The sequence below is a fragment of the Lentzea sp. NPDC042327 genome (assembly GCF_040647275.1).
In the GTDB taxonomy this organism is placed as follows: Bacteria; Actinomycetota; Actinomycetes; order Mycobacteriales; family Pseudonocardiaceae; genus Lentzea.
The window spans coordinates 288,358-402,481 of record NZ_JBEZBX010000001.1 but is presented as its reverse complement, the minus strand read 5'-3'; the positions used below and the strand labels follow the sequence as shown (position 1 = coordinate 402,481).

At 72.3% G+C, this 114,124-nt stretch carries 104 protein-coding genes (2 of these 104 running past the window's edge); 51 read left to right on the top strand and 53 right to left on the bottom strand.

The annotated features are described in order from the left end of the window. The 4 genes in view from AB0A63_RS01480 to AB0A63_RS01465 are tightly spaced (at most 55 nt apart) and all read left to right on the top strand, a layout consistent with a single transcriptional unit that may run on beyond the window. Positions 1–629: the 3' portion of a carbohydrate ABC transporter permease gene (locus AB0A63_RS01480; protein WP_360384049.1), read on the top strand. It extends 184 nt beyond the left edge of the window; the window shows 629 of its 813 coding nt (coding positions 185–813); the start codon falls outside the window, past its left edge; the stop codon is at positions 627–629. Between the two features lie 11 nt (positions 630–640). Next, the gene (locus tag AB0A63_RS01475; protein WP_360384045.1) at positions 641–2,212 is read left to right on the top strand and encodes a glucoamylase family protein; all 1,572 of its coding nucleotides are present in this window, start codon (positions 641–643) and stop codon (positions 2,210–2,212) included. A gap of 14 nt (positions 2,213–2,226) precedes the next feature. Beyond that, positions 2,227–4,065 carry a glycoside hydrolase family 3 N-terminal domain-containing protein gene (locus AB0A63_RS01470; RefSeq protein WP_360384043.1) on the top strand — a complete coding sequence of 613 codons (1,839 nt, stop codon included), beginning with the start codon at positions 2,227–2,229 and terminating at the stop codon, positions 4,063–4,065. Positions 4,066–4,120: 55 nt separating this feature from the next. Then, positions 4,121–4,330 (top strand): DUF2795 domain-containing protein, encoded by a 210-nt coding sequence (locus tag AB0A63_RS01465; protein WP_360384040.1) that lies wholly within the window; start codon positions 4,121–4,123, stop codon positions 4,328–4,330. A 76-nt stretch (positions 4,331–4,406) separates the two neighbouring features. On the opposite strand, the gene AB0A63_RS01460 is transcribed toward AB0A63_RS01465, so the two are convergent. Both AB0A63_RS01460 and AB0A63_RS01455 read right to left on the bottom strand, forming a co-directional pair. Next, the gene (locus AB0A63_RS01460; RefSeq protein ID WP_360384038.1) at positions 4,407–4,943 is read right to left on the bottom strand and encodes a GNAT family protein; all 537 of its coding nucleotides are present in this window, start codon (positions 4,941–4,943) and stop codon (positions 4,407–4,409) included. Positions 4,944–5,090: 147 nt separating this feature from the next. Next, positions 5,091–6,068, bottom strand: a complete 978-nt coding sequence (locus tag AB0A63_RS01455) for a YafY family protein (RefSeq protein WP_360384035.1) — start codon at positions 6,066–6,068, stop codon at positions 5,091–5,093. A gap of 92 nt (positions 6,069–6,160) precedes the next feature. Between AB0A63_RS01455 and AB0A63_RS01450 the strand changes: the two genes are divergently transcribed. Genes AB0A63_RS01450 through AB0A63_RS01440 form a run of 3 tightly spaced genes read left to right on the top strand, consistent with a single transcriptional unit; the run spans position 6,161 to position 8,641 of the window. Continuing rightward, positions 6,161–6,559, top strand: coding sequence for a VOC family protein (locus tag AB0A63_RS01450; protein WP_360384032.1), 399 nt, complete (start codon positions 6,161–6,163; stop codon positions 6,557–6,559). Between the two features lie 35 nt (positions 6,560–6,594). After that, positions 6,595–7,068, top strand: coding sequence for a DNA topology modulation protein FlaR (locus AB0A63_RS01445; protein ID WP_360384029.1), 474 nt, complete (start codon positions 6,595–6,597; stop codon positions 7,066–7,068). Continuing rightward, positions 7,061–8,641, top strand: a complete 1,581-nt coding sequence (locus AB0A63_RS01440) for a hypothetical protein (RefSeq protein ID WP_360384026.1) — start codon at positions 7,061–7,063, stop codon at positions 8,639–8,641. The genes AB0A63_RS01445 and AB0A63_RS01440 overlap by 8 nt, the downstream gene beginning before the upstream one ends. A 21-nt stretch (positions 8,642–8,662) precedes the next feature. On the opposite strand, the gene AB0A63_RS01435 is transcribed toward AB0A63_RS01440, so the two are convergent. From AB0A63_RS01435 to AB0A63_RS01400, 8 genes are all read right to left on the bottom strand, one after another. Then, positions 8,663–10,009 (bottom strand): LLM class flavin-dependent oxidoreductase, encoded by a 1,347-nt coding sequence (locus tag AB0A63_RS01435; protein WP_360384023.1) that lies wholly within the window; start codon positions 10,007–10,009, stop codon positions 8,663–8,665. Between the two features lie 2 nt (positions 10,010–10,011). Next, positions 10,012–11,172, bottom strand: a complete 1,161-nt coding sequence (locus tag AB0A63_RS01430; RefSeq protein WP_360384020.1) for an ROK family protein — start codon at positions 11,170–11,172, stop codon at positions 10,012–10,014. Beyond that, positions 11,169–11,522 (bottom strand): ferredoxin family protein, encoded by a 354-nt coding sequence (locus AB0A63_RS01425; protein WP_360384017.1) that lies wholly within the window; start codon positions 11,520–11,522, stop codon positions 11,169–11,171. The genes AB0A63_RS01430 and AB0A63_RS01425 overlap by 4 nt, the downstream gene beginning before the upstream one ends. Continuing rightward, the gene (locus AB0A63_RS01420; RefSeq protein WP_360384014.1) at positions 11,519–13,075 is read right to left on the bottom strand and encodes an FAD-binding protein; all 1,557 of its coding nucleotides are present in this window, start codon (positions 13,073–13,075) and stop codon (positions 11,519–11,521) included. The genes AB0A63_RS01425 and AB0A63_RS01420 overlap by 4 nt, the downstream gene beginning before the upstream one ends. Before the next feature lie 9 nt (positions 13,076–13,084). Next, complete coding sequence (locus AB0A63_RS01415; RefSeq protein ID WP_360384011.1) at positions 13,085–13,936, bottom strand: ABC transporter permease; 852 nt, start codon at positions 13,934–13,936, stop codon at positions 13,085–13,087. Then, complete coding sequence (locus AB0A63_RS01410) at positions 13,933–14,754, bottom strand: ABC transporter ATP-binding protein (protein ID WP_360384008.1); 822 nt, start codon at positions 14,752–14,754, stop codon at positions 13,933–13,935. Before AB0A63_RS01410 ends, AB0A63_RS01415 begins: the two co-directional genes overlap by 4 nt. Beyond that, positions 14,751–15,755 carry an ABC transporter substrate-binding protein gene (locus AB0A63_RS01405; RefSeq protein WP_360384006.1) on the bottom strand — a complete coding sequence of 335 codons (1,005 nt, stop codon included), beginning with the start codon at positions 15,753–15,755 and terminating at the stop codon, positions 14,751–14,753. The genes AB0A63_RS01410 and AB0A63_RS01405 overlap by 4 nt, the downstream gene beginning before the upstream one ends. 77 nt (positions 15,756–15,832) lie before the next feature. Next, positions 15,833–15,916: a putative leader peptide gene (locus AB0A63_RS01400; protein WP_360384958.1), complete on the bottom strand. Its 84-nt coding sequence runs from the start codon at positions 15,914–15,916 to the stop codon at positions 15,833–15,835. Between the two features lie 229 nt (positions 15,917–16,145). Here AB0A63_RS01400 and AB0A63_RS01395 point away from each other — a divergent pair, with 229 nt between their 5' ends. Next, positions 16,146–17,057, top strand: a complete 912-nt coding sequence (locus AB0A63_RS01395; protein ID WP_360384003.1) for a TauD/TfdA family dioxygenase — start codon at positions 16,146–16,148, stop codon at positions 17,055–17,057. A 105-nt stretch (positions 17,058–17,162) separates the two neighbouring features. On the opposite strand, the gene AB0A63_RS01390 is transcribed toward AB0A63_RS01395, so the two are convergent. Then, positions 17,163–18,152: a BtrH N-terminal domain-containing protein gene (locus AB0A63_RS01390; protein WP_360384000.1), complete on the bottom strand. Its 990-nt coding sequence runs from the start codon at positions 18,150–18,152 to the stop codon at positions 17,163–17,165. Positions 18,153–18,361: 209 nt separating this feature from the next. Between AB0A63_RS01390 and AB0A63_RS01385 the strand changes: the two genes are divergently transcribed. Further along, positions 18,362–19,927 carry an ATP-binding protein gene (locus AB0A63_RS01385; protein ID WP_360383998.1) on the top strand — a complete coding sequence of 522 codons (1,566 nt, stop codon included), beginning with the start codon at positions 18,362–18,364 and terminating at the stop codon, positions 19,925–19,927. Between the two features lie 30 nt (positions 19,928–19,957). Here the strand turns inward: AB0A63_RS01385 and AB0A63_RS01380 are convergent, their stop codons facing one another. The 3 genes from AB0A63_RS01380 to AB0A63_RS01370 form a co-directional block, all read right to left on the bottom strand. Next, positions 19,958–21,424, bottom strand: a complete 1,467-nt coding sequence (locus tag AB0A63_RS01380; RefSeq protein ID WP_360383995.1) for a glycoside hydrolase — start codon at positions 21,422–21,424, stop codon at positions 19,958–19,960. A 97-nt stretch (positions 21,425–21,521) separates the two neighbouring features. Beyond that, complete coding sequence (locus AB0A63_RS01375) at positions 21,522–22,670, bottom strand: hypothetical protein (RefSeq protein ID WP_360383991.1); 1,149 nt, start codon at positions 22,668–22,670, stop codon at positions 21,522–21,524. A 64-nt stretch (positions 22,671–22,734) separates the two neighbouring features. Next, complete coding sequence (locus tag AB0A63_RS01370) at positions 22,735–23,571, bottom strand: SGNH/GDSL hydrolase family protein (RefSeq protein WP_360383988.1); 837 nt, start codon at positions 23,569–23,571, stop codon at positions 22,735–22,737. 296 nt (positions 23,572–23,867) lie between these two features. Here AB0A63_RS01370 and AB0A63_RS01365 point away from each other — a divergent pair, with 296 nt between their 5' ends. Genes AB0A63_RS01365 through AB0A63_RS01340 form a run of 6 tightly spaced genes read left to right on the top strand, consistent with a single transcriptional unit; the run spans position 23,868 to position 29,628 of the window. After that, positions 23,868–24,791 (top strand): sugar ABC transporter permease, encoded by a 924-nt coding sequence (locus AB0A63_RS01365; protein ID WP_360383985.1) that lies wholly within the window; start codon positions 23,868–23,870, stop codon positions 24,789–24,791. Then, positions 24,781–25,614: a carbohydrate ABC transporter permease gene (locus tag AB0A63_RS01360; RefSeq protein WP_360383982.1), complete on the top strand. Its 834-nt coding sequence runs from the start codon at positions 24,781–24,783 to the stop codon at positions 25,612–25,614. The genes AB0A63_RS01365 and AB0A63_RS01360 overlap by 11 nt, the downstream gene beginning before the upstream one ends. A gap of 15 nt (positions 25,615–25,629) precedes the next feature. Then, complete coding sequence (locus tag AB0A63_RS01355) at positions 25,630–26,940, top strand: ABC transporter substrate-binding protein (protein WP_360383979.1); 1,311 nt, start codon at positions 25,630–25,632, stop codon at positions 26,938–26,940. Beyond that, positions 26,937–28,022, top strand: a complete 1,086-nt coding sequence (locus AB0A63_RS01350; RefSeq protein ID WP_360383976.1) for a Gfo/Idh/MocA family oxidoreductase — start codon at positions 26,937–26,939, stop codon at positions 28,020–28,022. The genes AB0A63_RS01355 and AB0A63_RS01350 overlap by 4 nt, the downstream gene beginning before the upstream one ends. Then, positions 28,004–28,897, top strand: a complete 894-nt coding sequence (locus tag AB0A63_RS01345; RefSeq protein WP_360383973.1) for a PmoA family protein — start codon at positions 28,004–28,006, stop codon at positions 28,895–28,897. The genes AB0A63_RS01350 and AB0A63_RS01345 overlap by 19 nt, the downstream gene beginning before the upstream one ends. Next, entirely contained in the window at positions 28,891–29,628 is a 738-nt protein-coding gene (locus tag AB0A63_RS01340; RefSeq protein WP_360383970.1) for a cupin domain-containing protein, read from the top strand. Before AB0A63_RS01345 ends, AB0A63_RS01340 begins: the two co-directional genes overlap by 7 nt. 21 nt (positions 29,629–29,649) lie before the next feature. On the opposite strand, the gene AB0A63_RS01335 is transcribed toward AB0A63_RS01340, so the two are convergent. The 5 genes from AB0A63_RS01335 to AB0A63_RS01315 are packed head-to-tail and all read right to left on the bottom strand — an operon-like array spanning position 29,650 to position 34,792. Continuing rightward, positions 29,650–30,603 carry an arabinan endo-1,5-alpha-L-arabinosidase gene (locus tag AB0A63_RS01335; protein ID WP_360383968.1) on the bottom strand — a complete coding sequence of 318 codons (954 nt, stop codon included), beginning with the start codon at positions 30,601–30,603 and terminating at the stop codon, positions 29,650–29,652. A gap of 6 nt (positions 30,604–30,609) precedes the next feature. Beyond that, positions 30,610–32,049, bottom strand: a complete 1,440-nt coding sequence (locus AB0A63_RS01330; RefSeq protein WP_360383966.1) for a family 43 glycosylhydrolase — start codon at positions 32,047–32,049, stop codon at positions 30,610–30,612. Between the two features lie 11 nt (positions 32,050–32,060). Then, a complete protein-coding gene (locus AB0A63_RS01325) occupies positions 32,061–33,392 on the bottom strand; it encodes a glycoside hydrolase family 43 protein (RefSeq protein ID WP_360383963.1) in 1,332 nt (443 codons plus the stop codon). A gap of 12 nt (positions 33,393–33,404) precedes the next feature. Next, a complete protein-coding gene (locus tag AB0A63_RS01320) occupies positions 33,405–34,412 on the bottom strand; it encodes a GDSL-type esterase/lipase family protein (protein ID WP_360383961.1) in 1,008 nt (335 codons plus the stop codon). Continuing rightward, positions 34,409–34,792 (bottom strand): hypothetical protein, encoded by a 384-nt coding sequence (locus AB0A63_RS01315; RefSeq protein WP_360383958.1) that lies wholly within the window; start codon positions 34,790–34,792, stop codon positions 34,409–34,411. The genes AB0A63_RS01320 and AB0A63_RS01315 overlap by 4 nt, the downstream gene beginning before the upstream one ends. A 269-nt stretch (positions 34,793–35,061) precedes the next feature. Here AB0A63_RS01315 and AB0A63_RS01310 point away from each other — a divergent pair, with 269 nt between their 5' ends. Next, positions 35,062–37,314 (top strand): cellulase family glycosylhydrolase, encoded by a 2,253-nt coding sequence (locus AB0A63_RS01310; RefSeq protein ID WP_360383956.1) that lies wholly within the window; start codon positions 35,062–35,064, stop codon positions 37,312–37,314. 70 nt (positions 37,315–37,384) lie between these two features. Next, positions 37,385–37,711 (top strand): hypothetical protein, encoded by a 327-nt coding sequence (locus AB0A63_RS01305; protein ID WP_360383954.1) that lies wholly within the window; start codon positions 37,385–37,387, stop codon positions 37,709–37,711. A gap of 90 nt (positions 37,712–37,801) precedes the next feature. Here AB0A63_RS01305 and AB0A63_RS01300 read toward each other — a convergent pair whose 3' ends face one another. Continuing rightward, the gene (locus tag AB0A63_RS01300) at positions 37,802–38,545 is read right to left on the bottom strand and encodes a zf-HC2 domain-containing protein (RefSeq protein ID WP_360383951.1); all 744 of its coding nucleotides are present in this window, start codon (positions 38,543–38,545) and stop codon (positions 37,802–37,804) included. Positions 38,546–38,683: 138 nt separating this feature from the next. Here AB0A63_RS01300 and AB0A63_RS01295 point away from each other — a divergent pair, with 138 nt between their 5' ends. The 4 genes from AB0A63_RS01295 to AB0A63_RS01280 are packed head-to-tail and all read left to right on the top strand — an operon-like array spanning position 38,684 to position 41,489. Further along, the gene (locus AB0A63_RS01295; protein WP_360383948.1) at positions 38,684–39,238 is read left to right on the top strand and encodes a sigma-70 family RNA polymerase sigma factor; all 555 of its coding nucleotides are present in this window, start codon (positions 38,684–38,686) and stop codon (positions 39,236–39,238) included. A 26-nt stretch (positions 39,239–39,264) separates the two neighbouring features. Further along, a complete protein-coding gene (locus AB0A63_RS01290) occupies positions 39,265–39,918 on the top strand; it encodes an ATP-binding cassette domain-containing protein (RefSeq protein WP_360383945.1) in 654 nt (217 codons plus the stop codon). Next, a complete protein-coding gene (locus tag AB0A63_RS01285; RefSeq protein WP_360383943.1) occupies positions 39,915–40,718 on the top strand; it encodes a metal ABC transporter permease in 804 nt (267 codons plus the stop codon). The genes AB0A63_RS01290 and AB0A63_RS01285 overlap by 4 nt, the downstream gene beginning before the upstream one ends. 3 nt (positions 40,719–40,721) lie before the next feature. Then, complete coding sequence (locus tag AB0A63_RS01280) at positions 40,722–41,489, top strand: zinc ABC transporter substrate-binding protein (RefSeq protein WP_360383940.1); 768 nt, start codon at positions 40,722–40,724, stop codon at positions 41,487–41,489. 42 nt (positions 41,490–41,531) lie between these two features. On the opposite strand, the gene AB0A63_RS01275 is transcribed toward AB0A63_RS01280, so the two are convergent. Next, entirely contained in the window at positions 41,532–43,166 is a 1,635-nt protein-coding gene (locus tag AB0A63_RS01275) for a class I adenylate-forming enzyme family protein (protein WP_360383937.1), read from the bottom strand. Beyond that, a complete protein-coding gene (locus AB0A63_RS01270; protein WP_360383934.1) occupies positions 43,163–44,743 on the bottom strand; it encodes a CoA transferase in 1,581 nt (526 codons plus the stop codon). The genes AB0A63_RS01275 and AB0A63_RS01270 overlap by 4 nt, the downstream gene beginning before the upstream one ends. A 55-nt stretch (positions 44,744–44,798) precedes the next feature. Between AB0A63_RS01270 and AB0A63_RS01265 the strand changes: the two genes are divergently transcribed. Next, on the top strand, positions 44,799–45,905 hold the full coding sequence (locus tag AB0A63_RS01265; protein WP_360383932.1) for an acyl-CoA dehydrogenase family protein: 1,107 nt from the start codon (positions 44,799–44,801) through the stop codon (positions 45,903–45,905). On the opposite strand, the gene AB0A63_RS01260 is transcribed toward AB0A63_RS01265, so the two are convergent. The 9 genes from AB0A63_RS01260 to AB0A63_RS01220 all read right to left on the bottom strand — a co-directional run bounded on the left by AB0A63_RS01260 (position 45,874) and on the right by AB0A63_RS01220 (position 56,116). Then, positions 45,874–46,647: a hypothetical protein gene (locus AB0A63_RS01260; protein ID WP_360383929.1), complete on the bottom strand. Its 774-nt coding sequence runs from the start codon at positions 46,645–46,647 to the stop codon at positions 45,874–45,876. The genes AB0A63_RS01265 and AB0A63_RS01260 overlap by 32 nt on opposite strands. Continuing rightward, on the bottom strand, positions 46,644–47,774 hold the full coding sequence (locus AB0A63_RS01255; protein WP_360383926.1) for an MFS transporter: 1,131 nt from the start codon (positions 47,772–47,774) through the stop codon (positions 46,644–46,646). The genes AB0A63_RS01260 and AB0A63_RS01255 overlap by 4 nt, the downstream gene beginning before the upstream one ends. Next, positions 47,771–48,313, bottom strand: coding sequence for a vitamin K epoxide reductase family protein (locus AB0A63_RS01250; protein WP_360383924.1), 543 nt, complete (start codon positions 48,311–48,313; stop codon positions 47,771–47,773). The genes AB0A63_RS01255 and AB0A63_RS01250 overlap by 4 nt, the downstream gene beginning before the upstream one ends. Then, positions 48,310–49,110 carry a thioredoxin domain-containing protein gene (locus AB0A63_RS01245; protein WP_360383921.1) on the bottom strand — a complete coding sequence of 267 codons (801 nt, stop codon included), beginning with the start codon at positions 49,108–49,110 and terminating at the stop codon, positions 48,310–48,312. Before AB0A63_RS01245 ends, AB0A63_RS01250 begins: the two co-directional genes overlap by 4 nt. Further along, a complete protein-coding gene (locus AB0A63_RS01240; RefSeq protein WP_360383919.1) occupies positions 49,107–49,787 on the bottom strand; it encodes a DJ-1/PfpI family protein in 681 nt (226 codons plus the stop codon). The genes AB0A63_RS01245 and AB0A63_RS01240 overlap by 4 nt, the downstream gene beginning before the upstream one ends. A 26-nt stretch (positions 49,788–49,813) precedes the next feature. Beyond that, complete coding sequence (locus AB0A63_RS01235) at positions 49,814–52,135, bottom strand: heavy metal translocating P-type ATPase (protein ID WP_360383916.1); 2,322 nt, start codon at positions 52,133–52,135, stop codon at positions 49,814–49,816. A 6-nt stretch (positions 52,136–52,141) separates the two neighbouring features. Beyond that, entirely contained in the window at positions 52,142–54,034 is a 1,893-nt protein-coding gene (locus AB0A63_RS01230; protein ID WP_360383913.1) for a cytochrome c oxidase assembly protein, read from the bottom strand. Between the two features lie 112 nt (positions 54,035–54,146). Beyond that, positions 54,147–54,758 (bottom strand): TetR/AcrR family transcriptional regulator, encoded by a 612-nt coding sequence (locus tag AB0A63_RS01225; protein ID WP_360383910.1) that lies wholly within the window; start codon positions 54,756–54,758, stop codon positions 54,147–54,149. A gap of 212 nt (positions 54,759–54,970) precedes the next feature. Further along, entirely contained in the window at positions 54,971–56,116 is a 1,146-nt protein-coding gene (locus AB0A63_RS01220) for an amidohydrolase family protein (protein ID WP_360383908.1), read from the bottom strand. A 112-nt stretch (positions 56,117–56,228) separates the two neighbouring features. Between AB0A63_RS01220 and AB0A63_RS01215 the strand changes: the two genes are divergently transcribed. The 6 genes from AB0A63_RS01215 (at position 56,229) to AB0A63_RS01190 (ending at position 60,270) form a co-directional block, all read left to right on the top strand. Then, on the top strand, positions 56,229–56,414 hold the full coding sequence (locus AB0A63_RS01215; RefSeq protein ID WP_360383906.1) for a hypothetical protein: 186 nt from the start codon (positions 56,229–56,231) through the stop codon (positions 56,412–56,414). A 22-nt stretch (positions 56,415–56,436) separates the two neighbouring features. After that, the gene (locus AB0A63_RS01210; protein ID WP_360383903.1) at positions 56,437–57,984 is read left to right on the top strand and encodes a helix-turn-helix domain-containing protein; all 1,548 of its coding nucleotides are present in this window, start codon (positions 56,437–56,439) and stop codon (positions 57,982–57,984) included. Between the two features lie 80 nt (positions 57,985–58,064). Then, the gene (locus tag AB0A63_RS01205; RefSeq protein ID WP_360383900.1) at positions 58,065–59,315 is read left to right on the top strand and encodes an FAD-dependent oxidoreductase; all 1,251 of its coding nucleotides are present in this window, start codon (positions 58,065–58,067) and stop codon (positions 59,313–59,315) included. Between the two features lie 7 nt (positions 59,316–59,322). Further along, complete coding sequence (locus tag AB0A63_RS01200; protein WP_360383897.1) at positions 59,323–59,478, top strand: hypothetical protein; 156 nt, start codon at positions 59,323–59,325, stop codon at positions 59,476–59,478. Positions 59,479–59,558: 80 nt separating this feature from the next. Further along, on the top strand, positions 59,559–60,026 hold the full coding sequence (locus AB0A63_RS01195; RefSeq protein ID WP_360383894.1) for a GreA/GreB family elongation factor: 468 nt from the start codon (positions 59,559–59,561) through the stop codon (positions 60,024–60,026). Further along, complete coding sequence (locus AB0A63_RS01190) at positions 60,016–60,270, top strand: DUF3040 domain-containing protein (protein ID WP_360383892.1); 255 nt, start codon at positions 60,016–60,018, stop codon at positions 60,268–60,270. Before AB0A63_RS01195 ends, AB0A63_RS01190 begins: the two co-directional genes overlap by 11 nt. 179 nt (positions 60,271–60,449) lie before the next feature. Here AB0A63_RS01190 and AB0A63_RS01185 read toward each other — a convergent pair whose 3' ends face one another. Together AB0A63_RS01185 and AB0A63_RS01180 are read right to left on the bottom strand one after the other, a co-directional pair. Then, positions 60,450–62,459 (bottom strand): ATP-dependent Clp protease ATP-binding subunit, encoded by a 2,010-nt coding sequence (locus AB0A63_RS01185; RefSeq protein WP_360383888.1) that lies wholly within the window; start codon positions 62,457–62,459, stop codon positions 60,450–60,452. 195 nt (positions 62,460–62,654) lie between these two features. Further along, positions 62,655–63,053 (bottom strand): ATP-binding protein, encoded by a 399-nt coding sequence (locus tag AB0A63_RS01180; protein ID WP_360383885.1) that lies wholly within the window; start codon positions 63,051–63,053, stop codon positions 62,655–62,657. Between the two features lie 132 nt (positions 63,054–63,185). Between AB0A63_RS01180 and AB0A63_RS01175 the strand changes: the two genes are divergently transcribed. Together AB0A63_RS01175 and AB0A63_RS01170 are read left to right on the top strand one after the other, a co-directional pair. Next, the gene (locus AB0A63_RS01175) at positions 63,186–63,764 is read left to right on the top strand and encodes a biliverdin-producing heme oxygenase (protein ID WP_360383882.1); all 579 of its coding nucleotides are present in this window, start codon (positions 63,186–63,188) and stop codon (positions 63,762–63,764) included. After that, positions 63,761–64,324 (top strand): DUF4082 domain-containing protein, encoded by a 564-nt coding sequence (locus tag AB0A63_RS01170; protein WP_360383879.1) that lies wholly within the window; start codon positions 63,761–63,763, stop codon positions 64,322–64,324. The genes AB0A63_RS01175 and AB0A63_RS01170 overlap by 4 nt, the downstream gene beginning before the upstream one ends. Before the next feature lie 46 nt (positions 64,325–64,370). Here the strand turns inward: AB0A63_RS01170 and AB0A63_RS01165 are convergent, their stop codons facing one another. Then, on the bottom strand, positions 64,371–64,769 hold the full coding sequence (locus AB0A63_RS01165) for a MerR family transcriptional regulator (protein WP_360383876.1): 399 nt from the start codon (positions 64,767–64,769) through the stop codon (positions 64,371–64,373). 137 nt (positions 64,770–64,906) lie between these two features. On the opposite strand from AB0A63_RS01165, the gene AB0A63_RS01160 reads away from it, so the two are divergent. Genes AB0A63_RS01160 through AB0A63_RS01150 form a run of 3 tightly spaced genes read left to right on the top strand, consistent with a single transcriptional unit; the run spans position 64,907 to position 68,343 of the window. Next, the gene (locus tag AB0A63_RS01160) at positions 64,907–66,211 is read left to right on the top strand and encodes a hemolysin family protein (RefSeq protein ID WP_360383873.1); all 1,305 of its coding nucleotides are present in this window, start codon (positions 64,907–64,909) and stop codon (positions 66,209–66,211) included. Next, positions 66,208–67,263 (top strand): hemolysin family protein, encoded by a 1,056-nt coding sequence (locus AB0A63_RS01155; RefSeq protein ID WP_360383871.1) that lies wholly within the window; start codon positions 66,208–66,210, stop codon positions 67,261–67,263. The genes AB0A63_RS01160 and AB0A63_RS01155 overlap by 4 nt, the downstream gene beginning before the upstream one ends. 33 nt (positions 67,264–67,296) lie before the next feature. Beyond that, positions 67,297–68,343, top strand: coding sequence for a sporulation protein (locus tag AB0A63_RS01150; protein WP_360383868.1), 1,047 nt, complete (start codon positions 67,297–67,299; stop codon positions 68,341–68,343). A gap of 57 nt (positions 68,344–68,400) precedes the next feature. On the opposite strand, the gene AB0A63_RS01145 is transcribed toward AB0A63_RS01150, so the two are convergent. Then, positions 68,401–69,186 (bottom strand): ion transporter, encoded by a 786-nt coding sequence (locus AB0A63_RS01145; protein ID WP_360383866.1) that lies wholly within the window; start codon positions 69,184–69,186, stop codon positions 68,401–68,403. Positions 69,187–69,256: 70 nt separating this feature from the next. Next, a complete protein-coding gene (locus tag AB0A63_RS01140; RefSeq protein WP_360383864.1) occupies positions 69,257–69,970 on the bottom strand; it encodes a TetR/AcrR family transcriptional regulator in 714 nt (237 codons plus the stop codon). A gap of 83 nt (positions 69,971–70,053) precedes the next feature. Here AB0A63_RS01140 and AB0A63_RS01135 point away from each other — a divergent pair, with 83 nt between their 5' ends. The 3 genes from AB0A63_RS01135 to AB0A63_RS01125 all read left to right on the top strand — a co-directional run bounded on the left by AB0A63_RS01135 (position 70,054) and on the right by AB0A63_RS01125 (position 73,901). Then, entirely contained in the window at positions 70,054–70,914 is an 861-nt protein-coding gene (locus tag AB0A63_RS01135; RefSeq protein WP_360383862.1) for an NAD(P)H-binding protein, read from the top strand. A 17-nt stretch (positions 70,915–70,931) separates the two neighbouring features. Then, the gene (locus AB0A63_RS01130) at positions 70,932–71,738 is read left to right on the top strand and encodes an endonuclease/exonuclease/phosphatase family protein (RefSeq protein ID WP_360383859.1); all 807 of its coding nucleotides are present in this window, start codon (positions 70,932–70,934) and stop codon (positions 71,736–71,738) included. Positions 71,739–71,855: 117 nt separating this feature from the next. Beyond that, a complete protein-coding gene (locus tag AB0A63_RS01125) occupies positions 71,856–73,901 on the top strand; it encodes a protein kinase (RefSeq protein ID WP_360383856.1) in 2,046 nt (681 codons plus the stop codon). 103 nt (positions 73,902–74,004) lie between these two features. On the opposite strand, the gene AB0A63_RS01120 is transcribed toward AB0A63_RS01125, so the two are convergent. Continuing rightward, entirely contained in the window at positions 74,005–74,568 is a 564-nt protein-coding gene (locus AB0A63_RS01120; RefSeq protein ID WP_360383853.1) for a helix-turn-helix domain-containing protein, read from the bottom strand. A 115-nt stretch (positions 74,569–74,683) separates the two neighbouring features. Between AB0A63_RS01120 and AB0A63_RS01115 the strand changes: the two genes are divergently transcribed. From AB0A63_RS01115 to AB0A63_RS01105, 3 genes are all read left to right on the top strand, one after another. Beyond that, positions 74,684–75,118 (top strand): DUF6069 family protein, encoded by a 435-nt coding sequence (locus AB0A63_RS01115; protein WP_360383850.1) that lies wholly within the window; start codon positions 74,684–74,686, stop codon positions 75,116–75,118. Positions 75,119–75,349: 231 nt separating this feature from the next. Beyond that, a complete protein-coding gene (locus AB0A63_RS01110; protein WP_360383848.1) occupies positions 75,350–77,374 on the top strand; it encodes a glycosyl hydrolase family 65 protein in 2,025 nt (674 codons plus the stop codon). Positions 77,375–77,449: 75 nt separating this feature from the next. Beyond that, a complete protein-coding gene (locus tag AB0A63_RS01105) occupies positions 77,450–77,911 on the top strand; it encodes a nuclear transport factor 2 family protein (RefSeq protein WP_360383845.1) in 462 nt (153 codons plus the stop codon). 97 nt (positions 77,912–78,008) lie between these two features. On the opposite strand, the gene AB0A63_RS01100 is transcribed toward AB0A63_RS01105, so the two are convergent. From AB0A63_RS01100 to AB0A63_RS01090, 3 genes are read right to left on the bottom strand one after another with little or no spacing between them, the layout of a single operon-like run. Beyond that, a complete protein-coding gene (locus AB0A63_RS01100) occupies positions 78,009–78,680 on the bottom strand; it encodes an AIM24 family protein (protein ID WP_360383842.1) in 672 nt (223 codons plus the stop codon). 19 nt (positions 78,681–78,699) lie between these two features. Then, the gene (locus tag AB0A63_RS01095; protein ID WP_360383839.1) at positions 78,700–80,055 is read right to left on the bottom strand and encodes a DUF2867 domain-containing protein; all 1,356 of its coding nucleotides are present in this window, start codon (positions 80,053–80,055) and stop codon (positions 78,700–78,702) included. An 11-nt stretch (positions 80,056–80,066) separates the two neighbouring features. After that, positions 80,067–80,639: a hypothetical protein gene (locus AB0A63_RS01090; protein WP_360383837.1), complete on the bottom strand. Its 573-nt coding sequence runs from the start codon at positions 80,637–80,639 to the stop codon at positions 80,067–80,069. Positions 80,640–80,869: 230 nt separating this feature from the next. Between AB0A63_RS01090 and AB0A63_RS01085 the strand changes: the two genes are divergently transcribed. Together AB0A63_RS01085 and AB0A63_RS01080 are read left to right on the top strand one after the other, a co-directional pair. After that, positions 80,870–83,995 carry a GH92 family glycosyl hydrolase gene (locus tag AB0A63_RS01085; protein WP_360383834.1) on the top strand — a complete coding sequence of 1,042 codons (3,126 nt, stop codon included), beginning with the start codon at positions 80,870–80,872 and terminating at the stop codon, positions 83,993–83,995. Positions 83,996–84,229: 234 nt separating this feature from the next. Next, entirely contained in the window at positions 84,230–86,263 is a 2,034-nt protein-coding gene (locus tag AB0A63_RS01080; protein WP_360383830.1) for a tetratricopeptide repeat protein, read from the top strand. Between the two features lie 100 nt (positions 86,264–86,363). Here the strand turns inward: AB0A63_RS01080 and AB0A63_RS01075 are convergent, their stop codons facing one another. Together AB0A63_RS01075 and AB0A63_RS01070 are read right to left on the bottom strand one after the other, a co-directional pair. After that, the gene (locus AB0A63_RS01075) at positions 86,364–87,458 is read right to left on the bottom strand and encodes a hypothetical protein (protein WP_360383828.1); all 1,095 of its coding nucleotides are present in this window, start codon (positions 87,456–87,458) and stop codon (positions 86,364–86,366) included. Then, positions 87,458–88,690, bottom strand: a complete 1,233-nt coding sequence (locus AB0A63_RS01070) for a nucleotide sugar dehydrogenase (RefSeq protein WP_360383825.1) — start codon at positions 88,688–88,690, stop codon at positions 87,458–87,460. The genes AB0A63_RS01075 and AB0A63_RS01070 overlap by 1 nt, the downstream gene beginning before the upstream one ends. A 258-nt stretch (positions 88,691–88,948) precedes the next feature. Between AB0A63_RS01070 and AB0A63_RS01065 the strand changes: the two genes are divergently transcribed. Then, positions 88,949–91,909: a BTAD domain-containing putative transcriptional regulator gene (locus tag AB0A63_RS01065; protein ID WP_360383822.1), complete on the top strand. Its 2,961-nt coding sequence runs from the start codon at positions 88,949–88,951 to the stop codon at positions 91,907–91,909. Between the two features lie 510 nt (positions 91,910–92,419). Further along, positions 92,420–92,956: a hypothetical protein gene (locus AB0A63_RS01060; RefSeq protein WP_360383820.1), complete on the top strand. Its 537-nt coding sequence runs from the start codon at positions 92,420–92,422 to the stop codon at positions 92,954–92,956. A gap of 21 nt (positions 92,957–92,977) precedes the next feature. Here AB0A63_RS01060 and AB0A63_RS01055 read toward each other — a convergent pair whose 3' ends face one another. Beyond that, positions 92,978–94,492: a hypothetical protein gene (locus AB0A63_RS01055; RefSeq protein WP_360383817.1), complete on the bottom strand. Its 1,515-nt coding sequence runs from the start codon at positions 94,490–94,492 to the stop codon at positions 92,978–92,980. Positions 94,493–94,651: 159 nt separating this feature from the next. Continuing rightward, the gene (locus AB0A63_RS01050; protein WP_360383815.1) at positions 94,652–96,826 is read right to left on the bottom strand and encodes a hypothetical protein; all 2,175 of its coding nucleotides are present in this window, start codon (positions 96,824–96,826) and stop codon (positions 94,652–94,654) included. Positions 96,827–97,047: 221 nt separating this feature from the next. Between AB0A63_RS01050 and AB0A63_RS01045 the strand changes: the two genes are divergently transcribed. Further along, complete coding sequence (locus AB0A63_RS01045; RefSeq protein ID WP_360383813.1) at positions 97,048–97,338, top strand: DUF4342 domain-containing protein; 291 nt, start codon at positions 97,048–97,050, stop codon at positions 97,336–97,338. A gap of 65 nt (positions 97,339–97,403) precedes the next feature. On the opposite strand, the gene AB0A63_RS01040 is transcribed toward AB0A63_RS01045, so the two are convergent. Continuing rightward, positions 97,404–97,934 (bottom strand): GNAT family N-acetyltransferase, encoded by a 531-nt coding sequence (locus AB0A63_RS01040; protein ID WP_360383811.1) that lies wholly within the window; start codon positions 97,932–97,934, stop codon positions 97,404–97,406. A 451-nt stretch (positions 97,935–98,385) separates the two neighbouring features. On the opposite strand from AB0A63_RS01040, the gene AB0A63_RS01035 reads away from it, so the two are divergent. Beyond that, complete coding sequence (locus AB0A63_RS01035) at positions 98,386–99,039, top strand: glycoside hydrolase family 11 protein (protein ID WP_360384956.1); 654 nt, start codon at positions 98,386–98,388, stop codon at positions 99,037–99,039. A gap of 58 nt (positions 99,040–99,097) precedes the next feature. Here the strand turns inward: AB0A63_RS01035 and AB0A63_RS01030 are convergent, their stop codons facing one another. Both AB0A63_RS01030 and AB0A63_RS01025 read right to left on the bottom strand, forming a co-directional pair. Beyond that, entirely contained in the window at positions 99,098–100,279 is a 1,182-nt protein-coding gene (locus AB0A63_RS01030; protein WP_360383809.1) for a hypothetical protein, read from the bottom strand. Positions 100,280–100,449: 170 nt separating this feature from the next. Continuing rightward, complete coding sequence (locus AB0A63_RS01025) at positions 100,450–101,607, bottom strand: mandelate racemase/muconate lactonizing enzyme family protein (protein ID WP_360383806.1); 1,158 nt, start codon at positions 101,605–101,607, stop codon at positions 100,450–100,452. Positions 101,608–101,681: 74 nt separating this feature from the next. Between AB0A63_RS01025 and AB0A63_RS01020 the strand changes: the two genes are divergently transcribed. The 4 genes from AB0A63_RS01020 (at position 101,682) to AB0A63_RS01005 (ending at position 107,389) form a co-directional block, all read left to right on the top strand. Further along, on the top strand, positions 101,682–102,425 hold the full coding sequence (locus AB0A63_RS01020; RefSeq protein WP_360383804.1) for an FCD domain-containing protein: 744 nt from the start codon (positions 101,682–101,684) through the stop codon (positions 102,423–102,425). A gap of 256 nt (positions 102,426–102,681) precedes the next feature. Beyond that, positions 102,682–104,109 (top strand): extracellular solute-binding protein, encoded by a 1,428-nt coding sequence (locus AB0A63_RS01015; RefSeq protein WP_360383801.1) that lies wholly within the window; start codon positions 102,682–102,684, stop codon positions 104,107–104,109. After that, the gene (locus tag AB0A63_RS01010) at positions 104,106–106,115 is read left to right on the top strand and encodes an ABC transporter permease subunit (protein WP_360383799.1); all 2,010 of its coding nucleotides are present in this window, start codon (positions 104,106–104,108) and stop codon (positions 106,113–106,115) included. Before AB0A63_RS01015 ends, AB0A63_RS01010 begins: the two co-directional genes overlap by 4 nt. After that, the gene (locus AB0A63_RS01005; RefSeq protein WP_360383797.1) at positions 106,112–107,389 is read left to right on the top strand and encodes a mandelate racemase/muconate lactonizing enzyme family protein; all 1,278 of its coding nucleotides are present in this window, start codon (positions 106,112–106,114) and stop codon (positions 107,387–107,389) included. The genes AB0A63_RS01010 and AB0A63_RS01005 overlap by 4 nt, the downstream gene beginning before the upstream one ends. Position 107,390: 1 nt before the next feature. Here AB0A63_RS01005 and AB0A63_RS01000 read toward each other — a convergent pair whose 3' ends face one another. Together AB0A63_RS01000 and AB0A63_RS00995 are read right to left on the bottom strand one after the other, a co-directional pair. Next, entirely contained in the window at positions 107,391–108,128 is a 738-nt protein-coding gene (locus tag AB0A63_RS01000) for a ribonuclease activity regulator RraA (RefSeq protein WP_360383794.1), read from the bottom strand. Positions 108,129–108,272: 144 nt separating this feature from the next. Next, positions 108,273–109,454, bottom strand: a complete 1,182-nt coding sequence (locus AB0A63_RS00995; protein WP_360383792.1) for an FAD-dependent oxidoreductase — start codon at positions 109,452–109,454, stop codon at positions 108,273–108,275. Positions 109,455–109,512: 58 nt separating this feature from the next. Between AB0A63_RS00995 and AB0A63_RS00990 the strand changes: the two genes are divergently transcribed. Continuing rightward, positions 109,513–110,013: a MarR family transcriptional regulator gene (locus AB0A63_RS00990; protein WP_360383789.1), complete on the top strand. Its 501-nt coding sequence runs from the start codon at positions 109,513–109,515 to the stop codon at positions 110,011–110,013. 53 nt (positions 110,014–110,066) lie between these two features. On the opposite strand, the gene AB0A63_RS00985 is transcribed toward AB0A63_RS00990, so the two are convergent. The 3 genes from AB0A63_RS00985 to AB0A63_RS00975 all read right to left on the bottom strand — a co-directional run bounded on the left by AB0A63_RS00985 (position 110,067) and on the right by AB0A63_RS00975 (position 111,202). Then, entirely contained in the window at positions 110,067–110,531 is a 465-nt protein-coding gene (locus tag AB0A63_RS00985; RefSeq protein WP_360383787.1) for a hypothetical protein, read from the bottom strand. A gap of 67 nt (positions 110,532–110,598) precedes the next feature. Beyond that, entirely contained in the window at positions 110,599–110,769 is a 171-nt protein-coding gene (locus AB0A63_RS00980) for a hypothetical protein (protein WP_360383784.1), read from the bottom strand. Positions 110,770–110,995: 226 nt separating this feature from the next. Continuing rightward, positions 110,996–111,202 (bottom strand): hypothetical protein, encoded by a 207-nt coding sequence (locus tag AB0A63_RS00975; protein ID WP_360383782.1) that lies wholly within the window; start codon positions 111,200–111,202, stop codon positions 110,996–110,998. A gap of 183 nt (positions 111,203–111,385) precedes the next feature. On the opposite strand from AB0A63_RS00975, the gene AB0A63_RS00970 reads away from it, so the two are divergent. Continuing rightward, positions 111,386–112,978 carry a tryptophan halogenase family protein gene (locus tag AB0A63_RS00970; protein WP_360383779.1) on the top strand — a complete coding sequence of 531 codons (1,593 nt, stop codon included), beginning with the start codon at positions 111,386–111,388 and terminating at the stop codon, positions 112,976–112,978. A gap of 147 nt (positions 112,979–113,125) precedes the next feature. Here AB0A63_RS00970 and AB0A63_RS00965 read toward each other — a convergent pair whose 3' ends face one another. Further along, on the bottom strand, positions 113,126–114,124 hold the 3' portion of the coding sequence (locus AB0A63_RS00965) for a BTAD domain-containing putative transcriptional regulator (RefSeq protein ID WP_360383776.1). It continues 789 nt past the right edge of the window; only the last 999 of its 1,788 coding nucleotides appear in the window; its start codon lies off the right edge, out of view — the gene reads right to left on this strand; it ends in the stop codon at positions 113,126–113,128.

Sequence of the window (114,124 nt, the reverse complement as noted above, 5' to 3'; positions counted from 1 at the left end):
TCGGCACGTACTTCCTCAACTCCACGATCGTCGCGGTGGCCGTGACGGCCGGGAACCTGCTGTTCTGCTCGATGGTCGGCTACGCGCTCGCCAAGCTGGAGTTCCGCGGCAGGCGGACGCTGTTCCTGGTCGTGATGGCGACGCTGATGATCCCGGGCGTGGTCACGTTCGTGCCGCTGTACGTCCTGGTCGTCAACGCCGGGCTGGCGAACTCGTTGCCCGCGTTGATCCTGCCGTTCCTCGTCTCGCCGTTCGGCGTCTTCCTGATGCGCCAGTTCATCGCCGGCCTGCCGAGCGAACTGCTCGACGCCGGCCGGGTCGACGGTGCGGGCGAGCTGCGGATCTTCGCCAGGATCGTGCTGCCGCTGTGCGGGCCCGCGCTCGCCACGCTCGGCATCCTCACGTTCCTGGGCAGCTGGAACAACTTCCTGTGGCCGCTCGTCGTGGCGCAGCAGGAGAGCGAGTACACGCTCCCGGTCGCGCTCGCCCTCTACTCGACCGGCCAGAACTCCATCCAGTACGGCCTGCTGCTGGCCGGGGCCACCATCGTCGTCGTGCCGGTGCTGGCCGTGTTCCTGGTCTTCCAGCGGCGTTTCATCGAAGGCATCGCGACCACCGGCATCAAGTGACGAGGTCTCACATGACTGCAAGGATCACCCGCCGAACCGTCCTGCTGGGAACGACAGCGGCACTCGTGGTGCCCGGGGCCGCGTCCGCCGCCCGCGGGTTCGACCGGGAACGCGTTCGCGGCTGGGCCCGCGACACGTGGCGCAGCCTGGTCGCCATGACCCCGGCGAGCACCGGCCTGCCCGCCGACAACATCCCCGAGTCGCTCGCCCCGGCAGACCGGTCCGGCTACACCTCGCCGACCAACATCGGCGGCTACCTGTGGTCGACCGTCGTGGCCAGGGAACTCGGGTTCATCTCGAAGGACGAGGCGTCCGCCCGGCTGGTCCGCACGCTCACCACCCTGGACCGGATGGAGCACCACGTCCCCAGCGGCATGTACTTCAACTGGTACGACGAGGAGACCGGGGAGGCGTTGCGCGCCTGGCCCGGCACCGGCGCCGTCGTGCACCCGTTCTGCTCCAGCGTCGACAACGGCTGGCTCGGCGCCGCCCTGCTCGTCGTGGCCGGGGCCGACCGCGCGGCGGCGGGCCTCGCGCGCCGGATCTTCGCCCGGATGCGCTGGGACTCCTTCTACAACCCCGGTGACGACCCCGCGCACCCCGCGGTGCGGCCCGGCGGCCTGATCCACGGCGGGTTCTTCCCGTTCGACCACGACCGGCCCGGCGGCGTGTACCAGGGCACGCACATCGGCGGCGACCCCGTGTGGCTGACCACCCACCACTACGACACCACCGTGTCCGAAACGCGGATCACCAGCTACCTCGGCATCATCACCGGCCAGGTGCCGGCGAAGCAGTACTTCGCGATGTGGCGGACGTTCCCGGCGTCGTGCGACTGGTCGTGGCACGAGATGCAGCCGGTGGGGGAGAACCGCACCTACTACGGCATCGAGGTCTTCGAAGGCGCCTACACCTACCGCGGCATGCGGATCGTGCCCGGCTGGGGCGGCTCGATGTTCGAGGAGCTGATGCCGGACGTGTTCGTGCCCGAGGCCAGGTGGGCGCCGCGGTCATGGGGCCGCAACCACCCGCTGCACGTGCGGGCGCAACGCGAACACGGCCTGCTGGAGGCGAAGTACGGCTTCTGGGGCTTCAGCCCGTCGAGCAACCCGGCCGGTGGTTACCGCGAGTACGGCGTGGACGCGCTCGGCATGGGGCCCGGCAACGAACCGGGCAACGGCGCCAACGGCTACTTCTCCGACCAGGAGATGACGAACTACGACGCCGGCTTCGGCACGTGCCGCCCGGCCACCGCGCCCACCCCGTCCTACGGCGACGGCGTGGTCACCCCGCACGCGGCGTTCCTGGCGATGATGCACGAGCGCGACGAGGCGTACGCCAACCTGCTGGGCATCGAACGGGACCTGCGCGCCTACGGCCGCGGCGGTTTCTTCGACGCCGTCGCCGTGCGGTCGGGCACCGTCGCGCGGCGCTACCTGTCCCTGGACCAGGCGATGGTCATGGGTGCCATCGGCAACGTCCTGTGCCGTGACGTGGTCCGCCGCGCGTTCTCGACCCCTGCCGTCGAACGCGCGCTGCGCCCGGTGATCGGTGTCGAGGAGTTCGGCGCGAGCCGAGTGTGATGGAGGTTTCTGACATGCGGCCTGTTCGGCTGACATCCGAGGACGGCGTCGAGTACCGCGACCTCAACGGCAACGGCGTCATGGACCCCTACGAGGACCCGCGCCTGCCCGTGGCCGACCGGGTCGAGGACCTGCTGGCGCGGCTGTCGCTGGAGGAGAAGGCCGGTCTGCTGTTCCACACCGTCATCGAGGCGGGTGAGGACGGCACGGTGAAGGAGGCGCCCGGCGCCATCAGCAAGTCGCCCACCAGCGTCGTGGTCACGCAGAAACACCTGTCGCACTTCAACGTTCACGCGCTGCACGACGCGCGCATGGCCGCGCGCTGGCACAACAACCTCCAGCTGATCGCGGAGAGCACCCCGCACGGCATCCCGGTGACCATCTCCACCGACCCGCGGCACGCGTTCCTGGAGAACGCCGGCGTCTCCTTCACCGCCAAGGCGTTCTCGCAGTGGCCCGAGTCGCTGGGCCTGGCCGCGCTCGGCGACCCGGCGCTCGTGGAGCGGTTCGCGGACATCGCCCGCCAGGAGTACGTCGCGGTGGGCATCCGCTGCGCCCTGCACCCGGCGATCGACCTCGCCACCGAACCACGCTGGGCGCGGCAGGCCGGCACGTTCGGCCAGTCCTCGGCGCTGACCGCCGAGCTGGCGGTGGCGTACGTGCGCGGTTTCCAGGGGCCGTCCCTGGGAGCCGGGTCGGTCGCCTGCACCAGCAAGCACTTCCCCGGTGGCGGCCCGCAGAAGGACGGCGAGGACGCGCACTTCCCGTACGGCCGCGAGCAGGTCTACCCCGGTGGCCGCTTCGCCGACCACCTGGCCCCGTTCCGCGCGGTGGTCGAGGCGGGCACGGCGGCGGTGATGCCCTACTACGGCATGCCGGTGGGCCTGGAGGTCGACGGCGAGCCGATCGAGGCGGTCGGCTTCGGCTACAACCGCCAGGTGGTCACCGGCATGCTGCGCGGCGACCTCGGCTTCGACGGCGTGGTCCTCACCGACTGGGAGCTGGTGATGGACAACCACGTCGGCGACAAGGTCCTCCCGGCCCGCGCCTGGGGCGTCGAGCACCTCGACGCGCACGGCAGGATGGAGCTGATCCTCCACGCGGGCGCCGACCAGTTCGGCGGCGAGGAGTGCGTGGACGTGCTGCTCGACCTCGTGGCCCAGGGCCGTGTGACGCAGGCCCGCATCGACGAGTCCGCCCGCCGCCTGCTCACCGCGAAGTTCCGGCTCGGCCTCTTCGACGACCCGTTCGTGGACGAGGACCGCGCGGCCGAGGTGGTGGGACGGCAGGACTTCCGCGACGAGGGCCACGCCGCGCAGGCCCGGTCGGTCACCGTGTTGCAGAACGGTTCCTCGGCGGCGGCCCTGCCCCTGCGGCCCGGCCTGAAGCTCTACGTGGAGAACGTCTCACCCGAGGCCGCCGCCCGCCTGGGCACCGTCGTCGCCACCCCGCAGGAGGCCGACCTGGCGCTCGTGCGGCTCATGGCGCCGTTCGACCCGCGCTCGGACCTGTTCCTGGAGTCGTGGTTCCACCAGGGTTCGCTGGAGTTCCCACCGGGCCTGCCCGCACGCCTGGCCCGCATCGCCGCCGCGTGCCCGCTGGTCGTGGACGTGACCCTGGACCGCGCCGCGGTGCTCACCCCGCTGCTGCCGATCGCCTCCACCCTGGTCGTCAGCTACGGCTCCACCGATGAGGCCCTGGCCGACGCGCTGACGGGCGCGATCCCGCCGCGGGGACGGCTGCCGTTCGACCTGCCGCGCTCGATGGAGCAGGTCCGGCGGCACCCGGAGGACGTGGCGGGGTACGACGACCCGCTGTTCCCGTTCGGGCACGGCCTCCACCCGGCGGGTTAGTCCCGCGCGGTCACGGGTAGCCGGGGGCCACCACACCCCGATGCGGAGGAGAGCGATGAGCGACACGACCACGGTCGACCGGTTGCGCACGGTGCTGGCGGACGCCACCTACCCGGCCGACAAGGGCCAGCTGGTCGACCACGCCTCGCGCAACAACGCCGACGAGGACACGGTCCACGCGCTGCACGCCGTGCCGGACCAGCTGTACGGGTCGTTCGACGAGGTGCTCGACGCGGTGGCCGTGGACCAGTCCCGGGAGGCCTGACCGCTCCGCCGGGTGCTCGTTCCGCTCGGTCACCGACCGGACGGGCACCCGGCGCCGCCCTGGTGCCTCACCCGCGTCAGGGCGTCGTGCCGGACGGCCGGAAGTCGCGCGCCAGCAGCCCGAACAGCAGGTCGTCCGTCCACTCGCCACCGGTCCAGGTGTGCTCGACGCGGTGGCCCTCCTGCCGGAAACCCAGCCGCAGCAACACCTTCACCGACGGCTCGTTGCGCGCGTCGGTCTCGGCGGACACGCGGTGCAGGCCGCGGTCGGTGAACAGGTGCTCCAGCATCCGGTGCACGGCCTCGGTGGCGTAACCGCGGCCCTGGTGGGCGGGAGCGAGGGTGTAGCCGATCTCGGCCTGCATGAGGTTGTCGTGCGTGTTCACGCCGACGTCGCCGATGACGGTGCCGTCGCGGTCGAGGGCGTACTGGAACCAGCCGGGTGCGGCGGGGTCGGTCATCTCGGCGATCATGCGGGTGGCGGCGTCGAGCGGGAACGGGGCGTCCCAGCCCTGGTAGCGGGCGACGTCCGGGTCTGACCGGTAAGCGGCGAGGGCGGGTGCGTCCTCGGGGCGGAACGGCCGGAGCGCGAGACGGGCGCTGGTGAGGAGCACGCGGACAGAGTAGGCGCTGCGGACGGCTCAGAACGCCCGGTTTCACTGAGCCGGCGCGACCAGCGCTCCGGCTTCCAGCGTGCCGACCGCGTCAGCCGCTGAGTTGGCGCGATCAGCGCTCCGGCTTCCGGCGTGCCGACCGCGCGGCTAATCCTCCGGCCGCCGCCGCGCCGACCGCGCCAGTCGCTCAGCCAACTCCGCGACCAGCCCGCGCAGCTCGTCCGGCCGGTCGACCACGAACGGCAGGTCCAGCGCCGCCAGCACACCGGGCAGCCAGTCGAGCCGTTCCACCCGCAGCCCGACCCGCACCCACTCCCCGCCGTCCGGCTCCGGCTCCACCACCGCCACCCCGGCCGGGAGCCGCGCGCGGACCTCATCCGCGTTGCCCCGCACCCGCAGCGCCACCTCGTACCGGTGCGGTGCCGTGGCGAGTCCCGTCACCACCTGCTCCGCCGCGTCGAGCCCCTCGGGCACGGCGAACGTGCCGGGCAACGTCCGCGCGCCGCCGATGCGGTCCAGCCGGAACGTGCGGTCCTCACCGAGCGCCGGGTCGGCGGCCCGCACGTACCACCGGCCCGCGTGGTTGACCAGCCCGTACGGGTGCAGGGTGCGCTCGCTGCGCCGCCCGTCGGCGCCGGTGTACCGGATCGACACCGGCCGCCGGTGCGCCACCGCGTCCGCGAGGGTCAGCAGCACGGCGCCCTCCGGGACGGCGGCCTCCGCGCCGGGAGCGGTGAACGCGAGGGAGCCGAGCACGGCGTCGAGCCGGCGGCCGAGGTGGTCCGGGAGCACTCGGCGGATCTTCGCGGCCGCCGTCTCACCGGCCGCGCCCGCCGCCGTCGTCAGGCCCGTCCGGCGGCCCGCGACCAGGCCGAGCAGCACGGCCAGGGCCTCGTCGTCGGTCAGCATCAGCGGCGGCATGCGGTAGCCGGGGGCCAGCCGGTAGCCGCCGTAGCGGCCGCGCACCGACTCGACCGGGACGTCCAGATCGAGGAGGTGGTCGACGTAGCGCCGCACCGTGCGCTCGTTGACGCCGAGCCGGTCGGCGAGCTCGGCCACGGTTCGCACGCCGCCGGACTGCAGGAGCTCCAGCAGCGTGAGCACTCGGGCGGTGGGCCGGATCATGGCACAAGTCTCCAGGAAATACCGGGCGGGTTCTGCCCGGTATCCGCTTTAGCGTGCGGGCACAGGTACCGACGAACAAAGGGAGAAAGCTCATGGACCTCGTCTCGATCCGCGTCATCACCGCCGACGTCGCCCGCCTCGCCGGGTTCTACGAACGCGCCACCGGCCTCCGCGCCGACTGGGCGACCGAGGACTTCGCCGAGATCAGGACCGGTCGCGCGACCCTCGCGATCGGCAGCACCCGCACCGTGCCGCTGTTCGCGCCCGGTTCCGCACGGCCCGCCGACAACCGCAGCGTCATCATCGAGTTCCTGGTCGACGACGTGGACGCCGTGCACCGGAACCTGACCGGGGTCGTGGACGAGTTCGTCACCGAGCCCACCACGATGCCCTGGGGCAACCGCGCGCTGCTGTTCCGCGACCCCGACGGCAACCTCGTCAACTTCTTCACCCCGGTGACCCCCGAGGCTGTCGCGAAGTTCGCACGCTGACGGCCCGTCTGTGATCCACTGGCAACATGGCGGCAATGGAACGCGTGGTGCTCCTGGGCCGCGGTGCAGCGGGGAAGTCGACGCTGGCGGTCGCACTGGGCAAGGCCACCGGACTGCCCGTCGTCGAGCTGGACAAGCACTTCTGGGGTCCGAAGCTCGAACCGATGACGCACGACCTGTGGGCGATCGTGCAGGGCGAGCTCGCCGAGGCGGACCGGTGGGTCATGGACGGCGACCTCGGTCCGCACGACGTGCTCGCCGTGCGGCTGCGGCGGGCCGACACGGTGGTGCTGCTCGACTTCCCGTTCTGGCGCTGTGCCTGGCGGGCGTTGCTGCGGTCGCGCGAACGGGCCGACTTCTGGGCGTGGCTGTGGTTCTGGCGGCGCCGCAGCCGGCCGTTGCTGCTGGAGGCGGTCAGCGAGCACGCGCCCGGCGCGACGCTGCACGTGCTGCGCGACCCCCGTGCCACCGCCGCGTTCCTGGCGAGCGCCGGGAGTGCCGGTGGATGAGGACGAGTTCACCGTGCCACGGGTCGTGGCGGACACGCTCGCCGGCTGGGACGAGCTGCGGCGGGACGCCGGGAGGGCCGGTGACGAGCAGTTCCGGCGCTGGTACTTCGACGTCGTGTCGACCCACGGCGATCCGCACACCTTCGCGTTCCTGACGTTCGAGACGGCGGTCGAGCTCTTCGACCGGGGGCGTGCCCCCGACGCGTTCCTGTTGCTGGGCTGGCTGGCGCGGCACGTGGGACGCGTACCCGCTGGTGACACGGCGGTGCGCACGGTCATGGCGCTGACCGACACGTGCGCGGTGCGGGCGGTCGACCGGGAGTCGGCCGCGCTGGCGATCGGGGTGCTGCGCGAGGTCGTGGACGGGGTTCGCGCAGCCGGGGACGTCCAGGTGGAGGACGCGGTGTGCCGGGCGTTGTCCACCCTCGCGCACCTGAGCGGCCGGCACGTCACGTCCGGCCGGGCGGGGGTCGAGGAGGTCGCCGCCCTGTGGCGTGAGCTGGGCACCCGGTGCCGCGGCAGCGCCGACCCCGGCCTGCGCGGGTGGCGGGCGCAGGGGCTGGGCAACGAGGCCCTGCTGCGGCTCCAGCTCGGGGACGAGGAGCCCGCACGCCGGCTGCTCGACCTGATCGCGGCCGAGTTCGCGGCCGACCCGCCGGGTGCGTCGGAGGACGTGGACCTGTGGCGTGTCCGGGCACGGCACGCCGCCGGGGTGCTCGACCGGTTCCACGTGGGCGAGCCCGAGTTCGAGCTGGGCCACCTCGAACGCCAGCGGTACTGGGACCGGCGGCGGCGGTCCACCCCGCGCGGGTTCGCGTCCTGGCTGCGGGCCGGCGCACCGCGCAACCACCTGCGCGAGCTGGTCCGCCAGGCCGGGGCCGTGCACCGCAGGTCCGTCGGCACGGTGCGGAGCTGGTTGTGCACCGGAGAGCCGTTCGTCCTGCTGCTGCGCAACTTCGAGCTCACCGAACGCTCCGGGACCTCGACGCTCCTGGCCGGCCCCGACGACCCGGCGGACCACGTCCAGGTGATCAGCCTCGGCGGCGGCGCCACATCCGCGCTGACCGAGCTGGCCGCCTCCGTGCCGCTCGTCCTCGTGGCCAGCACGACCGCCGGTGAGCTGGAGCTGGACCACCAGGACTGGGGTCAGTTCACCGCGCCGGTCCGGCTCTACCTGCCGCACGAGACGTGGTTCGACACCGTGTCGACGCTGATCACCGTCACCGCCCAGGTGGTCGTGTGGGCGGCGGAGCTCACGCCGGGACTGGCGCGGGAGCTGGAGCTCCTGACCGCCGAGGGGCGCGGCGAGGACACGCTGGTCGTGCTCGACCGGCTCGACGACCCGATGACGCAGGCGTTCCTGCCCAGGACCGGTGGTGAACGGCTGACGAAGGACCACCCCGCGCTCGCCCGGTTCCCCCACGTGGTCGACGCGGCGGAGCTGGGAAGCCGGGACCTGGCCGGGTGCCCACCGCTGATCGCCGTGCTCGAACGCCTCGACGCCGCCCACCGGGTGCCGCTGGACCAACGGCTCGCCGACATCGGCGCCCGGCTGGACGCACGGCGAACGTGACCGCCGCGCGTCCGTCGGCGCTCACCCGACCTCGGCGACGACCTCCGTCCCGGCGGCGTACCGGCTGACCGGCCTGGCCAGCCCGTAGTGCTCGCGCAGCGTCCGGCCGGTGTACTCGGTGCGGAACAGGCCGCGCGCCCGCAGCAGCGGCACGACGTGGTCGACGAACTCCTCCAGCCCCGACGGCAGCAGGGGCGCCATCACGTTGAACCCGTCGGCGGCCCCCGTGGTGAACCACAGCTCGACGTGGTCGGCGATCTGCTCGGGCGTGCCCGCGACGACCTGGTGGCCGCGGCCGCCGCCGAGCCGGCCGAGCAGCTGCCGCAGCGTCAGCCGTTCCCGCTCAGCCAGGTCGCGGACCAGCTCGAACCGGCTCTTGGCCCCGTTGATGCGGCTGACCGGCGGCAACGCGGGCAGCGGCGCGTCGAGCGGGTGGCCGGTGAGGTCGACGCCGATCATGTCGGTCAGCTGCCGCACCGCCCGTTCCGGGATGATCAGCTCGTCGAGCTCCGCGGCCAGGCGCCGCGCCTCTGCCTCGGTGCCGCCGAGCACGGGGACGATGCCGGGCAGCACCTTCACGCCGTCCGCCGGCCGACCGGCCGCGACCACCCGGCGCTTGAGGTCGGCGTAGAACGCGGTGGCGTCCTCGTGCGTCTGCTGGGCCGTGAACACCGCCTCCGCCCAGGCCGCCGCGAACGCCCTGCCGTCCTCGCTGGACCCGGCCTGCACCAGCAGCGGACGCCCCTGCGGGCTGCGCACCGCGTTGAGCGGCCCGCGCACGGAGAAGAACCGGCCGCGGTGGCCGACCTCGTGCACCTTCGCCTCGTCGGCGTAGACGCCGGAACCGGGGTCGGCGACGACCGCGTCGTCCTCCCAGGAGTCCCACAGGGCGGTGGTCACGTCCAGGAACTCCGCTGCGCGCTCGTAGCGTTCGGCGTGCTCGGTGTTGACCTCGCGGTTGAAGTTCTGCGCCGACCGGTCCTGGGCGGTCGTGACGATGTTCCAGCCGGCCCGGCCACCGCTGATGTGGTCGAGCGAGGAGAACAGCCGCGCGAGGTTGTAGGGCTCGCTGAACCCGGTGGACGCGGTGGCGATCAGTCCGATGTGGTCGGTCGCCTGCGCCAGCGCGGTGAGCAGGGTGAGCGGTTCGAAGTGACCGGCGGCGGTGTGCCGGACGTCGCCCCAGATCTGCACGCCGTCGGCGAGGAACACCGAGTCGAACGTGCCGCGCTCGGCGGTGCGCGCGAGGTGCTGGAAGTGCGTGACGTCGCCCAGCGCCCGCGGGTCGGTGCGCGAGTGCCGCCAGGCGGCCTCGTGGTGGCCGACGCCCATCAAGAACGCGTTGAGGTGGAGTTCGCGTGCGGACAACTTCAGACTCCCTGCCAGACTGGGTTTCGGATGTTCAAGGGGTCGGCGTAGAGGGCGTCCAGCTGCACGGCACCCGCCGCGACCGCCAGCACGTCCTCGCCGAAGCTGCTCGCCAGCACCGCGTCTGCGGACGCGCGCGACATGGCCGCGACCTCCTCGCGCAGCGCGGCGGCGCAGTCGGGCAGCCGGTTCGTGCCGATCTCGGTGACGACCAGGACCTCCGGGTCGAGGAAGTCGAACAGCACGGCCGCCGCTCTCCCGACCACGCGGGCCCGCTCGACGAGGTCCGCCCGCGCCGCGGGTGACCCGGCCACGGCGTCGTCGACCAGGTCGAAGATCGACGGCCGCCGCACCACCCCGGCCAGGTGGGCCCGCTCGGCCCAGGCGCGGTCGGACACGGTGGCCTCCAGGCACCCGCGCTTGCCGCACCCGCACCGGACGCCGGGGTCGCCCAGCGCCAGGTGCGCCACGTCCCCTGCGGCCGACCGCGGCCCGCGGTGGGTGGTGCCGGCGGTCACGATCGCCGCGTCGACGACGTTGCCGACGAACAGGTGCAGCAACGACTCGCGGCCGCGCGCGGCACCGAAGAGCTGCTCGGCCCGTGCCAGCGCCCTGGCGTGGCTGTCGACCCGCACCGGCAACCCGGTCCTCGCGGTGAGCAGCGCGGCGACCTCGACGTCGCGCCAGCCCAGCGAGGCGTGCCGGACGACCACACCGCCGGTCGGGTCGACCCAGCCGCCCGCTGCCACGCCGAGACCGATCGGGATGTGGCCGGGGAACCGGTCGGCGTGCAGCCGCAGCAGCTCGTCGGCGGCCGTCGTCAGCACCTCGTGCGGGTCGTCCGCCGCGGTGTGCGGGATCGTCCGCCGCACGAGCACCCGGCCGCGCAGGTCGACCAGCGTGATCGTGCTGAACAGGTGCGCGACGTGGACGCCGGCCACGACGTGCCGGCTCGTGTCGACGTCGACCGGCACGTGCGGCCGTCCGATGCCCCGGTACGGCACGGCCTGCGGCACCTCGGCGAGCAGCCCGAGCTCGGTCAGGGCCGCGCAGGCACGGGTCACCGCGGCCGGGCTCAGACCGGACGTGCGGGCGATGGTGCTGCGGGCGATCGGCCCGCACCGCAGCACCGTGCCGAGCACGACCGACGCGGTGCCGCTCACGAGATCAGCGGCGGGGCGGAGGGGGACAGGGCGGGGCCGACGGCGCGCGCCGCGCCCGGCGTGCGGCCGCGGCCCCACCCGATCTCCCTGCGGTAGCTGCCGAGCAGCCCGGTCCGGCGCAGGTGGTCCTCGTCGTGCGCGGGCGACCCCGGTGGCAGCGGGTGGGTCTGCGGTGCCACGAACAGCGCGTCCGCCGGGCAGTTGGCCTCGCACTGGAAGCACGTCTGGCAGTCGGACTGCCTGCTGACCACCGGCAGCCCGTCCGCACCCCGGTCGAACACGTTGGTGGGGCACACCTCGATGCACTTGTCGCAGGCGATGCACTGCGCCGCCGACACCAGCTCGATCACGCCATCACCTCCTGCGGGCGGGCCCACACCTCGTCCAGGCCGCCGGAGGTGATCCGGTGGCGCTGGGCGGGGTCGAGGCCGGGGCGGTCGAGCCGCCTGGCCATGCCGCGGCTCTCCTCCCGCAGCAGGGCGGAGGTGTACATCCACCGCGCGTGCGCGACCATCGCGGCCGCCTGCCGGGCCCGCACGACCGCGGCACCCTCGGCCCGCAGGCCCGACCGCACCGACCGCCAGGTCTCGTCGAGCTCTCCCAGCGCCGCCCGCAGCACGTCGCCGTGGCGCAGGTAGTTCTTGTCGTAGGGCAGGACCTCGGCCTGCACCGCACGGACCACCTCCTCGACGTCGACCTCCGCGGAGCGGCCGGTCGGGCGCAGGCCCGCGCCACCGGCCGCGGTGACCCGCCGGGTGCCGCGGCCGAGCGCGAGCGCGAACCGGGCGGCGGACCGGCCGGCCCACGAGCCGGACGAGATGGCCCACGCGGCGTTGTGGCTGCCACCGCCGGTGAACCCGCCGCAGATCAGCTCGCGCGTGGCGGCGTCACCGGCGGCGTACAGACCGGGAACGGTGGTGGCGCAGCCGTCGTCGACGATCCGGATGCCACCGGTGCCGCGCACGGTGCCCTCGGCCAGCAGCGTCACGGCGAACGGCTCGGTGAACGGGTCGACGCCCAGCCGGTCGAACGTGAGGAAGAAGTTGGGCTGCGCCAGCCGCATCGCCCTGCGCGCCGCGTCGTCGGCCAGGTCCAGCTTGCAGAACACCTTCTCCGACAACAGGGTCCTCGCGATCACCGAACGCCCGCGCTGGCTGCCCGCGCCCTCCAGCACCTCGCCGTCGGCGCGGTAGAAGGTGGCGTAGTTGTAGAACGCGGTCTTCGTGACGGACGTGTGCTCCGGGGCGATGCCGTAGGCGTTGGAGAACTCCATGCCGGACAGCTCGGCGCCGGCCTCCACCGCGAGCAACGCCCCGTCGCCGGTGTTCACGTCGCACCCGAACGCCTTGCTCAGGAACGCGCACCCGCCCGTGGCGACGACCACCGCGCCCGCGCGCACCTCGAACGGCCGACCGGCCTGCCGCCGGTACCCGGCAGCGCCCGCGACCGCGCCGTCGTCGGCGGTGAGCAGCTCGGTGACCGGGCTGTGGTCCAGGACGACGACCCCGGCGCGTTTGACCCGGATCCGCTGGCGCCGCATGTACTCCGGCCCCTGCAGGCCGTTGCGCAGCGGTGTGCCGTCCGGTCCGGTGGGGAACGGGTAGCGCCCGGCGTCGGCCAGCTCGTTGACCCGCTCGTAGGTCTCGTCGAGCACGCGGGCCATCCACCGGCGGTCGGCGAGGTACCCGCCGAGCGCCTCGCGGCTGGCCATGGCCGCCTCACGGGCCTTCTCCTCCGGCGGCACGTACCAGACACCGGTGCCGACGGACGCGGTCGCGCCGCTCGTCCCGCAGTACCCCTTGTCCGCCAGCACGACCGAGGCACCCTGCTCGGCGGCCTTGAGCGCGGCCCACGTGGCGGCCGGACCGCCACCCACCACCAGCACGTCAGCTGTGAGCGTCATGACCCCTCCTCAGGCCCCGACCGGGACGCGCCACGAGGTGAACCGGCGCTCCAGAGCGACCAGCACCTGGTTGAACAGCACGCCGATGGCGGACAGGGTGATGATCCCGGCGTACATCTGCGGGATCGCGAAGTTGAACTGCGAGGCGTTGATCAGGTACCCGAGACCGGCCTTGGCGCCGACCATCTCCGCGGCCACCAGCACGAGGATCGACAACGCGCCGGCGAGCCGGACGCCGGTGAACACCGTGGGCACCGCCGAGGGCAGGATCACCTTCTGGAACAACCGGAAGCCGCTCAGGTCCATCGACCGCGCGAGCCGCAGCAGCGTCGGGTCCACCGCGCGCACGGCGCTGATCGTGTTGAGCAGGACCGGCCAGGTGCAGGCGTAGCAGACGATCGCGATCTTCGACGTCTCGCCGATGCCCAGCAGCAGCACGAACACCGGCAGCAACGCGAGCGCGGCGGTGTTGCGGAAGACCTCCAGCAGCGGGCTGAGCAGGTTCGCGACCGGCTTGTACCAGCCGATCAGCAGCCCGAGCGGGACCGCGGCCGCGACCGCGAGCCCGAAGCCGGACAGCGACCGCACCAGGCTCGCCTGCGTGTTGTCGAGCAGCTTCCCGCTCACCGCGAGGTCCCACCACGACTCCAGGACCGTCGAGAACGGCGGCAGGAACGTGGAGTCCACCAGGCCGAACCGGGGCGCAATCTCCCAGACGGCCAGCACGACCGCGATGGCCACGACCTTGCCCACGGCGGTCAGCAGCGCGTCGGCCAGCCGGGCCACCGCCCCGCGTGGCCGCGCCGGTGCCGGCGGGGCGTGGTCCTCGGTCCGTGACGGGGTCTCCAGCAGCGCGGTCATGCGCCCACCACCTCCTTCTCCTGTTGCTGGGCACGGGACACCTCGTCGTGCAGGAGGTCCCAGATGCGGTGCCGGCAGCGCGCGAACTCGGGGCTCGAGCGCAGGTCGTCCTGCCGGGTCCGGTCACCGAGGTCGATCGGCACGACCTCCTTCACCCGGCCCGGCCGCGAGGTCAGCACGACCACCCGCTGACCGAGGTGGACCGCCTCGTCGATGGAGTGCGTGATGAACACGACGGTCTTGCCGGTGCGCTGCCAGATCCGCAGCAGCTCGTCCTGCAACGACTCGCGGGTCTGCGCGTCGAGCGCGGCGAACGGCTCGTCCATCAGCAGCACCTGCGGGTCGTAGGCGAGGCTGCGGGCGATGGCGACCCGTTGCCGCATGCCGCCGGACAGCTGGTGCGGGTGCCGGTCCTCGAACCCGGTCAGCCCGACCAGGTCGAGGAACTCGCGGGCCCGCCCTGCGCGCTGCCTGCGCGGCACCCCGGTCGCCTCCAGCCCGAACTCGACGTTGCCCTGAGCGGTGCGCCACGGCAGCAGCGCGTACTGCTGGAAGACGATGCCGCGGTCGAGGCCGGGACCGGTGATCGGGCGGCCGTCGAGCAGGATCTCGCCCTCGCTCGGTTCGGTGAGTCCGCCGAGCAGGTCGAGCAGCGTGGACTTGCCGCACCCGCTGGGGCCGACGAGGACGACGAACTCGCCCCGTTCGACGTCGAGGTCGATCCGGTCGACGGCGGTGAACCCGGTGCGCTGCCGGGAACCGCGGACCTTGACGTCGAACCGCTTGGTGACGCCGCGGAAGGCGATGTGCGCGCTCATCGGGCCAGCTCGTTGAACTCGTTGGTGTACAGGTCGGTGAGCCGCACCTGGTCCCGGGTGATCTCCCCGCGCTCGGCGAGCCAGTCGACCCAGATGGACAGCTCCCGGTCGAGGATCTTGCCGCCCTTCTCGGCGACCCCCGTGGACTTCCAGTACCTGAGCGCCGCAGGGTCCTCGTTGCGCCCGCGCCGGGTGAGGACCTCGACCTTGCGCGCCACCACCTCCTCGCGCGGGGTGGTGCGGCTCCACTCGATCGCCTTCGCGATGCCGCTCGTGAACGTCCGGACCGTGCCGGGGTTGTCGCGCAGGAACTTCTCGGTGAAGACGTACGTGCCGGCGGTGAACGGGCCCAGCAGGTCGAAGTCGGAGAACAGCTTGCGCACACCGCCCTTCTCCAGCGCCTTGTCGCGCAGGATGCCGCCGAGCACACCGACCTCGATCTGCTTCTGCCGCACCGACTGCTCGGTGTTGACCGGGGGCACGACGATCGGCTCGACCTTCTTGACCTCGTCCTGGCTCAGGCCTGCCCGCTTGAGGTAGATGCCGAGCATGGCCTCGTGGTGAGCGCCGAGGGTGTTCATGCCGACCTTCTTGCCGAGCAGGTCGCGGGCCGTGCGGACCGGGCTGTCGTCGAGCACGTAGAAGCCGCTGTAGGCGTTCTCGTCGGCGCCGTAGTAGCCGATCACGGACCGGATCGGCGCTCCGGCGGCCTTGAGCTTGACCACGGCGCCGTTGAACGCGCCGCCGAAGTCGACCTGCCCGGTGGCGGCGGACTGGATGTCCTGCGGGCCGCTGATCGTGTTGCCGACCCACTCGAGCTTCACGTCGCCGAGGTAGCCCAGCTCCGCTGCCAGCTCCGGCAGCGTCACGTCGCCCGCCCAGCCCTGGTAGCGCAGCGTCTTGGTCTCGACGCCGGCACCGGCGGCGGTGGAGCAGCCGACGGTCGCGGCTGTCAGTCCGAGCAGGGAAAGGCCGAGGAAGTTCCGTCGCGTGGTGGTCACGGCAGGTCCTTTGTCGAAGGGAAGTCGGGCACGCTGAAGAACGGGACGAACGGTCCCGGTGGAAATGCGGAGCGGATTCAGCGACCGGCGCGACAGAAGGCGCTGGCGTGCCGTCGGAGGTCGACGTGCCGGCGCGAGGTGAGAGAGGCGGCTTGGCTCACGGAGCGAGCGTCACACCCGGATCGGACGGGGTCAACGGCCGGACCGCACGTCCCACATCATGGAGCCGGGCTGGACGGTCCCGCCTATTTTTCACGCTGGAAGGAACTCGGCCGGTCAATCCCTTCCAGGTGCTGGGAAGACTTATTTTCCGGCCGCGCGATGTTGCGCACGCGGCGCGGACATCAGCACGGTGGTGGGGAAGTTCGCCACCACGAGAGGAAGTCCGCGATGACCGCACAACTTTCCGCCACCGTCGCCAAACTGGGTGCGGGCATCGGCGCACGCGTCGACGGCGTCCGGCTCGGCGGCGACCTCCCGCAGGACGTCGTGGCGGAGATCAGGGCCGCCCTGCTGGCCAACAAGGTCGTGTTCTTCCGCGACCAGCACCACCTCGACGACGCGGAGCAGCTCGCGTTCGCGCGGCTGCTCGGCAGCCCGACCCTCGCGCACCCCACGGTGAAGGGCCAGAACCACACCAACGTGCTGGCGATCGACTCCGACTACGGCAAGGCCAACAGCTGGCACACCGACGTCACGTTCGTCGACCGCGTGCCCGCGATCAGCATCCTGCGCGCCGTCGAGCTGCCGCCGTACGGGGGCAGCACGGTCTGGGCGAACACCGCACGCGCCTACGACGAGCTGCCCGAGGCGTTGAAGGCGCTCGTGGACCGGCTGTGGGCGGTGCACACCAACGTCTACGACTACGCGGGTCACGTCGACTCGACCCGCATCGGCGGCGTCGACGTGAAGGAACGGGCCTACCGCTCGGAGTTCGAGTCGCAGCGCTACGAGACCGAGCACCCGCTGGTCCGAGTGCACCCGGAGACCGGCGAACGAGCGCTGCTGCTCGGGCACTTCGTCAAGCGGATCGTCGGCCTGACGGCCGCGGAGTCCAAGGCGGTCTTCCAGCTGCTGCAGGACCGCGTCACCCGGCTGGAGAACACCGTGCGCTGGCAGTGGGCCGACGGTGACGTGGCGATCTGGGACAACCGGGCCACCCAGCACTACGGCGTCGACGACTACGACAACGCCCGCCGCCGGCTGCACCGCATCACCCTCGCGGGCGACGTGCCGGTCAGCGTCGAGGGCGTGGCGAGCACGACCGTGGTCGGCGACGCGGCCCACTTCTCCGAACTCTGACGCTCGTTCTCCTCGGGCGCGGTGACGTGGCTGCGGCGTCGTGGCCACGTCCCGGCGGTTCGACCGCGCACGCGCTGCTGTCGTGGCCTGGTCGGCACGGCCGGTTCAGCCGGTGTCCACGCGGGCCAGCACCTCCATCGCGGTCCGCTCCCGTTCCGCCAGCTCGCCCAGGACCGCCGCTGCCCGGTCCAGCCGCCCCTGGTCACCCGTCTCCCCGGCCGCGGCGATGTGGTCGGCCACCTCGGTCCACAGCGGCGCGATCGCGGCGTACAGCCCGTGGCCGTGCCGCAGGGTGTCGTCGCCGGTGAGCTCGGCGGCCTCGGCGAGGAAGTCCCGGTACAGCGCGCGGAACAGCGATCCGCCGGTGCCGCCGCGTTCCATCAGCATCGCGGCGAGCGGGAGGTCGCGGGACGGGTCGCCGGCCCGGTCGAACCACCGCGCCACCCGCTTCGCCGCCGTGGTGATGCCGCGGTGCCCGAGGTTGGCGATGGGCGGGGTGAGGAACGCGTGTGCGTTGGCGCGCACCGCTTCCCGGACCGCGCGTCCGAGCTCGGGACGGCCGGTGGGCGCGGTGGCGGTGTAGGAGAGGTTGCGGGCGGTCATCGGTCCGCGTTCGGCACGGGCCTTCGCCAGGCTCGCCAGCGTCGTGGTGACGTTGCCGCCCTGCTGAGCCGTGTCGACGAGGTGGGCGGTGTCGTCGTCGTAGCCGTGGATCGCGACGAAGTGACCTCCGAAGTGGACTTTCGTCGTGAAGTGGTCGAGGTGGAACGAGTCCAGCTGCAGGCCGACCGGGCGGCCCGCGGACAGGTGGGTGACGACGTTCTGCCACGCCTTGCGCGGCGAGGTGGTCTCCTCGGCGCGCAGGTCGAGGCCCAGCCTGGTGGCCGCGGTCCGGGTGAGCGCGAACGGCTTGACGCGTCCGCCGAGGAACGGGAAGTCGAGGCTTTTCGCATCCCAGTAGACGAAGCCCAGGCCTTCGCCGAGGCCGAACAGCAGCGGTTCGGACAGGTCGAGGCCCTCGTGGCGCAGCAGGGCGCCGAGGGTGGTGGTCTCGCAGTGCTGACCGCGGGGGAACGAGACGTCGTCGATGATCATGTGGCTTCCTGGGCTGGTGCGTCGTGCGGGGGTGCGGTCAGTCTCGACCCTCCCACGGTGTGAGGGTCAACGGCGACGAGCGGTTCACCGAGGGCCGTGGTCACGCTCACTCACCCGGCCGTCACGACGGGAACGGCCCCTTCTCTACGATTGCGCGACTCGTCGAGGGGACGAGCGCGGCGCCTCGGCGCCGGTGCCGGGGAGGTGTTGTGCGGACGAGTCCGGACTCCGGGGCGCTGCTCGGCGGCCCGTCGCTGCGGCGGTGGTCGCTGCTGATCTCGGTGGCGCTCGTCGTCGTCCTGCTCGGGGCGACGGTGGCCGTGCTGCTGGCCATCGGCGACCTGTCCAGGGCGCGCTCGCGGTTGCTCGACGTCGTCGGGCCAGCGGTCGTGAGCTCGCAGCAGCTCGGCACCCTCGTGGTGGACCAGGAGAACGGCGTCCGGGGCTACCTGCTGAGCGGCAGCGAGGCGTTCCTCGACCCGTACCGCGACGCGGGGGAACGCCAGGCCGCTGCACGCGCGACCGTCGAGGCGACGAACGACCCGGCCGTGCTGCGGGCGCTGACCGCGCTGGACGGGGCGTTGGCGGACTGGCGTGGTGACTACGCCGACCCCGCGGTCGCCGCGGTGCGGACGGGCGGCGTCGTTCCGGCCGAGGCGCTGGGCAAGCAGCGGTTCGACGCGGTGCGCGCGGCGTTGTCGGCGTTGCAGGACGAGATCGCCGCCCAGCGCGCCGCCGGACGGGCCGCGCTCAACGACGCGTCCACGCGGATGGCGGTGACGTGCATCGTCGCGATGGCCGTGCTGCTGGCCGCCGTGCTCGGGTGTGTGGTGGCGCTGCGGGTGTTCGTCGTGGCGCCGTTGGGCAGGCTGCGCCGGCAGGTCGGGACGGTGGCGGGCGGGTCGTTCGCGCACACCGTGGCCGCGACCGGGCCGACGGAGCTGCGCGAGCTCGGCGTCGACGTCGACACCATGCGCACCCGGATCGTCGCCGAGCTGGAGCAGGCGCGGGAGCGCAACGCCGCGCTCGACGCCGCCACGACCGAGCTGCGCCGCTCCAACGCCGAGCTCGAGCAGTTCGCCTACGTCGCCTCCCACGACCTGCAGGAGCCGCTGCGCAAGGTCGCGAGCTTCTGCCAGCTGCTGGAGAAGCGCTACGGCGACCAGCTCGACGAGCGCGCCACGCAGTACATCGACTTCGCCGTGGACGGCGCGAAGCGCATGCAGCTGCTCATCAACGACCTGCTCGCGTTCAGCCGGGTGGGCCGCATGCGCGACAAGCAGGTGGTGGTCCTGGCCGGTGACCTGGTCGACGAGGCCCGCCGCAACCTCGCGCTGTCGATCGAGTCCTCGGGAGCGCGGATCGACGTGGGACCGCTGCCCGAGGTCAGGGGAGAGGTCCGGCTGCTGGTCGGGGTGTTCCAGAACCTCATCGGCAACGCGCTGAAGTTCCACGGCGACGAGCCGCCGCACGTGCGCATCGCGGCCGAGCCCGGTGAGGACGACACGTGGTGGTTCTCGGTGAGCGACAACGGGATCGGCATCGACGAGCAGTACGCCGAGCGGATCTTCGTGATCTTCCAGCGCCTGCACGCCAAGGACCGCTACCCCGGCACCGGCATCGGGCTCGCGATGTGCCGCAAGATCGTCGAGTTCCACGGCGGCCGCATCTGGCTGGACACGGAGGCCACCGGGGTGAACGCGGGCACGACCGTCCGCTTCACGCTGCCGCGGGTCGGCGCGGACGCCCCGGTGACCGTGTCCGGAACCCCGTGAGGTCGCACGGGAGTCGCTGACCGCTCCGGCTCAGACGGCCACCCCGTCGAGCTGGAAGGTCTGCACCTGGCCCGGTGCGAAGGCGACCCGCAGCAGCTTGCCGTCCAGGCGGACGTCCGTGCGCTGCGCGTAGCGGTCGCTGCCGCTGGTCGTGGACGTGGACCAGCGGGTGAGCTGCCCGGTGGGCAGGGTGGTGAACCGGGTCAGGTCGAACGTGGTCGTCTGCGCCGAGGTGGCCGTGTTGACGCCGACCAGGACCAGCCGGCGCGCCACCGGGTCGTAGGCGGTAGCGGCGTTGCCGGTGGACGCGGAGACGATGCGCATGCCCGGCCGGATGTGCCGGGTGAACTGTGCCAGGACGTGCAGCTTGTTCTGCACGGCACCGGCTTCGAGCGTGACCGGGTCGTAGCTGATCAGCGCCCACGCCGGGGTCGGGTCCATCACCTGCCAGAAGCACCACGCGGTCGGGTGCAGCCAGCGCCAGTCCAGGCACAGGTTGCTCGCCATCGACAGGCCCGTGCCGTCCGCGTCGCCGTATTCGGAGTTCCACAGCACCTTGCCCGCCGAGCGGGCGTCGGAGTGCAGCAGGTCGCGGCGCCCGCCGGAACCCTGGTAGCCGTGGACGTTGAGCTGGTCCACGACGGACCGGGTGGTGGCGTCGAACGCGGCCCACGTGCTGCGCGCCGCGTCGTAGCTGGTCTCGTCGGACGCCGCGATCCGCATGCCGGTGAGACCGCGGGCGTTCATCTCCTGCCGGAGGTGCTGGAGCACGACCCGCTGCGTCGCCGGGTCGAAGTGGCAGCCCTCCTGCCTGCCGGTCGCCGACCAGTAGTCCGACGCCGGCTCGTTGAACGGCGAGATCGTGCGGAAGGTGACGCCCCACCGGTCGCGGAACTGCCTGGCCACCTCGGCGAGGTGGGCGGCGTGGGTGCGCTGGTTCCACGTCTGCAGGTTGTCGCTGTTCGCGTCGGCGGCACCGGAGGGGTTGTGGTTGGCGCACATCCACCACGCGGGCGAGTTGGCGAACAGCTCGGTGACGGCACCCCGTTGCGCCGCCTTCACGACGGCCGCGCGTTGCTTGGCGTCGGCGGCCCACTTCCACGCCGCCGACGCCGGGTCGGTGTTGCGCCAGTCCTGCCAGAAGGTCTCGATCTGCTTGAACCGCGGGATGTTCGGCGAGGTGACCATGGTCTCGTCGTTCACGCTGTTCCAGCTGCACGCGCCGAGGTTGTACCGGGCGATGCTGAGCCCCAGGCCGGGTAAAGGCTGTCCTCTGTAGACGACGGTCTTCGTGGTGAACCACAGGTCCGCCAGGTCGTCGCGGTCGCCGAACACGTTGGCCCACCAGGCGAGCGACGTGCCCCAGCCCTCCCACGTGCCGTGGTCTGGACCGGGGTCGACGGTGATGGTCTGGTCCGCGTGGGCGGAACCCGTGCCCACGGCCGCCGCGGCGACGGTGGCGACCGCACCGGACAGCACCGTCCTGCGCGTGACCATGGCAGCTCCTCGGGGTGGTCCGGTTCGGCGGATGACGAACGTGTTGGTGGTAGTTGGCGGCGGTTTGATCAGGTGTCGGTGGTACTTGCAGATGCCGTCAGGAGCAGACGTTCGACGGGCTGTTGTTCAGGGTGAGGTTGCGGAACGTCGTGTTCGTGCCGCAGGGGCTTTCGCGGACGGCCGAGTTGGTCACCGTCAGGTTCTGGACGGTGATGTCGCGGTTGCCGGGGAACTCCGAGCGCGCGGCCAGCCGGATCTCCCCGCCGCCGGTCACCGTGCCGCTCTGTGCCGCCAGGACCACGTTGGTGCAGTTCTCGATCAGCACCGCGTTGTTGCCGGTGTTCGCCAGGTCGATCCGGTCGATCGTCAGGCCACCGCTCTCCGACACGCAGAACACGCCACGGCCGCCACCGCGGGCGCGGACGGTGCCGACCCGGACGTTCGTGGGGTAGGCGGTGCCGATGCGGCCGTTGCGGTTGGCCGTGCGGAACGCCGCGTACCCGGTGCCCGCGCCCGCGTTCTCCGCGTCCACCGTGCCGACCGTCGCGTTGATCGTGTCGTTGAGCAACAGCCCGGACTCGCCGACGTTGCGCGCCGTCACGGTGCCGACCGTGAGGCCGTCCACCCCGTAGGTCTCGACGGCGTGGCTGCTCGCACCGGACACGAACACGTTGTCGATCCGGATGTTGCGGCTCCGCACGCTCGTGTTGCCGCGGTTGTCGATGCGCACGCCCAGGCCGCCGGACAGGCGCATGTCGAGCTGGCCCAGCACGAGGTTGTCGACGTTGCGCATGAAGATCCCGTACAGCGGACGGCCGGTGAGGCTCAGGTAGCGCACCTCCACGTCACGGGTGCCGCGCGAGTAGATCGGCGCCTGGTCGCCGGAGCCGGTGCCGGTCACGTTGATCGTGCCGCACACGTCGATGCCGGTGTAGCTGGGCAGCGAGATCCGCGAGCCCGCGCTCATCGCACCGCTGCCGCGCACCAGGACCCACTGCTTCGCGGTCCGGCCCGCGGTGAGGCTGTCGACGGCGGCTTGGACGGCGGAGCGCATGTCGGTGCCCGTGTAGACGGTCCGGCCGCCGGTGCGGGAGGTCCAGGTGCTGCCGCTGAGCACGGCCTCGGCGTTGAACGCCCGGTCACCGCAGGCCAGCGCCCGCACCTCGGCGTGGGCCACCGGCACGAGGCCGCCGATCACGACCGCTGCCGCCGCTGCCGCGCTCATCCACGTCCTGGTCGAGGGCATGCGAAGAAGTCCTTTCCACGAGGGGCGGCGGCGGTGTGCGGAAACTACGGGCTCGGCGAACCCGTTACCTCAGGTAGTTCGCCAGCGGGATGCGCTGGTCGCGCAGCGCCTTGGCCACGACACCGGCGATCTGCCTCGCCCCGGCGGCCTCGAAGTGCGTGTGGTCGTTGCAGAAGAACGCGCCGACCGGGCCCCTGGTGTAGTCACCGTCGTTGGGGCAGAGCCGCAGTGAGTTGTAAAGCGCGTAGCTCAACCGGTGCAGGTCGACGACGGTGACGCCGCTCGTCCGTCCCGCGTCGAAGGTCTCGGTCAGGAACCCGCGGGTGGCGACGGCGGTGCTGCCACTGCACCGGATCGCGGAGACCGGGGTGAGGAAGATCGGCGTGGCACCGCGGTCCTTCGCCGCCTTGGCCATCAGCGCGAGGAGCTCCCGGTAGCGGGCGCTGCCCACGTGCCGGGGGCAGTCGGGGCTGCCGTCGTTGATGCCGAACTGGACGACGAGGTAGTCACCCGCCTTCATCCCGGTGGCCGGGTCGAGCATGGCCTGCCAGCGCTGGTGGAAGGTCCGCGGGCTCACCACGCACTCGCCCGCCGCGTCCTTGGCGTTCTGCACGTTCGACTCGTAGAGCCAGGTCTGGACGCTGCGACCGGCCACCGCGCTGTTCACCACGGTCACGTCGGAGGTGAACAGCGCACCGAACTGGCTGCCCCAGCCGACCGGGCAGCTCGCCTTCGGGTCGGCCATCGTCGAGTCACCCGCCAGCCACACCTTCACCGCGGCCGCACCGGCCGGCGCCGTGCTCGCCGGGGAGCAGCCGGGTTCCTCCGCGACGGCCGGCGTGGCCGCCGCGCACAACGGCAGCACGACGAGTGCTGCCAGGGCCAGGAAACGAGTCCTCACAGTGGTCTCCAGACGGGCAGGGGCTGCCTGAGACGGCCGGGCGGGAACGGCGGGTGAACCGAGCGTAGCCCGTGGTCACGCTGCACGGAAAGCGCTTTCCGCGAATCGTCGATTCGACGTCCGGTGGTGGTGCGCCGCAGTCGGTCCACTGTGCACCGCGCCGTCGAACACCGGGTCGAACGCAGGTCGAATCGCTGTTCAACGAAGCTTTCGACGGCGTTCGACGCCGCTGCTTGACGGTCGGGTGACGTCGATGCAAACTCCGGAAAGCGTTTTCCAAACGGATCAGGGGCTCCATGAGTGCTCTCGACGAGTTGCGCCGGCTGCGCCGCGACGGCACGCAGGTGCGCAAGCGCGACAACAGGGCGGCCTTCTGGTTCCTGGCACCCTGGTTCGCCGGACTGCTGTTCATCACGATCGGCCCGGTCCTCGCGTCGTTCGGGCTCGGCTTCACGAAGTACAACCTGATCCAGCCGCCCAGGTTCACCGGGCTGGACAACTTCGCGCGGATCCTCACCGACGAACGGCTGCACAACGCCCTGCGGGTGACGTTCACCTACGTGCTCGTGTCCGTGCCGCTCCAGCTGGCCTGCGCGCTCGCCGTCGCACTGCTGCTGGACCGCGGGCTGCGCGGGCTCGCCCTGTACCGCTCGGCGTTCTACCTGCCCTCGCTGCTGGGCTCCAGCGTGGCGATCGCCGTGCTGTGGACGCAGGTGTTCGGCACCGACGGCCTGGTGAACCGCGTGCTCGGCCTCTTCGGCGTCGAGGGCGGGGGCTGGATCTCCGACCCCGACACCGCCCTGTCGACGCTCATCGTGCTGAACGTGTGGACGTTCGGGTCACCGATGGTCATCTTCCTCGCCGGGCTGCGGCAGATCCCGGCCGTCTACCACGAGGCGGCCGCGATCGACGGTGCCGGCCGCTGGTCGCGGTTCTGGCACATCACGCTGCCGCTGCTGTCGCCGATCCTGTTCTTCAACCTGGTGCTGCAGATCATCCACGCCTTCCAGTCGTTCACGCAGGCGTTCGTCGTCTCCGGCGGCACCGGCGGCCCGTCGGACTCGACGATGTTCTACACGCTCTACCTGTACCAGCAGGGTTTCAGCCGGTTCGACATGGGCTACGCGTCCGCGCTGGCGTGGTTCCTGCTGCTGATCATCGCGGCGTTCACCGCGATCAACTTCTGGGCGGCGAGGTACTGGGTCTTCTATGACGACTAGCCGGTTGTCCTCCCTCGCCAAGCACACCGGCCTGGTACTGGCCGGCTTCGTGATGCTGTACCCGGTGCTGTGGATGGTCGTGAGCTCGCTGCGGCCCGACGACGAGATCTTCCGCAGCCCCGGGCTGGTCCTCGACGGCCTGCGGACGGAGAACTACACCGAGGGGTGGACCGCCCTCACACCGTCGTTCGGGACGTACCTGGTCAACTCGTCGGTCCTGGTGCTGGGCTGCATCCTCGGCAACCTGGTGTCGTGCTCGATGGCGGCCTACGCGTTCGCCCGGCTGCACTTCAGCGGGAAGCGCTGGTGGTTCGGCATCATGCTCGGCACGATCATGCTGCCGATCCACGTCATCATCGTGCCGCAGTACGTGCTGTTCTCGAACATCGGCTGGGTCAACACGTTCCTGCCGCTGATCGTGCCGAAGGTCCTCGCCACCGACGCGTTCTTCGTGTTCCTCATGGTGCAGTTCATCCGCGGCCTGCCGCGCGAGCTGGACGAGGCCGCGCGCATCGACGGCTGCGGCCACCCGCGGATCTTCCTGCGGATCATCCTGCCGCTCATGACGCCCGCGCTCGCGACCACCGCGATCTTCACGTTCATCTGGACCTGGAACGACTTCTTCGGCCAGCTGATCTACCTCACCGACCCGGACATGTACACGGTCCCGGTCGCCCTGCGGTCGTTCGTGGACTCCACGGTCGCGACGTCGTGGGGCGCGCAGTTCGCCATGAGCGTCGTGTCGCTCGTCCCGATCTTCCTCGCCTTCCTCGTCGGCCAGCGGTACCTCGTCAAGGGGATCGCCACGACCGGGGGCAAGTAGCCGAAAGGACAGCTCATGCCAAGAGGTGCTCGCCGCAGGGTCGCGTGGGCCACCCTGCTGTCCCTGACCGCGTCGCTGCTCGTCGCGTGCGGGGCCGGTTCCGACGCCGGTGGCGACCTGACCGCGGAGCCGGTGACGCTGCGCTTCACCTGGTGGGGCGGCGACGACCGGCACAAGAGGACCCAGCGGATCATCGAGCTGTTCCAGGAGCAGCACCGGAACATCACCATCAAGGGCGAGTTCAAGGAGTGGAACGGCTACTGGGACAGCCTCGCCACCACGATGGCGGCCAACGACGCGCCCGACGTCATGCAGATGGACGAGCTGTACATCGCGTCCTATGCCGAGCGCGGCGCGTTGCTCGACCTCACCGAGGCGAAGAAGCACCTCGACACCGCGGACTTCGACCAGAAGGCGCTCGCCACCGGCGCGATCGGCGGCAAGCAGTACGGGCTGCCCGTCGGCCTCGGCATGTACTCGGTCATGGTGAACCTCGACCTGCTCGCGCAGTACGGCATCCCGGTGCCCGACGACACGAAGTGGTCGTGGGACGACCTGAAGCGGATCGGCGAGCAGGTGTCCGAGGCCGGTGGCGGGCAGGTGTTCGGCGTGCAGTCGCCGGGCATCAACGACACCGCCGGGCTGAGCATCCGGGCGCGCCAGCAGGGCAAGGCCATGTTCGACGCCGAGGGCAAGGTCGTGCTGCCGCAGGAGATCGCCCGCGAGTACTGGCAGTACATCGCCGACCTCGCGAAGTCCGGCGTCGCGGCACCGCCGTCGGTGACGATCGAGAAGGCCTCCGCGGGACTCAACCAGTCCGCCACCGCGACCCGCACCGCCGCGTTCGGCCTGTGGTGGAACACCCAGCTGACCGCGCTGACCGCTGCCAGCGGCGCCAGGCTGAAGTTGCTGCGGCTGCCGGGGGAGACGCAGGGCAAGGCACCCGGCGCGTACTACAAGCCGTCGATGTTCTGGTCGGTGTCGTCGCGGTCGAAGCACCCCGCGGAGGCGGCGGCGTTCGTGAGCTTCCTCGCCAACGACGAGGAGGCGGCGAAGATCATGCTGACCGAACGCGGTGTGCCCGCCAACCAGAAGATCCGCGACGTCATCGCCGGCCAGCTGAAGGAGACCGACAAGGCGGCCAAGGAGTACCTGGACACCGTGCCGGTCAGCGACCCGCCCAGGATCACGCCGAACGGCGCCAGCACGGTCGACGCGATCCTCAAGCGGCACACCGAGGACGTGCTGTTCGGCCGGACCACCCCCGATGCGGCGGCCACGTCGTTCATCAGGGAGGTCCAGGCGGAAGTGGACGCGGCCCGGTGAGGCGCGCCGCCATCGTCGGAACGGGTGCAATTGCGGCCGCCCACGCGGAGGCGGTGCGGGCCTGCGGTGACCGGGTCGAGCTCGTCTCGGTCGCCGACGTGGACGCCGGCCGCGCCGCCGCGTTCGCCGAGCGGTGGGGTGTGCCGCGGGTGCACCCCGGGCTCACCGCGCTGCTGGCGGAGGAGGAGCCGGACGTCGTGCACATCTGCACCCCGCCCCGTCACCACGTGCCGCTGGCGCTCGAATGCCTGGCCGCGAACGCGACGGTGCTCGTCGAGAAGCCACCGGCGTTGTCGCTGGCCGAGGTCGACGCGCTCGTCGTCGCCGAGCGGAGCTCGACCGGCCGGGTCGCGACGGTCTTCCAGCACCGGTTCGGCCCGGCGGCGGTGCGGCTGCGGCGCCTGGCCGCCGAGGGGGTGCTGGGCCGGTCGCTGGTCGCGAAGTGCGACACCCTCTGGTACCGCGACGACGCCTACTTCGCCGTGCCGTGGCGCGGTTCGTGGGACAGCGAGGGCGGCGGTCCGACGATGGGGCACGGCATCCACCAGTTCGACCTGCTGCTGTCGGTGCTGGGACCGTGGCGGGAGGTGCGGGCCGTCGCGGCCAGGCAGGCCAGGGACGTGCAGACCGAGGACGTCTCGATGGCGCTGGTGACCTTCGCCGACGGGACGGTCGCCTCAGTGGTGAACTCGCTGCTCTCACCCAGGGAGACCTCACAGCTGCGGTTCGACTTCGAACGCGCCACGGTCGAGGTCGAGCACCTCTACGGCTACAGCGACGCGCACTGGACGGTCACCCCGGCGCCCGGCCACGACGACGTCCTCGCCCGCTGGCAGCAGGAGCAGCGGTCGGACGAGGTCAGCGGTCACCGGGGCCAGCTGGCGGCGGTCCTCGACGCCCTGGACGGCGGCGAACCGCCCCCGGTCACCCTCGCCGACACCAGGGACACCATGGAGTTCATCGCGGCGCTGTACGCCTCGGCGTTCACCGGCGCCGTCGTGCAGGCCGGCCGGATCGGGCCGGGCGACCCGTTCTACACCAGCATGGAAGGGAGCGGTGCCCCGTGGGCGACCAACCGGTGATCACGCGCCAGGACGACGAGGTGCTCGTCGTGTCGGCAGGCGCGGCCGAGCTGTTCCGGTACGTGCACCGGCCGACGACCCCGGCGTTCGAGGGGCCCAAGCCCTACCTGCACCCCGTGCGCACGCTGGCCGGTGACGTCGTGACGGCGTTCCGGCCGCACGACCACCGCTGGCACAAGGGCGTGCAGATGACCGCGACCGACGTGTCCGGGCAGAACTTCTGGGGCGGCGTCACCTACGTGCGCGACGAGGGGTACGTGGTGCTGCCGAACGTGGGCAGCATGCGGCACGAGGAGTTCAGCACCGCCGAGGCCGAGGGCGAGCTGACCATCGGCGAACGGCTCTCCTGGGTCACCGAGGCCGGGCAGCACTGGGTCGACGAGGAACGCCGGCTCACCGTGCGCGACGTCGAGGACGAGGCGTGGACGCTGGAGTTCGCCACCACGCTGACGAACGCGCGCTCGGAGCCGTTGTCGTTCGGCAGCCCGACCACCAACGGCCGCGAGCTCGCGGGCTACACCGGGTTCTTCTGGCGCGGTCCGCGTTCGTTCACCGGCGGCGAGGTCCTCGCGGCCGGCGGCGGCAGCGGGCAGGAGCTGATGGGCGAGAAGGCCGCGTGGCTGGCGTTCGTCGGACAGCACGACGAGGTGGACCGGTCCTCGACACTGCTGTTCATCGACCACCCGGACAACAAGAACACCCACTGGTTCGTGCGCAGCACACCGTTCGCGGCGGTCAACCCGTCGTTCGCCTTCTTCGACACCGTCGAGGTGCCACCTGGTGAGTCGCTGCACCTGCGCCACCGGCTGGTCGTCGCGACCGGCGGCTGGGACCGCGGGCGCCTGGAGTCCTACGTGGAGGAGCACGCGTGGTGACCCCGTTCCCCGGTGGGATCGGCCTGTCCGGTCTGCGGGTGTACGACTGGCCGACCGCGGACGGGGTGTGCGGCGGGTCGCCGCACGTGCACCTCACCTGCGCGGAGTGCTACTACGTGGTCGGCGGGCAGGGCCGGGTGCAGACCCTCACCCGGCGCGGGTTCGCCGAGACCCCGCTGCGCACCGGCACGGTCGCGTGGTTCACGCCCGGCACGGTCCACCGGCTGGTCAACGACGACGACCTGCACATCGTCGTCGTGATGCAGAACAGCGGCCTGCCCGAGGCCGGTGACGCGGTGTTCACGTTCCCGCCCGAGGTGCTGGCGGACCCCGAGCGCTACGCGACCGCCGCGTCCCTCGCGCAACCCGGGCACGCCTACGCCGCCTCCGAGCCCGCCGCCCGCCGGCGCCGCGACCTGGCCGTCGAGGGGTTCCTGGAGCTGCGGGAACGCCTGGAGGCGGGCGACACCGCGGCGATCGAGGCGTTCTACGCGGCCGCGCTCACGTTGAAGCGGGAGTCGCTGGACGACTGGGAACAGCGGTGGCGGGCCGGGGCGCTCGCGGCCACTCAGCTGACCGGCGAGCACCTGGAGCGCCTGCGCGCCGGGGACACCGGGCACCTCGCCGACGCGGACGTCCACGTGGTGCGCGGGGAGGAACCGCAGCGGTTCGGCATGTGCGGCCGCCTCGACGTGCACGACCCGGCAGCGGGCCGGTCGCCGTACCGGTGACCCGCGCTGCGCGGGCACCCCTCACCGCAGGTACGGCCAGCCCGCGGAGTCGAGGGCCAGCAGGTTGACGCCGAGCCGGGACGCGCCGGAGTCGGTGTAGTAGTGGTAGACGAGCAGGTCGCCGTCGACGTCGCTGAGGACGTCCTGGTGGCCGGGCCCGTGCACGCTGCCCTGCCCCGCCAGGACCTCCGTGCCGCCGCCCGAGGTCAGGGCGGTGCCGTTGCGGTCGACGTAGGGACCGGTGACGCTCGTCGATCGGCCGACCATGACGCGGTAGGTGCTCGAAGCGCCCCGGCAGCAGTAGTCGAACGAGACGAACAGGTAGTAGTACGAGTCCCGTTTGACGATGTTCGGCGCCTCGATCGGGCCGCCGTTGCGCCCGGCGAGGGACCGGATCGTGGAGTCGGCCCGCAGGCCCGTGGACGGGTTCAGCGCGACCATCTTGATCCCGGACCAGAACGAGCCGAAGCTCAGCCACCAGCGGCCCTGGTCGTCCACGACGAGGTCGGGGTCGATGGCGTTGAAGTCGTCGGAGGTCCGCGACTCGACGACGAGACCGCGGTGGGTCCAGGTGCCGGCGTTCCCGCTGGGGCTGGTGGCGAGGAAGATCGCCGACCGGTTCGAGCCGAACGTCGAGGCGGAGTAGTACAGCCAGTACTGGCCGTTGCGGAACGACAGGTCCGGTGCCCAGAGGGTGCGGTCGCCGCCGGTGTACGGGGTGGTCCAGGACGCGCCGCTCGGGAACGCCGACCCGGCGGAGCGGAACGCGACCCGGTCGGTGGAGGTCCGGAGCGCGATGTCCCTCCCGGTGTGCGCCACCAGGTAGCTGCCGTCGGCGCGCCGGACCGCGCTCGGGTCGTGCACGCCGGTGTCACCCGTGACGCGGCCCGGCAGGGGATAGGCAGAGGCGGGTGGTGCCGTCCCGACGGCGGTGGCCAGCACCACCGCCGCGACCAGTGCGATCTTCCTCGTCATCGCGGATCACTCCAGCACGAACGTCGCATCGGAACGGCCCTGCGCGTCGGTGACCGCCTGCAGGAAGAGCAGACCGCCGTTGACGCGCACGTAGAGGCCGGGGAAGTTGACCGACTCGAACGACACCGCCGAGCTCGCGGCGAGTCCCGCGCGCTGGGTGAAGCTCGCGTCGTTGCGGAACAGGGTGCTGCCGTCGCTGCGGTCCACCCACAGCTCGTTGTTGCGGTGGCGCAGGTAGTAGCCGGGGAAGTTGGTCGACTCGAGCGACACGGTGCCGGACCCGGTCAGCCCGGTGACGACCCGGAACTGCGAGTCGGCCAGCGGCGACACGTTCGCCTCCAGCCGGGCGCGGTACTCCCAGTGCCGCACGAAGCGGTCGGCGGCGGCGTAGGACCGCAGCCGCACCGGCGTCGGGCCGTCGGGCACCGGAATGCCGAAGTCCGGGGTGCCGTCGGAGCGGTAGTGGACCTTCTGCACGCGGGTGCGGCGGTTCGGGTCGTTGAGCGGGTCGCCGCTGATGTCGCGGTAGTTGCGGTCGTGGTAGACGAGGACGTCGCTGGCACCGTCCTCGGAGACGGTGAACGAGTTGTGGCCGGGACCGTACTGGCCGGTCGCCGCGTTGCTGGTGAACACCGGGTCGGCGCTCTTCGTCCACGACGCCGCGTTGAGCGGGTCGGCCGACGCGGAGGCGGTCAGCAGCCCGAGGCAGTAGTTCGCGTCGGTGGCACTGGCCGAGTAGGTCAGGAAGAGCCGCCCGTTGCGCTGCAGGACCGACGGCCCCTCTGCGACCTTGTACCCGCGGGTCTCCCACGCCAGCGCCGGCACGGTCAGCCGCGTCACCGTCCCGGTGATGGTCCACGGGTTCGCGCCCATGCGGGCCAGGTAGAGGTTCGAGTTGGTGGCGATGCCCGGTTCCTGCTGCGCCCAGGTCAGGTACCGCACGCCGTTGTGCACGAACGTCGAGGCGTCCAGCGAGAAGGTGTCCCACGGCGTGGTGATCCGGCCGCGTTCGGTCCACGGCCCGGTCAGCGGGTTGGCAGCCGAGCTCTCCAGCACGTACATGCGGATGCGCCAGACGTCGTCGGTGCGCCCGGCGGCGAAGTAGACGTACCACCTGCCGTTGATGAAGTGGATCTCCGGTGCCCAGATGTGGGCGCCCATCTCACCGCTGGAGTGCTTGCGCCAGATCACCGTCTCCGCCGCCGTGGCCAGGCCCTGGATCGTCGTCGCGCGGCGCAGGACGATCCGGTCGTACTCCGGGACGGTCGCGGTGAAGTAGTAGAAGCCGTCGGTGTGCTTGAAGACGTGCGGGTCGGCCCGCTTCTCGGCGATCGGGTTGGTGTAGCGCACCGCAGGCGCCGCACCGGCCTGCGGCACCGGCATCCCGGCCACGCAGGTGACGACCGCGAGCACCAGCACCGCCAGGCGGAGGAAGACCGTCCTCATCGGCTGTCCTTTCAGGCCAGTGGGGCAGCGGCGGTGAACGACGCGTCACCGGCGAACGCCGAGTCGGAGGTGCGCCAGTCCACGCGCAGTTCGTAGTTGTAGTGGCGCAGGTAGCGGCCGGGGTGGGAGTAGGACTCCAGTGACGTGCCGGTGCCGGCGAGTCCGGTGCGGGCGCAGAACGTGGCGTCACGGGCGAACGTGGCGTCACCGGTGTTGGTGTCCAGCCGTGCCTTGAAGTCGTGGTGCCGCAGGTAGCGGTCGGGGAAGTTCACCGAGCGCAGCGAGTGGCAGTTCGCGTTGGCCAGGCCCGCCACGACCGTGAACGTCGCGTCCTGACGCGTGGAGAGCGGGCTGGACGAGCTCACCGGGTCCACGTACGCGAGGTTGTCGCGGTGGCGGACGTACCGGTCGGGAAAGTTCACCGAGCGGAACGAGCGGGCGCCTGTGGCGATGGCCGTGCCGTCGCCGGAGTCCTCACGCAGGACCGTGAAGTGCCGTGCGGTACCGGACAGCCCCGCCAGCTCGGTCTTGGCGCCGAACGTCGTGAGGTTGCCGCTGTCGGCGTAGAAGTAGCGCCGCTGGCCGTACTGGTCGAAGTAGATCCGCCAGCGGCCGTCGGGCAGCCGCACCAGAGCGGGTCCCTCCAGCCCGGAGCCCCAGCCCGCCCAGTTCCCGGTGCCGACGAACGTCCACGGCCCGGTCAGCGACGTGGCCGTGGCGTGCTCGACGTACTTGGTCGTCTCGTTCTTGAGGAAGTTGTGGTAGGTGCCGCCGACCTTGACCAGGAAGCTGTCGATGTAGTTGGCCGGGATGCCCAGCGCGACCGGGCTCGTCCACGCCGACAGGTCCGCGTTCGCCGCGGTGATCCGGTACGGGCGGAACTGCCCGGCCGTTCCCGTCGTGGACGCGGAGAAGACGACGTGGACGCTGCCGTCGGAGTCCTTGAACCACTCCGGTGCCCAGGTGCTGCCGGTGGCGCCGTTGAGGCCTACCCGGACGTTGCGCAGGAACGTCCACGTCACGTAGTCGGCACTGCGGGCGAAACCGATCGTGTCACCGGTCCAGTTCGTGGTGTAGACGAGGTAGTAGTAGCCGTCGGTGTGCCGGATGACGCTGGGATCGCGGATCAGGCCCGACGGCGGTGTGTAGGCGTTCGCCCTGACCTGGGTGAAGCCGGTGGCGTTGGCCGAGTCGTAGACGTACATGTTCGACTCGCTGCTGTTGGTGAACGCCGTCATCAGGTAATGCGGCACCGGACCGGCCGCCGAGGCGGCGGGGACGACGGCGGCCGCCGCGACGAGCGCGGTCACGAGCAGGACGAGCCGGAGTGCTGTGCGCGGCATGGACCGGCTCCCTCAGAACTTCGCGGCGACGATCGGCGCCAGGCGGTCGGCGATCTTGCGGTGCCCCTGGTCGTTGGGGTGCACGTTGTCGGTCGTGTCGGTGGCCTCGACGATCCAGCCGGTGGTGTCGACGAACCAGACGCGGCCGTCACCGCCGTTGACGACCTCCTGCACGGCCGCCTGCGTCTCCGGCAGGTACCGCTTGCGGAACGTGCCCAGCGCGAAGACCGCCGCGGTCGGGTACTTCTCCCGCACCCGCCGCAGCAGCGTCACGTAGGAGGCGCGGAACTGCTCTTTGGTGACGCTGTGCCCGACGTCGTTGGTGCCGAGGTTGATCACGACCGCGTCCGCCCGGTAACGGCCGAAGTTCCACGCCGGGGCGTTCAGGGCGAGGCCGGTGCGCAGGAAGCCCTCGCGCATGCTCAGGCACCCGTCCGCCGCCGGGTGCAGGCACGCGCCGCCGACCGCGATCTGCGTGTGGCCGGCCTTCAGCCGCTCGCCGGTCAGCCAGCCGTACGCGGTCAGCGCCTGCTTGGACGACTGCTGGCCGACGGTGATCGAGTCGCCGACGAACTCGATGGTCTTCGCGGGCACGGCGGGCGCGAACGTCCGCGCGCCGGTGTCGATCTCGATGCCCTGGTACACCGCGTCGCCCTTGTAGGAGCCTGCGATCGGGCGGTAGGACACGCGCAGGGTGTGGTTGCCGGTGGCCAGTGGGGCAGGCGTGAGGTCGACCGTCCCGCTTCGGTTCACGTACGACACGTCGGGGCCGCCGTCGATGCTGGCGAAGAAGTCGATCGTGCCGCGCTGCCGGAGCTTCACCGTCCGTCCGGTGAACCCGATGACGACGTGCGCACCCGCCCACTCGGACACGTAGGCGCCGGCCGAGCTCGTGTTCCAGCGGCCGGTGTAGCGGGCGTTCGGATCGGTGGGCGGGCTCGTGACGGCCGCCGTGGCCGCCGGTGCCGCGACGGCGGTGCCCGCGAGCACCGCCACCGCGACGAGCAGGGTCCTGATCATGGTGCGACCTTTCCGCGCGAAGGCAGGGGAACGCGCGACCAGTCCGTGTCCGAGGCCAGGTGGAAGCCCCGGACGAGCTCCTCGCGCCAGACGCCGAGGACGTCGGCCACGAGCGAAGGTGTGCCCTTGTGGACCATGAAGACCTCAAGACCGGGGCGGTTCGGGTCGATGTCGGTGACGTGCAGGGCGTCACCGTGCCCGACCCGGACCGCTGCTCCGGTGACGGCGCTGCCCGGTGGCAGCACGCCGGTCGAGCTGCACGCGAGCGACCCGTCGTCGTCGAGCGTCGCACCGCCGTGGACGACCTCCTGCCGCAGCTCCCGTCCGGCCAGGACGGCGGTGACCACCACCGGGAGCAGCACGCTTCGTCGCGGGTCCACAGCGGTCAGGATGGCCCGGCGTACTGGCGCGCGCAAGGGTGAGAAGTGTTGTGCAGCAACATGGAAAGCGTTTTCCAGACTTGATCGTCGATTCGGGTGCGCCGTTCGACGGAGCAGGTGTCGAACGGGTCGAACGGCCATCGACCGGTGTTGCGCGTCCCGGTGGGGCCAGTCGGCGGTGTGGTCGCTTGATCCGCCGTGGTTACAGTCCCACTCCGGGAGCGCTCCCAGAAGATGTCCTCCCCTGTCGAACACCTCAGGAGGTCGTGGTGGCCCGCAGACTCCTCCGAGCGGTGGTGGCCGTCCTGGTGCTGGCGGCCTGCGCGGTCGTCGCTCCCACGCCCGCCGGCGCCGCCGCACCCGTTCGGATCATGGCCCTCGGCGACTCGATCACCGGCTCACCCGGCTGCTGGCGTGCGCTGCTGTGGAAGCACCTGCAGGACACCGGTCACACGGGCGTCGACTTCGTCGGCTCGCTCCCGGCGCCGGGCTGCGGTTTCCCCTATGACGGCGAGAACGAGGGCCACGGTGGCATCCTCGCCACGAACATCGTGCGGGACAACCAGCTCCCCGGCTGGCTGGCCACCGCACGGCCGGACGTCATGCTGATGCACCTCGGCACGAACGACGTGTGGAACAACATCCCGGCGCAGACCATCCTCAACGCCTACACCACCATGCTCGGCCAGATGCGCGCCGCCAACCCGGCGGTGAAGCTGGTCGTGGCCCAGCTCATCCCGATGAACCCCTCCGGCTGCCCGGCCTGCGGCCAGCGCGTGGCCGACCTCAACGCCGCCATCCCGGCCTGGGCGAGGGCGAACAGCACGACGGCCTCACCGATCACGGTCGTCGACCAGTGGACCGGTTTCAGCACCGCCACCGACACCACCGACGGCGTCCACCCCAACACCACCACCGGCATCCAGAAGATCGAGAGCCGCTGGTACCCGGCCGTGGTGGCCGCTCTCGGGACGCAACCCCCGGCCGCGCCCGGCCTGCACGTCGAGGGCACCCGCGTCGTCGAGGCGAACGGCACCCCGTTCGTGATGCGCGGCGTCAACCACGCCCACGTCTGGTACCCGAACCGGACCAGGGCGTTCGCGGACATGAAGTCCTTCGGCACCAACACCGTCCGCGTCGTGCTCGGCAGCGGCCAGCGGTGGGGCCCGACCCCGGCCGCCGAGGTGTCGTCCGTCATCGCGCTGTGCAAGCAGAACAGGATGATCTGCGTCCTGGAGGTCCACGACACCACCGGCTACGGCGAGCAGAGCGGTGCCGCGAGCCTCGACCAGGCCGCCACCTACTGGCTCGGCGTCGCGGACGCCCTGAAGGGCCAGGAGAACTACGTCGTCATCAACCTGGGCAACGAGCCGTTCGGCAACAACGCCCAGGTCAGCGCCACGTGGGCCACGGCGACGAGCAGCGCGGTCACCCGCCTGCGCGGCGCCGGCCTGCATCACCTGATCATGGCGGACGCCCCGATGTGGGGCCAGGACTGGCAGAACGTCATGCGGGACGGCGCGGCAGCGGTGTTCGCCGCCGACCCGTTGCGCAACACCGTGTTCTCCATCCACATGTACGGCGTCTACGACACCGCGGCCGAGATCAACGCCTACTTCGACGCGTTCCAGACCGCGGGCCTGCCGCTCGTGGTGGGCGAGTTCGGCTTCGACCACAGCGACGGCGACCCCGACGAGGACACCATCATGGCCCAGGCGCAGGCCCGCGGTCTCGGTTACCTCGGCTGGTCGTGGAGCGGCAACGGCAGCGACGTCGCCTACCTGGACATGACCACCTCCTTCGACCCGGCCGCACTGACCCCGTGGGGCGAGCGCTTCCTCAACGGCGCCAACGGAATCCGCCAGACCGCGAAGGAGGCCACGATCTTCGGCGGCGCGGTGGACCCCGTCCCGCCGTCCGCTCCGGGCGCCCCGGTCGCGTCGAACGTGACCTCCACTGGCCTGACGCTGACCTGGCCCGCCTCGACCGACAACGTCGGCGTCACCGGCTACGACGTCTACCGCGCCCTGGGCCCGGCTGCGTTCGCCCTGGTCGGTTCGGTCCCGTCGGCCACCTACACCGACACCGGTCTGACCGCCTCGACCACGTACCGGTACCGCGTGCGCGCCAAGGACACGACCGGCAACGTCTCCGCCGACTCCCCGGTCGTGTCGGTGACGACGGGCGCGGGTTCGGCGAGCTGCAAGGTCGCGTACTCGGGTTACAACTGGGGCGGTGGCAACGGGTTCACGGCGGGTGTGACCATCACCAACACCGGTGCCGCCCCGGTCGACGGCTGGACGCTGGCGTTCAGCTACGCGGACGGGCAGCGGCTGACGCTGCCGGGGTGGGGCGCCACGTTCGCGCAGTCCGGTGCGGCGGTCACGGCGGTGAACCTCGCCTGGAACCGGACGTTGGCGCCCAACGGGTCGGTGAGCATCGGGTTCAACGGGACGTACAGCGGGGTGAACTCGGCGCCGGGGGCGTTCTCGTTGAACGGGAGCACCTGCACGACCGGCTGATGTGCAGCGCGCTGCGGGCCGTCGTGCTACAACGGTGCGACGGTCCCGCACAGCCAGGAAGTGCCATCACATGGAGAACGTCGTCGAGTCCATCGCGACCGAGTTGCTGATCGACGGCCTCACCGACTGGGTGCACGCCGACCTGCCGATCGGCTGGGCGCGCGAGACCGTGGGCGAGGACTTCAAACCGATCGCCGTCGCCGTGGTCGAGTACGTGGTTCTGGGTGGACTGATGGTCGCGGGCGACCTCGGCGGGACCGGTTTCGAGGCGTGGCCGGGAACCCCGGCGGACCACGTGCGCACGGTGGTGGAGAGGTACGAGGCGTACGACTGGAACCCGCAGGGCATGGCCGGCTGGCTCGCCAACACCGAGGCGGGCGACGCGCGGGTGGGTTGACGCGCTGGAGGGCTGACGCGGCAGCGGCTCCTCACGGGACCGGCGCCTGGTCACGCCGACCGGCACCGGTTCACGCCGACCGGCGCCCGGTCACGCCGCCCGGCGCCGGTTCACCGGCCGCAACCGGACCCGCCGCCCAGCCGCGGCCCGCCCAGCCGCAGGCTGCTCAGCCCGCGACACGTCGTCAGCAAGACCTCCGCCGGACTCGCCACCGGAGGAGACCCGCCCACCCGGCCCCCGATCGCGGAAGTGCACCACCGCGAGCAAGGCCAGCCCGATGACCAGCAACGAGTGCGACAGCACCCGGCCGGCGGTCGCCGTTCCGTTGACCAGGTCGCTCGCCGAGTACGGCACCAGCACGGCCACGAAAGCCGCCGTCACCGGGAGCACGCCCGCCGTTGCCGCCGGCCGCAGCGCGGTCCACAGGAGACCGAGGCCCAGGGCCAGGTTCCAGGCCGTGCTCTCGTTGAACAGGTGGCTGCTGTTCACACCGGTGGTGTGCCCGCCGTGCGCCGCGGAGCCCGTGCCCAGCACCTGGGCGAGCCCGAGGGTGAGCTGTGCGACAGCGACCCCGCCGAGCAGGGCCCGCGACAGCCACGCCCGCGGTGCGGGTGGGGTGAGTGCGGGGGTGGCGTCGAGGACGGCCGCGGCGAGGTCCGGCGCCGGTGCGGCTGGGCGGACGCGCAGCGTGCGGGTCAGGGCGGTGGCGGTCTCCTGCCACTGGCGGCAGGGTGCGCAGGAGCCGAGGTGCGCGTCCACCTCCTCGGCGGGCACGCCCTCGTCTTCCCCGTCGAGGCGGGCGGACAGGGCTTCGCGGCAGGTGCTGCAGTCCACATGCACATTGTCGGTCATCCGGCCCAGTTGGTTCCCGGTGATCTGTGAACGGTTCGGCGGACGCGGGTCCGGCACGTGGCCCAGCGGGTCCGAATGGCCGGTGAGGTCACCGGACGGTGGCCGTTACGATGCGGCCTCGTGAACTCCCCCGATGACGAGGTGACCCGCTGGGCGTTGCAGGCACGCGGGGGTGACCGGGTTGCCCTCGAGCGGTTCGTGCGGGCGACGCAGCGGGACGTGTGGCGGTTCGTCGCGCACCTCGCGGACGTCGGCGTCGCGGACGACCTGGCGCAGGAGACGTACCTGCGGGCGTTGCCGAGCCTGCGCAACTTCGAGGCGCGGTCGTCGGCGATGACCTGGCTGTTGTCGATCGCGCGGCGGGTCGTGGTGGACCAGGTGCGGATGGCGCAGTCGCGGCCGCGGGTGTCCGCGGACGTCGACTGGGTTCAGGCCGCGGACCGGGGGCAGGGCACGTCGTCGGGGTTCACGGCGATCGTCGAGCTCAACGTGCTGCTCGACGGGCTCGCGGAGGACCGGCGGGAGGCGCTGGTGCTCACGCAGGTGCTCGGGCTGGGGTACGCCGAGGCCGCGGAGGTCGTCGGCTGCCCGATCGGCACGATCCGGTCGCGGGTGGCGCGGGCGCGGGAGGACCTGGTCAGGGCCGCCGGGCAGGACGCCACCGAAGTCGGCTGACAACTGCCGGGAACTGACCCGGCCGGGTGAACGACCTGTGGCACGTGACCGCGTCGTCCCTGCTGTTCCGAGGTGTGCATTGCCGCTATGGCAGGCACACCGCCGTTCATGCCGTCGACCTCGACGTGCCCGCGGGGCTGCGGGTGGCGTTGATCGGCACCAACGGCTCCGGCAAGTCGACGTTGCTGCGCGCGGTGCTGGGGTTCCAGCCGATCGCGGACGGCGTGGTGGAGGTCGGCGGGGTGCGGGCCGGCAACGCCGCGCAGTGGCGCCGGAGGCGGGCCGAGGTCGCGTGGATCCCGCAGCTGCGGTCGGCGGGGCGGTTCCCGTTGCTGCTGGGCGAGTTGCTCGACAGCAGCGGTCACGGCGAGGCGGCGCGTGCGGCGGCGGAACGGCTCGGGCTCGCCGGGGTGGAGTCCCGCGGCGTGCACACGTTGTCCGGTGGTCAGGCGCAACGGGCGTGGCTCGCGCGGGCGGTCGGGGCCGTGGCCGCAGGAGCGGGCGTGCTGCTGGCCGACGAACCCACCGCGGCGCTCGACTTCGCGGGCCAGGAGGAAGCGGCGGCGGTCATCGCGGCGTTGCCGGTGACGGTGCTGGTGGCGACGCACGACCGGGCCGTGGCCGACGCGTGCGACCGGGTCGTGGAGATGGCCGCCGGGCGGCTGCGGGACGTGGCGTGATCGCGGAGCTGCTCGCGCTGGTCCCGGTGCAGCGCGCGGGTCTCGGCCTGCTGCTGGGCGCCGTCGCGTTGCCGCCGGTCGGGGTGCTGGTCGTCGGCCTCGACATCTACCCGGTGCGGTTCGCGATCATGCACGTGGCGTTGCTCGGCAGCGCGATCGGCCTGCTCACCGGCACCGACCCGCTGCTGTGGGCGCTGGCGCTGTGCGCGCTCGCCGGCGGTGGGCTGGCGCCGTTCGCGACGACGTCGGCGGGGCTGTCCGGTGCGATGGGGTTGCTGATGAGCCTCGCCATCGCCGTGGCGCTGCTGGTGCTGTCGATCTCCGGCGTGAACGCCAACGGCGCGTTCGAGCTGTTGTGGGGCTCGATCCTGTCGACCCGGCCGGTCGACCTGGTGGTGCTCGGGGTGCTGGCGGTGGCCATTCCGGCGCTGTTCTGGTGGCGTCGCGGGGATCTGGCGTTGCTGCTGCACGACAGGGAGCTCGCCGCGTGCTCCGGTGTGCGCACCGGACCGCTGACCGCGGCGCTGCTCGTGGTGATCGCGGTGTCGATCGCCGCGGCGATCAAGCTGACCGGCGCGCTGCTCGTGGACGCGCTGACCCTGCTGCCCGCGCTGGCGGCGCGGCGGATCGGCCGCGGCCTGACCGGCATGGTCGTCGCGTCGGTCGGCATCGGCCTCGTCGTGGCCGTCGGCGGTCTGCTGCTCGCACTCGCACTGGACCAGCCACCCGGTCCGGTGCTCGTCCTGCTGGCGGGCGTGATCGCCCTGCTGGCCCAGTTGTCGCCGATGAGGAGAACCTGACCCGTGAAGACCAAGCTCGTGGTGCTCGGCGCGGTGCTCGCGCTGACCGCCTGCGGCGGCGGAGCCCAGCCCGCGTCCCCGGCCGCCCCGGCGGGCAAGAAGGTCGTCGCCGCCACGGCGTGGGAGGCCGCGCTGGCCAAGGCCGCGGGTGCGACCGACGTGCGGGTCGTGGTGCCGGCGACCGTGGCGCACGCGGCGGACTACGACCCCAAACCGTCCGACCTCGCCGCCGTCGCGGGCGCGGACCTGGTGCTGTACGCGGAGTTCGAGGGGTTCGCGCCCCGGCTGAAGGAGGCCGCGGGCGGGTCGGAGCAGGTGGAGGCGGTGAAGCTGGAGAACGCACCGGAGGTGGTGCGCGCCGAGGTGACGCGGCTGGCCGGCCTGCTCGGCACCACCGCCGCGGCCGAGAAGTGGCTGGCGGAGTTCGACACCACGCTGAAGTCGGTCGAGCAGCAGGTGCGCGGCTCGTTCCCCGGCGGCAAGGCGCCGAAGGTGGTCAGCCAGGCGTTCGTGGCGTACATGGCCGCGGTCACCGGCGCCGAGGTGGTCGGCACGTTCGGCCCGCAGCCGGTCACCCCGGCGCAGCTCGCCGAGCTCGCGGGCAAGCAGCCGGACCTGGTGTTCGACAACGCGCACATGTCGACCGGGACGGTGCTGCCCGGTTCGGCCGCGCGGCAGGTGCGGATCGTGAACTACCCGGGGGAGGACCTCGACCTCCTCGGCGTGTTCACGGCGAACGCCGCGGAGATCTCGAAGGCCCTCAAGGCCTGACGGGGCATGCGCCCGGCGGACGGCCCGTCCGCCGGGCGCGCCTCACGACCGCCGCACGAGGTCCTGCACGGCGCGGCGGTCCACCTTCCCGGCCGCGCCCAGCGGCAGCGCGTCCACCACGACCAGCCGCTCGGGGAACTTCCGCTGCTCCAGCCCCTGCGCCGACAGGTGTGCCGTCAGGTCCTCCAGCACGAGCGCCGGATCGCCCACGACACAGGCGCACAACCGTTCGCCCAGCACGTCGTCCGGCACCGGCACGCACACCACGTCCCGCACCGCCGGGTGCGTGACGAGCAGCGCCTCGACCTCGGCGGGGCTGATGTTCAGGCCACCGCGGATGATCACGTCCTTGCGCCGCCCGACCACGTGCAGGTAGCCCTCGTCGTCGATGCGGCCGAGGTCGCCGGTGCGCACCCAGCCGTCCGGCGTGCGGTAGCGCTCGTTCAGCTCGGGTGCGCCGACGTAGCACAGCGGTGACATCGGGCCGAGCGCGATGATCTCGCCGACCGCGCCGGGCGGCACGTCGTGCAGGGTGTCGTCCACGATGCGCAGGCGTGCGACGAACGGGTTGGGACGGCCCGCGGTGTCGGCGTGGCCGGGCGGGTCGTCCAGGGCGGTGTGGCAGTTGACGCCGTCCGCCGAGCCGTAGACGTTCACGACCGTGCAGCCGAGCCTGTCGCGGACGCGTGCGGCGGTCGTGGCGTCCAGGGCGGCACCGCCGAGTGCGACCACGCGCAGGCTGGACGTGTCGTACCGGTCGAGGTCGGGGGAGTCGGCGATCATCCGCAGCATGGTGGGCACCGCGAGCACGTGCGTGGGGCGGGCGCGTTCGACCATCGCCAGCGCGGCCGTGACGTCGAACTTGGGCAGCAGCACGAGGGTTCCGCCGTGGACGGCGAGCGTGACGGAGGTGCCGTTGCTGCCGTAGGACGACGCCAGCGGCACCAGCACGAGGTTCCGCAGCTCGGGGTCGCCGCCCATCAGCTCGCCGATGAACCGGCCGCGGCCGCCGACGAGGGCGTTGTGCGAGTACAGCACCATCTTCGGCGCTGCCTCCGAGCCGGAGGTGACGAGGATGCGCGCGGGTCCGTCCGGGTCGGGGGACGCCGGGGTGAACCGGGCCGGGTGGGCGGCCAGCAGCGCCGCCACCGGCACGCAGCCCGCCGGCACCACGCCGTCGCCCGCCGCGATCACGGTCCGCAGCTCGGGCAGCTCGCCGGCCAGCGCGCGGGTCCGCTGGGCGCAGGGGTAGTCGCCGTAGCGCGTCGTCGTGACCACCGCGACCGCGCCGGACCGGCTGAGCAGGCTCGCCGCCTCCCGGTCACCGCGCCCGACCGGGTAGGGCAGCGCGACGGCACCCAGCGCGGCCACCGCGAGGTCGAACGCGCACGCCAGCCGGCCGTTGGGCAGCTGGATGCCGACGACGTCACCCGGTTCCACGCCCATGCCCGCGAGGCCCGCCGCCAGGGAGCGGGCCATCAGGTCGAGCTCGGCGTAGGTGACCTCACCCTGCGCGTCGACGACGGCGACGCGGCCGGGACCGGCCAGGACGTGCTCGCGGAACAACGAGTACAGGTCGCGGTCGCGGTACAGACCGGTGGCGGCCCAGCCGCGGCGGAGCTCGTACGGCACGAGGTCCGCCAGGTGCCGCACGGCGGTGGTCGCGGCGAGTGTCACAGGAACCTCCACGGGGAGCCGAGAGCGGGACAGCCGCGGTCGTCGCGGCCCAGTACGGCGGCGAAGCGGGGGTCACCCGGCAGCGCCGCGAGGTCGGTGAGCACGTCCACGCCGCCGACCCGGCCGTCGACGGGAACGCGGAAACCGGGGGAGGGCCGGGACTTCGCGCCGGCGAGCAACGCACCGGCCGCGCCGAGCAGGCTGCTCTCGACGGCGACGCCGCGACCGGTGCGCCGGCGGGTCAGCACCCCGGCGAGCACGGCCTCCGCGCCGATCAGGCCGCCGAGCACGTCCACCAGCGTCATCAGCGACGGCGCGGGCTCCTCGTCGGCTGGGCGCACCAGCTCGGCCAGACCGGTGCGGGCCTGGACCATGAAGTCGGTGCCCAGCGGCGGGTCCACGAGGTCGCCGCCGCCCCAGCCGGACGTGTGGGCGTACACCAGTCCGTCCGGCAGGTCGGCCGCCGTGAGCCGCCACCTCTCGGCGTTGCCCGGCGCCCAGTTGTGCAGGAACACGTCCGCGTCCACCAAGAGGTAGCGCAGCCGTTGACGATCGGCGGGGTCCTTGAGGTCGACCTCGACGGCGTCCTTGCCGCGGTTGAGCGCGAGCCAGCGGGCGGACAGGTCGCGGCACATCGGCGGCATGCCCCGCAACGGGTCACCGCCCGGAGGTTCGACGCGGATCACCTTGGCGCCCAGCAGACCCAGCAGGTGCGCGGCCATCGGTGCCTGGATGCGCCGGCCCGCCTCGTACACCACCAGGTCGTCGCCGGTGCACGTCGCGACGCCGGCCGTGGGGCGGATGCTCCACGGCTGTTCGAGTGGCTGAACAGGACGGTGCACCCGGCAGACGCTGGCCCCGCTCACCATCGCGGCGGTGGCGATCTGCGCGAACGTGACGGCGCGGGTCGCCGCGTGCAGGGCCTCGGGAATCGGCGCAGTCGCTGTGGCATAGCGGAACTGGTACGGCCGCCAGCCCGCGCGGACCGCGGCGGAGTCCGTGCCGAGCGCCGCCCAGAACGCAGCCCACACCTCGGGCACCAGCGCCTCGACCTCGAACCGCACCCCGTCGGCGGTGGTGAACGGCGGTCCACCGGGCCGCAGGTCGACCGCCTCCGCCTCGTCCGCCCCCGCCGCGGCGAGGTACTGGGACACCGTCAGCAACGCCGCCTCGGCCACGCTGGTCCGCACCCGCGGCGCGCCCCGCAGCACCGCCGCGAGCAACCCCGTCACCGCCAGCACCCCGGCCGCCGTGCCGCAGTGGTCGACGCCGAGGCCGCGCGGTGAGCCGGACCGCCTGCCGTGCACGTGCATCACCCCGCACGCGGCCTGGACGGTCGCCTCGTCGCGCAGACCGGGGACGTCCACCGGACCGGCCCAGTCGACGACCACCTCGTGCCGATCACCGCCGTCCAGCACCAGAACTGCCTCGGCGGGTCGTTCCGCGAAGCCGGTGTGCACCTCCGCTCCCAGCGCGCGGAGGTGTGCGCGCAGCACGCGTGCCGCCGCGCTCGTGCCCGAGACCGACGCGGTCGCGCCTTCCAGGGCCAAGGCGTGCAGTGCTGTGGCTTCCGTCATGACCCAGAGGTCGTACGCGCGCCCATTCGGGTTCCCACGGTGGTGTGATGTGCCGGTGACAGGTGACACGCAGTTGCGGCGGTTCGTGGACGAGGTCGTGATCCCCGCCGAACCGGAGCTCGACGCGGGCGGCGGTCTCGCACTGCGCGACCTCGCCAAGCAGGCCGGGTTGTGGGCCCGGCCGCTGCCGGTCGAGCTGGGCGGCGGTGGTCAGCCGCTGGCCGGCTACCTCGCGGAGGCCGAGGACGAGGGGCGCAGCGACCACGGCCCTGACGTCGTGGGCTCGTCGAGCCTGCTGAACGCGCGGATGCTGGCCGCGCACGCACATCCGGAGCTGCGGGACGCCGTGCTGACCGACCTCGTGGCCGGGCGCGCGCACGTCAGCTACGCGATGACCGAGCCGGGGGTCGCGGGCTCCGACCCGTCCGGGCTGCGCACCACCGCCGAGCGCGGCGCGGACGGCTGGTGGACCGTCACCGGCCGCAAGTGGTTCACCAGCGGTGCGGCCCGTGCGGACCTCGTGCTGGTCGTGGCCCGCACCGGCGACGGCTTCTCGGTCGTCGCCGTGCCGGCAGGCGGGTTCCGGGTGGACCGCGAGCTCGACGTCCTCGGTGCGGGCGGGCAGCACGAGATCTCGTTCGACGCGGTCCGCGTGCCACCGACGCACCTCGTCGGTGAGCAGGGGAACGGGATGCGGCTCGCCGGCGAACGGCTCGCGCTCGGGCGGACGTTGCGCGCGCTGCGCTGGGTCGGGCAGGCGCAGCGGTGCCTCGACCTGCTCGCGGACCGTGCGGTGGCGCGGGCGCTCGGCGACGGCGTGCTGGCCGACCGGCAACTGGTGCAGCGCCTGGCGTTCGAGTCCGAGCTGGAGGTGCGCGCGGCCCGGCTGCTGGCCCGCGAGGCGGCCGCGCTGGTCGCCGCCGGTGAGCGTGCGCCGGTCGAGGTGAGCCTCGCGAAGGTCGCCGCCGCACGGGCGCTGAACACCGCGGCCGACGCCGCGGTCCAGGTCCACGGGGCGGAAGGGCTCATGGCCGCAACGGGTCTGCCGCGGCTGCTGCGCGTGGCACGGGCCGCCCGCATCCTCGACGGCGCGGACGAGCTGCACGTCGCGACCACCGGACGGCGGCTGCTCACCAGGCGTCGGGCGGCACCAGACCGGTGAGGAGCGCGGCGCCGAGGAACGTGAAGAAGTCGCCCCACACCACCTGAAGACCGGTCAGGCCGTCGTACTCGGCACCGTCCGGCAACGTGCGCAGCAGTCGTTCGCCCTCCTCGCGCCAACCGGCCTTCAGCAACGCCACGGCGGCGATCGCCACTGCCGAACTGTCCTGTGTGGACACGGTCCAGGCTGGACGCGGGTGGGTGAGCTGCAGCCACGCCTTGCCGCGCGGCCAGTCCGGGTCCAGTGCCAGGTGCGCTTGCTGATGGCAGCGCGCGACGGCGTGGTGGCCGTGGGCGTTCAGCAGCGGAACGAGCCCGGCCGCCCCGTCCGCGCGCACGGGCGGTCCGTCGGGGGCCAGCGCCGTGCCCCACGGAACCGCGCCCAACTCGCGGTCGTAGCACCGCGCGAGCCGGTCCGCGACCAGGGCCGTGCTGGGGCGTGCGGCGATGGTCCCCAGCCGTTCCGCGCCGCTGCCGTACCAGAAGACCATGCCGCGCAGCACCGTGTCCGCGTCCGCCCAGACGTCCAGCCGGTCCCGCACCGCGGCAACGTCACCGGTGCCGGTGACGAGACTCCGCAGCGTCAGCAGCCCCGCCCAGAACCCGCCGGTCCACGACCCGCGGGCCGAGGTCTTCCACCGCCCGTCGTGGCGGTAGAGCGGAAACCGTTCTCCCGCCGCGGCTTCGGCCTCGTCGACCCGGTCGCACAGCCGGCGCACCAGGTCGTGCGCCCAGCCGCTCACACCGCCACCGCGGTGCGCCGGACGACCAGCACGCCCACGGCGGCCGCCAGCCCGAACGCCACGCCGACGACACCCCACAGCCACGGGTAACCGGCCTGCTGCAGCACGAGCCCGCTGACCGGCGGCCCGGCGGCGAACCCGGAGAAGAACCCGGCCGACACCACCGCCGCCGCACGCCCGGCCAGCCCTTGCGGCACCGCCCGCAGCACCGCGACCATCGACACGGCGTTGCCCGCCACCGCGAACACGCCGATCCCCGCCGCACCGAACCACACCAGCCAGTGCACGTGCTCGGCCAGCGCCACCACCGCGACCGAGACGACGGCCCCGAGCGCCAGCAACGGCAGCACGGCGGCAGGGTCACCCGACCGCCCCGCCGCCGCGCTCCAGCACACCCGTCCCGCGATGCCGACCAGCCCCACCACGGCGATCGACCACGCCGCGACGGGTGCCGGCAGCTCCAGCCGGTCCACGCCGTACAGCGGGAAGAAGGTGTTCACCGACGCCAGCCCGAAGCCGAGCGCCAGCGAGAACACCGCCAGCGCGCGCACCCGGCCACCCACCCGCCCGCGCCCGCGCTGAGCCGGGACCGCCGGCACCGCGAGCCGTGTGGCCAGCACCGCGCCCACCAGGCACAGCACCGCGAGCACCCCGACGCCCCAGCGCCAGTCCACCACCGCGGCGGCACCGGCCAGCGGCACGCCCGCGACGAACGCGCCGAGCTGCACCCCGGACTGCTTCCACCCGGTCACCGCCCCGAGCCGCTCCCGTGCCACGGCGGCGACGACCACCTTGTTGGTGGCCGGGTTCGCCAGCGCCTGCGGCACCCCGCCCAGCGCCACCCCGGCCGCGATCCACCACACCGACCCGGCGACCGCCAGCACCGCCAGCGCCACCGCGCTGACCACGAACACCCCGGCCAGCGCGCGCCGCGCCCCGACCCGGTCCACCAGCGCCCCCGCGGGCAGCGACAGCAGCGCCGCCACCGCGAACCCCACCGCGACCAGCGCACCGAGCTGCCACTGCGCCACGCCGAGGTCGGTGACCAGCACCGGCCCCAGCGCGCCCAGCACGAACAGCTGCAGCATCGACACGGCCATCGCGGCCGTCGCCAGGACGGCCGTCACGCCGTCACCCAGTAGTCCCAGAACGCGTGCAGCACCAACGCGACGATGACCGCGTACCAGAGCACGAGCACGGTGCTGTGCAAGCGGCGCAACGGCGCGAGGCGTGGCCAGGTGTCGAGGGTGGTGTACCAGAACAACGGGATCACGACGATCCACACGACGATGCAGTACAGGCACAGCGCGTGGATGTCGTAGAGGCTGACGACGACAAGCCAGTGCACGAACACCACGGCCAGGCCGGTGCCCGCGTTGAGGGCGAGCCGGTAGGAGCGCGGCGGCGCGAACCCGGCCAGCAGTGCGACCCCGGTGGTCACCACGACCGCGAACCCGGCGATGCCGAGCAGCGGGTTGGGGAACCCGAACGCCGCCGCCTGCGGGCTGTCCATCACCGGCCCGCAGGACACCACCGGGTTCAGCGAGCACGTGGGCACGTGCGCCGGGTTCCGCAGCAGCGCCAGCTTCTCCAGGGTGAGCACGGCGGACGCGGCGAACCCGAGTGCGCCGCCGGCCACGTACAGCCACGCCAGCGGGCGGCTCATCCGGCCAGCGCCGCGTCGATCTTCGCGCGCAGCTCGCGGTCGACGTCGGCGAACGACTTGCCCGACGGCTGGAACTGCTCGCCGTTGAGGAACAGCGTCGGCGTGCTCTGCACCCCGAGCTTGCGCGCGTCGGCCACGTCGCGGTCGATCGCGGCCCGCACGTCCGCGGACGCCATGTCGGCGCGGAACCGGTCCAGGTCGAGCCCGGCGGCGGTGGCGAACTGCTCGAACAGGCCGATCGCGCGGTCGCGGTCCGCACTGGTGTTCTGGCCGTCGACCGCCCAGCGGTCGTAGTTGCCGTAGAGCGCGTGGTACATCTCGGCGTACTTGCCCTGCCGGCCCGCCGCCTCGGCCGCCTGCGCCGCGGGCAGCGCCAGCGGGTGCATCTCCAGCGGCAGGTTCCTGGGCACGATGGTGACGCGCCCCCGGTAGTCGTCCTCCAGCTTCCTGGTCACGCCGGAGTAGTAGGCGGAGCAGGCCGGGCACTGGAAGTCGAGGAACTCGACCAGCACCACCCGGTCACCGTCCACTTTGGAGAGCGTGTGCGCACCGGCGGGCACCAGCACGGCGGTCCTGTCCTCGGCGCCATCGCGCTGGAACAGCAGCACACCGCCGAACACGGCGGCAGCGAGCAGCACGACCACGGCGGTCAGCACCACGTTGAGCGACACGCCGCGGCGTGCCGTGACGGGATTCTTCTTCGTGCGGGACATCCTGTTGCGCCTCGGGTTGTTCGGGGACTCCTTGCTCAGGTAGTGGTCGGATCGGAGGCCGAGGAGTTCCCGGTCCACCGTCACTTGCGCCAGACGGTGCCCCTGCGCTCGTACTCCAGCACGGTCTCGACGCGTTGCGCGGTCTGCGCGCCGACGAACCGTTCCACCAGCCAGAGCGCGACGTCCAGGCCGGACGTGATGCCACCGCCGGTGATCAGGTCGCCGTCGTCGACCACGCGCGCGTTCACCACGGTCGCCCCCTGCGCGGCGAGGTCGGCCTTCGCGCCGCTGTGCGTGGTGGCGTTGCGGCCGCGGGTGAGGCCCGCCGCGGAGAGCACCATCGTCCCGGTGCAGATGCCCACCGGCAGCACGTCCGCGCCGGCCAGCCGCCGCAGGAAGCCCTGGTCGCCGATGAGCCGGTGCACACCGGGGCCGGTCCGCGCGGCGTACCCGCCGCCGGGCACCACCAGCACGTCGGCCTCGCCGGGCGACCAGCCGCGCGCGACCTCGACCTTCGTGCCGTACGTGCAGGTGACCGTGCCCGGACGGCCGGACGTGACCTGGGTGGTCACGACGGCACCGCCGGACATCCGACCGGCCAGCCCCAGCACCTCCACCGGTGCCACGAAGTCCTGCTCCTCCACGCCGTCGAACAGCAGCACCTGGACGCGCAGCGGCTGCGCCGCCGACGCGGTGGCGCCCGCCGCGCCCGTGATCCCCAGCGACAGCGCCGATGCGCGCAGGAATGTCCGTCGTTCCACGGTGGCCTCCCAAGTCCGGTGTCGTCCTAGGAGTCGGCCGCGAGGTCGGTCCGGTTCCCGAGCGCGTTGCGCAACCTCAGGCTGTTCGCGACCACCAGCACCGACGACAACGACATGGCCGCACCCGCGATGAGCGGGTTGAGCAGCCCGAAGGCAGCGAGGGGGAGTGCGGCGGCGTTGTAGCCGAACGCCCAGACGAGGTTGCCCCGGATGGTGGCGAGCGTTCGCCCGGCGAGCACGACCGTGTCCGCGACGGCGCCGAGGTCGTCGCGCACGAGCACCACGTCGGCGGCCTGCGCGGCGATGTCACTGCCGTGCGCGACCGCCATGCCCAGGTCGGCGGCGGCAAGTGCGGGCCCGTCGTTGACGCCGTCACCGACCATCGCGACCCGGTGGCCCTGCGCGCGCAACCGTTCCACGACGGCGACCTTGTCCGCGGGCCGCACGTTCGCGACCACCTCGCCGACCCCGACCTCCGCGGCGACGGCCCTGGCCGCGGCGTCGTGGTCGCCGGTCAGCAGCACGGTGCGCAGACCGAGCGAGTGCAGGCGGGCGACCGCACCCCTGGCAGACGGCCGGACCGTGTCGCGCAGGGCGATGCCGCCCACCACCACACCGCCGCGCGCGACCAGCACCCCGGTCGCCGCGCCGAGACCCGCGAGCCACTCGGTCGCCGCCGGCGGGACCGGGAGCCGCAGCCGTGCCATGAGCTCCGCGGAACCGACGACCACGGCGACGCCCTCGACCTCGCCCCGTGCGCCCGCACCGACCAGGGCCTCGAACGCGGTCACCGCGGGTGCGTCCGGGCAGGCGGCGGCGATGGCCACGCCGATGGGGTGCTCGGAGGCGGCTTCCACGGCGGCTGCGGCGCGGAGCACGTGGTGGGTGGGGGTGGGCGGGTGTTGGGAGGCGGCTTCCACAGCCGCAGCCCGGAGCACGTGGTCGGTGAGGGTGGGCGGGTCGTCGTGTACGGCTTCCGGCCCCGGCACTCGTTCGTCCCCGAGCGCCCACGTCTCCACGACCTCCATGCGGCCGGTCGTCACGGTCCCGGTCTTGTCCAGCACGACCGTGTCCACACCGCGGGTCGCCTCCAGTGCCTCCGGCCCCTTCACCAGGACGCCGAGCTGCGCCGCCCTCGCCACGCCGACCATCAGCGCGGTCGGCGTGGCGAGGCCGAGCGCGCAGGGACAGGCGATGATCAGCACCGCGACCGCAGCGGTGAACGCCTCGCGCGGGGAGTGGGCGGTGAGCAGCCACCCGGCCAGCGTCAGCGCGGAGAGCACCAGCACGACGGGCACGAACACCGCGCACACCCGGTCGACCAGGCGTTGCACGGCGGCCTTGCGCTCGGCCGCCCGTTCGGCCAGCGCCCGCATCTGCGCGAGCTGGGTGTGGGCGCCGACCGCCGTCGCCCGCACGACCAGCCGCCCGGCGCTGTTGACCGTGCCGCCGACGACCGGTGCGCCCGGACCCACCTCCACCGGGACGGGCTCGCCGGTCATGGTCGCCGTGTCGACCGCGGAGAACCCCTCGGTCACGACGCCGTCCGCGGGCAGTGCCTCGCCCGGTCGCACCACCACCAGGTCGCCGACCAGCACCTGCGCCGCGGGGACCGTGGTCTCGACGCCGTCGCGCAGCACCCTGGCGTCCTTGGCCGCGATGCCCGCGAGCGCTGTCAGCAGGCCCACCGCGGAGCGCCGCGACCGCAGCTCGAAGTAGCGGCCGGCGAGCAGGAACGTCGTGACACCGGCGGCCACGTCGAGGTAGACGGCGTCCGCGCCCTCCGCCGTCACGCCGAAGCCGAGCCAGTGACCCGGCCCGGACGGCCCGGCCGCGAGCGACCACACCGCCCACCCGAACGAGGCCAGCACGCCCAGCGACACCAGGGTGTCCATGCTCGACGCGCCGTGCCGCAGGTTGCGCAGCGCCGCGCGGTGGAACGGCCAGGCCGAGTACGCGACCACCGGCAGCGCGAGCAGCACGCACACCGCCTCCCAGCCGGGGAAGCGCAGCGCGGGCACCAGCGCGAGGCTGATCGACAGGTTGCCCAGCGGGATGGCGAGCACCGCCGCGACCACCAGCCGGTGCCGCAGCCCGGTGACGACGTCGTCACCCCGTTCCTGCCCGGCCACGGCCGCGTCGTACCCGGCGGCGCGCACGACCTGCACGGCGTCGTCGGTGCGCATCCCCTGAGGCAGGTGGACGATCGCGCGTTCGGTGGCGTAGTTGACGGTGGCGCGCACGCCGTCGACCCGGTTCAGCTTGCGTTCGATCCGGGTGGCGCAGGCGGCGCAGGTCATCCCGGACACCGACAGTTCGACGGCGTTGTCCGCGGTGGTGGTGGTCATGGCGGGTCAGTTCTTCCTTCCGGACAGTTCCGCGAGCATCGCGTTGTAGGCGGCCAAGCGGTCGTCGTGCCCGGTGTCGGTGGCGCGGTCGAACCGCACCGCCTCCCGCCGGTCCGCCACCGCCCACTGCCGCAGCAGTGCGAGCACGACGACGAGCATCGGCACCTCCCCGGTGGCCCACGCGATGCCGCCGCCGAGGCGCTGGTCGGTGAGCAGGTCGGGCAGCCACGTCAGGCCGAGGGTGCGGTAGAAGTGCTCGGCGATCACGGTCTGGTGGTTCATCAGGACCACGCCGAAGAACGCGTGGAACGGCATCACCGAGAACAGCAGCCCGAGCCGGGCCAGGTGCGGCAACGCCCGCGGCGCGCGGTCGACGCCGATGACGAGCCAGAAGAACACGCAGCCGGTGACCAGGAAGTGCAGGTTCATCAGCTGGTGCGCCCAGTGGAAGCGCATCGCGGCACCGAACAGGTCCGAGAAGTACAGGACGTAGAACGACCCGACGAACGCCGTCGCGGCCACCGCGGGGTGCGCGACCAGCCGGGTGGCCCGGCAGTGCAGCAGCGCCGTCACCCACTGCCGCGGCCCGGCCGGCAGCACCCGCAGCGCGAGCGTCACCGGTCCGCCCAGCACGAGCAGCACCGGTGCCAGCATGTTCAGCGACATGTGCGCGACCATGTGGGTGCTGAACATCCCCGCCGCGTACCGGCCGACCCCGGACGACGTCACGACCAGCACCACCGCGCACCCCAGCAGCCACGCGACCGTCCGCCCGGCGGGCCAGGTGTCACCTCGGCGCCGCAGCTTCCGCACCGCTACCGCGTACCCCGCAGCCAGCCCCAGCGCGCCCAGGCCGAACACCAGGTCGAGGCGCCAGCCCAGCACCAGTTCCGCGAGGCTCGGCGGGTCGGGCAGCTCGTAGCCGAGCACGGTCTCCTGCGGCGACGGCCGGTCGGCGAACCACGCGGGCGGCACGAGGTGGGTGAGACCGGTCGAGGCGCCGAGCACGAGTCCCAGCACCACCAGCTCGGTGCCGAGCGGCCGCTGCGGGCCCCAGCGCGCACGCAGCAGCGGCACGGCCACACAAAGGGAAAGCTTGAGCAGCAACAGGACCGCGTACCCGGTGTGGAGCCCGGACGGTCCGATGAGGACCGCCGCGGTCACCGCGCCGCTGAGGACGAGCACGACCACGCAGCCCGTCGTGAGCCGGTGGTAGCGCCGGACGACGACATCGGTCGCAGCGGTGCCCGGCCTGCGCAGGTACGCCCGCAGCGCGACGAGCGAACCGACCCACACGGCGGCGGCCGGGATGTGCCACACCACCGCGTTGGTGGCGACGTCGTGCCACGCACCGTTGGCGACGTGCCCGGCGACGACCGGCGCGAGCACCCCGGCCAGCGCGGGGCCGAGCCACAGCACCGAGGTCGTCCACGTCAGCGTTGCCCGCGCACCGGCCGCGACGACCACGGCGGCGACCGCCGAGACGATCCACGCCTTGGGTTCCTCGGTGGCGGCCACGAGCCCGCCGAGGTGCTCCAGCGCGACCGCGACGGACTGCCCGGACGCGTCGGCGGCGGACAGGACGACGGCAGCTGCGGCCGCACCGGCCCACACGGCCGCAGCCGTTGCGGCGGTGCGCACGGCGGCGAAGGCGTGCGGTGTCAGCCGGGCGCGCTTCGGCGGTGCGGGCACGACGAACGCCCCGAAGACGAGCGCTCCCACCGTGATCGTGGCAGCGGCGTTCGCCGCGGTGCGCACGAGGCCGAACGCCAGCGCCGTGGCCCTGCCGGGATCGCTGTCGCCCAAGGCGGCGTGCACGTCACCCGCCCAGAGCACGACGACCGCGACGCACACCACCGAGCCGACCGACGCGACCGCGACGGCCCTGTCCACCCTCATGCCCAGGCGGTCGGACGAAGCCCTCGCCGAGTTCCCGGCCTCAGTGGATCAGGGGCGCCGGTGTGACGCAGCCGACTGCGCACAGTGGACGGAGCCGGCGGGTCCCCGTCGATCAGTCCCCGGTGCGGGTCACCGCAGCGAGCACGACCTCCTGCGCCGCCCGCACCGTGGCCGCGAACGCGTCCGGGTCCCTGGTGATCCGGTCGATGCCCGCGCGCATCGCCCCCGACAGCAGCTCGACGGTGAGCCGCACGTCCTCGACCGGCCGGAACTCCCCGGCGGCCACGCCAGCCTCGACGATGTTCACCACCTCGGCCACGAGCACGGAGAACGGGTTCTCCGGTCCGTCGGGCAGCTCCGCCACCAGCGGGCTGGAGTTCGGCAGGAACATCAGCCGCAGCGCGTGCTGCGTGGACGCGGCCAGGATCGTCTCGACGACCTCCCGCAGCCGGTCGGCTGCCGGGTCGGACGACCGGGCGGCGATCTCGGCGACCTGCCCGGCGAGCGGCAGGCTCGCCCGGTGCGCGAGGGCCAGCACCAGCGCCCTCTTGTCGCGGGCGTAGTTGTAGAGGGTGTTGCGCGCGAGTCCCGCCCTGGCCGCGATGTGACCCATGTTGATCGAGTCGTAGTCGCGTTCGAGCAGCAGCTGCCGCACCGCCTCGGTGAGGTCGGCCCACACCATCTCGTGGTGCTCTTCGATGGTGGCGGCGCGAATCCGCGGCATCAGGTGCTTCTCCCGGGTCGGTCGGGTCATCCCGCGGCGGGGACGAGCTCCGGTGCGTTCTCCTGGTGGATCGTGGTCAGCTTGACACGGCTCCGCCGTCCGCCGCCGGGCGCGTGGACCGCCGCGGTGCCGCCGTTGACCTCAGCGACGTGTCCGCAGCACCTCGACGTACTGGCCCATCAGTTCGATGGGCTCGGGTGCGGTGGCTCGGGTCAGCCGAGCCTGCGTGTGCGCACGGCAGCCACGGCGCGGGCGACCCGCGCGTCGAACGCGGCCAGCTCCTCGGCCTCGGCGGTGTCCGGGACGAACGGGCGCCGCTCGCACTGCACGCCCGCGCGCCAGACCCGTTCGACCGCGCGGACCGCGGTGATGTCGGTCAGCGGGTCGCCGGACACGAGCACCAGGTCCGCGCGCAGGCCCGGTGCGATCCGGCCGCGGTCGCCGAGCCCGAACACCCGTGCCGGCTCGGCCGTGGCGGCGGCCAGCGCCTCCGCCGGGCTGAGACCGCACCCGACCAGGAGCTCCAGCTCGCGGTGCAGCGCCTGCCCGAACGCGGTGCCGGGGTTCGGCGCGTCGGTCCCCGCCAGCAGGGGGATGCCCGCCTCGGCGAGCCGCCGCACGGTGGCCGCTGCCCGGTTCGCGGAGCGCAGGGCGTTCTCCGCGGTGACGAGGGTGGGGCCGACGGAGATTCCGGCCAGGGCCATGCGGTCGACGAGGGTGTCGTCCAGGTCGTCGGTGGGCACGTGCGCCACGACGTCGGCCCCGGCGGGCACGAGCTGGTCGAGCCCGGCCGCCGAGCTCACGTGCCCGACGACCACCAGGCCGCGGGCGTGCGCGGCGGTGACCAGGGCGGCGATCGTGGCGGAGTCCAGCGCCGGCCAGAGGCCACCGACCCCGGAGATGACCTTCAGGTGGTCCACGCCCTCCGCGACCCGGTCCGCGACGAACCGCTCGGCCTCACCGGGAGCGCTCACCGTCGGGATCGGCGCGTACAGCGGCGACGGGTGCCCGCCGGGTGCGGTGGCCCCGATGCCGGAGGACCGCACGTCGGCCACGTCCGTGCGGGTGGCGGCCTGCTGCCTGGCCGCGGCCACGACGTCGGGCTTGCTGAACATGTCGAGCACGGTCGTGACGCCGTGGTTCAGCGACTGCGCGAGGGCGCCGGGGACGAGGTGCACGTGCGAGTCGATCAGGCCGGGCAGCACGGTCCCGCCCCGCGCGTCGACCACCTCGTCGCCGTCCTGCGCGGCCGAGTCCACCGCGCAGCCGGTGACCCGGCCCTCCGCGAACCGGACGGAGGTCCAGTCCCGCACCGCCCTGCCGTCGAACACCCGCGCGTTCACGATCGTCGTCGCCACACCGTCCACTCCACCCGTTCCGGCGGGCGCGATCAACGACCGACGCGGTCGTGTCCCACCCGTCCGTCCACTGTGGAGCGCCGGCGATCGCCCGGCCGGTAGGCTGCCGGGCATGAGCAGAAAAGTGGTGGTCGGGGTCGGCGTCGTGCTGCTCGTGCTCGGCGGCGTCTGGACCGCGCAGGGCCTCGGCCACCTCAAGGGCAGCTTCATGACCGGGCAGCAGCTCTGGACGACGATCGGCCTGCTGTGCGCCGCCGCCGGCGTGCTGCTGCTCGTGCCCTGGCCGAAGCGGCGGTGACGCCGGGACGGGGAGCACGGCCGTGGTGAGACTGGACCGGCTGGTCAACGTGCTGGGCGGGTACGGGGTGCGGCTGTGCTGCTGCCCGGTGCCGCGGTCGGCGGAGCTGCGCGGCGTGGTGCTGCGCGACGCCGCGGACGAGCGCGCCGAGGTGGGTGACGTGTACCTCGCCGTCGGCGCGGGCTCGGTCGCGGAAGCGGTGCGCGCGGCGGTGGCGGCGCGGGCCGTCGTCGTGCTGCTGCGGGGCGGCGAGGAGCTGCTCGCGGACGTCGTCGCGGTGGGGGAGGCCGAGGGCGTCGCGGTGATGCTGGCGGACCCGGCGCTGTCGTGGAGCCAGCTCGCGGGCGTCGTCTACGGGCTGGTGCTCGAAGGCAGGGAGACCGAGTCCGGACGTGGTCCCACCGACCTGTTCGCGCTGGCCGACAGCCTCGCCGCGGCCACCGGCGGTGCGGTGACCATCGAGGACCAGCTCTCGCGCGTGCTGGCCTACTCGGGACCGCAGCAGGAGGTCGACGCCGCCCGGCTGGAGACGATCATGGGCCGGCAGGTGCCGGCGTGGGTGCGGGAGCTGTTCGAGGCGGCGGGTGTGCGGGCGCACCTGCAGGCGTCCGACGAGCCGTTGTTCGTGGCCGGGGCACCCGGACGCGGGCTGACCGGCCGGATGGTGGCCGCGGTCAGGGTGGGCCGGGAGCTGCTGGGCGCGGTCTGGGTGGCCTGCCCGGCGCCGTTGCGGGGGCCGCAGCGCACGGCGCTGACCGACGGCGCCCGGATCGTGGCGCTGCACCTGCTGCGGCTGCGGGCCAGCGCCGACCTGGAGCGCCAGGTGGAGTCGGAGTGGGTCATCCGGCTGCTGGAGGGCACGGCGGACGCGGCGACGGTGATCAGCCAGCTCGGCCTGCCGCCGGGACCGGCCAGGGTGGTCGCGGTCCGCGCCCACGTCGGCGCCGAGCGGCACGCGGCCGTGCTGCTCGCGTTCGAGCAGGCGACCACCGGCTTCGGCTGGTCGCGGCCGGGGCGCAGCGCGGTGACCGGCAACAGCATCTACACGGTCCTGCCGGGCGAGCGGGTGGCGGCGGCACGGGACTGGCTGGCGGCGCTGCGGTCGGCGCTGCCCGACAACGTCACCCTGGCGGCGGGCATCAGCGCGGTCGCCGGCCCCGCCGACCTGCCCGCTGCCCGGCAGGAGGCGGACGAGTGCCTTGCCCTGCACGAGATGCGCACCGGCGACACGCCCGCCCCCGCCTACGACGAGTCGTGGGACGAGATCCTGCTGCACCGGCTGCGCGCCGCGGCCCGCGTCGGCCGGGCGTCCGCGCGCGGACCGGTGGCCGACCTGCGCAGGCACGACGCCGAGCACGGCACCGAGTACGTCGCGACGCTGCGCGCGTGGCTGGAGGCGCAGGGAGACCTGGCCGCGGCCGGTGACCGGCTCGGCGTGCACGGCAACACCGTCCGCAACCGGCTGCGCAAGATGAGCGAGGTGACGGCCCTCGGCCTGGACGACCCGGCCAAGCGGGTCGCCATGCTCATCGACCTCGCCGCCACGGTGTCGGAAACCTACAACCGCTGAGCCGCGGTTGTAGGAATCGGACAACCGGATCGGCCTGTCCTCACTCCATCCTGGGGGCAAGCGATGACAGGAGGCCCGGGATGGACGGCGTCGAGCGCCTTGACGGCGGTCCGCGCTCAGCGGTGGTGGTCGGTGCGGGGGTCGTGGGGTTGTCCACGGCGTGGTTCCTGCAGGAACGCGGGGTCGAGGTCACGGTCGTCGACCGGACCGGTGTCGCCGCCGGCGCCTCGTGGGGCAACGCGGGGTGGATCGCGCCGGGCCTGGCGATCCCGCTGAACGAACCGGCGGTGCTGCGCTACGGGCTGCGGTCCCTGCTCAACCCGGCCGCGCCGCTGCACATCCCGCTCACCGCCGACCCCGGGCTGTGGTCGTTCCTCACGCGGTTCGCCGCCCACTGCCGCTGGTCGTCGTGGACGCGCGTGGCGAAGGCGAACCTGCCGCTCAACGAGGAGAGCATCGAGGCCTACGACGTGCTCACCGCCAACGGCGTCGCGGTGCCGACCGTCGACGCGCCGTTCACCGCGGCCTTCACCTCGGCCCGGCAGGCGCAGGGTCTGGTGCGCGAGCTGGAACGGCTCGCTGCGGCAGGACAACCGGTCGACCACTCCGTTCTGTCCACATCGGACCTGAGGGAACAGCTCCCGCAGGCCTCGGCCGCCCTCACGGCCGGGGTGCGCATCGACGGGCAGCGGTTCGTCGACCCCGGCGCGTTCGTGCGGGCGCTGGGTCGCGCCGTGGTCGCCCGCGGCGCCACGATCCGGTCCGGCGAGGTGACCGGCGTCCGCCCCGGTGTCTCCGTGCAGACGAGCGACGGCACCGCGATCTCCGCCGACGCGGTGGTACTGGCCACCGGCGCGTGGCTGCCCGCCCTCGCGGCACGGGCCGGTGTCCGCACGCAGGTCCGCGCCGGCCGCGGCTACTCGTTCACCGTCCCCGTGAGCGAACCCGTCCGCGGCCCGATCTACCTGCCGGAGGTGCGCGTGGCCTGCACCCCGTACCGGGACGGCCTGCGGGTCGCGGGCACCATGGAGTTCCGCGACCCGGACGCACCGCTGGACAAGGCGCGCGTGGACGCGATCATCGCCTCCACCCGGCCGCTGCTCGACGGCGTGCGGTGGGAGGACCGCACCGACGTGTGGGTCGGCCCCCGCCCGGTCACCCCGGACGGCCGCGCGGTGATCGGAGCGACCCGCGTCCCCGGCGTGTACGTCGCCGGCGGCCACGGCATGTGGGGCCTGGCGCAGGGACCGGTCACCGGCCGCCTGCTGGCCGAGCAGATCACCACCGGCAAGCAACCCGCCGCGCTGCGCGAGTTCGACCCGCTCCGGTGACCGCCGCATGCACCCCGCCGAACCGCCGCTGACCGACGGCGAACGAGCCGAGCTCGCCTGGCTGCGCAAGGAGAACGACTTCCTCCGCGTGCAGCGCGACATCCTCCTGCGCGTCGCCTCCGACTACGCGCACGACTTCGAGGCCCTGCGCCGCGACCACTGACCACCCTCCTGTCCGTGCGGGTCGTGGGCTGACGAACCCGGCCCACACGGACACCCCCTACTCCTCGCCCTGGAGCAACGATGACGACTCCCCGCGTGTGGCTGACGCCGCAGGCGCACCACCGGCTCCGCAACGAGCTCACGACCCTGCTCGCCCCACCGCGCGCGCAGTCCGACGACGAGACCAGCCCCGTGCCGCAACAGCAGCGGACCGCGCGCATCCGCCAGATCACCGACCTGCTCACCAACGCGATCGTCGGCGAGGACCCGCCCGACGACGGCATCGCGGAACCCGGCATGGTCCTCACCGTCCGGTTCGACGACACCGGCGAGACCGAGACGTTCCTGCTCGGTGCCCGCGGCGCGGAGCACGGCGCGGTCGAGGTCTACTCACCGGACTCACCGCTCGGGGCGGCGGTGAACGGGGCCCGGCAGGGGGAACGGCGCACGTACCGGACGCCCAGCGGAGCCGCGGTGCCGGTGACCCTGCTGAGCGCCGTGCCGTACGGCCAGGCGCACGGCGAGCAGGAGGTGCGCAGTGCTCGATGACCGGGAACGCGCGGCGCTGAGCGAGATCGAGCGCACCCTCGGCGAGCAGGCCCCGGAGCTCGCGGCGAAGCTGGAGGGCGCCACCCGGCCCGCGGCGGACCGCCACCAGGCCCTCGTCATCGCCGTCGTCCTGCTGGGCGGTGCGGCGCTGGTGCTCGGGCACCCGATGGGCATCCTCGTGTTCGCCCTCCTCGCCGGGTGGGCCTGGGCCCGCTCGCAGTACCGGCGCAAGCCCGGGGCGTGACCCCGGATGCGCACGGTGCGTGACCCGGGACGCGCACGGTGCAGCTCGGCTGGAGGCCGTTGTGCACGCGGTGTTCCGGGCGGCGGGGGAGCGCCAGCGTTCGGGCCAGGGGACGGCGGAGCGTGGAGGCGGCGGTCGGGGAGGCGTTGCCGATCGCGGCGCGCGACTGCCCGACCCGGTCACCCCGGCCGGTCGGTGACGGTCAGCTCCAGCCCGCCCTCCCCGGCCGTCACCACGACGTGCTGCCCCTCCCGCAGCTCCCCGGCCAGCAACGCCCGCGACAACCGCCGGTCCAGCTCCCGCCCGATGGTCCGCCGCAACGGCCGCGCGCCGTACTCGGGCACGTACCCGCGGGCCGCGAGCCACTCCACGGCCTGCTCGTCGACCTCCAGCGTGATGTCCTTCTCCCGCAACCGGTCGCGGGTGCGGTCGAGCAGCAGCGCGGTGATCTGCCGCAGCTGGCCGGCGTCGAGGCCGCGGAACAGGATGATCTCGTCGAGGCGGTTGAGGAACTCCGGGCGGAAGTACCGGCGGACGGTGCCCAGCAGCGGGCCGCGCAGGTCCTCGACCGGCACGCCCGACGTGGCCGCGGCGAGCAGCTGGTCGGCGCCGATGTTGCTGGTCATGATGATGACCGTGTTGGCGAAGTTCGCGGTGCGGCCCTGACCGTCGGTCAGGCGGCCCGCGTCGAGCACCTGCAGCAGGGTGTTGAAGACGTCGCCGTGGGCCTTCTCGATCTCGTCGAGCAGCAGCACCGAGTACGGCACGCGACGGACTGCGCCGGTGAGCTGGCCCGCGTCCTCATAGCCGACGTAGCCGGGGGGTGCGCCGATCAGGCGGGTCACGGTGTGCTGCTGGGCGAACTCGCTCATGTCGAAGCGGATCAGCCGGTCCTGCGAGCCGAACAGGGCCTCCGCCAGCGCACGGGCGACCTCGGTCTTGCCCACGCCGGTCGGGCCGAGGAACAGGAACGAGCCGATGGGGCGGTTCGGGTGCTTGAGGCCCGCACGGCCCTGGCGCACGGCGTCGGCCACCGCCTCCACGGCCTCCTCCTGTCCGATGATCCGGCGGTGCAGGTGGTCCTCCAGGTGCAGCAGGCGGTGGCGTTCGGCCTCGGTGAGCTGGGCGACCGGGATGCCGGTGCTGCGGGACACGACCTCGGCGACGTCGTTCGCGCCCACCTCCGGGGCGTCGGCCAGTGCGGCGCGGGCGGCCTCCAGGTCGGCGACGGCTCGGTCGAGCTCGTCGTCGATCGCCAGCGCCTCCTCCGGTGGCGCGGTGGCGCGGTCCCGCTTCAGGCGCCGCACGCGGTGTTCGAGCTGCGCCGGGTCGGCGGGCAGCGGGGACTTCTCGCGCAGCCGCAGCCGTGCGCCCGCGCGGTCCACCAGGTCGACGGCCTTGTCCGGCAGGAACCGGTCGGTGACGTAGCGGGCCGACAGCTCCACCGCGGCCACGACCGCCTCGTCGGTGATCCGCACGCCGTGGTGCAGCTCGTAGCGCGGGCGCAGGCCGCGCAGGATGGCGATCGACTCCTCGACCGACGGTTCGGGCACGAGGATCGGCTGGAACCGGCGTTCCAGCGCCGCGTCCTTCGCGATGTACCGGCGGTAGTCCTCGGCCGTGGTGGCGCCGATGACCTGCAACCGCCCGCTGGTCAGCACCGGTTTCAGCATGGTCGCGGCGTCCATCGGCGCGCCCTCGGCACTGCCGGCGCCGACCACGGTGTGCAGCTCGTCGACGAACAGCACCACCATCCGGTTCGTCGCGGCCACCTCCTCGACGACGCCCTGCAGCCGTTCCTCGAACTCGCCGCGGTACTTCGCCCCGGCGACCATGCCCGCGAGGTCGAGCGAGATCAGCCGCCTGCCCTGCAGCGTGGCCGGCACGTCGCCGCTCGCGATCAGCGCCGCGATGCCCTCGACGACCGCCGTCTTGCCCACGCCCGGATCGCCGATGAGGACGGGGTTGTTCTTGGTGCGCCGCGACAGCACCTCGAGGACCTCCTCGATCACGTCCTCGCGGCCGACCACCGGGTCGAGCAGGCCGTCGCGGGCCGCCGCGGTGAGGTCGCGGCCGAAGTGGTCGGTGCGCCTGGTCGCCGACGGCGGCTGCCCCAGCCCGCCGAACAGCTTGCCCACCAGGTCTTCCAGCGAGTTGGACCCAAACCCGAACAGCCAGTCGTCACCCACTGCTCGCCACCTCCACCCGGTCGAGGGACCTGCACCCGCACATCGTCCCCCTTCTGGAGGGTGGACGTGACGGTCGTTCCGCCACCTGGCGCAGCGCCCGGCCGCAGCTCGCACCCCGGGGACCCGTGCTGAAGTTCCTGCCCGACGGCCACCCCGTCGTCGACCGGCTGCGCGACGTCGCCGCGCGTTGCCCCGTCAGTCGAGGGTGAACTCCGCCCACACGACCTTGCCGCGGCCGGTGGGCTGCTGCCCCCAGTCCGTCGCGAGCGCGTCGACCAGCGTCAGCCCGCGGCCACCCGTCGTGGTGCCCTCACGCGGCCGGGCCGGTGCCGGCTCGCCGTCCTCGACCTCGAACCGCAGCGAACCGGGTCGCAGCAGCAGGGTCAGCGTGCGCGGGGCCGCGCCGTGCCGCAGCGCGTTGGAGACCAGCTCGTCGGCGGCGAGCACCACGTCCTCCGCCTGGTCCGCAGTCAGCCCGGTGAGCTGCTCGCGCACCCAGTCCCTGGCGCGGCGCAGCTCGCTGACGTCGTCCTCGATCGCGAGGGTCCGCCGCGTGCCGGATCTGTCCGGCAGCACGTCTTCCGTCGTGGACACGTCGCCTCCAGTTCGTGGTCGGTGCACAGAGCTGCCATCCGGACGTTCGTCATGGGCTTGGACGCGGTTCGGGTCTTTTGAGGTTCCGTTCCGCCGAGGAGGCCGCCGCACCCCCGAGAATAGGGTGCGCGGGTGGACTTGCTCGCACGATTGCGCACAGAAACCCGCGGTGCGCACCATGCGCTGGAGGACGACCTGGGGTTGTCGGGCCGGCTCACCTCACCGGAGCGCTACGAGGAGGTGCTCGCGGTGTTCCTCGGTTTCCACGAACCGCTGGAGGAGGCGCTGGCCGCCGCCGTCACGGCGCAACGGCTGCCGTGGTCGGTCCTGCCGGGCGCCGGCCTGCTCGCCGCGGACCTGCGCGACTCCGGCTGGAGCCCGGCGCGCATCGCGTCGCTGCCGCGGTCGGCCACGCCGGACGTCGAGTCGCTGCCCGCGCTGGTCGGCTCGCTCTACGTCGTCGAGGGCGCCCGGCTCGGCGGACAGCTGATCACCCGCTGGGTCGCCGGCGCACTCGGCCCGGTGCCGGTGTCGTTCTTCGCGGGTGACGGGGACGCGCGCCGCCGGCTGCGGCGGTTCGGCGAGCTGGCCGGACAGGTCCTGCCGCCGCAGGACGTCCCGGCCGCCTGCGCGGCGGCGAACCGGCACTTCGAGCTGTTCCGCGACTGGGTGGTCGCGTCCGATCACCGTGCTGCGCCGTCCGCGCGGTGACCGCTGCTCTGCTCGCCGCAGCCGGTAGCGGACCCCTGACGCCGACACTGCCGCAGTCCCACCTCTGCACGCCCACGGACAGCGGCCACGACGGGTACCGGTCCGACACGCTGCGGGACTTCCAGGTCCCGGTGGACGGCGGCCAGACCTGGCGCGACGAGTACCGCACCGCCACCGTGCCGCTGGGCGGCGAGACCGGTGTCGAACAGGCGTTCCACACGATCGTCAGCCATGTCGTCACGTCGTGGAACCACGACAAGGCCAGCCGCGTGCGGTTGTGGCGCGGTGACGGCACGCTGCTCGCCGACCAGGCCGTCCCCGGTGCGTACGCCGACGCGTTCGCCACGCCGGTGCCGGTGGTGCCGGGGGTGGAGTACGTCGCCTCGCTCACCTCGCGCCACGGCCTGTACCGCGCGAGCACCGAGACGTTCCCGGCAACGGTCGTGCGCGCGCCGTTCGTGCTGCCCGCGCACGCCGGCGTGTACAGCTACGACGACGGGTTCCCGACCGAGACGTGGCGCGACAGCCACTACTGGGTCGCTCCGGAGCTCCAGGCCTGACCGCCCTGACACGGGACGGCACCGCCGTCCCGTAGCGGGGAACCGCTCACGGCAGTGGCAGGTCCGGCGGCAGCTGCAACGCGATCGTGATCAGGTTGTGCACCCGCGTCGCGATCACCGCGAGCAGGCCCTGCATCTCCGGCGACGCGCTGTCCGCGGCCTCCTGCAGCACCCGCAGGTCGGTGTCGATGCGGTCGAGCAGCAGCGTGACGTCGCCGGTCCGCGCCTGCAGCGCCGTGCCGATCTCCTCCAGGGGCAGGCCGTGCACCTCCAGGCGCTGCACCAGGTGGATGCGGTCGACGTCGGCGGGGGAGTACAGCCGGTAGTTGCCCGCGGTGCGCTGAGCTGGGCTGATGAGACCCAGGGTCGTGTAGTAGTCGACGGTGCGGATGCTCACGCCGGCGCGGGCGGCCAGCTCTCCGATCTTCAACAGGGCCTCGGACACGCACACCTCCTCGTCCCCACAACCGTACAGTGTCACGTGCTACTGTGAAGCATGCCTTCCGAAGCCGATGTAGACGGCTGCAGTACTGCGCCGGGGCGAGCCCGGCGAACCTCTCCCTTCCGTGTCGCGGGTGCGACATGTTGATCTTCTCCGGCCTGCTGGTGATCGTGGCGCTGACCGCCGCCACCGGCTACTTCGTCGCCCAGGAGTTCGCCTACATGGCGGTCGACCGGGGCCGGTTGCAGCAGATGGCCGAGGCGGGCGACAAGGCCGCCGAGCGCGCCTACCGGGTGACCCAGAAGCTGTCGTTCATGTTGTCGGGCGCGCAGTTCGGCATCACGGTGACGGCGCTGCTCGTCGGGTACGTGGCCGAGCCGCTGCTCGGCACCGGTCTGGCGACCGTGCTGGGACTGCCCGAGTCCGTGGGCGTGCCGCTGGCCATGGCCGTGGCGCTGATCTTCGCCACCGCCGTGCAGATGGTGCTCGGCGAGCTGCTGCCGAAGAACCTCGCGATCGCCAAGCCGGAGGCGCTGGCGACGTGGCTGGCCTCGTCCACGCTGGTGTACCTCAAGATCGCCGGTCCGGTGATCCGGTTGTTCGACGCGACGGCGAACAAGCTGCTGCGCTCCCTCGGCATCGAGCCGGTGGAGGAGCTGCCGCAGGGCGCCACGCCCGAGGACCTCAAGCAGATCGTCGGGGACGCGCAGGAGCAGGGCCACCTCGAACCGGAGCTGGCCCGGCTGCTCGACCGCGGTCTCGACTTCCGCGAGCTGGTGGCCGAGCAGGCCATGACGCCGCGCGTGAACGTCCACTCGGTGCAGGCCGACGAGCCCGCCGCCCGCGTGGTCGAGCTGCTCGCCACGGGGCACTCGCGGTTCCCGGTGACCGGCACCGACCTGGACGACCTGCGCGGTGTCGTGGGCCTGGCCGAGGTGCTGACCCTCGCGCCGGAGCAGCGGCCGCACACGCCGATCGGTGACATCGCGTCGCCGGCGCTCGTGGTGCCCACGACGCTGCCGCTGCCCGCGGTCCTGGAACGGCTGCGCACCGAGCGCCGCCAGCTCGCCTGCGTGGTCGACGAGTTCGGCGGGTTCGCCGGCGTCGTCTCGCTGGAGGACCTGGCGGAGGAGCTCGTCGGTGAGATCCACGACGAGGACGACATCGTCGAGGACGCGATCGAACCCCTCGGCGACCGCCGCTGGCAGGTGCCCGGCCGCATGCGGCTGGACGAGGTGGAGGACGCCACCGGCGTGCCGCTGCCCGCGCACGACTCCTACGACACGGTGTCGGGCCTGGTGCTGCACCAGCTCGGCCGCACGGCGGAGGCCGGTGACGAGATCGAGCTCGGCGAGGTGACCCTGCTGGTCGCCGCGGTGGCCCGCAACGTGCCGGACACCGTGGTGCTCACGGCGCGCACCGCACAGCGGGAGGAGGCCCGATGAGCACGACCTGGTCCCTGCTCGTGTCGCTGGTGCTGCTGGCGGCCAACGCGTTCTTCGTCGCCGCCGAGTTCGCGCTCATCGCGGCGAAGCGGCACCGGCTGGAGCAGGAGGCGGAGACCTCCCGCGCCGCACGTGCCGCCGTGGCCGGTGTCCGCGAGCTGTCGCTCATGCTCGCCGGCGCACAGCTCGGCATCACGCTGTGCACGCTCGGCCTGGGTGCGCTGGCCAAGCCCGCGGTGACGGACCTGCTCGACCCGCTGCTGCAGCTGACCGGGATGCCCGACGCCGTGGCGTACGGCATCGCGTTCACGATCAGCCTCGTGCTGGTGGTGTTCCTGCACATGGTCGTCGGCGAGATGGCGCCCAAGTCGTGGGCCATCGCCCACCCGGAGCGGTCGGCGCTGCTGCTGGCCGTGCCGTTCCGCGCGTTCGCCCACTCGGTCCGCTGGGTCCTGAGTGGACTGAACGGCACGACGAACGCCCTGCTGCGCCTGCTGAAGGTGGAACCGCAGGACGAGCTCGCCCAGGCACACCGCCCGGACGACCTGCGGCTGCTGGTGCGCCAGTCCGCCGAGCACGGCCTCATCCCGGAGAACCAGCAGCGGCTGCTCACCCGGATGCTGCAGGTGCAGAAGACGACGCTGCGCGAGGTGATGGTGCCGATCGCGGACGTCTCGACGGTGACCGAGCTGACGTCGGCGCGCGACGTCGAGCGCGCCAGCCTCCGCTGTGGACGGTCGCGCTTCCCGGTGAGGGACGAGCGCGGCGCCTACGTGGGCCTGGTGCACATCCGCGAGGCCATGCGGGCGACCGCCGGTGGGGCCGATCCCGCCGCGCGGGAGCTGATGGGCCCTGTGCTGACGTTGGCGCAGGGGATGCCGGTGGCGGCCGCGGTGACGGCGATGCGCGCCGACCGCGCCCAGCTCGCGCTGGTGGCCGGCGCCGACGAGGCCGTGGTCGGCATCGCCGCACTGGAAGACCTGCTCGAAGAACTGATCGGCGAGTTCGACGACGAGACCGACGCACCGCGCGCAGCGGTGCGTTCGAACTGATCCTCACCTAGTCCCCGCAGGAGGAGACTGTCCATGTTCAAGCGGATGCTGAGCGCCTTCGGTGTCGGTGGCCCGTCCGTCGACACAGTGCTCGACTCGCCGTACGCCACGCCCGGCCAGGTGGTCACGGGCCAGGTGCGCATCCAGGGTGGCAGCGCGGACGCCGAGATCGGCCAGGTCGTGCTGTCGCTGGTCACGCGCGTCGAGGTCGAGCACGGTGACCACGAGTACGCCGGTGTGTCCGAGTTCTTCCGGCTGGTGGTGCAGCAGGGTGTGCGCGTGCCCGCCGGTCAGCCGGTCTCGATCCCGTTCCAGCTGCCGCTGCCGTGGGAGACGCCGATCACCGCGGTCGGCGGTCAGCCGCTGCCGCGCATGACCGTCGGTGTGCGCACCGAGCTCGTCATCGCGGGCGCGCCGGACAAGGGCGACCTCGACCCGGTCCACGTGGGCCCGCTGCCGTCGCAGGACGCGGTGCTGAACGCCTTCGGGCAGCTGGGTTTCTCGTTCCGCAGCGCGGACGTCGAGGCCGGCCGCATCCACGGCGTGCACCAGGAGCTCGGGTTCTACCAGGAGATCGAGTTCTTCCCGCCGGCCCAGTTCGCGGGCCGCATCCAGGAGGTCGAGCTGACCTTCGTCGCTTCCCCGCACGAGCTGTACGTCGTGCTGGAGGCCGACAAGCGCGGCGGCATGTTCTCCTCCGGCGGTGACGCGTTCGGCCACTTCCGGATGTCGCACCAGGAGGCGCAGGTCGCCGACTGGGCGTCGGCGATCAACGGGTGGCTGTCGCAGATCTCCGACCGCGGCCACGGCGGCATGCCGTTCGGCGGCAACCCGGCGTTCGGCGGCCAGCCGGGTTATGGCGGCCAGCCGGGGTACGGCCAGCCGCACCCCGGCCAGTACGGCTACGACCAGCACGGGCACCACGGCCACCACGGCCAGCACGGTCACCGCAGCGGGCCGGGCATGGGCGGCATGATCGCCGCCGGTGCGGCCGGTGTGGTCGGCGGCATGGTGCTGGGCGAGGTCGTCGAGGAGGTCTTCGAGGACGACGGCGGGGACTTCGCGTTCGGCGAGGAGTGACCTGATCGAACGAGACGGCGGGCGGCCCTGCAGGGGGTCGCCCGCCGTTCGTCCGCCTCAGCCCGGCACGCGGTCGCGCATCGCCGCCAGCTCGGCCTGCAGCGACCGCACCTCGTCGAGGATCTGCAGCGTCGCGGCCATCTCCTCGCGGTCGTGCTCCTCGGTCATCTGCGTCTGCATGGCGCTGACCGCCACGGCGATGAACAGGTTGAGCACGGTGAACGTCGTGACCACCAGGTAGCCGACGAAGAAGACCCACGCGAACGGCTTCTCCGCCATGACGGTGCGCGCGACCTCCGACCACGCCTCCCCGGTCATCACCTGGAACAGCGTGAACAGCGAGTCCCCGAGGTCACCGAAGTACTCCGGCGCCACCGCGCTGAACAGCTTCGTGGCGATCACCGCGGACACGTAGAGCACCAGCGCCAGCAACGCGGTGATCGACGCCATCCCCGGCAACGCCGTGAGCAGCGCGGACACCACCCGCCGCATGCTCGGCACCACCGACACCAGCCGCAGCACGCGCAACACCCGCAGCGCCCGCAGCACCGAGAACGTGCCGGTGGCCGGCAGCAGCGTGATGCCGACGACCACCGTGTCGAACCAGTTCCACGGGTCGCGGAAGAACTCCCCGCCGTACGCCGCGAACCGCAGGGAGAGCTCGACCACGAACACCGCCAGCGCCACCCGGTCGACCGCGTGCAGCACGGTGCCGTGGTCGGCCAGGAGCTGGGGCGAGGTCTCCAGACCGAGCGTGACCGCGTTGATCAGGATGACGGCGGTGATCACTCTGGTGAACCACGGCGCGTCGACCAGGACGCGCAAACGGGCACGGGCGGTCAACGGAGGGCTCCTGGTGCGAGAGGTCAACTGGTGATGATCAACCTATCGAGTGACCGGAGCCTGTTGTGGATCAGCGTCTCCGTTGGTCCTGCAGCGCGGTCGTGGTGCGGGACAACCACTCGGTGAGCAACGTGCGCTCCCCGTCGCTGAGCGACGGCAGCTCCGGCAGCGCCGCCTCGAACGCCAGCACGAGCGCCAGCGGATCAGCCGCGGGCGGCGCCGGTGCCGTCGTGAGGACCTGCCCGAGCACCGCCTCCAGCAGCACGTCGGCGAGCTGAGGATCGCGCTGGTCCTCCGGCTTGCCCAGCAGCGCGAGCACGGCCCCGCTGCCCGCGGCGTGGACGAGGTCCACCGCGCGTGCGACGGACACGTTCAGCAGTCCCGCCGCCGCCAGCCGCGTGATCCGGGCCCGCAGCACCTCGGTGCCGCCGGTGGCGGCGGGGGAGCGCCGGCGGCCGGGGCCGGTCAGCAGCAGGAACACGTCGGGGTGGGCGAGGCTGAACGCGAGGTGGGTGCGCCAGGCGGCGCGCAGGTCTTCGACCGGGTCGCCGTCCTCCGCCGCGGCGCTGGCGGACTTCTCGGTGACGTGGTCGGCCATCAGCTGTTCCGCGACCGCCTCCAGCAGGCCGTCCTTGTCGCCGAACAGCCGGAAGATCGTCGGTGCCGGGACGCCTGCCTCCTGGGCGACGGCGCGGGTCGTCACGGCCTTGGCGCCGCCGGTGCGCAGCAGGTGGGCGGCCGCGGTGACGATCTTCACGCGAGCGTCGGCGCCGGTCTCCGTCATGGATCAACGATATCAGCATCGAGCTATCGTCGATCCGAATCAGTGATAGCGTGATTGTGAATCACTGGTTCAGGGAGGCTTTCATGATCATCGTCACCGGGGCGACCGGACGGCTCGGCCGCCAGGTCGTCGAGGAGTTGCTGGAGCGCGTTCCCGCCGGGATCGTCGGCGTGAGCGTGCGCGACCCCGGGAAGGCGGCGGACCTCGCCGCGCGGGGCGTGCGGGTTCGCGCGGGCGACTTCACCGAGCCCGCGTCGCTGGACCGCGCGTTCGAGGGTGCGGACCAGGTGCTGCTCGTCTCGGCCGCGATCCGCGGGCCCCAGGCCGCCCAGGCGAGCCGTGCGGCGGTCGACGCGGCCGTGCGCGCGGGAGCGTCCCGGGTGCTCTACACGAGTCACCAGGCGGCCTCACCGGACTCGTTGTTCGACCCGGGACGGCAGCACGCGGCAGTCGAGGAACACCTGGCGCAGCAGGACGTCCCGCACACGGCGCTGCGGCACGGCTTCTACGTCAGCACGCTGGAGCACTACGTGCCCAACGCGCTGCGGACCGGTGAGCTCCGGCTGCCCGCGGACGGGCCGTTCTCGTGGACGGCGCACGCCGACCTCGCCGAGGCGGACGCCGCCGCGGTGACGAAGCCCGGTCTCTTCGACGGCGCGAGCCCGCCGCTCACCGCACCCGGCCTGCTCGACTTCGCCGACGTGGCAAGGGTTCTGAGCGAGGTCACCGGGCGGACCATCAGGCGGGTCGTCGTCGACGACGAGGAGTGGAAGGCAACTGTGATCGGCCACGGCACGCCGGAAGGACTGGCAGAGTTCACCCTCGGCATGTTCCGCGCGGCGCGGGCCGGCCAGTTCGCGGTCACCCACCCGGCGCTCGAAGAGCTGCTGGGGCGTCCGGCGACCGCGGCGCGCACGGTGGTCGAGGAGATCGCGCGCCGCTGACGACCGGAGGGGAACCGATGGGGGCGAGGGTTTCGGCCGTGCTGGCGGCGCTCGTGGTGGTGCTGGCGACGGCGGTGCCGGGGGTGGCCGCGGAGCGGTTCTGGGCGTTGCAGCTCAACCTGTGCAACAGCGGGGTGGCCGGCTGCTACGCGCAGGGCCGCGCGGTCCCCGAGGCCGCCGACCTCATCCGGCGGGTGCGGCCGAACCTGGTGACGCTCAACGAGATCTGCGCCGGCGACCTCCCGGGCCACCTCGTGGCGGCGATGACGCAGGCGTGGCCGGGCGACGTCGTCTACCAGGTGTTCGCCCCGGCGCTGCGGCGGGACACCGGCACGCCGGTGAAGTGCACCAACGGCCAGGACTACGGCAACGCGGTGCTCGGCCGGGTCGCGGCAGCCGGTCATCAGGGCGTGCGGACGTACACGGGCCGGTACGCGAGCCAGGACGGCGGCAACGAGCAGCGGACCTACGCCTGCGCCTACGCCGTCGGCAACCACCTCGCGTGCACGACCCACCTGTCGGCGAGCAGTGAACCGGTCGCGCTCGCGCAGTGCCGGGCGCTGCTGTTCGACGTGGTCCCGGCCATCCGGTCGGCGGAGGGGCTGAGTGGCCGGACGGTCGTCGGCGGCGACTTCAACCTCGAGCACGACCCGTCCGACCCGGAGAACGCGCAGAACTGCGTTCCGCCCGGCCACGTCCGCAAGGGCGACGGCGACGTGCAGCACGTGGTGTTCTCCGGCGACCACGCGTTCGTCAGCACCGCCAGGTACGGCCTGAGCCACACCGACCACGACGGGTTCCTGGTGCGCCTGACGACACCGTGATCACCCGATCGGCGTCCAGGCCCGCCGGGCGCCGATTAGGCTGCTGCGGTCGGCGGAACCCGCAGCGGTCTGCGCGCGTCGACTCGGACGGACAAGGCGCTCGGGAACACGGGGACGATGACGGAAGAGACGTTCGGGCCGTACCGCATCGAGCAGCTGCTCGGTCGCGGCGGAATGGGCGAGGTGCACCGGGCCTACGACACGGCGCACGACCGGTTCGTCGCGCTCAAGCGCCTGTCGCCCGGCTACCACGACGACCAGGAGTTCCGCGCCCGCTTCCGCCGCGAGGCGCAGATCGTGGCCCGGCTGCGCGAGCCGCACGTCATCCCCATCCACGCCTACGGCGAGATCGACGACCGCCTCTACCTCGACATGCGCCTGGTCGAGGGCGCCGACCTGTCCGACGTCATCGACCAGGGCACCCTCGAACCGGCCCGCGCCGTCCGCATCGTCGAACAGGTCGCGAGCGCCCTCGACGCCGCCCACGCCGACGGCCTCGTGCACCGCGACGTGAAGCCGTCGAACGTCCTCGTGACCTCCGGCGACTTCGTCTACCTGGTGGACTTCGGCATCGCCCGCAGCGCCTCCCCGTCCGTGACGGGCCTGACCGCCTCCGGTTCGGTGGTCGGCACCCTCGACTACATGGCCCCGGAACGCTTCGAGAGCGGCCCGGTCGACGGCCGTGCCGACGTGTACGCCCTGGCCTGCGTCCTGTTCGCGTGCCTGTCCGGCCGCCGCCCGTTCACCGCGGACGGCACCGCCGCCCAGATCTGGGCGCACATGAAGGAGGCCCCGCCCAAGGCCTCGCCGCTGAACCCGGCCGTGCCGCCGGCGCTGGACGAGGTCATCGCGAAGGGCATGGCGAAGGACCCCGCCGAGCGGTACGCGACGGCGGGGGAGCTGGCACAGGCGGCGGCGCGGGCGTTGACGGCTCCGAGGATCGGGGCGCCGGGCGGTCACGGAACGCCTGCGGGCGGGTTCGCCGCAGCTCACGCGCACGGCACGCCGCCTGGTGGGTTGCCCGCCTCGGTCCCAGGTGCGCCCGCCGGTCACGGCACGCCGCCTGGTGGGCTACCCGTTCCGGCTCCAAGCGCGCCCGCCGGGCATGGCACGCCGCCTGGTGGGCTGCCCGCTCCGGCCCCAAGTGCGCCCGTCGGCCACGGCACGCCGCCGGGTGGGTTGCCCGCTCCGGCCCAGGGCACGCCGCCCAGGCCCGCTGGCCACGGCGGTGCGGCCGGTCGCGGCGCGCTGCCCGGCGGTCCGGCGCCGGCTCACCCCACTCCGCCCGGCGCCCTCGCCGCGCACCCGACCCCACCGGCCGGGCAGCCCGCGCCCATGACCCCACCGGCCGGCCAGGCCACTCCCGGCCTCCCCGCCGCTCACCACTGGGCCCAACACCCCGGCCAGCCCCAATTCCCCCGCGCGACCACCCCCGCCGCTCCGCCGTTCCCCTCCACCGGCCCCCAGCCGTTCACCGGCCAGCCGCCCCGCCGCACCTCACCGGCCAAACGGGCTGCGCTCGTCGGCGGCACGCTCGCGGTCGTGGTGGGCATCGTCGCGACGGCGCTGATCATCGCCAACGGGGACCGCACCCTCGGGTCCGGCTCGTCCAGCACCACCCCGACCAGCACCACGACGAGCACGACCACCTCGGCCACGCCGACGACCACCACCACGACCCGGACGCCGCAGGACGACGCCCTGCTGGCCGCGCTGCCCACCGTGTACCGCACGGCGAACTCGTGCGTGCGCAAGGAGCCGGACAGCGGTGCGGTCGCCGCGGTCCGGTGCACCACCGCGAACGCCGCCTACGACGGGCGGCTGGCGCAGCCGGACGAGGCGGAGTTCCGGCTGTTCGCCGATCAGGCCGCGCAGAACGCGTTCTTCATCGGGCTGGTGAACGCGCGGGGCATCCCGCGCATGGACGACCGCGGCGGGTGCCGGCCCAAGTCCGACCCGATCCACTACGCGCTCTACTACCGCTCCACCTCGGGACCGCTGCCCGGTGAGTTCACGACGTGCTTCCTCGCCGAGGGCAAGGCCGAGGTCTGGTGGGTCGACTCGCGCACGCTCACGATCGGCGTGCTGCGCAGGCCGGGCGACATCGACACCCTCGACAAGCTCGACCTGTGGTGGAACACCCAGATCCTGTCCAAGTTCTGAGCAGTTTGCCGGCTGTCGTGCCTTCGACGCCCCAAGTCCCCGCCCCCGGCTCTGCCAGGGCAGCAAGGAGGGGGAGAGGCGGGCAAGACTGCTGGCCAGGTGCCTAGTCGGCCAGGTGACCGCGCAGGAACCGGCGCACGACGGTCTCGGGGTCGGCGGGCGCCTGCGTGGCGCGCTGGTCGATGCGCCGGGCGATGCCGCGCATCATCACCGGGCCGACCAGGGCGAAGAACGTGTGCCGCGGCGGTTCCACGACCAGGGCGCCGCGCCGCTGGTGGTGCAGGACGACCGCGTCGACCTTCTCCAGCAGTGACTCCGGCTCGGCCAGCACGGCCGCGACCTCGGGGCTGAACTTCGCCTCCCGCATCAGGGTCAGCACCACGCCACCGCGCGTCTCGTAGAGGCGCGCGTAGTAGTTGACGATCGTGAGCAGGTCGGCGGCCACGTCGTCGCCCGGCGTGTCGATGTCCAGGGAGAACCCGGCGAAGCTGCTGCGCACGGCCTGGCGCAGCAGGTCCTTCTTGGAGCCGAACCGGCGGAACAGGGTCGCCTCGTTGATCCCGGCGGCGTCGGCGATGGCACGGGTCGTCGCGCGCTCGTAGCCCTGCTCGGCGATCACCGCCAGCACCGCGTCGAACACCGCCGCGTCGGTCACCCGGCCAGCCACTCAGCCCTCCCCGATCGTCCGATAATGCAAGTGGACACTTGCATTATCGGCGCCGGATGGCTACCTTCGTTTGCAAGTGACCGCTTGCAATTCAGCCTACCGAAGGACAGGGCCCATGGCCGACACCAGCCTCCCCGCACGCCCCGCAGGTCTCGCGCCCAGCACCGGTGAGGTCGTCGTCGGCCTCCTCGGCGCCGCGGTCATCTCGACCGTCGTCAACGCGGTGATCGCCCTGGTCGCGGCCAAGTTCATCCCCGAGGGCACCGAGCGGATGGGCCTCGCCCTGAACGAGTACGCGCCCGCCACGGTCATCGGCATCGCGCTCGGCACGCTGGGCTGGTACCTGGTGCGCCGCTTCGCCGGCAACCCGCGGCGCGTGCTGCGCGTGCTCGTCCCGGTCGCCGTCGTGGTCTCGTGGATTCCCGACCTCGGCATCCTCGCCGGGGGCGCGTCCGTGGTGAACTCGCTCGCGCTGATGGCGATGCACCTCGTGGTCGCCGCAGCCACCGTGCCGGTGCTGACCCGCATCCTGCCTCTCGGCGCCCGGTGAGCCGCTGAGGAGCGCGACGGGGACCGCGCCGACGCCGCTGCGGCGCAGGACCCCGGTCGCGTGGTCCCGGGCCGCACCGCCGCCGCGGCCCGGGACCGCACCGCCGTCCAGTCGGCGCAACGCCGTGACAGAAGCGGACAGGATCTTCTCCGGCACGGGCCCGTGAGAGCGTTCCCGTGGTGCACTGCTGATCGGCTCCGGACGGGTCCGGTGCCGAGGGAGGTGCGGCGGATGGGTCCCCGGCGGCGGATCGGACATGTCCTCCTGGCCCTGCTGGTGGTGAGCGGCGCGGTCACGGCCGCCACACCGGCCGCTGCGGTGGTCACGCCGCCGTCACTGCGGTTCGCCAACCCGCACAGCCAGGCGCTGTACGGCAACGCCTACGCGACCGCGCTGGACAACCTGTTGCGCCGCAACACCATCGCCTACGACCCCCGCTACAACAAGAGCGGTCTGCTGGACCCCGGCACCGGCATCGTCCGCGCGGGCGGCGGGTACGAGCAGCCGTGGACGCGCGACGCGTCGATCAACAGCTGGAACGCGACGAGCCTGCTGGACCCGGCCCTCGCGGAGAACACGCTCTGGGCGGTGGTGGACAAGGACTCCACCGGTGCGCTGCGGGTGCAGCAGGACGACCAGCAGTGGGACCAGGTCGTCTGGGTCACCGCCGCGTGGCACCACTACCTCGTCACCGGCGACCGGGAGTTCCTCGCCCACGCCCACCGCACCGCCGCGAACACCCTCGCCATCCGGGAGAACGCGAGCAGCGCCGGCTTCAACCGCACCTACGGGCTGTTCACCGGCGCGTCGTTCTTCAACGACGGCATCGCCGGCTACCCCGCGCCGCCCGCCGACGCGACCGAGTCGGTCAGCACCGGCAGCATGCCGTGGCCGGGCATCGCGAGCGGCATGTACCTGAGCACCAACGAGGTTTACTACGCCGCCTACACCGGTGCCGCGGACATGGCCGACCGGCTGGGGCTGCCGCAGCAGGCCGCCGCGCACCGCGCCAAGGCCGTCGCGCTCAAGGCCGCGATCAACCGGCACTTCTGGAACCCGGCGACCGGCCGGTACGACTACCAGCTGCTCGCCGACGGCACCCGCGGCGCCCACCAGGAGGGCACCGGGCTCGCGTTCGCGATCCTCTTCGGCATCGCGAGCCCGGCGCAGGCGCGGTCGATCGTCGCGAACGCCAGCGGCATGACGTGGGGGATGCCCGACACGTTCCCGCACTGGGACCGCTACTCCGACGCCCAGCCCGGCCGCCACAACGCGATCGTCTGGCCGCTCGTGCAGGGCCTGTGGGCCAAGGCGCTGGCCCGGCAGGGCGACGCGAACCGGTTCGCCGCCGAGACCGCCCGCCTCGCGAAGCTCGCCGTGAACAACAGCGGCTTCTGGGAGGTCTACAACGGCACCACAGGTGTGGTGGACGGCGGCTACCAGCGGCTGGGGGACGCGGTGAAGTTCCACTGGGGCTCCGAACCCGACCAGACGTGGTCAGCCACGGCGTTCCTGGACATGGTCCACACCGGACTGTTCGGCCTCGGGTACACCGACCGGGGGCTCACGTTCGCGCCGAACCTGCCCGCGGGCTGGGGCGACGTGACCCTGCGCGACGTGCGCTACCGCGGCGCCGACCTCACGATCTCCCTGCGCGGCGCGGGTTCCACGATCCGCTCGGTCACGGTCGACGGCCGGCCGTCGCGCGCCGAGGTGCCCGCCACGCTCACGGGTGCGCACACCGTCGAGATCACGCTGACGGGAGCCACCGACGGCGACCGCGACGGTGACGGCGTCACCGACGCACGGGACCGCTGCGCCGACACCGCCGGCACGGTCTCCGGCTGCCCGGCACCCACCCGCCTGGAGGCCGAGGACGCCCACAACACCGGTGGCGTCAAGACGAACGTGAACCACACCGGCTACTCCGGCCGGGCGTTCCTCGACGGGCTGTGGGCCCAGGGCGCCGCGTCGTCGTTCACGTTGCACCGCACGATGGCGGAGCCGGGCTCGGGCGCGCTCACCCTGCGGTACGCGAACGCCCACGGCGACGCCCGCACGATGACGCTGTCGGTCGACGGGCGGGCCGTGCGCCAGGTGAGCTTCCCGAAGGTCTCCGACAGCTGGGACGCCTGGGGCACCGTGACGTTCGACGACGTCCCGCTGACCGGCCGCGACCCGGTGGTCACGCTCTCGTACGGCGCCGGTGACACCGGTGCGATCAACCTCGACTGGCTCGCCTGCCGCGGCGCCTGAGCGGAGGTGACCCACCGGCTGGGTGGGTGTGACGCACCCTGCCGGGCGCGCGTGCGCGGTCCTACCGTCGAGATCATGAACGCTGCACAGGTGATCGCGGACCAGCACGAGCGGTGGGTGTTCGGCTGGGACCGCCGCGAGGGGGACGAGCCCTTCGACTTCCGGCGCGTCTTCGGCGAGCTCTACGACTTCGGCTCATCGGACGTCCGCCTCTACGACGACTTCGACCCCGGGCACCGGGTCGCCACCTCGGCCGCCGGGTACGGCGCGATCTGGGAACCCGCCTTCCGCACCACGACCTCGGCGCACCACGTGATCGACGACGGCCCGCACGTCATCGCCGACGGGAACCTGGCCGCGTCCACGCTGCGGTTCGTGGCGCGGATCGTGACGCACGAGCAGGTCACGCACATCCGCACCACGACCTCGCTGGTCTGGCGCCGGACACCGGACGGGTGGCGGATCGTCCGCGAGCACAACTCGACCGAGGTGCTGGACCCCGTCCAGGACGCCGAGGTGCTGGAACGGCTGGGATGACGGGAGCACCTGGTCCGAAGCGTGTCCTCACCCCGCACATCGCGGTGTCCGTGGCGGCCGGGCGGCTGAGCGGCAAGGCCGCTCAGCCGGGGGCCCGTCACTGCGCGGTCGGCACCGGGTGGCCCTCGGACGCCTGCACGACGACGATGCCCTGACCCGACAGCGCGAGCTGGTAGGCCTCACCCGAGCCGCGGCCGATGACCGCGCCGAGCTTGGCGGTCTTGCGGATCGACGACTGCAGCGAGGTCGACCACAGCACGGCGGACTGCATGTCGACGAACGTCGGCACGTCCACGTTCAGCACGACCGGCGTGCCGTAGGCGGTGACGGCCAGCGCACCGGTGCCGGTGAACGTGGTGTTGAACAGGCCGCCGCTGAGCATCGACGCGCCCTCGGTGCGGTTGATGTCCCACGTCAGCGTGCTGTCGAAGGCGAGGACGTTCTTGCCGTTGACGGTGACGGACTCGTTCTCCAGGTACAGCACGAAGATCTCGTCGGCGTCCTGGGCGAGGAACACGTCCCCGCTGCCCGACACCTTCATCAGCGACATGCCCTCGCCGGTGAACGCCTTCTTGAACAGCTTGCCGAGGCCGCCTGCGCCCTCGTAGGCGAAGTCGACGTCGCCCTGGTAGGCGACCATGGAGCCCTGCTTGGCGAAGAAGTGACCGCCGCTGCCGGTGAGGTCCACCTTCAGCATGCGTTCGTTCTGCAGTTGGAAGCTTCCCGGCTCGACGGACCGTTCCTGGTGGTTGAACAGTGAGCTGCGCATGCGGGAATCATGCAGGTGATCATGGGCGCGTGCACGCCTTTCGGACGATTCCGCGTGCCATTGTGGCGAACACGATGTCGTGCAACGGTTTCTGCGCCACCCAGTACAGCCGGCCGAGCAGCCCGTCGGCGGTGAACGTGATCTTCTGCCGGTAGCGGGTGCGGTCGCCCGCGCGGTCCACGCGCATGTCGAGCAGGGTGTGACCGGGCATCTTCATGTCCGCCCGCAGCACCAGCTGCCGCGCGTCGTCGTCGCGGTGCACGACGGTCCAGAAGTCGACCACGTCACCCTCGCCGACCTCGGGTGCCCGGCCGCGGTACAGGCCGATGCCGCCGAACAGGTGGTCGATCGCGCCCCGGACCGTCCACACGAGGGGGATGGTGTGCCAGCCGTCCTTGCCGCCCAGCGCGTTCACCGTGCGCCACACGTCCTCCGGTGCCGCGTCGGTCAGGACGGTCCGCTCCTCGGTGAACACCTCGCCGCCGGTGCGCTCGTCCACCGGGGTGGTCGCGGCCCGGATGGCGTTGTCCACACTGGTCAGACCGCCGGGCGGTGCGGGCAGCACGTCGGTGACCGGGGGAGAGGTCGCGGTGAGGTCGTGGTCGAGTGAGGCGAACAGCGGTTCCGCGACGGCCGCGGACACCGGTGTCACCAGCCCGGCGACCTGTGCGGCCAGCTTGTGCGACCACAGCGGTGCGGGCAGCGGCAGGCGCACGGGCAGCCGCAGCACCCGCGCGCACCGCTGCACCAGCTCCAGGTAGCTGAGCTGCTCGGGCCCGAGGACGTCGAACACGCCGTCGACCGGTTCCGGCAGGTCAGCGGCGGCCCCGAGGAAGTGCACGACGTCGTGGACCGCGACGGGCCTGCTCGTGTTGTGCATCCACGACGGCACCGGCACCCACGGCGTGAGCCGCGCCGAGGACCGCAGCAGCTCGAAGCTCGCCGAACCGGCCCCGATGACCATGGACGCCTGCATGACGAGCGCGGGCACCGGTCCCGCGGCCACGACGTCACCGACCTCGGCCCGGGACGCGAGGTGCGCGGACAGGCCGGGGGAGTCGGGTCGCGGCCCGCCGACGTAGACGACCTGCCGCACGTCCGCGTCCGCCGCCGCGGTGACGAGCACCGCGGCGGCTTCGCGGTCGACCTCGGCGAAGTCGGGACGGTCCAGCGAGTGCACCAGGAAGTACACGACGTCACAGCCGGTCACGGCCTCCCCGACCACGTGCGGGTGCGTGGCGTCGCCGACGTGCACCAGCACGTTCGTGGGGAACCGGGCCGCCTGCGTGCCGTCGCGGACGAGCACCGCCACGTCGTGGCCGTGCCGCAGCAGCTCCGGCACGAGGCGCGACCCCAGGTGCCCGGTCGCGCCCATGACGAGGCACCTCATCGGATGCCGGTTCTGTTCTGCAACGCCCCGACCTTGATGCCGTACAGGAAGAACACAGCCATGAACACCTCGATCTGCTGCTGCGACGTGAGGCCGTCGAGGTCGACCGCGACCTCCGTCTCCCGCACGTCCGCCGGCTCGGCCAGCCGCCGGTTGAACACCGCGCGCGCCACGTCCTGGCTGCGTTCGTCCACTTCGGCGTGGAACAGCATGCGCAGGTCGCAGTCGGGCGGCAGCGGGTGGCGGACGAGCTCTGCGGGGTAGCGGGCGGTCGTGACCCGCGCCGCCGTGTTGAGCGCGTGGGCGATGAGCTCGGCCCCCTTGCCGAAGTGGTCGACCATCGCGACCAGCTCGTCGAGCGTCGCGACGTCGTCCTCGATGCTGACCGGTGTGGCGATGTCGAGGTCGAGGCGTTCCATGGCCATCGCGACGTTCGCGAGCACCTGCGCGGGGTCGACGACGAACCTGTCGCCGAGGTGGGCGCTCGCCCGGTGGTGGTGCGGATCCAGTAACTCCTGCGCCTCGCGGTCGAGGTGCGCGTGCAGGAGGTCATCGTGGTCGGTCGTCACGCGCAAGACGTGCCCACTTTCGGGTGAGCGCAATCGTCCCTCCACGAAGGAGCGACGGCGCGGTTGGCAGCCGGGACCATCGGGTACCTCCCACCGATGCGGGCCGCTGCTCCCGCAGATCGCCGCATCCCGCTGGCCGTGCCCCATCAACGAGGACGGCCTGTCCCGAACCGGTCAAATCACCGCCGACAACGTTGACAGCCCTCCACGTCTGCGGAACGTTCCGATACATGCGCAGCAGCGGAGTGGTGGGTCTGGCAGCCGCGTTCCTCCTGGTGGTCCCGCTGGCCGCGTCGGCGCAGCCCCAGCCCCCGCCACCGCTGGTCGCCGACCCGACCGCCCACGTCGACCCGTTCATCGGCACCGGGAAGGCCGGCGCCGCCGTCGGCGAGATCAACAACTTCCCCGGCCCGTCCGTGCCGTTCGGCATGGTGCAGTTCTCGCCGGACACCCTCGGCTCGTACGCCGGCTACCAGTACCACAGCGACAAGATCCGGGGGTTCAGCCTCACGCACGCCAGCGCGGGGTGCAGCGTGTTCGGTGACGTGCCGATCCTGCCGGTCACCGGCGCCGTGGGGGAGCAGCCCTGGGACCGGGTGGAGACCTTCCGGCACAGCAGCGAGCAGGCCGAACCCGGCCACTACGCGGTGACGCTGGAGGACTCGCGGGTCCGGGCCGAGCTGACCGCCACCACCCGCACCGCTCTCGCGACATTCACGCTCCCCGCCGACGGGCACGTGCTGGTCAAGGGCGGCGCGAGCCTCTCGGGCAACTCCGCGGCCGACCTCACCGTCGAGAACGACACCACGGTCACCGGTTCGGCCAGCACCGGCGGTTTCTGCGGCAAGGCCAACAGGTACACCGTCTACTACGCCATCACGTTCGACCGGCCGTTCACCGCGAAGGGCACCTGGGACGGCAGCACCGTCACGCCGGACAGCGGCAGCGTCCGGGCGCCGCGGGCCGGTGCCTACCTGAGCTTTCCCGCGGGGCAGGTGAAGGCCAAGGTCGCGCTGTCCTACGTCGACGTCGACGGCGCCAAGCGGAACATGGCGCAGGAGGTGCCCGGCTGGGACGCGGACCGGGTGCGAGCGGACACCAGGGCGCGGTGGCGCACCGAGCTCGGCAAGATCCGCGTCGCGGGCACGAACGCCGACGAGCTGAAGACGTTCTACACCGCGCTGTACCACTCGTTGATGCACCCCAACACGTTAAACGACGTGGACGGGCGCTACACCGGCTTCGACGACCAGGTCCACCCGCTGCCCGCCGGCCGCACCCAGTACGCCAACTTCTCCGACTGGGACACCTACCGCAGCCTCGCGCCGTTGCACGCCATGCTGTGGCCGCGGCAGGCGAGCGACATGGCGCAGTCGCTGGTCAACGACGCGGTGCAGGGCGGCTGGTGGCCGCGCTGGCCGCTCGCCAACGACCACACCGCCCAGATGACCGGCGACAGCTCGGTCCCGCTGATCGCCAACCTGCACGCGTACGGCGCGCGCGACTTCGACCTCGCCACCGCGCTCAAGTACCTGGTCAAGGGCGCGACCAGCGTCGACACCACACCGGGCGGCTACCGGGAACGGCCGGGCATCGACGAGTACGTGCGGCGCGGCTACCTGCCCAACACCGACGTTGCCCGCGGCGACCACGCGCGGGCCGGTGCCTCGATCACCCTGGAGTGGTCGGTCGACGACTTCGCCATCGCCCAGCTCGCGGCTGCCGCCGGTGACCGCGCGACGGCCGCCGAGTTCGCGAGGCGGGGCCAGAACTGGCAGAACCTGTTCAACCCCGCCACCGCGCACGTCCAGCCGCGCGACGGCGCCGGCCGGTTCCCGGACGGTCCCGCGTGGCCCCCGTCGGCAGGCGGCTTCGGCCAGGACGGCTTCGACGAGGGCAACGCGGTGCAGTACACGTGGATGGTGCCGCACAACCCGGCCGGCCTGATCACCGCGATGGGCGGCCGCGACGCCGCGGCGGCCCGCCTGGACGCGTTCACCACCAAGCTCAACGCCGGCCCGTCAGAGCCGTACATGTGGGCGGGCAACGAACCGGCGTTCGGCATCCCGTGGCTCTACAACCACACCGGCCGCCCGTGGCGCACCCAGCAGGTGGTCCGGCAGATCATGACGACGTTGTTCGACGCCACTCCGGACGGCGAGCCCGGCAACGACGACCTCGGCGCCCAGTCCTCCTGGTACGTCTGGGCCGCGCTGGGCCTGTACCCCGCGACACCCGGCACGTCCGACCTGGCCGTGCACAGCCCCCTGTTCCCGCGGATCGTGCTCGACCTGCCCGGCCGCGACCTGACCATCACCGCGCCCAAGGCCTCCGCCACCGCGCCGTACGTGCACGCCCTGCACCTCGACGGCCGCGACCACGAGCGCACCGGCCTGCCGCGCGACCTGCTCCGCACCGGCGGCCGGCTCGACTTCGACCTGGGCACCACCCCGGACCGCGGCTGGGCCACCGGCGCCGACGCGGCCCCACCGTCCTACCGCGACGGTGAGCACGACTTCCTCGCGAGCGCCGACAACCTGGTCACCGTGCACCCCGGCGGCACCGCCGAGCTGACCGTGTCCGCGCGCAGGCTGGCCGGCGACGACCGCACGCTGTCCGTCACCAGCGCACCGCCCGCCGGCATCACCGTCACCGGCCCGCAGCGGTTCCCGCTCGCCGACGGCCAGGTGAAGCTCCAGGTGAGCGCGACCGCACCCGAGGGCTACCACGACGTCCCGCTGACCATCAGGGGTGAGCACCACACCGTGACCACCGCGGTCACCGTGCTCGTCGCCCCCGAAGGCAGCCTGGTCACCCGCTACGGCAACACCGGCGTCTCCGACGATGACGACAGGTCGCAGGCGAACCTGGACGGCGCCGGCAACAGCCACTCCCGCCAGGCCCTCGCCGAGGCAGGCCTGACCGGCGGCACACGCGCCGAGGTCGCCGGCACGACGTTCACCTGGCCCGCCACCCCGCCCGGCCGCCCGGACAACGTCGCCGCCGACGGCCAGACCGTGACCCTGACCGGCGGCCCGACACGGCTGGCGTTCATCGGCGCCGCCACCAACGGCGACCACCGCGGCACGGCCACCGTCACGTTCACCGACGGCACCACGGCACCGGCGGACCTGTCGTTCGGCGACTGGGTCCTGCCCGGCGGCAAGCCCGACACCCCGGTGTTCGGCAACACCGTCGTCACGCACCCCCGCTACCGCAACGTTCCGCGCGGCGGCACCGGACCGGCGTTCGTCTTCGCCACCGCGCCGTTCGCCGCGCCGGAGGGCAAGGTGATCGCGAGCGTGACCATGCCCGTGGACAGGCAGCTCCACGTGTTCGCCATCGGCACGGCGTGACGGCCTCGTAGCGCTGCAACAGGTCCGCGAGCGTCTCGCGCGGTCCCGGCGGCACCGACCGCGACGGGCCCGTGTCGTCGGGCGTTCTCCTCACGGACGTCAGCGGACGCCGCCGGTCCAGGTTACCTCCATCTTGATGATTACTTCAGTGTAGACTGAATTAAAATCACTCCGTGTGATGGCTGATTGACCCGCCTCCACGCCGTAGCGTGAAACGGCGGGGAGGCCGGTCCAGTGCGAAATGTGATGTCGGGCAGCGCGGGTCAGGTGGTGCAGGCGGGGCAGATCGGCGTCGTGCACGTGCACGGCGGACGATCCGCGCCGGTGCCGTTCCAGCTACCGCCGGCACCGCGGTGTTTCGTCAGCCGTGCGCACGAGTTGGCGTCGTTGGACGGGTGGCCGTTGCTGGTCCTCAGCGGTCCCGGCGGTGTCGGGAAGACGTCGCTGGCGCTGCGCTGGCTGCACGACCGGCGAGCCGAGTTCCCGGACGGCCAGCTCTACGTCGACCTGGGCGCGCACGCACCCGAGGGGCCGACCGCTCCCGAGGTGGTGCTGGAGTGGTTCCTGCACGCCCTGGGCGCGGTGGACGTGCCGGAGTCGCTGGCGGCGCGGCAGGCGATGTTCCGGTCGGCCACGGCGGGACGGGTGTTCGCGGTGCTGCTCGACAACGCCGCGTCCGCGGCGCAGGTCCGGCCGCTGCTGCCGGCGGCGGGGACGGTCGTGGTGACCAGCCGGTGGCGGCTGACCCCGCTGGGGCTCGACGGTGCCCGGTTCGTCGAGGTGGAGCCGTTGGGGCTGACGGACTCCGTGCGGCTGCTCGACACGATCATCAAGGACGGCCGGACGGCCGCGGAACCCGATGCGGCGGGGGAGCTGGCCCGGTTGTGCGGCGGGTTGCCGGTGGCGCTGTCCGTGGTGGGTGCGCGGCTGTCGACGCGGCCGCGGCGGTCGCTCGGACGGGAGCTGTGCGAGTTGCGCGACGACGGGTTGCCGGAGCTGGACGAGGCGGCGTCGGTCGGATCGGTGCTCGACCGGTCCTATGTGGACCTCCCGGTCGAGCAGGCGCGGTTGTACCGGTTGTGCGCCTGGTTGCCGGGGCCGTGGTTCGGCGCCGAGGTGGCCGCCGCGATGGTCGGCGAGCGGGTGGGCGACGTCGAGGACGCGCTCGAGGAGCTCGTCGAGAAGAACCTGCTCACCGAGATCGCCGACAACCGGTTCCGCTACCACGACATGCTGCGGACGCACGCGCGGAGCAAGCCCGACGCCGCCCGTGAGCCGGGGTTGAGGCGGGTGCTGGAGTGGTACCTGGCCGCGGCCGTCTCGGCCGACGTCGCGGTGATGCCGGTCCACCAGCGCGTCGGGCCTGCCTACGGCTCGATCGCGGCGATGCCGGGCGGTTCCCTCGACTGGTTCGAACGGGAACGCGTGAACCTCGTGGCGGCACTGCACTGCGCGCACTCGTGTGGCTGGCCGGAGCTGGTCTGGCAGCTGTGCGAACCGATGTGGGCGCTCTTCCTGCACCGCCACTACTACACGGACTGGGTGGAGACCCACCGCCTGGCGATCCCGGCGGCGCGGGAGTGCGGTCAGCCGTTGGCCGCTGCCCGGCTCGGCACCAGGCTCGCGATGGCGTACGTCAACCTGGGCCGGTACGACGAGGCGGTCGCCGAGCTGGACGCGGTGCTGGCGGCCGGGCTGGACGACCCGGTGAGCGAGACGACGGCCCTGTCGATGCTCGGCCGGGTGCACCTCGGCCGGGGTGCGCCGGAGGCGGCGCTGGAGTGCTTCCGCCGGGTGCTCGCCGTGCGCCTCGACCGCGGCCGGGACCGCGGTGCCGGGTTGGCCCGGCGCCGCATCGGTGAGGCGTTGCTGGAGCTCGGCCGGGTGGACGAGGCGGTCGTGGAGCTGGAGCTGGCGGAGGAGCTGCTCGACGACCCCGCCGAGCGGGCGCGGGTGCGGACGTTCCTCGCTCGTGCCTGCGCCGCGGCGGGTCAGGTCGACCGGGCGCGGTCGTTGCTCGACTCGGCGGGCAACGACCTGCGCACGTCACCCTTCCACCGCGCGGACGTGTTCCTGGCGCTGGCCGGGCTCGCGGAGAGCCCGGAGGAGGCGCGGGACCACTACCGCTCCGCGCTGGCGTGCTACGGCGATCCCGCTGATCCCACGGCGGTGCGCATCCGAGCCCTCCTCGACCGGCACGAGCACGAGTCCGCACCCCACGTGGTTCCCGGCCAGGCGGGCGGCGAGGGCCAGCGCGACCCGCACTGACGGCATCGGCGGGCCCACCAGCACGTCGGCGAGGTTCCGCCACCTCGGCCCGGCGCTCAGGTGCACGACGAGCAGCTCGCCGACCCGTGCGACACCGTGCTCAGCCATGGTGCACCGGAACCGGTTCCGCGCGGCAGGCGCGCGCCGGTTCGGTCAGCCCGAGCAGCCGGTACATCGTGCGGCGCAGGATCGCCGCCGCCTCGCCGGGGCGGGAGCTGATCGTGAGCGGCACCCGTCGGGCCTGTTCCAGGACGGGGCGGGTGTGGTCGAGCCGCGGGGCGTGCCGGTCGAGCTGGTCCGCGAAGCTGTCCGGTCGCACCCGCGGGCTGCTCGCGAGGACGACCGGCACCCCGAGGGCCGCGGCGTACTGCGTCACGGAGCCGTGGTCGCCCACGACGGCGTCGCTCGCGACCACGACCGCCCGCCAGCCCTCCTCCGGTGGCACGACGACGAGGCCGGTGCAGTCGGCCAGCCAGGCCCGGACCTGCCAGGCGCCGTGCACCTGCCAGATGTTCGGGTGGAGCACCGCCGCGACCCGGTGTTCGCGCAGCAGCTCCCGGTACAGCCAGGGGCGGCTGCCGAACGTCGACGACGGCGACCACGTCGAGCTCACCGCCACCAGCGTCTCGTCCTCGCCGATGCCCGCCGCCGTGCGGTACTCCGCGCGCAACGGCAGGGAGGCGCGCATCCGGTCGAGGCAGAGGTCTCCCGCCACCACCGCGTGCGGCAGGGCCTCGGGGCAGGCGTCGGCGAGCAACCGGAGCTCGTCGTCGTGGGCCAGCACGATCGCGGCGGGTACCACGCGGCCCGCGCGCGTCAGTGAGGCGCGGTCGAGGCCGTGCCCGTGCAGCCGGCGGGACTTCGCGGCGCTGGCGCCGTGCGGCAGGACGAGGACCGGGCCGTGCACCCGGTCCACGTCCTGGCGGCTGGCGGCGAGCACGAGGTCGAACCGGTGCCACGTCGCCTGTGCCCACGGAACGAGCAGCGCGCCTCGGGCGAGCACGAACTCCTCGGTGCCGGGCGGGGCGCCGGTGGGCACCGTGCACACGACCTGCACGCGGTGGTCGGCCTCCAGCAACGTCAGCACGTCCATCAGCCGGGTGCCCGCCACCACGTGCGGTACGAGGACGAGCACCTGGTGGCAGTCCGGCACGGTCACCCGCCGTGCCGCGCCCTGGCCGAACGGTGCCCACATCACGCGACCTCGACCGGGTCGCCGGAGGAGCAGTCGAAGACGGGGACGTCGGCGCGCCGCACGGGGTCCTTCGCCGCGTGCCTGGTCATGACCAGCACGAGGTCGGCCGGTGCCGTGACGGGCTGGGAGCGCAGCACGGTCCCGTTGTCCAGCACCAGTTCCGGGATGTACGGGTCGTGGTAGGCGACCTCCGCCTCGGCCGCGAGCTCGTTGAGCACGCGCACCGCCGCGGACTGCCGCACGTTGGCGGTGTCGGGCTTGTAGGTCACGCCGGCCACGAGCACCCGGCAGCGCCGCAGGGGTGGCAGGCCGCGGGCCGCGAGCGCTTCCCGCACCCGATGCACGGTGTGGGCGGGCATCGCCTCGTTCACCGCGATGGCCGCGTCGACGACCGGCGAGTGCAGGCCGTACCTGCGGGCGCTGGCCGTGAAGAACCCGGCCGACACGGGCACGCAGTCGCCGCCCGCGCCGGGGCCGGGCCGGTGCCGCAGGAAGCCGTACGGCTTGGTGCCCGCGGCGGCGAGCACCTCGTCGACGTCGACCCGCTGGGCGCGGCACAGCGCGGCCAGCTCGCAGGCGAGCGAGATGTTCACCATCCGGAACGTGTTCTCGAAGACCTTCACGAGCTCGGCGGCGCGCGGGGAGCTGACGGGCACGACGCGGTCCGCGACCCGGCCGACGAACCGGACCGCGAGCTCGGTGCACCGGGGCGTGTGGCCGGCGACGACGCGCGGCACGGTGTCCACCGAGACGTTGCCCGGATCCGTGCGCACCGGCGAGTGGGCGAGGTGGAAGTCGAGGCCGGGGCGCAGCCCGGACATGGCGGCGATGCGCGGCAGCAGCACCTCCTCGACCGTGCCGGGCGCGCACGTGCTCTGGACCAGCACCAGCGCACCCGGCCGCATCGACCGGGCCACGTCGTCGGCGGCCTGGTTCAGCATCGACACGTCGAGCCTGCCGCGGTGGTCGGCGGGAGTCGGCACGCACAGCACGTAGGTCCCCGAGTGCGGGATGCCGTCCGCGCTGTGCCGCAGCCGGAGGCGGCCGCTCGCGAGCGCACCGCCCAGGTCCTGCTCGTCGACCGTGCCGCGCCCGCAGCCCGGTCGCTGTTCGGTGATCTCCCCGATCCGCTCCCGGCTCGCGTCGACCCCGAGCACCGTCATGCCGGCGCGGGCCGCGGCGACCGCGGTGGGGAGCCCGGTGAACCCGAGCCCGATGACGACAACGTCCACAACACACCTCCTGGTCGGAATTTGTGGACACCAAGGTGCGGCACGACTCTGCTCGAATCGCTTTCCGTGTGCGGTGAATGCGCAGAACGCGCAGGTGGGAGCCTGTTGCGGGGATGGTTGGAAGGCGTTTTCCACACGTCGTGGACTCCGCGGGTTTCATTGCGCTTTCCGGCTTCGAACTCACAACGATGCTGGAAAGTGCGGTCGGCAGGCGGCACACTGCTTGACGGGAGATGCGCCTGGCGAGGGGTGGCGCGGGTGGAGATCGCATTCGGGATTCTCGGGCGTACGCGGCTGCGCACAGCCGGCGGGTTGAGCGCGGACTGGGGCAAGCCGAAAGAGCGGGCCGTGCTGGCCGTTCTGTTGTTGCACGCGAACAGGTCGCTGTCCGTGCGCACCATTGCGGAATGGGTGTGGGGTGATGAGCCGCCCGCCAATCCGTACGGCACTTTGCAGACCAACATCACGCGGATTCGGTCCGCTTTGCAGTCGCGTGGTCTGCCGGGGGTCATCTCGAACGAGGAACGCGCCTACCGGCTCGAGGTCGACCGCTCGCTGATCGACTTCTTCGCCTTCGACGAGCTCGTGCGGGAGGCGAAGTCCGCGGCGCACCGGCCGGAGCCGGACCACGAGAGGGCGTGCGCCCTGTCGGAACGAGCGATCGCGTTGCTGGGCGACGAGCCGCTCGCCGACCTTGACAGCGACGTGGCCCGCGACCGGCGCCGGGTGTTCCTGCGCGACCAGTACCTGACGGCCGTCAACGGGCTGCTCTACAGCCTGGGGAAGCTCGGCCGCCACGAGCAGATGTTGTTCCACCTCAACGAGGTCCAGCCGGCGCACGACCTGGACGTGATGCTGGCACGTCATCGGCTGATCGCGTTGTACGGGCTGCGCAAGCGGGTCGAGGCGGTGCGGTACTACCTCGACGTGCGGCGGCGGATCCAGACCGAGATCGGCGACGGTTCCGAGGAGGAGCTGCACCGGTTCCACGAGGAGCTGCGTGTCCGGTACGCGGGACAGCGCGCACCGCTGGCCGAGGGCCCGCGACCGCGGTACCTGCCGCACGACACCGACGCGTTCGTCGGGCAGCAGGAGCTGCTGGCGGAGCTGACCGACCTCGTCGTCCCGCACCCGCAGCCCCGGCTCGTCGCTCTCGACGGGCCGCCGGGCGTGGGCAAGACGACGCTCGCGGTGCACTGGGCGTGGTCGGTGCGGTCCCGGTTCCCCGACGGCTACTGGTTCGCCGCGCTGGACGGCGTGGCGGACGGCCCGCGCGTCGAGGCGGCCCAGGTGGTGAAGGAGCTCCTGGCGGCGTTCGGCATCGCGGCGGACTCGATCCCGTCGCTCGAGGCCCGCACGGCGCGGCTACGCGAGCTCCTCGCGAACCGGCGGATGCTGGTGGTGCTGGACAACGTGGCGGACGCCGAGCACGTCCGGCCGCTGCTGCCCGCCCTGTCGAACTGCCTGGTGCTGATCACCAGCAGAGCGCGGCTGAGCGAGCTGGCGGTGTACTACCGGGCCCGGTGCCTGACCGTGGACCCGTTGGAGCGCAACGACATCATCACCTGGATGGCGAACCGGCTCGGCGACAGGGGACAGGTGGCCCCGGTGGCGAGGCTCGCCGACCTGGCGGCGGGCATGCCGCTCGCGATGCAGCTGATCGGCGAGCAGGTCGCCGCGCAGCCCCGGCGCTCGCTCGACGACTTCGTCCGGCTGCTGGTGCGCGACCGGGCGGTGCTGTCGCTGGGCAACGGCTCGTCCGGCAGCATCCGCGCCGCGTTCCGGCTGTCCTACCGCAGCCTGACCGAGGCGCAGGCGCACCTGTTCCGGTTGCTGGGCCTGCACCCCGTGCGCGAGGTGTCGCTCGACATCGTGGCCGCGCTGGCCGGTGCCGACCGCGAGGACGCGCGTGAGCTGGTCGAAGCCCTGGTGTGGACGAGGCTGGTCGAGGCGAAGGACGACGACCGCTTCGGGTTGCACGACCTGCTGCGCGAGTTCGCGGCGGAACGGGCCGAGCTGGACGAGGAGCCGGAGGAGCGGGCGGCGGCGGTCGGCCGGATGCTGGCCTGGTACACGCGCGCCGTGCACAACGCGGACCGCCGCCTGTTCGGCTTCCGGCGCGAGGTACCGACGTTGCCGATGCCCTCCGGCGTGCGCGAGCGGGACTTCGCCGATGACAACGATGTCGCGCAGTGGTGCCTTCAGGAGGAAGCTGCGCTGGTTGCTGTGATCCAGTCCGTGGCCGACCCGGAACACGCATGGAGGTTGGCCAACGGCGTAGGCGAGCTGTTCTACCGCTACGGGCGCTACGACTCACTTTTGGCGGTGATGAGGGTCGGCGTGGAAGCCGCCCGCGCGTGCGGGGACGACACCGTGCTGATCGACACGCTCCAGAACGCCGGATTCGTCTTCATGCGGGTGCGACGCGACTACGAGTCGGCGGACCGGTACTTCCGCGAGGCGCGGGCGCTCTTCGGCGACCGCGACGACCCCGAGACGCTCGCCGTCCTGCTGCGCAACGAGGCCGAGTGGCTGCGCGGAGCCGAGACCGTGTCGACCGCGATCGCCATGTACCAGCGGGCACTCGCACTCACCGCGCGGGAGGACACCAAGGCCGGCATCCTGCACCGGCTGGGCGAGACCTGCCTGCGCGGCAACCGCTTGGACGAGGCCACGTCCTACCTGTACCAGGCGCTGCACCTGAGGGAACGGCTGGGCGACACGAGCGGCCAGGGCGACAGCCTCCTGGCCCTGGCCCGCCTGGCCTTCGGCCGAGGCCAGCCGCTGGGCGCCCTGGGCCACTGCCACCTGGCCGTCGGGATGTTCCAGCTCGCGCGCAAGCGCGTCGGCGAAGCCTCAGTGCTGACGTTGCTCAGCGCCATCGCCAGGGACAGCGCCGACCTCGCCGGAGCGAGGCACTACGCGTCCCGTGCGCTGGAGCTGTCCCAGGACAGCGACCGCGAGGTCGAAGCGGTCGCGCTCGACCTGCTGGCGCAGATCGACTGGAAGAGCGGCGAGCTCGACTCCGCCGTGCGGCGGTGGCGGCTGGCCGCCGACGCCTTCCACGACCTGGGGGACCGGCGGGCGGACGGCATCGAGGCCCAGCTCCGGGAGGTCGCCGGTTTCACGCAACCACCGGTGCCCCAGACGCGTCTTCAATCCGAGACGCAGGACCGGAACAGCGGTGGAATCGCGCCTAGGCTCACCGGATTGGAATAGCGCGTTCACCTTTGTGGACGTCATTCAGCTCAGCTTTAGACATACAGAACGTAGTTTATTTTCACTCGAAGGTGTCTGCGCGGCGCCGTTGGTTATGCATGACTAGTGGCGTCAGCGTGCCCGTAGATGGAACGGCTGGTTGCTTAGGGTGGGGCGGCGACAGGTGCTCCTTGGTGAGCTGACAAGATCTTGCGCACCAGACACGTCATGGAGAAAGGCCTACGTTGCCCAGCCGTATCAAAATCGTGGGAGTGTTGGCGCTCGTCCTCTTCGGGATCGCCACCGCGCTCGTGAACCCAAGCGAGCCGTCAGTGGCCTACGCGGCTTCTGAAACCACTCTGTCCACGGCATCCATGCAGTTCGGCTAGGTCGCCGACCGACGCGACGACCTGACAAGGCCCTGACTCGGTCCGAGTCAGGGCCTTGTCTTTCGCGCAGCAGCACCACGCGCTTGACCCGCGCACCTGGCCCGCGCCGACACCGAGACCGGGCTTGGGTAGCGTGAGAGCCGTGGTGCAGGTCTTCATCCAGCCCTCGTACGGCACACCCGGAGCGCGCAGGCACTGGGCCGACTCGCTGGAACGCGCGGTCGAGTTCCGCGCGTTCGACCCCGATCCGGCGGACTCGGCGCGGCTGGCGGCCGTGCACCCGAGTGGCCGGGCGCGGTTCTGGGGTGCGACGGCCAAGCACGACCGCAGGATGGACACCGTGACCACCGGTGACGTCGTGCTGCTCACCGGCCGCAAGCACGTGCTGGCCATCGGCGAGGTGGGGCACTCGTTCCGCGACCCGGCGTTCGCGCGCCGGCTGTGGCGGCCCGATCCCTCGAAGTGCTTGTGGAGCAACGTTTACAGCCTCCGACGGTACTGGCCGGTGCTGATGCCCTACGAGGAGATCTGGGCGTTGCCGGGTTTCAGCACCGGCGACAACTTCATGGGGTTGCGCTTCCTCGCGCCCGAGAAGGCCGCCGTCGTGCTGGCGCACACCGCTGCCGACCGGCGCCGCCGGGGCGCGGCGGAGAACGACGTGTGCCCGGCCGGGGTCTGACCGCGTCCACAAACGCTTGTCCTATCGCGACGGAGTCCACTCGGGACGGTTCGGAGCAGCGGAACCGGCCCACCACCCGGCCGCGCACATCACGAACGACCACACCACCGCGGTGACCAGCCCCAGCTGCGTGGCGAGGTCGTGGTCGGCCGGCCAGCCGGCCGTCCAGCCGAGCAGCGGGGCCAGGAACGCGACGCCCGCGAGCACCGCGGCGACACCGACCACCACGGCGCGACGCCGGGGCACGGAGTCCTGGACCAGGGTCAGGGTGACGCCGACCGCCGCCACGCCGAGCGCGTAGAGCAGCGGCGCGGGCGTGGTCTCGTCCGCCGTGGTGAAGAAGAAGCTCACCCAACCGGCGACCGGCAGGGACGACGCGAGCAGGGCGGCGAACGGCAGCAACGTCTTGGGGCGGGTGCGGGACCGGCTGACGGCCACCGCCATGCCGAGCAGCAGGGCCAGTGCGGTGACCAGGCCGGCGTGCCGCACGTGGTCCCCGATGACCTGGCCGAACCCGGTGAGCGGGGAGGGGCGGACGTCCAGTCCGGTCGCGGGGACCACGACCGGCACGGCGCGCCACGTGCCGTCGGTGCCGCGGACGGCCATGCCCTCGGCGCCGTTGGCCACGAACACCTCGTGCCCGCCCGGCACCTGCCGGACCAGCAGGTCCACGCTGGCGATCTTGGAGCTGCGGTCGACGCCGCTGGGGATCAGGTGCCGGCGTTCGATGAACGACCACCGCGCGGCCGGCACCTCCCAGGCGGTGCGCCAGGTCCGGCCGCCGTCGGTCGTCTCGTCGACGCCGAGCAGGCGGCCGCCGCGGGGCGGGGTCTCGTCGAGGTCCAGCTCGCCGCCGCCGTGCACGCGGTAGCAGTGTGCGGCGGTGCCGGGCACGCACGCCTCGGTCTGGAGCCGGTGTTCGGGCGGGGGCTGCGGCAGCGGGGTCCAGTCGCCGAGGCCGGTGGGGGAGCCGTAGAACCGCTCCTCGATCTCGACCACGACCCGTCCGCCGTCCGCGGCCCGCACGGAGTCGACGGCCGGCAGCGAGACGTAGGGCGCCGAGGTCGCGCCGACCGCCAGCACCGCGAACGGGACGGCGAGCACCACCCGCAGCCGGTGCGCGAGGCCGTCGGGCAGCGGGGGAGCGGCCGCCGCACGCCGCCACGTCCACCAGGCGAGGCCGAGCGCCGGGAGCGCCACCAGGTCCGTCGGGTCGGCCAGCACCACCGACGGGCCGTTGACGAGCGACCACGCCGCCGACGCGACCTCCGCGCCCACCGCGGTCGTCTTGACCCACGCGAACCCGGCACCGGTCAGCACCACCGCGGCCGCCGCACCCGCCCGGCCCGCGCGCAACAGGCCGGCCAGCAGGCCCAGCACGGCCGGTGCCACCACCAGACCGGCGACGTCGCTCAGCTTGCCGGTGACGAGACCCGGCCACGCCCGCTTGAGCACGTGGTCGTTCAGCAGCAGCACCGCGGCGGCCCCGAGCGACACCGGATGCGCCACCCAGCGCAGGAATCCCCCAGCTCTCATGCCGGACAGCCTGCGTCCCCGTGATCACGGCAGCGACTCGGCCCGGCGTCGGATCAGCGCGGCGGACAGACGCGGGTTCGTCCGTCAGCCGGTCTCACCGGTCACCGAGGTGCCTGGTGAAGGTCGCCTGACCGGCAGCTCCGGCTGGGAGCCGCCACCTCACCGGCCGAGGAACGCCTTGATCTCCTCGCGCGTGCGCCGGGAGACCCGGTGGTCCTCCGCAAACCTCCGCAGTGCTTCCTTCCCGCGCTCCTCGTCCACCTCCACGGCCTTGCGCCCCGCCTCGAAGCGGACTGCGTCGGTGTCGAGGTCGCCGACGACGTGCAGCAACCACTTGAGCCGCTGCTCACCGGGCAGCAGGCAGGCGGCCTCGATGCGGACCTCGCCCGCACGGCGCTTCTTCACGATCTTGTCGATCACCTCGGCGGCGAACTTCCGGTCGATGCCCACGAGCGCCTTCGCGGCGTCCAGCCGGTGGTCCGCCGACTGCGCGAACAAGCCGATCTGCCGCAGCTTCCCCTTGCCCCGGCCGCCCGCCTCCCGCAGCAGGCTGACCTGGAAGGAGATGTCCGAGGGGAACAGCTCGGCGAGCCGCGCCATCAGCTGTTCGCCGGCGTCCTTCTTCATCCCCACGACCTTGCGGGCGGCTTTGAGCATCAGGTCCCTGTCCGAGGTGGTGGTGGTCGCGATGAGCTCGCAGAGCGTGATGGACTTCGCCTTGTCGAACGCGCCGGACTCGACGGCGAGGATGCGCAGCTCTGCAGGCCTGCCGGTGTCCCGTGCGACCTTCTCCAGCGCCTCGGCGGCGGGGCCGGCCGCGAACTTGAGCGCCTCCAGGAGCAGCTCGACCCCGGCGCGGTCCACCGCCCTGTGAGTCTTGGCGATGTCGATGAGCAGCAGGCCACCGGGCTTCGGTTCGGCCTCGCAGATCCTGCGGGCGCCGACCAGCCGGCGCTCGCGGCTCTTCTTCGGGTTCGCGGCGAAGGCGTGCAGCGCGGTGGCGGGGCCGCCCTGGTCGACGATGGAGAGCGCGGCGGCGAGCTGGGTCTCCTCGTCCTCTGCCTCGCGGGAGAGCCGGGCGAGGTCGGAGAAGCGGCGGGACGGCACGAGGTCGCCGATCAGGTGCACCGCCTCGAGCCGCACGGGACCGGCGATCTTGCGCCGGGGCGGCCACGCGACGCCCTCCGCGATGCGCAGCGCCACCCGCGCGTCCCACGGGCGGACCGCCCTGGCGATCGCGACCGGTGTGGTCTCGGTGCTCGCGCTGTCCGCGAACCGTTCGGCGGTCCTGACGGCCTCGGCCTCGTCGGCCTCGGCCAGCTGCCCGAGGTGCGCCAGCCGTGCCGCATCGCTCAGGGTGCCCTCGCGGCCGATCAGACCGGCCCACAGCGCGGTGTCGCCGCTGAGCCTGGCCGCGTCCAGCCGCCGGTCGCCCATGTCCGGGTCGGCCGCGAGGCAGCGGTAGGCGTGCAGGCCGAGTGCGGCCTCCTGGCGCCAGATCAGCCCGGCCACGTCCAGCCGTTCGGTCCGACCGCCGGTGAGCGTGCCCGCCAGCAGGCGCAGGCACTGCTCACCGCGCACCGGGTCCATCTCGGTCAGCACCTCGACGGCGTTGAACCGGCGCAGGGAGGGCGTGTCCCGGTTCCGCAGCCGGGCCAGCCGCTCCAGCGCGTCGGCGGTCTGCTCCGGTTCGAGCTCGCGCAGCGTGGCGACCGACGCCCGCCACGCGCCGGCCTCCCTGCGGAGGTCGGCGAGCTGCTCGTGCAGCACCCCGACGGTCTTCTCGCGCAGGTCGTCTGCGGGTACCAGGCGCCGGTGGAGCAGTTCGGCGACGAAGTGCACGTGGGTGTCGGCGTGCTTGGGGCTCAGCAGGGCGTCGAGCCGCTTGCGCAGCATCGCCTCGGCCGTGTCCCACCACAGCGCCACCTGGTACTGCGCGACCCCGCTGTTCTTCCGCCACGCGCCACCGGGACGCAGGAACGCCTTCTGGCGCAACCAGAAGCGGAGCCTGCCCTCGTCCTCGTGGACCGCGCGGCACGCGGCGAGGAAGTCGCCCATCCGGTCGGGGACGAACCGGACCACGCCGTTCCGCTCGGCCACGACTCCGTTGTCGGTCAGGAGCCGGTGCAGCGCGGCGATGTCGGCCGCGCCGTCGAGCCGGTGCTGTGCCGCGGTGTGCTTGAGCGCGTCGTGGAAGTCGTCGTCGAGACACCGGTCGGCGAGGTCTTCGAGGAACGGGCCCGCCTTGCCGTTGACCAGCGGGGAGCTCTGCACCGCGAGAACGTGTCGCCGCGCCGCCGCCTTCATGGTCTCGATCTCGTCGGCTGTCGTCACGCGAGAACATGCTAGGCGCGTCCAACGATCCGTTACAGGACAATAACTTGACAGTTCACATCGGTGAAAAATATGTCCACAGTGGACGTCGTTGCCCCCTGGGGGCCGGATCGGCCCTGAGGGTCGAATCAGGTGCGGATCAGGGGTAAACCCTGATGGCACCGCGCTCGCGCACGGGCACTCTGGAGTCGTCAGGGAAGACCCACGGTTCTAGGAGAGTCATGAGCGAGTCCAAGCCCGAGTCCGCCCGTTCCGCCGTCGACTCGGTGGTCGACGCCGTTCGCGGGCTGGTCAGCGAGGGCATCAACCGCCGCGTGGTCGTGCGCGACAGCAAGGACGACGTGGTGCTGGAGGTGCCGGTGGCTCTCGGGGTGGTAGCGGCGCTGGCCGCTCCGGTGGCCACGACGATCGGCGCCGGTGTCGCGCTGGTCGGCAGGTGCGACATCAAGCTGGAGGACCGCCGTCAGCCCGGCGCCCAGCCCGCCACGACGGCGGAGGCCGAGCGGGTGTAGCTCGGCCGGTCCGAGTGCGAGGCCGGTGCCGTCACCGACTGGTGGCGGCACCGGCCTGCGGTGTCCTACGGGGTGTGCTGCAGGTCGAGCCACATGATGCGAAGACCCACGAAGCCCTCGGTGGGGTGGCGGAAGGCCCCGGGAGCGACGCCGAGCGTGACGAACCCGAGGCTTTCGTAGAGGCGGACGGCGGCGGTGTTCGTGTCGACGACCGCGTTGAACTGGACGGCGGCGAAACCGGTGCGCCGGGCCCAGTCGACCAGGTCGGTGGTGAGCGCCCGCCCGACCCCGGCACCCCGCGCGTGCTCGGCGACCATCAGCGTGCCCGAGGCGACGTGGCTTCCCGGGCCCTGGCGGTTGGCGTACATGTTCGCCGTCCCGAGCACCTGACCCTCGCCGGCGGCCACGACCACGCGCGCGGGTGCGGGCAGCACCCACATCCGCCGGGCGTCGTCCTCGGTCATGGCGGGGTCGTACGGGATGGTCCGCTGGTCGGTGACGACGGACCGGATGATCGGCCAGATCCCCGGCCAGTCGTCGTCGTGCGCCTCGCGGACCGCGAACGCGGCGGAACCCCGGCCGGTGTGTGTCTGCACGACCCCATCCTGCAGACAGGAGCGTGCAGTGACCATCCATTTAGTCCTCAGCCCGCGAGCGCCCGCGGGTCCAGATGTCGTCGCCCGGCTTTTCGGGCGCTAAAATTTAGCCGCCCACAAATGCCGGAGTGCGATCCTCTGGCACTTCCACCGAAGTTTCGAAACATTGTCGAAACTTCGCGGCAACCTTACGGAGTCGTGTCGGCACTGCTAGTGTCCGAAAAGGTTCGGCCACCGTCGACCTGGGTCTCCGCCGAATCCGGGCCGGCCGGTCGCAACCACGCAGTTGGCCATTTCCGAAAAGGCCAGCACCGACGGCGGCCCCCAGCACGATCACCACTGCCCTCGCGGCTCGCATCGCGTTGCCCGGCTGCCGTGCCACCCTCGACGACGAGGAGTACTGCACATGGCTGAGGCCACTTCCCGCTCGTCCGGCCGCGTTCGCGGCCGCATGGCCACGCTCGTCCGCGGTGCCTGCATCGCGCTGGTCATGTCGCTGACACCCGGCGTCGCCGGCGCCGATGTCGGCATCACCGCCACGTGTTCGAGCCAGACGGGCAACAACGGCGGGTACTACTACTCGTTCTGGACCGACGGCGGCGGCCGGGTCTGCATGGAGCTCGGGTCCGGCGGCAACTACAGCACGTCGTGGAGCAACGTCGGCAACTTCGTCGGCGGCAAGGGCTGGAGCAACGGTTCCCGGCGCACGGTGAACTACTCCGGCAGCTTCAACCCGTCCGGCAACGCCTATCTCACCCTGTACGGCTGGACGTCGAATCCGCTCGTCGAGTACTACATCGTCGACAACTGGGGCGACTACCGGCCCACCGGCACCTACAAGGGCACGGTGACCACCGATGGCGGAACGTACGACATCTACCAGACGATGAGGTACAACGCGCCTTCCGTGGAAGGCAACAACAAGACCTTCCCGCAGTTCTGGAGCGTCCGTCAGCAAAGGCGCACCGGCGGTTCCATCACCACCGGGAACCACTTCGACGCGTGGAGCCGCGCGAACATGCGGCTGGGCAGCTTCAACTACTACATGATCATGGCGACCGAGGGGTACCGCAGCAGCGGCAACTCCAACATCACCGTGCGATGACCCCTCCCGCGGGCTGCGGTGAGCGCCGCAGCCCGCGGTGCGGGAACCCCCGTACCGGCTACTCCGGTGGTGCCCCCTCCTCGGCCTCGGCCAGGTGCCGCACCACGGCCGCCACGTAGTCCTCCGGCCCCTCGGCTCCGCGCGCCACGACGACGGCACCCCCGTCGTCGCCGAACGCCACCACCGCCCCGGCCCCCGGATCCGGCCCGACCCGGTAGCCGGAGTCGTCACCGAGAGCCGCGGCGAAGTCGGCCCACGTCTCGTGCGGGAACCCCTTGAGCAGGTTCACCCGCCGGGTCTGCCCCGCCCGCGCCGCCGGTGGCGTGAACACGAACAGCCTGCGGTGCGCCCCCAGCTCCCTGATCACCCGGAGCTCGTACCGCAGCTCCGGCCAGTCGCCAGGGGCCATGATCACGCAGCGGGAGCCGGCCACCAGCTCGGCGAACTGCTCGCGCCACGAGTCGTCGGTCGCGTAGTGGCGGTCGATGCCCTCGGGCGGGAGGTAGTCGCGCGGGTTGCCGAGGCCGTGGCCGCGGCCGAGGGTCCGTGCGATCGCCGGCGCGAAGTAGTCGTCGAACGCCATCGGTTCCGGGCGGCGGAACACCTTCCGCAGTTCCGGCCGGGCGCGCGTCTCGTCCGGTTCGCGGCGCCGGAAGGCGAACAGCCTGCGTTCGTTGCCGAAGCCGCGGATCCACACCACGGCCGGACGCGGATCGGCCGCGGGTGGGGCGTCGAGGCGGTCCGCGCGCCGGGCCGCCGCGTGGCACAGGACGTAGGCCATCGCCGTCGGCAGCATGGACTGCACCGCGAGGGTCACGGGTTTCCCGTTGAACGCCAGCAGCACGTACAGCAGCGGCGGGACCGCCACCGCCGCGTTGCCCAGCACGCGGAACGGTGTGCGCGGCCGTCGCCGCCGGCCGGACCGGACAGGGCGTGCGGGCACCAGGCGCACGGCCAGTGCGAGACCGGCCAGCGTCACCGCGACGCCGAGCACGGCGACGGCGGTGAGGACCGGTCCGTCGCCGGACCGCACCACCAGGGCGACGAGGAGCGGCCAGCCCACCAGGCCGGCGAAGGTGGACGTCGCGAGCACGGCGGGCGTGAGCGGGCCGGTGTAGCCCTTCGCCTGCGCCCGCCGCCACACCCGCATGAACGCCGCGACCGCCAGGTAGGTCGCCGCCATCCCCGCGGCCAGCACGACCACGCCGGCGAGCAGGGTGAGCACCGCCCGGCCCGTCACGACGCACCGGCCCGCACGCGCGGCTCCACCGTCATCGCACCGCCCCTCCCCGTGGCCGCGGACGACTCCTGTCTATGCCCGCGGTACCGCACGCGGCACCGCCGAACAGGGGATCCGGCCCGGTGGAGGCGGAGGGCCCGCGTCCACAAAGGACACGGACCCCCGGCGCGCTACTCGAACACCCCGTAGCCCTCGACGGCGTGGGCCCGCACGCCGTCCATGTCCAGCTCCACACCGATTCCGGGTGTGTCCGGAACGGTGATGTAGCCGTCCTTCACGATCGAGCCGCTCCCGTCCGGTGCCTGGACGTAGCTGTCCCACACCGCGCGTTCGTCGAGGGCGTGCCACTCCTGGACGAAGAAGTTGGGGATCGCCGCGCACTGGTGCGAGGTGGCCATCGTGCCCAACGGCGTCGACACCAGGTGGGGTGCGAACGGGATGTAGTGCAGCTCCGCGAGGTTCGCGATCTTCTTGGCCTCGGCGAGACCACCGCACTTGGGCACGTCCGGCTCGATCACGTCCACCGCGCCGCGTTCGAGCAGCTCGCGGAAACCCCAGCGCAGGTACAGGTTCTCGCCCGCGCAGATCGGTGTGCGGGTCTGCGCGCGCACCCGCACCAGCGCGTCGACGTTCTCGGCCGGCAGCGGTTCCTCCAGCCACATCAGGTTGAACGGCTCGAGCTCCCACGAGATCCGGCACGCGCTCGGCACGTCGTAGCGGGCGTGCAGGTCGATGGCCAGGTCGACGTCCGGTCCGATCGCCTCCCGCACGGCCGCCACGCGGTCGACCATCGAGCGCAGCTCGCCGGTGTTGACCGTGTGGTTGAACGCGTCGAACTTGTCCGGGTGGTGCAGGTCGTCGATGTCGAACTTCAGCGCGGTGAAGCCCTCGGCGACCATCCGCTGCGCCCGGTCGACGCAGCCGGAGACCGAGCCCGCCGGGTCGTCGCCGTCACCGCAGTCGGCGTAGAGGCGGATGCGGTCGCGGAACTTCCCGCCGAGCATCCGGTACACCGGCTGGCCCGCCGCCTTGCCCGCCAGGTCCCACAGCGCGAGCTCGATCCCGGACAGGGCGATGACGAACACCCCGCCCTGCGGGCCCGCGAAGACCTTGTTGCGGCGCAGCTTCTCCCAGCACCGTTCGACGTTGCGGGGGTCCTCGCCGATCAGGAGCGGGGTGAGTGAGTTGATCATTCCGACGACGGCTCCCGCGCCGGCGTCGGGGTTGGCCTCGCCGAAACCGCTGAGGCCCTCGTCGGTGTCGATCCGCACCAGCGTGGCCTCACCGTGGTAGGCCACCACTGCTGTCGTGACGTTCACGATCCGCATTGCTCTCCCGTCGCCGGGTGGTGCACAGGAACGGAGACTGTCGCGGTGTGCAACTTGTCCTATAAGCTGATGACATGCAAAGGGGACAGGAGTCCGCGGACGCTGTCAAGGTCCGGACCCTTCCGGTGCAGGTGGCCGCACACCTGACCCGGCGCATCGTCAGCGGTGACGTGGAGGACGGCCGGGCTCCGTCCGAACTCGACATCTCCCGCGAGTTCGGGGTGTCCAGGGTCGTGGCGCGGGAGACGCTGAAGATCCTCGCCTCGCTCGACATCGTCGAGGTCGCCCAGGGCCGCCGCGTGGTCGTGCGCCCTCCCGCCGAGTGGGACTACCTGAGCCCGTTGCTGATCGAGTGGCTGCCGCAGGAGATCGTCGGCGAGCTGCTGCAGGAACTGCACCAGATGCGCGTGCTGCTCGAACCCGAGCTCGCCGCCATGGCCGCGGCGAGCGTCACCGACGAGACGCTCGACCGGCTCAGGGACGAGGTCGGCCGCATGGCCTCGCTGGAGGCCGACCCCAACGCCTACCTCGCGGTGGACCACGAGTTCCACATGGAGATCTGCCGGGCCGCGGACAACCGCATCCTCGACCGGATCATGTACTCCGCCCGCTGGCTCGGCACGGCCAGCCGGCGCATCACCAACGAGGCACCGGCCGCGTTGCGCAAGGCCACCGCCGACCACACCGAGATCTACGAGGCGATCCTGGCGCGCGACCCGGCCCGTGCCCGCGACGCGATGCGCAGGCACCTCAGCAACAACTCCACGCTCCTCGCGGAGAAGGAGGAGCAGACCAGGCGCGCCACCCGGCGCCGCTAGGCCACCGCACGGACCGTTCCGCCGCAAGACCGCACCACCCCGCGATTGTTCCGCCGCCGTACCGCACCACCGCCGTACCGCAGGAAGTCCCACGCCGTCGCACCCCGTCCGCCCGGGGTGCCGCCGGTTGCCACCCCGTTCCGCCGTTCTTCGCCGCATGAACCCGGCAGCGCGGCCCTCGCCGTGCTGTCCCGCCGGTTGCAACGTCGCCCCGTCGGTACGCGTCCGCTCGACCGGACGCGAGAGGAGTGGTCTCATGGAAGAGAAAACGGACTTATCCAGGCGCACCTTCCTCGGGATGAGCGCGCTGGGCGTGCTCGGTCTCGCCGGCTGCGGCGGGGGAGGGAGCCCCGCGGCGCCCCAGGTCGACGTCCAGGTGCCCCAGGCCCTGCTCGACCAGGCCGCCTCGCTGCGCGGCGGGTCGGTCGGGATGCTGTCGCAGAAGCTCTACTCCGAGTCCGCCAACAAGGCGCTCGACAAGTCGCTGCAGGTCTTCGCGCAGGCGACCGGCACCACGGTCCGCAACGACCTGGTCTCCGGCGACGCCGGTGACATGGTCGCGAAGATGGACGCCGAGGTCAGGGCGGGCACCAGCCGCGACTTCGCGTTCGTGAGCGACCGGCGGTTCGTCGGCCAGCTGCACAACCTCGGCGCCCTCACCGACGTCACCGACGTGGTCGAGCAGATGCGCGAGCTCTACGGCGACCCCGCGACGGAGGCGACGAACTACTGCGTCTTCGACGGCCGCTGGTTCGCGATCCCGTACCACTTCATCGCGTCCGCGATGTACCTGCGCAAGGACTGGTACCAGGAGAAGGGCCTCCCGCTCAAACCCCACTACACCTGGGAAGAGCTGCGGGACAACGCCCTGGAGGTGTCCGACCCGGCGAAGAAGCGGTTCGGCTGGGGTCTCACGGTGAACCGCTCGGGCGACGCCAACGGGTTCATCGCGAACGTCATCAACACCTACGGCGGGGCCATCGCGGACAACACCGGCACGAAGGTGGTGTTCAACTCGCCGGAGACCGTCGCCGCCGTCACGTTCATCGGCGACATCTACACGAACCCGAAGTACACGCCGATGCTGCCGCCGGGCGTCGGCAGCTGGACCGACTCGAGCAACAACGAGAACTGGCTGGCCCAGATCCTGGGGCTCACGCTCAACCAGTTCAGCGTCTACGCCGACTCCAAGACCAAGAACAACCCGGTCTACGCCAACACCCACCCGTTCAACGGCGCCACCGGACCCGCGCTCGACAAACCGCTCGCGTTCGGCGAGTCCAACTCGTTCGTCGTGTTCAAGGGCGCGAAGAACCCCGACCTCGCCAAGCTGGTGGCGAAGTTCATGGTCAGCGGCAGCGCGCTGCTCGGTGTCGCGAAGGGAGCACCGTGCCTGGTGAACCCCTCGTGGGACAAGGTGTGGGACTCCGACCCCTACTACACCACCGGTGACCCGGCGTTCCCCGCTCTGCGGGAGCAGACCCGCACACCGCTGCCGGTGACCACGAAGACCGGGTTCGCGTTCCCCCAGGCCCCGAGCCCCGGCGAGCAGGCGGCGACCGCGGCGTACCTGCTGACCGACATGATGCAGTCGGTCATCCAGGGCACCAAGCCCGCCGACGCCGTGGCCTCGACCCACGCCCGGATCGTCCAGGTCTTCGAGCAGCAGGGCTACCGGCAGTGACCGACCTGCGCACCCGGCCGGCGCCGGTCCGCCCGGCGTCGAACCGGTCTCCCTCGCTGAGCTCGACGCAACGCGCGCTCGGGCGCGACTGGCGCCTCGCCGCGGTGTTCATCGGGCCGACGCTGCTGCTCGTGGCCGGGCTGATCCTGTTCCCGATCATCGACTCGGTCGTCACCAGCACCACCGAACGCCACGGCGAGGACACGGTCTTCGTCGGCCTGGACAACTACACCGCGCTCGCCGGCGACACCGTGTTCCACAAGGGCGTGCTGAACTCGTTCGTCTTCACCGCGTACGCCGAGATCTTCAAGGTGGTCCTCGGCCTCATCGCGGCGTTGATGCTGCACCACATGCGCCGCGGCCGGGCGGTCATCGCCGGCATCATCCTGCTGCCGTGGGTGGTGCCGACCGTCGTCACGGCGTTCACCTGGCGGTCGTTGCTCGACCCGATCTTCGGCAGCGTCAACGTCCTGCTCACCGACTCCGGCATCGGGCCCGCGCTCGCGGCGGTCGGGCTCGTCGACCGCTGGCCCGCGGAGTGGCTGTCCGACCCCGCGCTCGCGATGCCGGCGGTCATCCTGGTCAACGTGTGGAAGGGCATCCCGTTCTTCACGGTGACGTTCCTGGCCGGGCTCAAGGCCATCGACAGCGGCCTGTACGAGGCGGCCGTGGTGGACGGGGCGACGCCGTGGCAGCGCTTCGTGCACATCACGCTGCCGGGCCTGCGCAACATCATGATCGTGACGGTGCTGCTGTCGTCGATCTGGACGTTCAACAACTTCGACCTGATCTGGCTGATGACCCAGGGCGGACCGGGTGACGCCACCGCCCCGTACGTGATGGTGGCCTACTCCAAGGCCATCCAGCAGCTGCAGCTCGGCGCGGGTGCCGCGGTCACGCTGGTGATGCTGCCGATCATCGCCGTCCTCGTCGTCATCCTGGTGCGGATGATGCGCCGCAGCGACCAGCCCGGCGCCGCGGACCTGGGCCGCCGGAGGCTCACCCCCGCTCAACGCACCGCGCTGCCGTGGGTGATCGTCGCCGTCTCGACGCTCGTGCTGATCTGGGCGTCGCCGCACATCGTGTGGAAGGCGGCACTGGTGCTGGGCGTGTTCGTGGTCCTCGCGGCCGCCGTCGGACGGGTCGTGTCCGTGCTCGCCGCACGCGGCAACCGGCTGGCCGCCCGCCTGGTCAGCGGGACGAGCAGCGGGATCGCACTGCTGGGGCTGCTGGGCTTCGTGCTCGCCCCGCTCTACTGGATGACGGTCACGGCGTTCAAGTCCGACGACCAGATCGTCGCGCGCACCGACGACCTCTGGCCGACGCCGTGGACGACCGAGCAGTTCACGAACCTGTTCTCCGGCAGGGCGTTCGGCACCTGGTACCTCAACACGGTCCTGGTGTCGCTGGCGTCCACCGCGATCGCGCTGGTCTGCGCGGCGCTGGCGGGATATGCGTTGGCACGGCTCAAGTTCCGCGGTTCGGAGAGCTTCACGGTGACGATCCTGCTCACCTACGTGATGCCGGGGGCGCTGCTGTTCATCCCGCTGTACCAGATGATGAGCGGCATCGGCCTCAACGACTCGCTGTGGTCGCTCGTGCTCGCCTACCCCACCTTCACCCTGCCGTTCGCGACGTGGCTGCTCGTCGGCTACTTCAAGTCGATCCCGGCGGACCTGGAGGAGGCCGCGCTGGTCGACGGCTGCACGCGGTTCGGCGCGTTCCTGCGGATCGTGCTGCCACTGGCCAAACCGGGACTGCTCGCGGTCGCGCTGTTCACGCTCACCAACGCGTGGAACGAGTTCCTCTTCGCGTTCGTGTTCATCACCAAGGACGACTACAAGACGCTGCCCGTCGGCATGCAGTCGATGATCTTCGGCGACGTCGTGCCGCAGGGCCAGCTGGCGGCGGCGTCGTTGCTGATCAGCATCCCGGTCGTGGTCATGTACGGCTTCGGCCAGCGGTTCCTGACCGAGGGCCTCACCGCGGGAGCCGTGAAGGGATGAGCGAGCCGTCCGCGATCACGGAGGAGCACGTCGCCACGGCGTCCCGGCCGAGCGACCTGCGCATCACCGACCTGCGGGTGGCCACCCTCGCCGGCGTGCCGTTCCGCTCGTCGATCATCCGGATCGACACCAACCAGGGCCTGGTCGGGTACGGGGAGGTGCACGACCAGGCCAGCGCCACCTACGCGCTGGTGCTCAAGAGCCGGCTCGTGGGGGAGAACCCCTGCAACCTGGACAAGGTCTTCCGCAAGATCAAGCAGTTCGGACACCACGGCCGCCAGGGCGGCGGGGTCTCCGGCGTCGAGATGGCGCTCGTGGACCTCGCGGGCAAGGCTTACGGCGTGCCCGCGTACGCGCTGATCGGCGGCCGGTTCCGGGACGCGGTCCGCTGCTACGCCGACACCCCCACGCTGCCGGACCCGCACGCGATGGGCGCGCGGCTGCTGGAGCGCAAGCAGCGCGGGTTCACCATGCTCAAGATGGACGTCGGCATCGACCTGCTGTGGGACGTGCCCGGCGCGTTGATCGCTCCGGCGGGAGCCCGTGCGGACCAGACGACCATGCACCCGTTCACCGGCATCCAGGTCACGGCGAAGGGCGTCGAGCACCTGGCGTCCTATGTGGACGTCGTGCGCTCGGTCGTCGGCTACGACGTGGCGCTCGCCGCGGACCACTTCGGCCACATCGCCCTCGACTCGTGCATCCGCATCGGCCGCGCGCTGGAGCCGTTCACGCTGGCGTGGATCGAGGACCTGATCCCGTGGCAGCTGACCGACCAGTGGCGCCAGCTCACCACGTCCGTCGCCGTCCCGACCTGCACGGGGGAGGACATCTACCTGCTCGACGGGTTCAAGCCGCTGCTCGACGCGGGCGCCATCCGCGTCGTGCACCCCGACCCGGCGACCGCGGGCGGCATCGCGGAGACCAAGCGGCTCGGCGACTACGCCCAGGACCGCGGCATCCCGATGGCGCTGCACCTGGCGGCGTCCCCGATCGCGACGATGGCGTGCGTCCACCTGGCCGCCGCCACGGAGAACTTCCTCGCACTGGAGCACCACGCGGCCGAGGTGGACTTCTGGAGCGACCTCGTCACCGGCCTGCCCCGCCCGTTGATCCAGAACGGTCACATCACCGTGCCCGACGCACCGGGGCTCGGTTTCGGCGACCTCGACGAGGAACTGCTGCAACGGCACCTCGACCCGCGGGACCCGGTGTTCTTCGCCGAGACGACGCACTGGGACCGCGAGTCGAGCCACGACCGGCTGTGGAGCTGAGTCAGCGCCCCTGCTGCGCGCGCCACCGCTCGTACTCGGGACGGGCCTCGTCCGACAGGGGGTAGTACAGGCGCAGGTCGCCACCCTCGGAAAGCCTTTTCCGGGAGAACTCCTCCCATTCCGCGTGCTCCTGCGCGGCGGCCAGCACGGCGGGCGCGAGCTTGATCGGCACCACCACCGCCCCGTCGTCGTCGGCCACGACGATGTCGCCCGGCTCCACCAGCGTGCCACCGCAGGCCACCGGCACGTTGACGGCGGTCGGGACGATGTCGGTCTGCGCGTGGTAGTTCGGCGTGGCACCGCGGATCCACAGCCCGAGCCCGAGCGTCTTCGCCTCACCGGTGTCGCGCAGGCACCCGTCGACCACCACACCGGCACCGCCGCGGCCCTTGAAGTAGGTCAGCATCATCTCGCCGAACACCCCGCTGCCCATGTCCCCGCGCGCGTCGACGACGATCATGTCGCCGGCCTGGGCGTGGTACATGACGTGCCGGTGCAGCTGCTTCTCCGGGTCCTCGTACTCGTCGACGGGGTAGAGGTCCTCCCGCTTCGGCATGAACTGCAACGTCAACGCCGGTCCCGCCACCCGCAGACCGGGCGTCACCGACACCGGGCCGCGGATGGCGGCGCTGCGGATGCCCATGCGGCTGAGCTCACCACTGGCCGTGGCGCTGCCGATGGCCGCGAGCGCCGCGCTGAGCTCGGCGGGCGGGCGGGCGATGTCGTGCGTCTCGACCACGTCGGTGGCTCCCTCGGGTTCGCGTTGCGCTGTCGGGAAGTTCCGTGCCGTCCACCACCGAGCCTAGTCCGAAGACCCAGTGACAGCGCGGAAAATCGTTGCAGGAACGGGAAACCCTGTCGGGAAAGGACCGCCGGGCGCGGATCAGGCCTGCGGCACCGTGATGGGCGGCAGGGCCTGCTCGCTGTCGGCGACCTGGGTCACCTTGGCGGTCAACGGCGCGAGCAGCCGGGACGTGACCACCCTGTCCGCCAGGTGGCGCAACCGCAGGCCGCGTGCCGTCTGCGGGAAGGCGAACCGCAGGACCCAGCGCGGGAAGTTCTGCACGTCGTCCACGAGAGGCCGCATCCACTTGCCGTAGGCCGCGAGCCCGTCCTCGACGCCGTTCGCGGACAAGGCGGCCGCCAGCACATAACCGCTGATGAGCGCCAGCGACGCGCCGCCTCCGCCCATCGGCGTGACGCACCACGCGGCGTCCCCGGCGAGGCACACCCGCCCGCGGTGCCAGGTGGTCATCCTGATCTGGGTGAGCTGGTCGACGTAGACGTCCCGCGACCGGTCGAGCTCGTCGAGCACCCGGCGCGCCTCCCACCCGGCGTCGGCGAAGCGCTCGCGGAACCGCCTCAACGCCTCACCGCGGTCGCGCACGGCGATGTTCCCGGTGCAGGCGAGCATCGCGCGCGTCGTGCCGTGGTTGTCGGGCCGCAGGTGGACCTGCCGTCCGCCGGTCGTGGTGTACCAGCGCCACCGCGTGTCGTCGCCCGCCGTGCGGGGGATCGTGCCGAACACCATGGAGACGCCGAGATCGCGCCGCTCGACGTCGTCGCCGAAGAGCGTGTCGCGCGTAGTAGACCGCACTCCCTCGGCGATGACGAGCAGGTCGGCCTTCAACGTCCGCCCGGCGGCGGTGGTCACCGTGACGTGCTCGCCTGCCTCCTCGTCCACCGCGGAGACGGTGTCGCCGTAGTGGATCTCCACCCCGGCGGGCAGGTTCCGCAGGATCGTGCTCGCGAAGTCGCCGCGCAGCACCTCCAGTTCGGCGGTGGCCCCGTCCGTGCCCGCCGGCATCTCGGCGCGCACCCGGCCCGACGAGTCGACGAACACCGTGGCGGTCTCGATGGTGTTCTGCTCCTTGACCGCCTCGAACAACCCCATCCTGGTCAGCACCTCCCGGGCCGTGCCGCGCACGTCGACGTTCTGCCCGCCGTCCCGGAACTCCTCCGCGCGCTCCAGCACGGTCACCTCCCAGCCGGTGCGCCGCAACCAGAACGCCGCCGAGAGCCCGGCGATGCTCGCACCGGAAACCACCGCGTGCCGTGCCGTCATGTCCAACCCCTCGTTTGGTAGCTTTGCAGCAAAGCTACTTCGCTGTGAAGGGGTGTGCATGACAGCCGCGGACCCGCTGGTCGAAGACTGGTCCCCGGACCAGGTCGACGTGATGCACCGCCTGCGCGACTGGGTGGTGGCGTTCACGACCCTCAACCAGCACCTGGCCGCGTGGATGCGGCTCCCGGCCTCCGACGCGAACGCGCTGGGCCAGGTCATCTGGGCGGCCGAGGCCGGCACCCCGCTCTCACCGGCGCAGCTGTCGCACCAGCTCGGCATGACGACCGGCGCCACCACGATCCTGCTCAACCGCCTGGAAGCCGCCGGCCACCTCCTCCGCACCCGCGAGAGCACCGACCGCCGCCGCGTGACCCTGCGCCCGACCCCGGCCTCCCGCGACCACGCCCGGCGCTTCCTCGGCCTCGCCGGAACGGAGATCGCCGGTGTGCTGCGGGAGACGTCCCCGGCCGAACTCCGGACCGTGGCGGCGTTCCTGGGGCGGATGACGAGTGCCGCGACGTCGGTGGACCGGCGGTTGACGGAGTCGCGGACCCGCTGAGCCGCTGGGTCTGTTCGCTGGTTCTCGGTCTTCACACCGGTTCCGGTGTCCGTTCACCTGCGGTGGCGGACCCCGGCGTACGCGAGCGTGCCCCCGGCCAGCGCGGCGGCGAGCCCGGCCCACCCGCGCTGGTTGGCCGCCATGGCCGCGTCGTACTCGTCCTCGTCCAGCTGCCGGACGACGGCACCGTCCTTCGACTCCACGTACTTCCCGTCCCGGTACTCGAAACTCCCCGCGGTGCGGTCCGTCAACAACGGGAACGCGAAGAGGAAACCCCCGCCGGCCACCGCGACCACCGCCACCCCGACCGCCCACGCCGGCAGCGTCGGGTTCTGGAGGTTGAACCCGCCGCCGGTCAGCGGCACCGCCGCCAGCATGAGGGCAAACGTGATCACCATCAGCACGACGTTCGCCGACCGCGGCAGCAGCGGGCTGCCGGTGACCAGTCCGGACAGGACGACGACGGCGTCGAGGAGGATCACGACGAGGGAGGCCCACTGCACCGGCACCAGTCTCATGGTGGTGCACAGTAGGGGTTTCGGGGTGGAACGGGATCTTCCGGTCCGCTCGCGTGCGGTGTGATCGCTACCCGCGGAAGACGGTGGTGCGGTGCCAGGTGAAGTAGGGCTGTGAGCCGGCGCGGTGTGCTCCGCAGGGACGTCCGTCTGCTCCTTGGGTCGTGGCCACCGCGCTGCCGTCGAGCACGGCGAACTTGCGGACGCGGACCGGGAACTGCCTGTCGTGCAAGGTGATCACGGCCGGTCGGAGGGAAACGACGGTGCCAGGGATGGACGCCAGTATGGCTTCTCGTTCATACAGCTTCTTCAGGCCGGCCGCGACGTCGCGCACCTCGACCCACTGGCGGCGTAGCCGAGCACCCGCGGCCTCAGCCGTATCTGCTTCGTGGCGTTCCCGTCCGGGTTCCTGCCGATCTTCCCCTGCACGCGGCCCGACTCCTTGCGCGATGGCTCAGGCAGGTCCCTCACCACGCCGCCTCCAGCACGGCGCCGCGTTCGCGCAGCCGGTGCAGCAGCAGCTCCAGAGCCGGGTTGTACTGGTGGTTGCGGCCGTGCGGGCTCCCCGTGACCCTGCCGCCCGCGCTCTTCACGACCAGCGCGAGGTGGTCACCGTCCGCCTCGACCTCGAACTCCGCGTTGAGCACGGCACCGGAGTCGTCTGTTGCACGCATGCCTTCATCATCGACCCTTGCCGGGACCGGGTTACCGCGGCCCATTGCCGGCGCCTCCGGGAAACCGCGACGGCGACCTCCGGAGAGGTTCGGCGGAATAGGCTGAATATAGACCGAGTATCAGGTGCCTGGGGAACAGTGGCGTCCACAGTATTGTCGTGGAATCGAAGGGTAGTGGTCCGGATGGAAGACCACAGGATCTCCAACGTCGTCGTTCTCGGTGGTGGCACCGCCGGCTGGATGACCGCCAGCTATCTGGGGAAAGCGCTCGGTCGGCACGCGACCATCACGGTGCTGGAAGCGCCGTCGATTCCCCGCATCGGCGTCGGGGAGGCCACGGTCCCGAATCTGCACAAGACGTTCTTCGACTTCTTGGGGATTCCCGAGGAGGAGTGGATGCGGGAGTGCAACGCCAGTTTCAAGATGGCGGTGAAGTTCGTGAACTGGCGCACGCCCGGCGAGGGGGAGGCGGAGGGCAGGCCGTTGCGGGGCCGGCCGGACCACTTCTACCACCTGTTCGGGCTGCTGCCGACGCACGAGCACCTGCCGTTGTCGCACTACTGGGCGGCGAAGAGGCTCGACGGGCAGACGGACGAGCCGTTCGACTACGCGTGCTACCGCGAGTCGCCGATGATCGACGCGCGGTTGTCGCCGCGGTTCGCCGACGGTACCAAGTGGACGAACTACGCGTGGCACTTCGACGCGCAGCTGGTCGCGGACTTCCTGAAGCGGTTCGCGATCCAGAAGCAGGGGGTGGTGCACGTCCAGGACGAGATGGTGGACGCGACGATCGACCAGCGCGGGCACATCACCTCGTTGAAGACCAAGGAGGGGCGCACCATCGCCGGTGACCTCTTCGTGGACTGCTCCGGCTTCCGCGGGTTGCTGATCAACAAGCTGATGCGCGAGCCGTTCCTCGACATGGGGGACCACCTGCTCAACGACAGCGCGGTCGCCACGGCCGTGCCGCACGACGACGCCGCTCACGGGGTCGAGCCGGCCACGTCGGCGATCGCGATGAAGTCCGGCTGGACGTGGAAGATCCCGATGCTCGACCGGTTCGGCACCGGGTACGTCTACTCCAGCCGGTTCACCGACGGCGACGAGGCCGCCGAGGACCTCTGCGCGATGTGGGGGCTGGACCCCGACGAGCAGCCGCTCAACCACGTGAAGTTCCGCGTCGGGCGCAACCGGCGGACCTGGGTGCGCAACTGCGTGAGCATCGGGCTGTCGTCGTGCTTCCTCGAACCGCTGGAGTCGACCGGCATCTACTTCATCACCGCGGCGCTCTACCAGCTGGGCAAGCACTTCCCGGACAAGCGGTTCGACCCGGTGCTGATCGACTCGTTCAACCGCGAGATCGAGACGATGTTCGACGACTCGCGCGACTTCCTGCAGGCGCACTTCACGCTGGCGCCGCGCAACGACACGCCGTTCTGGCGGGCGTGCAAGGAGATCGTGCTGCCTGACGACATCCAGTTCAAGATCGCCCAGTACCGGGCGGGGCTCGCGGTCAACATGCCGATCACCGACGAGGCGACCTACTACGAGAACTTCGAGGCGGAGTTCCGCAACTTCTGGACCAACAGCAGCTACTACTGCATCTTCGCCGGTCTGGACGTGCTGCCCGAGCACCCGCTGCCGGCGCTGGCGTTCCGGCCGCACGCGGTCGAGGGGGCCGAGCCGGCGTTCGCGCAGATCAGGCAGAAGCAGGCCGAGCTGTTGAAGACACTGCCGACCGCCTACGACTACGTGCGTGAGCTCCACGGCCGTTGATCACCCGGACGGTGGCATGCCGACTCCTGGCGGCACCTGCTAAGTTTTATTTGCGGGTGCCGCCCAGGATCGGCCCCGCGAGGGGATCCCACAAGCCGGAAGGGGCTGCACCCGGTGCACCGGGCGCAGCCCCTTCCGGTCGGGGACTCAGATGAGGGACAGCTCCGACAACCCCTCGGCGAGCGCCGTCTCCCGCGCCGCGAGCCGGGCGAGCGGGTGGAACCGGTAGGCCGGTTCGCCCTCCGCGTCGACGTGGGCTAGCTCCAGCAGGTGGAGGTCGAGCAGCGACTCCGTGATCTGCTCGCCGTCGGCGTCGGACAGGCCCAGCAGCGAGCTCGTCACCGAGTGCGGGAACGACGGCAGGTCCAGCAGCGACAACCGCAGCAGCGCGCCGCGGGCCCGCGGGTCGAGCGAGCTGCTGCCGCCCGTGAGCCGTTCCCGCACGTCGAGGTCGCCGAGCCGCAGCTCGTCGAGCAGCCGGTCGGGGTCGGCGAGCCGGTGGGCGAACCGGGCCAGCGGCCAGTGCCGCTTGGCCGCGACGCGCGCGCCGGCGATCCGGATGGCGAGCGGCAGACCGTGGCAGAAGTCCACGATCCCCGCGGCCGCACCGGCCTCGGCGGCCGTGCGCTCCGGTCCCACGATCTTGGTGAACAGCGACAGCGCGGCCTCGTCGCCAAGGGGTGCGAGGTCGAGCGTGTACTGACCGGCCAGTGTCGTGAGTGAACGGCGGGTGGTGACGATCGTGCGGCAGTGCGTTCCCGCGGTGAGCAGCGGACGCACCTGCCGGTCGGTCGCGGCGTCGTCGAGCACGACGATCATCCGCCGGTCGGCCAGCACGCCCCGGTAGAGCAGCGCCCGCTGCTCCAGGCTCGCCGGCAGCGACGCCTCGTCGAGGCCCAGCGCGGTGAGCAGTGCGCCGAGTGCCTCACCCGGCGGCAGCGGCGTGCGGTCGCTGCCGCGCAGGTCGACGAGCAGCTGGCCGTCGGGGAAGTCCGCGCGCAGGCCGCCCGCGACCTTCGACGCGAACGCGGTCTTGCCGACGCCCGCCATGCCGGTGATCGTCAGCGGCGCGGACCTGTGGCGCAGCCGGTCCGCGGCGAGCGCCAGCTCGGCGGCGCGGCCGGTGAAGTCCGGGGTGTCGGCGGC

Excerpts from the sequence above, each read along its gene's own strand:
- AB0A63_RS01475 (WP_360384045.1), top strand. The coding sequence starts at position 641 with ATGACTGCAAGGATCACCCGCCGAACCGTCCTGCTGGGAACGACAGCG.
- AB0A63_RS01470 (WP_360384043.1), top strand. The coding sequence starts at position 2,227 with ATGCGGCCTGTTCGGCTGACATCCGAGGACGGCGTCGAGTACCGCGAC.
- AB0A63_RS01465 (WP_360384040.1), top strand. The coding sequence starts at position 4,121 with ATGAGCGACACGACCACGGTCGACCGGTTGCGCACGGTGCTGGCGGAC.
- AB0A63_RS01455 (WP_360384035.1), bottom strand. The coding sequence starts at position 6,068 with ATGATCCGGCCCACCGCCCGAGTGCTCACGCTGCTGGAGCTCCTGCAG.
- AB0A63_RS01450 (WP_360384032.1), top strand. The coding sequence starts at position 6,161 with ATGGACCTCGTCTCGATCCGCGTCATCACCGCCGACGTCGCCCGCCTC.
- AB0A63_RS01445 (WP_360384029.1), top strand. The coding sequence starts at position 6,595 with ATGGAACGCGTGGTGCTCCTGGGCCGCGGTGCAGCGGGGAAGTCGACG.
- AB0A63_RS01420 (WP_360384014.1), bottom strand. The coding sequence starts at position 13,075 with ATGACGCTCACAGCTGACGTGCTGGTGGTGGGTGGCGGTCCGGCCGCC.
- AB0A63_RS01415 (WP_360384011.1), bottom strand. The coding sequence starts at position 13,936 with ATGACCGCGCTGCTGGAGACCCCGTCACGGACCGAGGACCACGCCCCG.
- AB0A63_RS01410 (WP_360384008.1), bottom strand. The coding sequence starts at position 14,754 with ATGAGCGCGCACATCGCCTTCCGCGGCGTCACCAAGCGGTTCGACGTC.
- AB0A63_RS01395 (WP_360384003.1), top strand. The coding sequence starts at position 16,146 with ATGACCGCACAACTTTCCGCCACCGTCGCCAAACTGGGTGCGGGCATC.
- AB0A63_RS01390 (WP_360384000.1), bottom strand. The coding sequence starts at position 18,152 with ATGATCATCGACGACGTCTCGTTCCCCCGCGGTCAGCACTGCGAGACC.
- AB0A63_RS01380 (WP_360383995.1), bottom strand. The coding sequence starts at position 21,424 with ATGGTCACGCGCAGGACGGTGCTGTCCGGTGCGGTCGCCACCGTCGCC.
- AB0A63_RS01375 (WP_360383991.1), bottom strand. The coding sequence starts at position 22,670 with ATGCCCTCGACCAGGACGTGGATGAGCGCGGCAGCGGCGGCAGCGGTC.
- AB0A63_RS01365 (WP_360383985.1), top strand. The coding sequence starts at position 23,868 with ATGAGTGCTCTCGACGAGTTGCGCCGGCTGCGCCGCGACGGCACGCAG.
- AB0A63_RS01360 (WP_360383982.1), top strand. The coding sequence starts at position 24,781 with ATGACGACTAGCCGGTTGTCCTCCCTCGCCAAGCACACCGGCCTGGTA.
- AB0A63_RS01355 (WP_360383979.1), top strand. The coding sequence starts at position 25,630 with ATGCCAAGAGGTGCTCGCCGCAGGGTCGCGTGGGCCACCCTGCTGTCC.
- AB0A63_RS01335 (WP_360383968.1), bottom strand. The coding sequence starts at position 30,603 with ATGACGAGGAAGATCGCACTGGTCGCGGCGGTGGTGCTGGCCACCGCC.
- AB0A63_RS01330 (WP_360383966.1), bottom strand. The coding sequence starts at position 32,049 with ATGAGGACGGTCTTCCTCCGCCTGGCGGTGCTGGTGCTCGCGGTCGTC.
- AB0A63_RS01325 (WP_360383963.1), bottom strand. The coding sequence starts at position 33,392 with ATGCCGCGCACAGCACTCCGGCTCGTCCTGCTCGTGACCGCGCTCGTC.
- AB0A63_RS01320 (WP_360383961.1), bottom strand. The coding sequence starts at position 34,412 with ATGATCAGGACCCTGCTCGTCGCGGTGGCGGTGCTCGCGGGCACCGCC.
- AB0A63_RS01305 (WP_360383954.1), top strand. The coding sequence starts at position 37,385 with ATGGAGAACGTCGTCGAGTCCATCGCGACCGAGTTGCTGATCGACGGC.
- AB0A63_RS01270 (WP_360383934.1), bottom strand. The coding sequence starts at position 44,743 with ATGACGGAAGCCACAGCACTGCACGCCTTGGCCCTGGAAGGCGCGACC.
- AB0A63_RS01250 (WP_360383924.1), bottom strand. The coding sequence starts at position 48,313 with ATGAGCCGCCCGCTGGCGTGGCTGTACGTGGCCGGCGGCGCACTCGGG.
- AB0A63_RS01235 (WP_360383916.1), bottom strand. The coding sequence starts at position 52,135 with ATGACCACCACCACCGCGGACAACGCCGTCGAACTGTCGGTGTCCGGG.
- AB0A63_RS01230 (WP_360383913.1), bottom strand. The coding sequence starts at position 54,034 with ATGAGGGTGGACAGGGCCGTCGCGGTCGCGTCGGTCGGCTCGGTGGTG.
- AB0A63_RS01225 (WP_360383910.1), bottom strand. The coding sequence starts at position 54,758 with ATGCCGCGGATTCGCGCCGCCACCATCGAAGAGCACCACGAGATGGTG.
- AB0A63_RS01215 (WP_360383906.1), top strand. The coding sequence starts at position 56,229 with ATGAGCAGAAAAGTGGTGGTCGGGGTCGGCGTCGTGCTGCTCGTGCTC.
- AB0A63_RS01205 (WP_360383900.1), top strand. The coding sequence starts at position 58,065 with ATGGACGGCGTCGAGCGCCTTGACGGCGGTCCGCGCTCAGCGGTGGTG.
- AB0A63_RS01200 (WP_360383897.1), top strand. The coding sequence starts at position 59,323 with ATGCACCCCGCCGAACCGCCGCTGACCGACGGCGAACGAGCCGAGCTC.
- AB0A63_RS01195 (WP_360383894.1), top strand. The coding sequence starts at position 59,559 with ATGACGACTCCCCGCGTGTGGCTGACGCCGCAGGCGCACCACCGGCTC.
- AB0A63_RS01160 (WP_360383873.1), top strand. The coding sequence starts at position 64,907 with ATGTTGATCTTCTCCGGCCTGCTGGTGATCGTGGCGCTGACCGCCGCC.
- AB0A63_RS01155 (WP_360383871.1), top strand. The coding sequence starts at position 66,208 with ATGAGCACGACCTGGTCCCTGCTCGTGTCGCTGGTGCTGCTGGCGGCC.
- AB0A63_RS01150 (WP_360383868.1), top strand. The coding sequence starts at position 67,297 with ATGTTCAAGCGGATGCTGAGCGCCTTCGGTGTCGGTGGCCCGTCCGTC.
- AB0A63_RS01140 (WP_360383864.1), bottom strand. The coding sequence starts at position 69,970 with ATGACGGAGACCGGCGCCGACGCTCGCGTGAAGATCGTCACCGCGGCC.
- AB0A63_RS01135 (WP_360383862.1), top strand. The coding sequence starts at position 70,054 with ATGATCATCGTCACCGGGGCGACCGGACGGCTCGGCCGCCAGGTCGTC.
- AB0A63_RS01130 (WP_360383859.1), top strand. The coding sequence starts at position 70,932 with ATGGGGGCGAGGGTTTCGGCCGTGCTGGCGGCGCTCGTGGTGGTGCTG.
- AB0A63_RS01125 (WP_360383856.1), top strand. The coding sequence starts at position 71,856 with ATGACGGAAGAGACGTTCGGGCCGTACCGCATCGAGCAGCTGCTCGGT.
- AB0A63_RS01115 (WP_360383850.1), top strand. The coding sequence starts at position 74,684 with ATGGCCGACACCAGCCTCCCCGCACGCCCCGCAGGTCTCGCGCCCAGC.
- AB0A63_RS01110 (WP_360383848.1), top strand. The coding sequence starts at position 75,350 with ATGGGTCCCCGGCGGCGGATCGGACATGTCCTCCTGGCCCTGCTGGTG.
- AB0A63_RS01105 (WP_360383845.1), top strand. The coding sequence starts at position 77,450 with ATGAACGCTGCACAGGTGATCGCGGACCAGCACGAGCGGTGGGTGTTC.
- AB0A63_RS01100 (WP_360383842.1), bottom strand. The coding sequence starts at position 78,680 with ATGCGCAGCTCACTGTTCAACCACCAGGAACGGTCCGTCGAGCCGGGA.
- AB0A63_RS01095 (WP_360383839.1), bottom strand. The coding sequence starts at position 80,055 with ATGGGCGCGACCGGGCACCTGGGGTCGCGCCTCGTGCCGGAGCTGCTG.
- AB0A63_RS01085 (WP_360383834.1), top strand. The coding sequence starts at position 80,870 with ATGCGCAGCAGCGGAGTGGTGGGTCTGGCAGCCGCGTTCCTCCTGGTG.
- AB0A63_RS01075 (WP_360383828.1), bottom strand. The coding sequence starts at position 87,458 with ATGTGGGCACCGTTCGGCCAGGGCGCGGCACGGCGGGTGACCGTGCCG.
- AB0A63_RS01055 (WP_360383817.1), bottom strand. The coding sequence starts at position 94,492 with ATGAGAGCTGGGGGATTCCTGCGCTGGGTGGCGCATCCGGTGTCGCTC.
- AB0A63_RS01045 (WP_360383813.1), top strand. The coding sequence starts at position 97,048 with ATGAGCGAGTCCAAGCCCGAGTCCGCCCGTTCCGCCGTCGACTCGGTG.
- AB0A63_RS01035 (WP_360384956.1), top strand. The coding sequence starts at position 98,386 with ATGGCCACGCTCGTCCGCGGTGCCTGCATCGCGCTGGTCATGTCGCTG.
- AB0A63_RS01025 (WP_360383806.1), bottom strand. The coding sequence starts at position 101,607 with ATGCGGATCGTGAACGTCACGACAGCAGTGGTGGCCTACCACGGTGAG.
- AB0A63_RS01020 (WP_360383804.1), top strand. The coding sequence starts at position 101,682 with ATGCAAAGGGGACAGGAGTCCGCGGACGCTGTCAAGGTCCGGACCCTT.
- AB0A63_RS01015 (WP_360383801.1), top strand. The coding sequence starts at position 102,682 with ATGGAAGAGAAAACGGACTTATCCAGGCGCACCTTCCTCGGGATGAGC.
- AB0A63_RS01005 (WP_360383797.1), top strand. The coding sequence starts at position 106,112 with ATGAGCGAGCCGTCCGCGATCACGGAGGAGCACGTCGCCACGGCGTCC.
- AB0A63_RS00995 (WP_360383792.1), bottom strand. The coding sequence starts at position 109,454 with ATGACGGCACGGCACGCGGTGGTTTCCGGTGCGAGCATCGCCGGGCTC.
- AB0A63_RS00990 (WP_360383789.1), top strand. The coding sequence starts at position 109,513 with ATGACAGCCGCGGACCCGCTGGTCGAAGACTGGTCCCCGGACCAGGTC.
- AB0A63_RS00985 (WP_360383787.1), bottom strand. The coding sequence starts at position 110,531 with ATGAGACTGGTGCCGGTGCAGTGGGCCTCCCTCGTCGTGATCCTCCTC.
- AB0A63_RS00975 (WP_360383782.1), bottom strand. The coding sequence starts at position 111,202 with ATGCGTGCAACAGACGACTCCGGTGCCGTGCTCAACGCGGAGTTCGAG.
- AB0A63_RS00970 (WP_360383779.1), top strand. The coding sequence starts at position 111,386 with ATGGAAGACCACAGGATCTCCAACGTCGTCGTTCTCGGTGGTGGCACC.